This window comes from Apilactobacillus apinorum (assembly GCF_001281175.1).
Lineage (GTDB): Bacteria > Bacillota > Bacilli > Lactobacillales > Lactobacillaceae > Apilactobacillus > Apilactobacillus apinorum.
Window position 1 is genome coordinate 260,935 of record NZ_KQ440395.1, and the last position, 97,608, is coordinate 358,542.

Annotated in this window: 50 protein-coding genes and 1 other annotated feature (1 of these 51 only partly in view); of the genes, 35 read left to right on the forward strand and 15 right to left on the reverse strand. The window is 36.9% G+C overall.

The window, feature by feature from the left end; all coding sequences use genetic code 11:
* The 3 genes from RZ74_RS01055 to RZ74_RS01065 form a co-directional block, all read left to right on the forward strand.
* Window positions 1-18,097, forward strand: the 3' portion of a protein-coding gene (locus tag RZ74_RS01055; RefSeq protein ID WP_053949608.1) for a DUF5776 domain-containing protein. It extends 6,785 nt beyond the left edge of the window; 18,097 of the gene's 24,882 nt are visible here — the last part of the coding sequence; its start codon lies off the left edge, out of view; the stop codon is at window positions 18,095-18,097.
* Between the two features lie 281 nt (window positions 18,098-18,378).
* Window positions 18,379-35,907: a DUF5776 domain-containing protein gene (locus tag RZ74_RS01060; protein ID WP_053949609.1), complete on the forward strand. Its 17,529-nt coding sequence runs from the start codon at window positions 18,379-18,381 to the stop codon at window positions 35,905-35,907.
* A gap of 231 nt (window positions 35,908-36,138) precedes the next feature.
* On the forward strand, window positions 36,139-45,783 hold the full coding sequence (locus RZ74_RS01065) for a DUF5776 domain-containing protein (protein ID WP_053949610.1): 9,645 nt from the start codon (window positions 36,139-36,141) through the stop codon (window positions 45,781-45,783).
* A 49-nt stretch (window positions 45,784-45,832) separates the two neighbouring features.
* Here RZ74_RS01065 and RZ74_RS01070 read toward each other — a convergent pair whose 3' ends face one another.
* Both RZ74_RS01070 and RZ74_RS01075 read right to left on the reverse strand, forming a co-directional pair.
* Window positions 45,833-47,341, reverse strand: coding sequence for a glycosyltransferase (locus RZ74_RS01070; protein ID WP_053949611.1), 1,509 nt, complete (start codon window positions 47,339-47,341; stop codon window positions 45,833-45,835).
* Window positions 47,342-47,343: 2 nt separating this feature from the next.
* Window positions 47,344-48,975: a glycosyltransferase gene (locus RZ74_RS01075; RefSeq protein ID WP_053949612.1), complete on the reverse strand. Its 1,632-nt coding sequence runs from the start codon at window positions 48,973-48,975 to the stop codon at window positions 47,344-47,346.
* A 172-nt stretch (window positions 48,976-49,147) separates the two neighbouring features.
* On the opposite strand from RZ74_RS01075, the gene RZ74_RS01080 reads away from it, so the two are divergent.
* Entirely contained in the window at window positions 49,148-50,158 is a 1,011-nt protein-coding gene (locus RZ74_RS01080) for a DUF5776 domain-containing protein (RefSeq protein WP_053949613.1), read from the forward strand.
* Between the two features lie 149 nt (window positions 50,159-50,307).
* On the forward strand, window positions 50,308-52,395 hold the full coding sequence (locus tag RZ74_RS01085) for a glycoside hydrolase family 68 protein (RefSeq protein WP_053949614.1): 2,088 nt from the start codon (window positions 50,308-50,310) through the stop codon (window positions 52,393-52,395).
* Between the two features lie 220 nt (window positions 52,396-52,615).
* Here the strand turns inward: RZ74_RS01085 and RZ74_RS01090 are convergent, their stop codons facing one another.
* Window positions 52,616-53,047, reverse strand: a complete 432-nt coding sequence (locus RZ74_RS01090) for a hypothetical protein (RefSeq protein WP_053949615.1) — start codon at window positions 53,045-53,047, stop codon at window positions 52,616-52,618.
* Window positions 53,048-53,068: 21 nt separating this feature from the next.
* The gene (rlmD, locus tag RZ74_RS01095; RefSeq protein ID WP_053949616.1) at window positions 53,069-54,472 is read right to left on the reverse strand and encodes a 23S rRNA (uracil(1939)-C(5))-methyltransferase RlmD; all 1,404 of its coding nucleotides are present in this window, start codon (window positions 54,470-54,472) and stop codon (window positions 53,069-53,071) included.
* Window positions 54,473-54,627: 155 nt separating this feature from the next.
* Here rlmD and RZ74_RS01100 point away from each other — a divergent pair, with 155 nt between their 5' ends.
* Window positions 54,628-56,235 (forward strand): hypothetical protein, encoded by a 1,608-nt coding sequence (locus RZ74_RS01100; protein ID WP_053949617.1) that lies wholly within the window; start codon window positions 54,628-54,630, stop codon window positions 56,233-56,235.
* A 57-nt stretch (window positions 56,236-56,292) separates the two neighbouring features.
* On the opposite strand, the gene RZ74_RS01105 is transcribed toward RZ74_RS01100, so the two are convergent.
* Window positions 56,293-56,727 (reverse strand): GNAT family N-acetyltransferase, encoded by a 435-nt coding sequence (locus RZ74_RS01105; protein ID WP_053949618.1) that lies wholly within the window; start codon window positions 56,725-56,727, stop codon window positions 56,293-56,295.
* A 166-nt stretch (window positions 56,728-56,893) separates the two neighbouring features.
* Here RZ74_RS01105 and RZ74_RS01110 point away from each other — a divergent pair, with 166 nt between their 5' ends.
* The 3 genes from RZ74_RS01110 to RZ74_RS01120 all read left to right on the forward strand — a co-directional run bounded on the left by RZ74_RS01110 (window position 56,894) and on the right by RZ74_RS01120 (window position 57,968).
* Window positions 56,894-57,421 carry a sigma-70 family RNA polymerase sigma factor gene (locus tag RZ74_RS01110; protein ID WP_053949619.1) on the forward strand — a complete coding sequence of 176 codons (528 nt, stop codon included), beginning with the start codon at window positions 56,894-56,896 and terminating at the stop codon, window positions 57,419-57,421.
* 81 nt (window positions 57,422-57,502) lie between these two features.
* Window positions 57,503-57,703 carry a hypothetical protein gene (locus RZ74_RS01115; RefSeq protein WP_053949620.1) on the forward strand — a complete coding sequence of 67 codons (201 nt, stop codon included), beginning with the start codon at window positions 57,503-57,505 and terminating at the stop codon, window positions 57,701-57,703.
* A gap of 19 nt (window positions 57,704-57,722) precedes the next feature.
* Window positions 57,723-57,968, forward strand: a complete 246-nt coding sequence (locus tag RZ74_RS01120) for a DUF2922 domain-containing protein (protein WP_053949621.1) — start codon at window positions 57,723-57,725, stop codon at window positions 57,966-57,968.
* An 82-nt stretch (window positions 57,969-58,050) separates the two neighbouring features.
* On the opposite strand, the gene RZ74_RS01125 is transcribed toward RZ74_RS01120, so the two are convergent.
* Entirely contained in the window at window positions 58,051-58,944 is an 894-nt protein-coding gene (locus RZ74_RS01125) for a LysR family transcriptional regulator (protein WP_053949622.1), read from the reverse strand.
* A 269-nt stretch (window positions 58,945-59,213) separates the two neighbouring features.
* Between RZ74_RS01125 and RZ74_RS01130 the strand changes: the two genes are divergently transcribed.
* A complete protein-coding gene (locus RZ74_RS01130) occupies window positions 59,214-60,728 on the forward strand; it encodes a hypothetical protein (protein ID WP_053949623.1) in 1,515 nt (504 codons plus the stop codon).
* Window positions 60,729-61,219: 491 nt separating this feature from the next.
* Here RZ74_RS01130 and RZ74_RS01135 read toward each other — a convergent pair whose 3' ends face one another.
* Complete coding sequence (locus tag RZ74_RS01135; protein ID WP_053949624.1) at window positions 61,220-61,486, reverse strand: hypothetical protein; 267 nt, start codon at window positions 61,484-61,486, stop codon at window positions 61,220-61,222.
* Window positions 61,487-61,709: 223 nt separating this feature from the next.
* Here RZ74_RS01135 and RZ74_RS01140 point away from each other — a divergent pair, with 223 nt between their 5' ends.
* The 4 genes from RZ74_RS01140 to RZ74_RS01155 all read left to right on the forward strand — a co-directional run bounded on the left by RZ74_RS01140 (window position 61,710) and on the right by RZ74_RS01155 (window position 67,637).
* Window positions 61,710-62,990, forward strand: a complete 1,281-nt coding sequence (locus tag RZ74_RS01140) for a hypothetical protein (RefSeq protein ID WP_053949625.1) — start codon at window positions 61,710-61,712, stop codon at window positions 62,988-62,990.
* A 118-nt stretch (window positions 62,991-63,108) separates the two neighbouring features.
* On the forward strand, window positions 63,109-63,978 hold the full coding sequence (locus tag RZ74_RS01145) for a DNA/RNA non-specific endonuclease (protein ID WP_053949626.1): 870 nt from the start codon (window positions 63,109-63,111) through the stop codon (window positions 63,976-63,978).
* A 14-nt stretch (window positions 63,979-63,992) separates the two neighbouring features.
* The gene (locus tag RZ74_RS01150) at window positions 63,993-65,756 is read left to right on the forward strand and encodes a hypothetical protein (RefSeq protein WP_053949627.1); all 1,764 of its coding nucleotides are present in this window, start codon (window positions 63,993-63,995) and stop codon (window positions 65,754-65,756) included.
* A gap of 93 nt (window positions 65,757-65,849) precedes the next feature.
* The gene (locus tag RZ74_RS01155; RefSeq protein WP_053949628.1) at window positions 65,850-67,637 is read left to right on the forward strand and encodes a hypothetical protein; all 1,788 of its coding nucleotides are present in this window, start codon (window positions 65,850-65,852) and stop codon (window positions 67,635-67,637) included.
* 21 nt (window positions 67,638-67,658) lie between these two features.
* Here RZ74_RS01155 and RZ74_RS01160 read toward each other — a convergent pair whose 3' ends face one another.
* A complete protein-coding gene (locus tag RZ74_RS01160) occupies window positions 67,659-68,381 on the reverse strand; it encodes a hypothetical protein (protein ID WP_053949629.1) in 723 nt (240 codons plus the stop codon).
* 76 nt (window positions 68,382-68,457) lie between these two features.
* The gene (locus tag RZ74_RS01165) at window positions 68,458-69,057 is read right to left on the reverse strand and encodes an SGNH/GDSL hydrolase family protein (RefSeq protein ID WP_053949630.1); all 600 of its coding nucleotides are present in this window, start codon (window positions 69,055-69,057) and stop codon (window positions 68,458-68,460) included.
* Between the two features lie 455 nt (window positions 69,058-69,512).
* Here RZ74_RS01165 and RZ74_RS01170 point away from each other — a divergent pair, with 455 nt between their 5' ends.
* From RZ74_RS01170 to RZ74_RS01245, 16 genes are all read left to right on the forward strand, one after another.
* Window positions 69,513-70,328: a hypothetical protein gene (locus RZ74_RS01170; RefSeq protein ID WP_053949631.1), complete on the forward strand. Its 816-nt coding sequence runs from the start codon at window positions 69,513-69,515 to the stop codon at window positions 70,326-70,328.
* Window positions 70,329-70,416: 88 nt separating this feature from the next.
* Window positions 70,417-71,664: a NupC/NupG family nucleoside CNT transporter gene (locus tag RZ74_RS01175; protein WP_053949632.1), complete on the forward strand. Its 1,248-nt coding sequence runs from the start codon at window positions 70,417-70,419 to the stop codon at window positions 71,662-71,664.
* A gap of 208 nt (window positions 71,665-71,872) precedes the next feature.
* Window positions 71,873-72,610 carry a 16S rRNA (guanine(527)-N(7))-methyltransferase RsmG gene (gene rsmG, locus RZ74_RS01180; protein WP_053949633.1) on the forward strand — a complete coding sequence of 246 codons (738 nt, stop codon included), beginning with the start codon at window positions 71,873-71,875 and terminating at the stop codon, window positions 72,608-72,610.
* Between the two features lie 18 nt (window positions 72,611-72,628).
* Complete coding sequence (locus tag RZ74_RS01185) at window positions 72,629-73,396, forward strand: ParA family protein (RefSeq protein WP_053949634.1); 768 nt, start codon at window positions 72,629-72,631, stop codon at window positions 73,394-73,396.
* The gene (locus RZ74_RS01190; protein ID WP_053949635.1) at window positions 73,386-74,267 is read left to right on the forward strand and encodes a ParB/RepB/Spo0J family partition protein; all 882 of its coding nucleotides are present in this window, start codon (window positions 73,386-73,388) and stop codon (window positions 74,265-74,267) included. Before RZ74_RS01185 ends, RZ74_RS01190 begins: the two co-directional genes overlap by 11 nt.
* Before the next feature lie 14 nt (window positions 74,268-74,281).
* Window positions 74,282-74,470, forward strand: a complete 189-nt coding sequence (locus tag RZ74_RS01195; protein WP_053949636.1) for a DUF951 domain-containing protein — start codon at window positions 74,282-74,284, stop codon at window positions 74,468-74,470.
* Between the two features lie 26 nt (window positions 74,471-74,496).
* The gene (gene ychF / locus RZ74_RS01200; protein ID WP_053949637.1) at window positions 74,497-75,597 is read left to right on the forward strand and encodes a redox-regulated ATPase YchF; all 1,101 of its coding nucleotides are present in this window, start codon (window positions 74,497-74,499) and stop codon (window positions 75,595-75,597) included.
* Window positions 75,598-75,615: 18 nt separating this feature from the next.
* Complete coding sequence (locus RZ74_RS01205; protein WP_053949638.1) at window positions 75,616-76,338, forward strand: DUF1129 family protein; 723 nt, start codon at window positions 75,616-75,618, stop codon at window positions 76,336-76,338.
* 98 nt (window positions 76,339-76,436) lie between these two features.
* Complete coding sequence (guaB, locus tag RZ74_RS01210) at window positions 76,437-77,573, forward strand: IMP dehydrogenase (RefSeq protein WP_053949639.1); 1,137 nt, start codon at window positions 76,437-76,439, stop codon at window positions 77,571-77,573.
* 115 nt (window positions 77,574-77,688) lie between these two features.
* Window positions 77,689-78,378: a response regulator transcription factor gene (locus RZ74_RS01215; RefSeq protein ID WP_053949640.1), complete on the forward strand. Its 690-nt coding sequence runs from the start codon at window positions 77,689-77,691 to the stop codon at window positions 78,376-78,378.
* Window positions 78,368-79,576, forward strand: coding sequence for a sensor histidine kinase (locus RZ74_RS01220; protein WP_053949641.1), 1,209 nt, complete (start codon window positions 78,368-78,370; stop codon window positions 79,574-79,576). Before RZ74_RS01215 ends, RZ74_RS01220 begins: the two co-directional genes overlap by 11 nt.
* On the forward strand, window positions 79,566-80,936 hold the full coding sequence (locus RZ74_RS01225; RefSeq protein WP_053949642.1) for a D-alanyl-D-alanine carboxypeptidase family protein: 1,371 nt from the start codon (window positions 79,566-79,568) through the stop codon (window positions 80,934-80,936). Before RZ74_RS01220 ends, RZ74_RS01225 begins: the two co-directional genes overlap by 11 nt.
* Window positions 80,937-81,035: 99 nt before the next feature.
* Window positions 81,036-82,994 carry a KxYKxGKxW signal peptide domain-containing protein gene (locus RZ74_RS01230; protein ID WP_053949643.1) on the forward strand — a complete coding sequence of 653 codons (1,959 nt, stop codon included), beginning with the start codon at window positions 81,036-81,038 and terminating at the stop codon, window positions 82,992-82,994.
* Window positions 82,991-84,400 (forward strand): hypothetical protein, encoded by a 1,410-nt coding sequence (locus RZ74_RS01235; protein WP_053949644.1) that lies wholly within the window; start codon window positions 82,991-82,993, stop codon window positions 84,398-84,400. Before RZ74_RS01230 ends, RZ74_RS01235 begins: the two co-directional genes overlap by 4 nt.
* Window positions 84,401-84,656: 256 nt before the next feature.
* Entirely contained in the window at window positions 84,657-85,391 is a 735-nt protein-coding gene (locus RZ74_RS01240) for an AzlC family ABC transporter permease (RefSeq protein ID WP_083437143.1), read from the forward strand.
* Window positions 85,392-85,418: 27 nt separating this feature from the next.
* On the forward strand, window positions 85,419-85,751 hold the full coding sequence (locus RZ74_RS01245) for an AzlD domain-containing protein (protein WP_053949646.1): 333 nt from the start codon (window positions 85,419-85,421) through the stop codon (window positions 85,749-85,751).
* Window positions 85,752-85,839: 88 nt separating this feature from the next.
* Here the strand turns inward: RZ74_RS01245 and RZ74_RS01250 are convergent, their stop codons facing one another.
* Together RZ74_RS01250 and RZ74_RS01255 are read right to left on the reverse strand one after the other, a co-directional pair.
* Window positions 85,840-86,931, reverse strand: coding sequence for a PTS sugar transporter subunit IIC (locus RZ74_RS01250; RefSeq protein WP_053949916.1), 1,092 nt, complete (start codon window positions 86,929-86,931; stop codon window positions 85,840-85,842).
* Window positions 86,932-87,121: 190 nt separating this feature from the next.
* On the reverse strand, window positions 87,122-88,309 hold the full coding sequence (locus RZ74_RS01255; RefSeq protein ID WP_053949647.1) for an SAM-dependent methyltransferase: 1,188 nt from the start codon (window positions 88,307-88,309) through the stop codon (window positions 87,122-87,124).
* A gap of 160 nt (window positions 88,310-88,469) precedes the next feature.
* On the opposite strand from RZ74_RS01255, the gene RZ74_RS01260 reads away from it, so the two are divergent.
* Together RZ74_RS01260 and RZ74_RS01265 are read left to right on the forward strand one after the other, a co-directional pair.
* Window positions 88,470-89,516: an AI-2E family transporter gene (locus RZ74_RS01260; RefSeq protein ID WP_083437126.1), complete on the forward strand. Its 1,047-nt coding sequence runs from the start codon at window positions 88,470-88,472 to the stop codon at window positions 89,514-89,516.
* Window positions 89,517-89,585: 69 nt separating this feature from the next.
* Window positions 89,586-90,278 (forward strand): 2,3-diphosphoglycerate-dependent phosphoglycerate mutase, encoded by a 693-nt coding sequence (locus tag RZ74_RS01265; RefSeq protein WP_053949648.1) that lies wholly within the window; start codon window positions 89,586-89,588, stop codon window positions 90,276-90,278.
* 89 nt (window positions 90,279-90,367) lie between these two features.
* Here the strand turns inward: RZ74_RS01265 and RZ74_RS01270 are convergent, their stop codons facing one another.
* From RZ74_RS01270 to RZ74_RS01285, 4 genes are all read right to left on the reverse strand, one after another.
* Window positions 90,368-91,297 carry a polysaccharide deacetylase family protein gene (locus RZ74_RS01270; protein WP_237756908.1) on the reverse strand — a complete coding sequence of 310 codons (930 nt, stop codon included), beginning with the start codon at window positions 91,295-91,297 and terminating at the stop codon, window positions 90,368-90,370.
* Window positions 91,287-91,598, reverse strand: a complete 312-nt coding sequence (locus RZ74_RS01275; protein WP_053949649.1) for a hypothetical protein — start codon at window positions 91,596-91,598, stop codon at window positions 91,287-91,289. Before RZ74_RS01275 ends, RZ74_RS01270 begins: the two co-directional genes overlap by 11 nt.
* Window positions 91,598-92,815, reverse strand: coding sequence for a glycosyltransferase (locus tag RZ74_RS01280; RefSeq protein ID WP_053949650.1), 1,218 nt, complete (start codon window positions 92,813-92,815; stop codon window positions 91,598-91,600). Before RZ74_RS01280 ends, RZ74_RS01275 begins: the two co-directional genes overlap by 1 nt.
* Before the next feature lie 210 nt (window positions 92,816-93,025).
* Complete coding sequence (locus RZ74_RS01285; protein ID WP_053949651.1) at window positions 93,026-93,490, reverse strand: MerR family transcriptional regulator; 465 nt, start codon at window positions 93,488-93,490, stop codon at window positions 93,026-93,028.
* Between the two features lie 154 nt (window positions 93,491-93,644).
* On the opposite strand from RZ74_RS01285, the gene RZ74_RS01290 reads away from it, so the two are divergent.
* The 3 genes from RZ74_RS01290 to tyrS all read left to right on the forward strand — a co-directional run bounded on the left by RZ74_RS01290 (window position 93,645) and on the right by tyrS (window position 97,420).
* Entirely contained in the window at window positions 93,645-95,087 is a 1,443-nt protein-coding gene (locus tag RZ74_RS01290) for an MDR family MFS transporter (RefSeq protein ID WP_053949652.1), read from the forward strand.
* A 3-nt stretch (window positions 95,088-95,090) separates the two neighbouring features.
* Window positions 95,091-95,861, forward strand: coding sequence for a DUF4811 domain-containing protein (locus tag RZ74_RS01295; RefSeq protein ID WP_053949653.1), 771 nt, complete (start codon window positions 95,091-95,093; stop codon window positions 95,859-95,861).
* A 47-nt stretch (window positions 95,862-95,908) separates the two neighbouring features.
* Window positions 95,909-96,123: a binding site (T-box leader), on the forward strand.
* Between the two features lie 40 nt (window positions 96,124-96,163).
* Complete coding sequence (gene tyrS / locus RZ74_RS01300; protein ID WP_053949654.1) at window positions 96,164-97,420, forward strand: tyrosine--tRNA ligase; 1,257 nt, start codon at window positions 96,164-96,166, stop codon at window positions 97,418-97,420.
* The last annotated feature ends 188 nt before the right edge of the window (window positions 97,421-97,608 follow it).

Here is a 97,608-nt window from a genome sequence, read left to right on the forward strand (position 1 = left end):
ATATAACTTAGCTAAAGATGGCTATGAAGACGGTCTTATTAATGGTGCCGCTAACAAGGATCAATTAACTAATGGTAAATCAGTCTACTATACTAGTGGTTATAACGCTGGAATCAATTACCACGATAGTTATGTAAAAGCGGCCAATAGTCAACCAACAGATAACACCCAAACCTACGCTGGAGCAAGTGCTGCCTTTAGCGCTTATATGAGTGCAACTACTGATGCTCAAAAAAATGCCTTAACTGATAAGTTGCTAGGTGGATCAGATAGTGGTGAATACGTCAATGCATACAATACAGCCTTGAGACAATCTCGTGATTCTACAACTCAAGGGGCTAATGACTTTATCAATGGTCAAGGCCGCGCAACACTACCATTTAGCAACACTCAGATTATTTACAATCAAGCATTTGCAGCAGCACAAAAAGGGTTCCAAGAAGGTCTAACTAATAGTGCTGCTACCAGCAATAATGCAAGTGAAACTGCTGGGATCAACGCCGCTAAGAACTACTCTGCAGGATATACTCAAGCCCTTTCAGATTCAGCTAGTGGAACTAGTAATCCAAATGCTCATCCAGAATTGGTAGGATACAAGGATACTATTCAAGCACTCCAAGATGCGCAAAATAATCAAGTAAATCCTAATAATACATCTCCAATCTATGCAATCGTCACTGCGCAAAAACTAGGGATGAATGATGCATTAGCTAAATTGAGTAATTCAACAGCTAACGCAGCTACTTTAGGTGATAATGATCCAGTAACTAATTCAGAATCACTTAGTGATGTTTCATACAAGACTGGCTACAACGCAGTAATCGAAGGATATCTAGATGGTGTTTCAATTACCGCAGGTAGTTCAGATCGCTACTATGCTTCACCAAATAACTCTAACCCAGCATATCAATATGGTTATTCCCAAGGTAATGTTATTGGTAGAAAAGAAATTGGGGCAACTGATTTCTTAGCAGGTAAAACTAATGGTGCTACTAGTGATACTAACTACACTACTGGTTACAATGACGCTAATACCGGATATGATGACGGGATTGCAAACAATGCGAAGTCATTGACTTCTAAGGAATACAATCGTGGATATGCTGCCGGACAAACTGCGCGTGCAGATTACCAAGCTGCTGAAGGTAAAGCTAACCCAAGTGCCAGTGATTCAACTTCAGACACTTACAAAGGGGTTGCTGACGCCATTGCAGCTGCTAAACAAACGGGTAAGGTAACACCAATTACAGTTGATGCTAACCATAGCGCCGCTTATGTTATGGCTTACAATAAGGCTGGAAACGATGCCACTACTGCTAGTCAAGCAGGACTAGCTGCTTTTAATAGTGGTCAAGTGGCTAACCCAAGTAGCCAAGCAACAGTTGCTAACCAAGCGGTTTACAACCAAGCTTACAACGATGCTACTAATGGATTTAAGCAAGGATTGAATCCAAATAACACGACAGAACCAACTGCAACGAATGTTAAAGTTGGATTTGATAAAGCTAAAGCGGTTGCTCAGGGTTACCAACAAGCAATGAATGATTACTTGGCTGGTAAGACTGATCCAACTGCTAATAATCAACCGGGTTATGCCGATACTATGAACGCATTATTAGATGCTCAATCCAACAATAGAAATGCAACTAACAATACACCGCTATATGCAGTTGTATACTCACAAGCCGCTGGTGCTAATGATGGTTTAGCAGCTGTGAAGAACAATCTAAGTACAGCCAATACCACTACTGTACCAAGTGATCGTCAATCAACTGTTAATGCCAACGCATATCAATCAGGATATCAAGGTGCTATTGACGGTTATAAAGATGGTGCAGCAAGCACTCAAGGAACCACAACCAACAAGGATACCACCCAAACTGGTAATCAAATTTATCAAAACACTTATACCCAAGGGAATAGCGCCGGTCGTCAACAAGCAGGTGCCAACGATTACACCAAGGGAACTGTTGATAACGCAGTGAAAGCTTCAGATAACAACTATGCTACTGGGGTCGATTCAGCTGCTAGTGGTTTTTCAGATGGTAAACAAGCTGGTCAAACTACAAACAGTCCAACTCCAACAAGTACTGATAAACCATATGTAACTGGTTTTAACCAAGGGGTAGCAACAGCTTCAGGGTCTAAAGAAGCGGTTCAACCTGGTTCAACTGATGAATCTGGTTTAACTGGGGATGCTAAGAACGCCTACTACGGTACTAAAGATGGTTATTTAGCTGGTGCTAACGCCGGATCAATTATGTCATCACTACCTTCAAACAACAAGGGTGCAGATTTACAATCCAACTCATACACTAGTGCATACCAAGATGCATATAACGATGGGGTAGCTAAGGCTAACTTAGGAGCGCAAAATGCATACACTGGTACTAAGGTTGCGGACTACGCTAACTGGAATCCACAACAACAAATGGCTTATGACCAAGGAGTAGCCAATGCTAATAGTGGATACAATCAAGCTGCTAACAACATCAATGCTACTAGTGCCACTTCATCTACTAATAATGCGCAAAATGCATTTAATGGTGCTAAATTAGGTTTCGCGGATGGAACTAATGGAACTACTACCGATGTTTCTAGCCAACCACTTGATTATCAAGTTGCATATGCCAAAGCTAAACAAGCAGCAGCTACTGCTACATCCCAAGGGGTAGCAAGCTTTTCAGCAAATGCTGGTGATACTACCCATGGTGACACAGATGCTGCTGGTAACGCTCAAAGTCATGGTTACCAAGCTGCTAATAGTGGGTACACTGCTGCTAAGAATAATACCGTTGATGCACATAATACGGATCCATCATATTTAGCAGGGGTTCAACTAGCTCATGATGTTCAACAAGGTGTCAAAGATGCTACTAACAACCCGGCTATCAGTAACTATCAAAGTGGTGATGCAGCGCAACAAGCTGCTTATGCCGCAACCGTTGCTGGATACAATGATGGTGTTAACGGTACTACTAACGGTGCCACACCAACTGGCAATAATGTTAGTCAATCCAAAGCTTATCTAGATGCATATGCTGCAGCTAAGCAAAATGGTATCAACCAAGCTGCTAATGGTGCTCAAGCATACATTAACAACACAGCTATCAATAATGGTACTGATGCTAATAGCGTTGCTCAACAAGCTGGTTTTAATAAGGCACAAACAGGATTTGCTGACGGACTAGCTGGTAATGACAATAGTCAAAACCCAAGCTATCAAGTTGGATACAATGCTGCTCAATCAGCTAAGACTGGTTTATCAGATATTGAAAACGGCAACAATAACGGTCAAAGTACTGCTGCTAACTCAACTGCATACAGTGCAGCTCGTACAGCATACCAAGACGCATTCACTGCAATGCAAAAGAATCCAGATGACACTAGTCAAACTAGCACCAATAATACTCCAGCTTATCAATATGCATACAATCAAGCTAAACAAGATTTGAATGCTCAATATGAAGCTGGTAAGCAACAATTTGTAAGTCAATACATTAATGGTCAAAATGCCGTTAATACAAATAGTGCTAAGAGTTCACAATCACAATCAATGATGACTCAAGGGTTCCAAGACGCTTTAGGTGCATTTAACGAAGCAATGCGTGGTGCAACTAAATCTTCTAAGAATACTACTGGTGCTCAAGCTGGTTTTGCAGAAGGTCAATTAGCTAACAAGGCAGTTCAACAAGTTACAAACGGCCAAACTACTCCTGACAGTAATTCTGATGTTTATTACCAAAAGGCATTTGCAGCAGCTCAAGATGCGCTTAGTGCCTTTAGTAAGAACCCAGATACAGCCGTTTCAGCACCAAGTACGAATACTAATGCTAATAATCCAGTTTACTCAGTAGCATACACTGCCGCTATTTACCAAATGAAGTCTAATTACAATAGTGGGGTTCAACAATACCTATCAGGTAAGACTCTTCCAAGTAATGCAACAGCTTCATTTACTACTGGATATAACGATTCATTAAATGGATTCCAAAGCGTGCTAAATGGATCAGGTACTCCTGATGCTAATGCTTATGGATATATTACTTCTGGTGCCAACCAAGGTAAGCTGGCAGGTCAAAGCGCATTAGCCGGATACAATGCAGGAATGATTGGCAATACTGCAACTACTACTGATCCAGTGCAAAATCAAGCTAACTTAGGAACTGTTGCTGGATACAAGGATGCTTTATCAAGTAGTAAACGAAGTGATTCTCAATTAGCAACCATGTCACTAGCTTATCGTGAAGCTTACAATAAGGCATACAATGACGTTAAGACTGCTGCAGACACTGGTGCTACAAACTTTGTGAATGGTAAACAAGTCGATAAGACTAACCCTGAATATGACAGAATTATACAAGGATACAACTTTGCCCAAAGTGGATTTAACTATGCGCAAAGTAATCCAAACGTCACTGCTAGTCAATTGACTGCAGATCAACAAAATAATCCTTCATTCATGCGTGGTTTCTACTCGTATGTAAATGCTATGCAAGGATTCCGTGACGCTCAAAACGCAACTAGCACCACCACTCCATATAACCCAACATACCGCGAACAACAACGTGGTTACAACGGTGCTATGGATGGTTACAGTGCCGGTGCAAACGGTAATGTTATAAACAATAATACCGGTGTCACACCAGCATATAACGCTGCATACGCATTGGCTTATCAAGATGCGAAAGCCAAGGCTTCTTTAGGTGCGGCCGATGCTAATGGAAATACACCAGCTCAAAATGTATCAAACTACAATGCTCGTCAATTAGAGGCTTACCATGCTGGACAAACTAATGCTAATAATGCTTATGTTCAAGCTAAAGCCAATGTTACTATATCTAATCCGTTTGTTACTGGAACAGATGCATCAGATACTTTTAATGGTGCACGAGCCGGATTCATCGCTGGATTCACTGGTAATGGATCAATCCCATCCGGTAGCAATGCCGTATATACATCTGCATATAACAAGGCGCTAGCAGAAGCTCAATCTAATGTCTCTGTCGGAATTAGTGACTTTGCCAAAAATATTGATGATAGTGCTAAAGCTAATGCGGTTGATGCTACTAACCAAGCTATTTACAATGGATATAATCAAGCAAGTGATGGTTACACATCAAAATTAAACGGAAACGTTGATAGCGCAAATAATAACTCAGCTTATCTAGCAGGGGTTAATATGGCGCAAGATGAACAAAATGGTTTGAATGACGCAATTGCTACTCCTACTAAGACACCATCTGGTAGTGCATCATATGTAACAGCATTTAATGCAACTCTCGCTGGATATGCAGATGGTAAGAACGGAACTACTGCTCACCAAACACCAACTGGTAATGATGTGAACCAATCTCGTGTATACCAAGACGCATATGCTGAAGCTGTATCTAATGCACAAGAAAATGTTACATCTGGAGCAACTGCATTTACTGGTAATACTGGTCAAGCAGAAACAGGTAATGATGAAAATTCACAAGCTAAAGCTTTTGGTTACCAACAAGCTAAAGCGGGACATGATGACTTCGTCGCCGGTAAGACTACCGCTCAATCTAGTGTTCCATCATACGTAGTCGGATTTAACGCTGCTAAGTCAGCTCAAGCTGGTTTAACTGATGCGCAAAATGGTACAAATAGTGGTCAAGCAAGTGCATTAGATGCGGTTGCTTATGGGGATGCTCAAACAGCATACAACGATGCCTTTACAGCATTGAAGAATAACCCAGATGATACTAATATCACACCATCTGCATCTAAATCAGTGGCATACAATGATTCATACGCTGCTGCCAAGACTTACTTGAGAGGTCAATATCTTGCTGGTCATCAACAATTTGTTGCTGAATACGCCAACGGTGCTACCCAAGCTGATCTAACCAACGTTACTTCAACTCAATCACAAACATTGTTCGCAAACGGATTTAGTGATGCAGTTGCGGGATATAATGAAGCAATTACAGCTAATAATATTAACGCAACTGCTAATTCATCTGATAATTCAGGTAAACAAGCCGGGTTCGCTGAAGGACTACAAGTCATTAAGGGTGCTAACCAAGTCGCAGCAGGACAATCAACTGATGCTAACAACAGTGATTTAATTTATCAAAAAGCGGTTGAAGCAGCTCAAACTGCTAAGACTGACTTTAAGTCTAATCCAGATGTTTCAGATAACGTTACATCTACTGATAGTAACTTCTCAAGCGCACCATATGTAAATGCGTTTAAGTTAACTATCGATCAAATGAGAACCAACTATCAAAATGGTTATCAACAATACCTATCCAACCAAGCTGTAACAACTAACACTACCGATGAATACAAGGCAGGGGTTAGCGATGCAACTAATGGATATAAAGATGCGATGAGTGGACAACCATCAGCAGGTCAGACTTCTGGTTATGCAGCTGGATACAACCAAGGTAGACAAGCATATGCTGGATACATGCACGCTTTAAACAATGAAAGCAACACTAATAGTGCAGGTGCCCATCAAGATAATGCTTATGCTGGTGCCCAAGCCGGAATTTCTGATGCAACAACTGCTAATGGTCAAATCAAGACTGATAGCCAATTAAGCGGTCAGTCATTCGACTACATTCAATCTTACAAACAAGCTGTTTCAGCAGCTCAAAATTCACGATCAAACGGAGCAACTGCTTACTTGACTGGTAGTGCAAGACCAACTGGGAACACAGCCATTATCACTTCTCAACAAAACGGTTATGATGATGCTCAAGCTGGTTATCAAGCTGCTACAAGTGGTTCCACCAAGGACATCCTTACAGCTGAACAACAATCTAATAAGGAATTCATGGCTGGTTTTAATTCTTATCAAGACAGTATGTCAGGTTTCAATGCTTACCAATCAGGTAACCAATTAGGTTCCGATGCTACAGCAAGTCAACAAGATGCCTATGCTGGTGCCCAAGCTGGATACCAAGCTGGAGCTAACTATCAAAGTGTTAACTTAGCTGGTAAATCACCAGCTTACGTAACTGCATTTAACAAGGCAGTCGAAGACGCTAAGAAGTACGCTTCACAAGGTGCTGCTGAACAATTAGGTGCTACTCCAGTCAGTGAAGATGGATGGACTACACCTCAAAAAGCAGCTTACGCAGCTGGTAAGCAAAATGCCCAAAATGGATACGATCAAATCAAATCAAACGTTAGTGCAACTAACAATAATACCAACCCATCAGATGCTTATGATGCATTTGCGGGTGCTCAAGCTGGTTTCAATGACGGAACTAGTGGTGGAACAACCGTTGATTTAACTGGTAAATCACCTGTCTTTGTTGCTGCCTACAAGAAGGCTCAAGCAGAAGCTGAAGATGCCGTTAAGAAGGGACAAGCGCTATTCCAAAGCTCTGGTGTTAACACCACTATTTCTGGTAAAGATGCATTGAGTGTCGCAACTAACAATGCCTTTACTCAAATGAAAGCTGGATTCGATTACTACAATGCTCATAAGCAAGATGACAGTAGTAACCAAAATCAGTCATATCAAGCCGGAATTGAAATGGCGAAGGAAGTCGCCCAAGGAATCGCGGACGCGCAAAGTAATGCGAATAATCCTAACTATACCGGTTCAGCTTCTCAAGTCGCTGCCTACAAAGCGGCAGTTGCTGGATATTCTGCATCAGTTAATGGATACAGTGATGGTTCACACAACGTGAATACAAACAGTACCCCATCTGATAAGACCCAAGCAACAGCTTACAACTACGTCTATGCACTATCATGGACTAGTGGTCAAAGCGATGCATTGCTTGGTGCTCAAGATTATGAAGCAGGTAAGACTAATAATTATGACCAAGGGGTATCAGGACGTGCTAAGTCTGTCGGTTTTGAAGATGCTAAGCGCGGTCATGATGATGTTATTAACAAACAACCAGCTAGTGGTAATCTTACTGATTCATACAAACTAGGTCGCGATACCACGAAGGCCGCTCAAAGTGCATTAGTGGATGCGGTTAATGGTGTTAATAATGCCTCAACTAGTCAATTTCAGAGTGCTTATAACGATGTGCAAACTGCATATCATGATGCTGCACAAGCAATCTTGGCTAACCCAGACCATCCAGCATCAATGGCTAGTGGTAAATCAGTGCCATATCAAGATGCATATCAATCAGCAATTGATTTATTGACCAAGCAATACCAAAACGGTCGTGATCAATTTGCTAGTCAATATGCAACTGGTAATGGTGCGGATACTAATTCTGTTGCATCTGGTGATGCTAGAAGCGTTCTTCAATTGGGTTACAACGATGCATTAGCTGGATACCAAGAAGCAATTACTGCTAATAGCACTGCGGCACAACCTAATAGTAGTGATAACCAAGCTAAACAGGATGGTTTCGACCAAGGTATTATTGCCCTTCAAGCAGCCCAAAACGTGGCTAATGGTGAAGTTCAACAATCACAAACGGGTCCAATGTATACAGAAGCATTCGCAGCTGCTACCCAAGCTGCGGCTGCTATGCATGCTAACCCACAATCTTCTGACACAGTTGACAATAGTAATCAAGTTTACAAAGATGCATACAAGTATGCTATTCATGCAATCCAAACCCATTACAACCAAGGTGCTCAAGACTTTTTGGCTAACCTAAGTCAACCAAGTGGGACTACTCAAGCTGATATTGATGGTTACAACAATGCGAAGACGGCTTATACTCAAGCAGTTCGTGGAGATTCAACTACTACTTTGAGCGATCCACAAAGTCAAAATGCATTTAACGTTGGTAAAGAAGTTGTTACCGGAGTTAGATTAGCTATTAACAAGGGAACTTTAGATAGTACTGCGAGTGCAGCTGAAACAGATGCATTCAATGCAACTTCACAAGCCTACCAAGATGCTAACAGTAATACTAAGAGTATGATTGACCACCCAAGTTTGGCATACACCACTGCATACAACTATGCTTTGAGAAGAGCTAATAATGAACGTAATGCAGGTGCCCAAAGTTATGTTGATAATAATAATTATCAAGCTACTGACAAGACTTTAACCGCTGAAGCTCAAAACAATGGAGCTCAAGCTGCTAAAGCTGGTATTCAAGATCAAAAAGATAATACAGGTACCAATGCAAATACTGATACAGCATACCTAATTGGTTATAACTCTGTTTCAGGAGCAACTGATGGTGCCAATGATGCTAAACAAGGTAAGACTCAACAAACAGACTTTACTGGTAAGTCTCAAGTTTACATTGAGGGTTACAATGCTGGATTTACTGGAACACAAGACGGATACGCTGCTGGTCAAAATGATAGTCCAGTTTCCAGTTTTGATGGCAAGTCTCAAGCATACAAAGATACCTACAACAACGCATACAATGATGCAAAGACTTATGCAAATGCAGGTGCCGTTGATCAAATGAACGGATCCCAAACTCCATCCATTACAATCACTGCCGGTAATACTCTAGAACAAACTGCATATAATACAGGTAAGGCTAACGCTAATGATGCTTACCAATACGCTCACGATAATGTTAATAACACTAATAAGTACACTTCCGGTACAGACAGTTATGACACATTCAATGGTGCGCGTGATGGATTTACTGCTGGAAAACTCGGTCAATCCAGTGTGACTCCACAAGGTAGTACACTATATCAATCTGCTTACAATAAGGCTAGACAAGTTGCAGCTCAATCAACTATCAATGGGATCATCGCATTCCAAGCATCTAGCTTGAATCAAGATGCAACTATTTACACCCAAGCTTTAAATAAGCAAGATGTTGAAAGTGATGCCTTTGTTAACGCTTATCAAAAGACTAAGGCTGGATTCAATGCCCAAATGGCAAGTTCTACCGACTTATCATTATCAGATACTTCCGAGTCTTCATACAATGCTGGAATTATAATGGCTAAAGACCTTCAACTAGGAACTTTAGATGCATCTAACAATCCAAGTCGTTCTAACTACCCTGGAACTGCTACTCAGATTGCCGCATACTATGGAACTCGTGACGGATACAATGATGGTAGTCATTTCAATACAACAACTACAATGTACACTTCATTGGCTGTTCAAACTTATGCTTACCAATATGCATATCAAAAGGCTAAGGCATTAGGAGCAACTAATGCTTTAACTGGAGCTAACACCTACATTCAAGCTGATGCGCAAAATACAGGTGTCTCTGCTGATGCACTAGCTCAACAAAGTGGTTATGCCGATGCTAAGGCAGGACATGATGCCTTTAATTCAGGATCTACTCAACCAACCACTAGCACTGAATCGGCTGCATATATTGTTGGATACAATGCTGCAAAAGATGCCCAAACAGGTGCAACTAACTTTAATGCTTTAACTAGTGATAAGGTTTCAAGTACTGTTACTGACACCACCGTCAATGCTTCACATAACCAACTTGATGGTTTCAATGGTGCAAGGGATGGTTACCTAGCAGGAATTACAAGACAAACAGCATTGATTTTTGATACTAGTTCTGGTCAGTCTAGAGCATATCAAGAACAATACAATGCAGCTTACAGTACTGCTAGATCAACCGCACAAAGTGGTGCTACTGCATGGTTAAGTTCATCATCAGTTGATCAAACTAATTGGACTCAAGCGCAAAAGAATGCTTTTGCATACGGGCAAACAATTGCCCAAACAGCTTACAACGATGCATTAAATAATGGATCAGTGGTTAACGGAAATACTATTAATAATGATAGTAAGTACACTACTATTAACGACGCGCAAGATGCATACCAAGGTGCTGAAGCTGGATTTAGTGATGGTAAGTTAGGCAATAATAATGCGCCAAGTTCTATCACAAGTCGTCCTGTTTACTGGACTGCATACCAAAAGGCTCAAGTAGCTGCTGTTAATGCTGCTCAAACAGGTGTTGCCAACTTTGCTAAAGGAGATTTAGCTAGTGAAACTGCTAGTCAAAGTGATCAATTATCAGCTGCCCAAAACTACGGTTTTGCTCAAGCTCAATCTGGCTACAATGATCGTATTAGTGGTAATAGTAATGAAAACTCTAATAACGTTTCATACGTTTCTGGTTTCAACATTGCTAACGATGAAATCAATGCAATTAATGATGCAGCAAATGCTAATACTAGCAACGCAACGACTACCAGTACGATTTACAACCAATCAACATACAATGCTGCATATCAAGCAACTGTTAATGGATATAACGATGGTAGTAAGAGTATTTCAACTAATCAACAACCAACTGATACAACTCAATCATTGGTTTACACTGATGCATACAATAAGGCTAAGTTAATTGGTAATTGGGCTGCTAGATCAGGTGCTATGATTTATAGCCAAGGTAGTTCAGCTGGATCTGACACTTCTGCTCAAGATATTCGTTCTAAGGCATTCCACCAAGGTTATAGTGATGCGCAAACTGCATACAACAATGCGTTTACAGATTACACTACTACCCAAGGTGCGGGGTTAGATAATTCTACTCAAGCCTACAATGGTTATGCTGATGCAATTAAGGATGTTGTTTTAGGAAATGTGGCTAAACAATTAGGTAATATTTCTGTTTATAACGCTGCATATAATAGAGCAATATCTGATGCACAGGCCATTACTAGAAAAGGTGCACAAGATTACTTTGCTACTAAGCAAAACCAAAACACTAAATCTAATACTGACCTATACAGTAAAGGTTATACAGATGCCGCTAATGCCTATGCTGCTGCGGTAGCAAGTCCAACAAATGAACCAGCTACTTATGTAGCGGGTAGCAACGCTGACGTTGTTTACTCAGGGGCTGCATTAGCCTTTAACGAAGTTGCAATTAATAACACTAACCTTGGAACTAACGGTAATACTAATCCTATCTTTATTGCTGCATATCAAAAGGCAATCGGTGAAGGAAGCAGATATGCTAACCAAGGTGCGGTTGCATATGGTCAATTGAAGTTATTAAACGAAGCTGTTAATGGCTATGGTAATCAAGTTGGTTATTCAGTTGCCATTGTTGCTGGTTACATTAATGCTCAATCCGCATATACTGAATCTCAGACCAATAAAAACGAAACTAACAATGGCAATTCTGCATATGATCAAGCATACCAAGGTGCTGTTACTGCATTTAATGATGTTATTAATAACACTAATAAAGGTTCTGCTGGTCAAAGTGAAGTCTTTCAAGCTATGTACAACCGTGCATTAAGTCATGGTAAAGCATTGGCTAAACGAGGTGCCGTTGCCTTTGGAAATGGTAAAGTTCAGTTGACATCAACAGATACTAATGCTGCAATGTTTAATACTGGTTACACTGATGCTCAGTCAGCATATGCTGCTGCACAAAGTGATCCAAGTCAAAGCCAACAAAATGGTGGTACTGCAAGCAGTACCCAAAGTAACTACAACAATGCTTACTTAGGAGCTGCTGCTGCCTTCAATGATGTTGCTAATGGTACTACCACTAACGTGAAGAATGTTGATAGTCTAGTCTTCCAAGCAGTATACGCTAAGGCTTACGCTGTTGCTCAATCCAACGCCCAATCGGGTGCAACTGCTGCAATGCAATTAAGTCCAAATAAACAATCAGGAATGGATCAATTAACTGGTCAAGCTGCTAAGAATGACTTCAGTCGTGGATTTGATGATGCAATTAAGGGTTATCAAGAAGCTCAAGCCAATATATCTGATTCTGCAAATCACGGAACAACTTCTAACTTGGATAGTGCATACCGTGGTGCTGCTTCATCCTTCAATGATGTGATGAATAACACATTATATGCAAGTCAAAAAGCAGATACCAGTCCGGTATATCAAGCTGCCTATACTAAGGCGCTAGCTGAAGCTAGATCGATTGCTAATAAGGCTGCTGCTGATTACTCTAAGGGTAAGGATTACACAGACACCCAAGCAAATGATGCTGCAACTAAGGCATACACCGTTGGTCGTAGTGATGCAATCAAGGGTTATCAATCTGCTTTAGCTAACCCTAGTGATACCAGTTACGATAGTCAATCTAATGAAGATGAGGTCTTCAGAGGAACAGTTGATGCCTACACTGCCGTTTCTACACATAAGACTAGTGATGCAGGTAAGAGTTCAACAGATACTAACCAAGCCTACACTGCCGCTTATGATAAGGCCTTTGCTGAAGCAACTACCTTTGCTCAAAGTGGTGCAACCGACTTTGGTAATTCTGTGGACCTAAGTGTTGGTAGAAATAACCTAGGTACTAATCAAGCAGCTAAACTAGTTTATGCAGTTGGATACCAAGATGCTAATAATGGTTATCAAGCAGCACAACAAAATCCATCAGATCAAAGTAACCACAGTTCAAATAGTAATTTGGATGAAGCATATAAAGGTTTTGCCGCTGGATTTAATGATGTAGCTGCAACTAGCTTGACTCATGCAACAACTGATAATAGTTCGGTATATCAAGCTGCATACCAACGTGCTGTTAAAGAAGGGAAAATTATTGCTACTAACGGTGCACAAACTTCATTCTTAGGTGATGCAGCGGTTCAAAAAGCAATTGATGCATATGGTAATAACCAAGCAGCAATCAACATGTTTAACCAAGGTAAAGCTAATGCTCAAGCAGGTTATACTGCTGCTGAAAATAGTCCTGACGATTTACCAAGTCAGCATGCTACAGGTTCAGATTATGATGAAGCTTACAATGGAGCTGCTGCTGGATTTAACGATGTTGCCAACCATTCAATTGGTAGTTCACAAACTGTAGATGCCAGCCCAGTATATCTAAATGCGTACAACAAAGCCGTTTCAGTCGGTCAAGACTATGCAAGTAGAGGAGCGGCATACGCAAGTACTTCGAATGCTAATCCAAATACTGCTACCGCTAACATCACTCAACAGTCATTAATTAATGCTTTCAATACTGGTTATACTGATGCAGTTAATGGATACAACGAAGCAGTTCAAGATCCAAGCAAGAGTTTCTTGCACAATAGCGGATCAAATACTGATAAGGCATACTTGGGAGCTGCCGCCGGATTTAATGATGTTGCAACTGACTCGGCTAATGGTAAGAGTCGAGATATTAATAACGATCCAGTAAGTACGGCAGCTTACGATAAAGCTTATGCTGATGGATTGACTTACCAAACCCAAGGTGCAGCTGATGCTGCTAAGGGAACTAATAGTCAATCTGGTTTGGATAAACTTAACAACACTCAAGCTTACTATGATGCATACTATCGTGGTTACACAGACGCTAATAATGGATACACATTAGCTCAACAAAACATCAGTGATGGTGCAAACCACACTAGTTCTAACAATGTAGATAGTGCTTATCAAGGTGCCGTTAACGGATTTAATGATGCGATGAATAATTCCAATGTCCATCAAGATGACCATGCCAACGTTGTTTATCAAAACGCTTACAGTCAAGCTAAGTCTGAAGCACAAAATATCATGAATCAAGCTACTGCAGACTTTAACGCTGGTTTGAACCAAACTACCCAAGCTCAATTGCAACCAAATGCAACTGATAAGTTGGTATACAATACTGCATATCAAGATGTGCAAACAGCATATCAATTGGTTCAAACTAGTGGTGTTGATGACAATAATCATCAAACTGATAGCATTGCCGATCAAGAATATCGTGGTGCAATGGCAGCTTACCAAGATGTAATTAATGGAACACATAGTGCACACGCTAACACCGAAACAACAGCTATTTACACAGCTGCTTATGCGAAGGCACAAAAAGAAGCGACTGAATTCGCATTAAACGGGGCAAGCAACTACATTCAATCTGGTGTTACTAACACTCCAAATCAAAATAACGCTGCTCAAGTGAAGGCTTACGATAAGGGTGCTAATGATGCTGCTCAAGCTTACCAAGCTGCTCAAAGTGATTACAGTAAGGCTAGTCAACATACTACTAATAGTAATTACGATGTCGTATACAGTAATGCTGCTCAAGCATTCACAACGGTTGTTGCTAACCCAATGACCACTACCAAGAGTGGTAACGATTTGGCAACCATTGCTTACAATAAGGCAGTGGTAGAAGCAACCTCAGCTGCTAAACGTGGTGCACTAGCATTCGTTAATGATGATACTGAAGCTCATGAAAACATTAAGGCTGATCAGGATGCGTTTAATACCGCTCATCAACAAGCGCTAAATGGTTACACTGATGCGATGGCTAATTACCATGATCAAGCTAATCATGATGGTAGTTCATATCAAGATATCGTATACAACGGTGTTGTTAACGCTGTAACCGACGTCTTGAATAGAGGTGGAGCAATTAAAGCTAACGCTAGTCAAGATGTTAAGAATAGTGCTTACAATAAAGCCTTGAATGAATTACTACCAATTGCTAACCAAGCTGCTGACGATGCGGTTAATCAAAATAATAATGCAACCAGTTATGGTAGCAACCAATCTAAAGTGGCTGTTTATAACGCTGGTCACACTGATGGTACTAATGCATACAGTGACGCACAAAGTGATTACAGTAAGGCTAGTCAACATATGACAAACAGTAATTACGACCGCGTTTACCGTGGTGCAGCTCTTGGATTCAGTGATATTATTAATCGCAATCCAAACAGCAACCAACATGTTGATAGTAATTCAGCTTTTGCCGATGCATATAAGCGTGCCAGTCTACAAGCATTTACTCAAGCACATAATGGTGCAATTGCTGCTAACACTAATAACAAAGAAACCGACTTTACAACTACGGTTGATAAGGACGCTTACAACACTGGTTATACCGATGGTCAAACTGGTTACAGTGATGCTCAACGTAACCCAGTTAGTCCAGATCATCAATCTGGTTCTAACTTAGACATGGCATTTGCTGGTGCAGCAGCAGCCTTTAATGATGTTGATCACAACACATTAGGCAATCATCGTAGTGATAATGCCGATATGGTATATCAAAACGCTTACGATAAGGCATTAGCTGAAGGTAAGCAAAATGCTAACGATGGGGCAACTGCATTTGGTAATAGCCATGTGCTAAGCGATGATACTAAAAACTTTAGTGATAATGCTGCTAAGGTCATGGATTACAGTCGTGGTTACAATGACGCTGCTAGTGCTTTTGCGGATGCCCAATCTGATCCAAGCAAGATTAGTCAACATCAAAGTGATTCTAACTACGATGTCGTTTATCGTGCGGCCGCTAATGCATTCAATGACATTGCTAACCATGATGTTAACAAGCATCGTAACGATTCAACAAATCCAGCATATGTTCCTGCGTATGACAAGGCTTTAAATGCTGGTAAGACTAATACCCAAAATGGGGCATTAACTTACCTAACTAATCCAGCTGATTACAATGATCAAATGGATAAGTTAGCCACTCCAGCTGACAAGAATGCTTTTGAAACAGGTTACAACGACGCTAAACAAGCATATGAATTAGCCCAATCTAACCCACTATTGCAAAGTCACATTGACCAAACTAATGGCGATGAAACTTATCGCGGAGCCGCTGCCGCCTTTAATGATGTTAAAGATGGCACGATTAACCAACACGCCAATAGTGAAGATAGTCCTGTTTACCAAAAGGCATATCAAACAGCTATGAAGGCAGCATTACAATCATTACTAGATGGTGCTAATGAATTTAATGCCAACCAACCAAACTCAGGTAAGAGCGGTAGTGCTGATGGATTAGACCATAATAAGGGATATCTTGATGCACAGGCTCAATACAAAGATGTATTGACCAAACCAGATGCGCAACTACCTGACAACTATAACCAAGCCCAAAAGATTGGTTATGAAAAGGGACAATCTGTTCTTGCTGGTTTGGTCGACGCAACTGCTGGGAATAAGCCAAAATCGGATGATCCAAATTATGTATTAGGTTATAATTCAGCGCAACAAGCGATTAAGGATGCCACTAAGTTTGCCCAAGCTAATAAGAAGTTAGACGACGTGAGTCAACTTCCTATTCCAGATGGCGTTGACCCAGATGCATATCGTGAAGCTTTTGCTGGAACACTAGCCGGATACACAGATGGTTATGGATCAAAGAACAAGAAGCCAAGCGAATTAGGTCCAGCATATCAATCAGCATACAATGCCGGATACAAGAAGGGACAATCAGATATTCCAGTTCCTGATACTAATGAACAAGTGCCAAATGATTTCTTGTACAAGCAAAAGAATAATTACTTTGCTGACCCTCAAGCTCGCCAAAAATATGACCAAGCATACGAAAGTACTAAGTCCGGATTCACAGATGCAGTTTCTAAGAAATTAATTAGTGATTACGGTTCTGACTACTACATGACTGGTTATAAAGCTGGCCAAACAGCTCTAGAAGCAATCAAGGAAGCTAAGAAGAAGACAACATTAACCCATGACCAACAATTAAAACTAGGTGGTCAAGCCTTTGCTAAGGGATACTCTGGTTATCGTGAAGGGGTTAAGGCTGCTAAGGAAGCTGCTAAGACTCACAAGCCATTAACTAAGGAACAATTAGCTAAGAAGGGTGAAGTCTTTGCTTATACTTACAAACTTGGTTTCAAGGATGAAAGTAAGGTCCAAAGTGATAATGGTACTAAGGCAGGTATTAAGCAAGCAGGTAAACGTAAGTATATTCCTGCAAATATTGCCAAGAACCATTCCGTTGCATACTCACGTAGCTATGTCAAAGCATACAAGGCTGAATTTAAGCGTCGTATGCCTAAGTACATTTACAACGTCAAGACAATCTTCGTTCATAATAAGGTTAAGTTTACTAACAAGACTCGTGTTATGAAGTATGAATACTCAAGTCGTAGTAATGCCCAAGTCTTTAAGGTTATCGGAGTGGCATATTATCGTAATGGTGTGCCAAGATATATCGTTAGAGGTGGCGGAATCGTGACAGCGGGATCTAGTGTTCAAGACGCTTACTACCGTGGTTCAACATCTTCTAAGCAAACTAGTAAGGTATACCGAGTAATTAATCCAAAGGGTGCATACATCCATTCTGGATTGAAGTACTCAAAACGTAATGCAGTTAGAAAATTCCACTATGGACAACTTATCCATATCAAGAAAGTTGTTAAGTACCATGGACTAACAAGATTCTACGTTGGTCCACACAAGTACTTCACTTCTAACAAAACGTTTGTTAAAAGAATTAAATAGGTAAAAGAAAAGAGTTCTAACTTCTTAGTTAGAACTCTTTTTTATAATTAAAATATAAAAATGTTTAAGAATTTTATACGTTTATAAACATTTAGTTAAGATTTGTTTAAGAACGTTAACCTATCTGTATATTAGGTTTAAAATGATGATATGTAAATTGGCTCAATTGCCTACTTTATTAAGTTTTTATTTTTTTACGTGGACATTAAATCAAAAAATGTTCTTTTGTACTTTAAATTTTTCAATCGTTTAATTACAAGGAATGATAGGGGGATTTCTACATGCAATATAATAAAAGTGAAATTCAGAAAACTAATGATAAGAAGATACTTCGTAAGGTAAAGAAACAATGGGTAGTGGTTTCTCTAGCTTCTTTCGCATTTTTAGGAGCTAGTGCAATGGGCCTAATGACTCAAAATACTAGTGCCCACGCAGATACTGTCGCAACCGCGAGTTCAAGTAATACTAGCCAAACTCAGACAGCAGATAGTGCTTCTAACGGTCAAAGTCAATCTGAAGATAGCGCCCAAAGTGCTAATCAATCCAGTGCTTCTCCAGCTAGCTCAGATAACGATAATCAATTAACTAATCGTGATGGGGATGCCCAAAGTACAGCTAGCATTCAAGAAGTGAAAGTTAACTTGGACGATACCACAATTAATAATTTTAAACAAAACCTATATGGAACTCAAAAGGGCTCGAGTGATCAATATGCTGATTACACAAGCTCTATTAATCAAGGAATCCATGATGCTTACGCTGGTAAAGTAAGCAACACCAGTAATCTAAATGGAACTAACAACCAAGATTTATATACTGCTGCATATCAAGGGGTTCAAGCTGATGCTTCTAAGACAGTAACCCAAAATATGACGGCATCAACCAACGCTGACGTTCAAGCTGCTGCAAGTAACTTGAACTCTTTGTTGTACACTGCTTACCAATATGGAATCGATTTTAAGAAGACTGCTGATTTAGCATATAACGATGCAATCAAGAGCAAGAGTGAAGACCCAACTACTGGCTCAAATCGTCCAGCGGCTTCTACTAACCTACAACCTATTTATGACAATTCGTACGTAGGGACTAGACAAGCACTTGCTCAACAATTCGATTCATCTAACAACTTCAATACTGGTGGTTACAACGTCTCCCCCGACGCTACTGTAATGCCTGTAAATAATAGTGATAGCAGTAAAAATCAATACCAAACAGCTTATGATAAAGCTGTTAACAACTTTAATAACGGAATCGTTTATGTAAACAATGCGGCTCAATACCAAAAGGCATTGTACGCTTCATCCACTAGTACTGTTAATAAAATTGTGCTGACTGCTGATATTTCGTCTACTGGATCAATGGATAATTTAGGCAATGTTGTGGTTGATGGACAAGGACAATATAATTTATCCGGTAGCTACACATTCAATAAGTCCAACAAGAGCAATAGTATTATCATTCAAAATATGCGCGGACTAAGTACTTCATATACGGTTAATGGTGATGGGTTTATTGGGTATAACAATGTTAACTACAATGGTGGATTTAATAATTTGTTTAATCCCACAGCCGGTAATGGAAACTATATTATTGGCGCAAATGTAAAGACATCAGATGGTTCTATACAAAATGATGGGTCAATAACTTACAATGTTGACTTTGCTGATAACAATCCTAATGGTGGAAAAATCGTCATCGGTGATAATGCTAAGTACAATATGAACTCACTATCAGCTAACTACATAGTAGTTAACCAAGGTGTTCAACTAAAGTTAAATCCAGTTGAATTAGATAACCATGTTTACAATAAAAATCTAAAGGGACAAATGATCAAAAACGAAAAATATTTAGATCCTGCTAAAACCCCACGTTACGCTATTATGGCGAATGGAAACATTAGTATTCATCAAGGAGCGGTCGTTACGCTTACTATTTCCAACAACACTAACGCGATTAGAGTTGGAAATGTTAACAAACCTGAAGATACCGGTAGTGGTGACAGTGGAAATGTTACGATTAGTGGTACTTTAAATGTAATTGTTCCTAGTGGAGTAACTCCTACATCTTTAGATAAGCGTGTTCAATATCCAAATTCTAAGCGAACTGATGCAGTTATTTGGTTAGGACATGGGATGCAAGTGTTAAGTGGCGGGACCTTTAATGTGGATGCCAAAATCTCAGATCAATCAGACGCTGGTAAGTATTATGCCTTCGTGTATGGTCCATATTCTAATTTAATTAAGGGTGGAACCCGTGAACCATCTATGAGTCAAATTACGGTTTTACAAAATGGTTCAATGATTGTAAATATGAATACAGGTTCTAAAACTGAACCTATTCGTTTTGCATATGTACCAATTGTTGCATACAATCCTAAAGATTTTAGCATTAATTTGAATGTTACCCCAGGATCAACTACTGGTGCCGATGGTGTTAAATTGAGCTTATCTTCTATTGACGTTTTTGGAGCTGTTTTAGATCAAGATACTATCGACAGTGTGAAAACTTCTAGTGGATATCTAGTTAATCCATATATTTACCATTATCGTCGTAATGGAACTGCTGGTGGAAAGATTGATTCTTCAATGATTGGGAATGAAATTTTCCAAGATATTAATGGTGTTACTAATGGTTATAAGAGTTCTAACCAATATAGTAAAGATAAATTTAGTTTTAGTTATCCATACACTTGGAAGTTAATCCCTAATACTGGCGTGACTTCAAATGGAGCTAGTTTCGATTATGCTTTGGATTATTTAGCAAACTACGTTCAATTATACGAAGATATTATTGGTTACCAGCAATCATTTGAAGAGCAAGTAGGTAATGGTAATTTTGTTACTAATAATACTTCTCGTGCATCTGCCGGAGCTTATAATCCTGATAAAAACAAACATGGAGATAATCCAACACAAGATGATATCAATAATGCTATCAAGAGTGTTTGGAGATCGGATGTGAATAAAGCTACTGGAATAGGTATTTTTAGTGACAGTACATTTAATACTAAGAGCCAACAAGCTTACCTAAATGGTCAAACATTTGAGCAAGTAGCTGGAATGAGTATGAAAGACTTTAAAAAGGCTTTAACTAATATTTCTTCAGCGGTTTCATTAAAATCTAATATTATTAATATCGCGAATGCTTTAGGACAAACAGTTTCATCCATTGCCCAAGGTAACTCTAAAGTTTCTGACACAATTGATAAAAAATTAGGTGGTAATAACCCAAGCATCGTTTCTGGACAAAATTCCAGAAATGATACTTCGATTAATTTAAGTGGTGCTCCATCAATTCAATTTAATAATAACTTAGTTACTTACGTTGATGCTAATGGATATTACCATGCTAAGTTTAATGCCCAAATGAATAATCAGGGTAGCGATCCACAATCTAAAGAAGTGGATGTTCATTTTGTAACTGGTAGCTTTGATGCTGGTACCAATGGAAATGAAGATAGTTACCAAAATATGTATAAGCAAAGTGGTAATAAGGAAAACTTTGCTGAAACAATTACTTTGGATAGTAGTAATTCAACAACTCAAAGCGATGGTTCTATCTTATTTAGTGGTGACGTCAATTTAGGAGTTAAACAACTAGATACTGTCGGGATTCGTTTGAATACATTCCTATCTACGGGATTAAACAGTTCACAAGGTGCTAGTCGTCAACAAATTGCCAGTGTAACTAGTACGCTTCGTCCATCTAATAATAGTTACCAAACCAATGTTGACGGATATAATAGTGTGGTTGACAATGGCGGAACATTATTGAGACCAACAGATAATAATTTATATTCAGTGCCATCGGTTGTTAAAGCTAATGATTTCCTTGCTAATATTAGTAATACTTTGTCACATTTAAATGATGCTGATCAGTCAGAAGCACAATACTATACTAATAAGACTTCCAGTGATCCACTTCCTGAACCGGAATATCGTACTTTCTCCGTTAATAATCAAAATATTACACCATTTAATGATTCAGATTATTCTGGTGCAAATGCTGAAAGTAGTTTAATCAACGCAAAGACAATCCGTGTTTATGCTGGTTTAGGAACTAATAAGCGTCGTTTAATCGGGGTAACTTCTGTTCCAGGTGATTCAATTTTAGCTAATGGAACCGTTGATACCAGTAACTTCTCTCAAGCTAGAGATCAAATCAATATCTTAAAGAACAACGTTTCAACTAATAATAAAGGTTATGTACTAGATTTAAGTAAGACTCCATTAACTCAATATGATGCGAAGACATATGATGTTGTTGTTCCAGAAGTTCAATACATGCAAACAGGCGCTCAACTATCACTAGATACAGCCAATGGGAGCCAATTGCCATTTGCCGGAACAGCAACTGTTGATGCTAACGGTAAGATTACTCAAATTACACCAAACCTTCCTGGTTATGCAATTGTAAGTAATCCAAACGGAATTAGTCCGGACTCATCAGGAATGTACACGGTAGTACCACAAGCTGGACTAGCAGATGTTTACATTGATGATGCTAACGGTAATCCAACTGGTGCAGTTGCCAAACAAATTGAGGTGATTGGTAACGCTAATGGTGGTGTTAACGCAACTAAGACCACTAAGGTACCATCAGGTAAAAATGATGGTGTTCAATACGTGATAGATCCAAGTACAAAGATTGGGGTCGTAACGGATTCTAATGGGGTTCAAACTTACCACGTTAAATTGACTGCTACACTAGATAAAACTAATGTAAATGTTCAAACACCAAGCGGTTCAACTGTTGCAGGTGGTGGTACTAGAACCATTGATGCTAACGGCAACGTGGTTACTAACACCAACTTGCCTGGTTTTGCACCTACCAATACTTCTGTAAGTAATGGTAAGGATGTTGTTAACCCATCAACCACACCAGTTCGTACTAAGGTAACTGTCTATGATGATCAAGGTAACCCCGTTACTAAGAATGGTAAGCCAGTTACTGCTGATGTAATGGTTCAAGGTCAAGATAATGGTCAATCTATCATTACAGCAGTTAATGGTCGTGATGAATTTACTGGTGATGATGGTAAGAAGTACAAAGTTACTCCAGGTAGTGCAATTAATCCAATCATTAATAACACAGTCTACTCAGGAGCTTCTGTAACTGCGACTGTTGATAACACTAAGACTTCAACCGTTACAGCGGTAACTCCAAATGGTAGTTCTATTCCTGGTGGGGCAACTTTGGTTACTGATCAAAACGGTAATACAAGTAGTCAATCTAATGTTCCTGGATTTGTGGGTAGTAATCCAGCTCAAAAGAATGGCAATAGTGCGGTCTTGACACCAACTACTTCAACTAATGTTCAAATTCCAGTTGTAAATTCTTCCACTGGGCAACAAGTAGGGACTGTTACTGTAGATGTCCAAGGACATGATGACGGAACTAGCAGTATTACAAAGGTAGACAATTCAACACCAATTACCGACAATCAGGGGAACACTTATCCGGTTGATACTAACTCAAAAATTACTATTGATCAAAATGGCAATCCAGTCATTTCTGTCAATCCAGTTGCACCACAAAATCAAAATGTAGGTGCAGTTACTCCTTCCGGTAATCCAATTTCAGCTGGAGCTGTCATTAGTACTACTAATGGACAATCAACTTCTACCTCAAACATTCCAGGGTTTATAGGTAGTACACCAGCTAAACAAGATGCTAAAGGTAATGCAATTTTAACCCCAACTACAACAAGTAACGTAACTATTGAAGTTCAAGATCAAAATGGAAATGCAATTGGGCACGTTACTGCAACTGTTCAAGGTAATTCAGATGGAACTGCCACAATTAAGAGTATTGATAATCCTTCTAATGGGACTTTGATTGATCCTGAAAATCCTAATAATGCATATGTTGTCAATCCAGGTACCCAAATTAGTGAAAACGCAAGTGATCCGACTAAGGCTGTAGTTAATATTGCACCTACGTTTACCGGATCTAAAAATGTCGGAGCAGTTACTGATTCAGGTAGTCCTATTCAAGGTGGTGCAACCATTACTGGTAATGGTGCGGGTGGCATTCAAGCAACTACAGTTCTACCAGGTTTTAATACTTCTACGGAAGCACAATTAGATAAAAACGGTAATGCAGTCATGACACCTTCTAATAATCCAGTTAGTGCATCAGTTGATGTATACGATGCAGATACTGGACAAAAAGTGGGAACAACTACAATTAGTGCTCAAGGTAACGAAAATGGTACTTCTAACGTAACTGCTGGGACTACCTTTACCAACGGTAACGATACTTACATCATTCCACAGGGGACAAACATTACCATTCAAAACGGGAACCCTGCAGTTACAATTAAGAAAAGTAATGGTAACTACAAGGCAGGGGATAAGGTTCCATTAAGACGAACAGATGGAGTATTACTTCCATTTACTGGAATCGTGCAAAATGATGGCTCGATTGTTCCTAATCTTCCTGGTTACAACAACGGAAGTACTAGTACGATGTCTAACGGTGCATTTACTGTAGCGCCTAATACTGATACTTCAGCAAACTTATCGACTAACATTCACGTTGTGGATGGTATCAGTGGCCAAGATACTGGTAAAGTAATTACTGCTACTATTTTAGGTTCAACAAGTACTTTCTTCCCTAATAGATTAATTGAAATTCAAGCACTTTCTCCACAACAACAAAGTGGTGTTTCGGCTACTGCTAATTCCGATGGAATTACAGCTAATATTTCTGTTCTAGAAAATGACGGAAAAACCACGCTTTCATATAATGATACATTTGGAAATTTGGATAATATGATCCAAGCGCATGATGGTTCTGGAGCTTCAGATAGCTATTACTATGTAGTCTTAGGAACTCCTGCAGATGGTTCAATTGCACCTGTAGTTACTTCAACCGGTGCATCTATTGGACAAGGAATAATTCATTCAAGTAATACTTCTCGTCCATATATCACACCTGATAATCCTGGATTTACTTCAACTAGTCTTCAAAAAGACAGTACAGGTAATAATTACGTAGTAACACCAACTGTTGCTCAAACTACTTTGGATGTTCATGATGCTAATGGTAATAAAGTTGGATCAGTAACTGCAACGGTTCAAGGACATACAGATGGAACAACAACCATTGTTTCACCAAATGCACCGATTACTATTACTGGAACTGATGGTAATACTTACCATGTTTCAGATGGAAATTCAGTAATTGCAAACCAACCAAATACAATTGGTAAAGGTTATAACACGGTGGGGGATCTAGTTGGAATTGGAAATGCTACTATCACTAACGGCGGAAATAATACTGTAATCAACATTAATAATGTTCCTGTTACAACCGATGAAAATGGTAATACTGTCGTTTCATCTAACACATTAAGTCCAGATGGTAGTTACATTATTCCTGCAGGAACTAAGGTTAATATGAACAATGGAAATGCTACTATCGAAGGTCTTCCATATGATAGCAATAGTCAAACTGCAACTATCTCTGCTCATTTTGATCACCGTGGTCAAGATACTGGAACTACTGGTTCAGTCAAGGTAACCGTTAATTCAGATGGTTCTATGACTGTTAAGAATGTGGCTTCAGCAAGTAGTGATGATACTATTTACACTACCCAACCGGATGATAATGTAACTGTAACTACTAATGCTAATGGTCAAAATGAATACCATGTACCAAGTAAGGCACAAAAGTTAACTCAAACTTTCCCAGCGCAAACTGGATCTAACGGACCGGTTGTAAAAGATGGAATTACAGTAACTGTTGACCCATTAACCGGCAACAAGACAATTACATCTAATGTTCCTGGATTTGGTTTGGATAATGGTCAAAAATCAATGACAGTACCAAGCAATGTTGATACTAGCTCATTAATTCTAAAACCAATTACTGAAACTATTTCAGGAGTTAAAAATGATAGTAATGGTCAAACTACTGGATCAACTACAGATAGCTTAACTGTGAAGGGTGACGATAAGGGAAACATCTCCGTGGTAACTGGTAAGGCATCAAGTGATAATAATTACTTCGTACCTGCTAATACACCAGTAACAAAGAGTGATGACGGTAGCTATCATGCTAACTCACTTCCATTGAATTCAGATGGAACAGTTACATTGAATAACACTAAGTACAATGGTCAAGATGGTTCAAGTGTAACCGGACCAATTAAAGCTCATGTTAACTCAGATGGGACTTTATCAACTGCGGGTGGTCAAACTCAAACTGATAACAAGGGCAATGTTTATGTTGTTCCTGATAACACTCCAGTGAATATTGGTCAAAACTCAGATGGAACTCCAGCATACAATGTACCTGCTACCAAGGTACAACAAGATAAACAAGTACCTGCTAAGACAGGTGATAATGGTCAAAGCGTACCAAATGGTGCAACCATTCACATCAATTCAGATGGTACTCAAACTGTTCAATCTAACGTTCCAGGATACACTGGAGACACTAACTTGCCAATTTCTCAAGATACAAGTAACCCAACATTACATCCTGCAGAAACTACATTAAACAATGTTCATGCAGATGATAACCAAAGTAGTGATACAGGTAAGACAATTAGCAGTTTACCAGTGAAGGGTGATGACAAGGGGAACCTAGTTACTACCCAAACCACTTACACTTCAGATGGTAGCCAAGTTGCATTACCAGGTTCACCTGTAATTAAAGATGCCAGTGGTAATTATCATGTTCAAACATTACCAATCCAAAATGGTACTGTAACTATTCATGATGCTGCGATTTACGATGATAAAGGTAACATCATTGATCATAAAGATGTTACTGCAACTCTAGATCCAAATACTGGCAAACTTACATTGAACCAACCAGATGGTAAAGGTGTTCATACTATTATTACAAGTAACGGAACAGCATACCAAGCTGACAATGGTACTGAAGTTATCAAAGACGGTAATGGTTACAAGGTTGTCAGTCAAGTAGCTTACGTAACTATTAACAATGCTCAATTGACTGATACTGCTTCCGGTAATCCGGTGGTTGGTACTGGTACGGTTAACGTTGATACAACTACTGGTAAGGTATTGCCTCATGCAGACATTTCATCATTGAATGGTAAAGGACCAGACAATGCTGGATATCAAATTGCACAAGATCCTGATAAGACTGCACAAACCATTAACTGGAAGAACCCAGATGGTAGTACAAATGAAAATGCGGTTGTAAAAGTTACTGCGAACTCACCATTCGATTACTTTACTCCAGTTGGATTTAAAAATGCTTACACTAAGCAAATGTTGACTCCAGAAGAAGTTGGTAATACTACTTACTATATCAAGATTACTCATGCAACAGGTTTACCTGTTTACTACGGTACAAAGGATGTTTACAAGTCAGTTGTTAATGCACAAGGATCACAAGGCGTTCCGGCATTACCTAACAATTACATCTATGATCCAAACCAAGAACTATATCACGATAACCAATTGGGTGAATACATTATCTCTGTAATCCCTCAAAACACTTCCATTCCAACAGCTATTGTGGATGGACCAGATGGTCAAGAAAAGGCGACAGCGACATTGCCAGTTACTGTAAGTAGTGATGGTCAAAGTGCTACAATTACCACTTCTGCAGACCATGTTACTAAGGGTGAAAATGGAGATCCAAACTACTACTTCGTACCAAAGGGAAGTAATGTAGTACAAAACCCAACTACCGGTACATTCCATGCACAAGGTTATGAAATTAAGTCGAACAATGACGGTACATTTACTATTGATAATGGTAAATATGACAACAATGGTAATTCATACCCAGGTCCTATGACTGTGAAGATAGATGATGCAACTGGAACTATTACTGTTACTAAACCATCAGTTGTTAAGGGTAGCGATGGTAATCTTTACCAAGTTAACCCAGGAACAGTCGTAACACCAAAGGTTGAAAATGGAAACGTTGAATACCACGCTGATGCTGTTCAAATTCCAGCAAGCACTACTGTTGATGCTCAAACTGGTAAGAATGGTCAAAACGTACCTAGTGGAGCAAAAGTGGTAATTAACCCAGATACTAATACCAAGGATGTTGTTTCAAACGTTCCTGGGTTTAAGGGTGCAACTGGTCTTCCATTAGATGCTGATACTAGTCATCCAGTATTACAACCTGCTGATGATATTGCTAAAGGTGTTACTGTTGATTTCGGTGGACAATCTACTAACACTACCGCTGACCTACCAGTTAGAGGTAATGATGATGGTAGTATCACTGTTACTAAGACAGTTACATCTCCAGATGGCAAGTACGTCATTACTGCTGGAACTACTATGGTTAAGGGACCAGATGGTCAATACCATGCTAAGGGTTACCAAACTAATTCAGACGGTACATTTAACATTGATAACGCTAACTTGAAGGCCAACGATGGTACTTATGTAACCCAAAATGTGAAAGCCAAGGTTGATGCTAGTGGCAACATTACATTAGCTAACACAACTGTAGGTGATGATGGTAAAGGTAATAAGTTTATTGCTCAAGCTGGTTCAACCATCTACAGATCAACTAAGGATGCTAATTCAGATGGTCAATACAACGTTAGTGCAGTTAAGGTCTCTCAAGATCAATCAATTCCTGCTAAACCAGGTCAAAACTCACAACCACAAGCAAATGCTGCTCATACTCATGTGAATGATGATGGAACAATTAGCATTGTTTCTGATAAACCAGGTTATGTTGGAACTACACTTCCTGCTGGAACTACTGATATTCCAACTAACCCAGTATTAACACCAGCTACTACTAAGGCTAACTTGAATCTAAATGATCCAAGCGGAAACCCAACTAGCTCAACTGCTAGTGGCGTTAAGGTTAAGGGTGATGACAACGGTGGTTTGACTACTGCTGAAACTAAGTACAGTGATGATGGAAATAGTATTGTACTTATTAACACACCAGTAACTACTGATGAAAGTGGTAAGCTACATGCTAACTCATACCCATATGACCCTGATAACCAAACCATTACATTACCAAATGTTCCAATTAAGGATCCAAACGGTAATGTAATTGGTAACCAAACCATTATTGGTAAGGTTGATCCAAATACTGGGGCCATCACTGTTCAAACTCCTGTTGACGCTATTAATGGTAACCATGCTTACTTGGCTGATACTGGAACTGTTGTTGACAAGGGACCAAACGGTTACTCAGTTACAGCTGTTGATAACACAGCCGTGATTAATAACGCTAACTTACAAGATACTTTGACTAACAGTTCAATTGGAACTGGTACTGCATATGTAGACAAGAGCACTGGAAAGATTATTAGTGCAACTGTTCCAACTACTGGTGGTAACCAAAACGCTGGATACAAAGTCTTCAATCAAGCAGGTCAAATTGTTAACTGGAGTAATGGTGATGGAAGTGTAAACGATAACGCCACAATCGTTGTTATCGATAATGCACCATACCACAATAATACTAATGTTTCCTTCGTTAATATTTACACAAACCAAACAGTGCCAACTAATGGTGAAAAATACACTATTAAGGTTAACGATAGTGACCATATGCCAGTTGGTGCCGGAACTTCAAATGCATCTAGTGCAGTCGAATCACTTCCAAATGGTTACATGTATGCACAAGGACGCCAAATTATTGTTGAAGGTTATCCAAACAACGACCAAAATGATACTGATAAGAAGATGTACATTGTTCCAGTTGTCCCAGTTGATGGTCAAATCAACAATGCAACTGTTAACGATGAAAGTGGTACTGCTCGTAACACTAGTCAAACGCTTCCAGTTCACACTAATTCAGATGGTTCAATTGAAACAACTAAGGATGTTATTTCTCAAGGTAGCGATGGTAATTACTACGCTATTCCTAAGGGTACTCCAGTTGTTGCAACCACCACTCCAGATGGACAAAATAACTTCCAAACTGCAGGTACTAAGATTCCTGGTAATGGTTTGATTGATAACGTTCATTTTGATAATAGTGACAATGCTTCAATTACTGGACCGGTTCAAGCTAATATTGATACCAATACTGGTAAGATTACAGCTGCTAAGACCACAGTAGTAACTGATCCAAATAATCCAAAGAAGGCTTACCAAGTAACTGCCGGAACTGAAATCACCATGACTAAGGATGCTAATGGTAATACTGAATACTATGCCGCTGCGCAAACCCTAGATCAAGATAAATCAATTCCAGCGCAAGTTGGTAACCAAGGCCCAATTAAGGATGATGCGGCACACGTTCACTACAATAGTGATGGAACTAAGGATATTGTTTCTGATATTCCAGGTTTCACAGGTCAAAATAATCTACCAAATGATTACGATACCAGCAAGTCCACACCAGAATTAACACCAGTGGACTCAACATTGGATAATGTTCATGTTGCTGACCTAAACGGTAAGGATACTGGTAAGATTATCAATAACCTACCAATTAAGGGTCAACCTGATGGTAGTATTCAAGTTACTAAGCCAACTATCACTACCGATGGTCGTATTATCCTACCTGGCACTAAGGTTACTAAGGATGCTAATGGTAATTGGACTGTCCCATCATATCCATACGATGCAAATAGTAGAACGGTAACACTTCCAAATACTGCTATTAATAGTGAAGATGGCAACAGATTAGCTTCTAAGGATGTTAAGGCTACTATTGATTTAAACACTGGAACATTGTCATTAGCTTCAGACGATAGTAAGGGTGTTCACATTGTGGATCAACCAAATTCAAAAGCATATCAAGCTGATGATGGCACTACTATTACTAGAAATCCAAATGGTACTTACTCATTAGTTGCCAAGGATGATACTGCAGTGATGAAGAATGTCACAATGGTTAATGATAATAACGGGCAAACTCCTGATAAGGCTTCTCAAGTAATCGTTGATAAGACTACAGGAATTATCTTGAATGCAACATTGCCTAAGACTGGTAGTATCGCTAACGATGGTTACAAGGTAAACAACTATGGTACTCAAACCATCGATTACAAGAATCCAAATGCACCAATTCATGTTGTTGATAACGCACCAATTTCTAGTTCAAGCAACGTTAAATTCATCAACATCTACACTGGCCAGGAAGTAACTAAGCCTTCTGATAGCACTGTCACTTACACTCAAAGAGATGGTCTACCAATATACAATGGAACTGATGAAGCTGGGAATGCTGTTAACAAGTACCCAGATGGATACAACTTTGTTAATGGAACTACTATTCAAAAGGTTAAGGATAGCCAAGGCAACGATCAATATGTTGTTTCTGTATATCCAACCGATGGTCCAATGAAGGCGGATGTTACCGATGCTAATGGAAGCACTCAATCTGCTGGTCAAACATTAACAGTTCACACTGATGATAACCACAACATTACTACTACCAAGGATTCTATTTCTAAAGGTTCTGATGGTAATTACTATGTTGTTCCAAAGGGAACTACTGTAAATAAGAACCAAAATCCAACTAGCCCAAATGCTGCAGGTTACACAGTTTCTGGAAACAAGCTTCCAACTAATCAAGATGGGACAGTTACAATTGATAATGCGCACTTAGATAATAAGGATCCAAAGACTGGTGATGTTAATAGCTCAATCCTAGGCTCAATTACTGCAAACGTTAACAATAACGGTGACGGTACTTCTAACAACCCAGTACTTACTGTAGCGAATACTAAGGTAGTCGTTGATCCAAATGATCCAAGCAAGGCATATCAAGTGGACAAGGATACTCCAATCACTGTTTCAAGTGATGCTAACGGCAATCCTCAATACCATGTTGATGCTAAGGTAATTCAACAAGATCAAAAGATTACAGCTAAACCAGGTCAAAATTCACAACCAGTTAATGATGCTGCTCACGTTCACTACAACAGCGATGGTACTAAGGATGTTGTTTCAGACATTCCTGGATACCAAGGTCAAAAAGGATTAGCTAATAATGCTGATACTTCAAATGAAACATTGACCCCAGTTGATGATATCGCCAAAGGTGTTCACCTAGATGAAAATGGTAAAGACAGCGGTTCAACTGCTGATCTACCAGTTAAGGGTGATGACAATGGTAACGTGGTTGTAACTAAGAATACTGTGTCACCTGATGGTAAGTATCTAATTCCACAAAACACAACGATTGCAAAACAAGGCGATCAAAACTACCATGCTGATGCACTACCAATTAACAATGGTATTATCAAGATTAATGATGCCAACGTTAATAACAGTGGTGCTGTAAAAGCTAATGCGGACTTAGATGCTAAGTTAGATGCAAACAACAACTTAGTAACGGCTCATGACCAAATTGTTAAGGGTAATGGTAGTGATAACAACTACTACATTATTCCTGCTGGTTCTCCAATTACTAAGGACCAAGCAACTGGTAAGTTCAACGTTGATGGAAATCCAATTCCAATTAACCCAGACGGAACAATTAACATTAGCAATGCTAATTACGACAATAAGGACAATCCAAGTCAAAGTGTTGTGGCACCAATTACTGCTCATGTTGACCCAACTACTGGTCAAATTACTGTTGCTAAGACTTCAGTGGTTAACACTGATGATCCTAAGACGGTATTGAAGGCTCCAGCCGGTGAAGAAATTACTATTACAGTCGATGCCAACGGTAATCCTCAATACCATGTTGCTGCTACACCATTAGCACAAGACGTGGTTAGGGATGCTCAAGCAGGTACTAACGGTAATACTCAAGCCGGTGGATCAACTATCCACATTAATGCAGATGGTAGTCAAACTATCAATTCAAATGTTCCAGGATTTACAGGTTCAACTATTCCAGATGGACAAACTGTTCCATCAGTACCAGTATTAACTCCAACCGATGGCGTTCTAAATGGCGTTCATGTTGATGATAATAGTGGTAATGACACTGGTAAGATAGTTGATAGTGTTCCTGTTCGTGGACAAGAAGATGGAACTCTTCAAGTTACTAAACCGGTGGAAACTGCTGATCATACTCGTGTCATCCTACCAACTACTAATGTTGAAAAGGATAACAACGGTAATTACCATGCTCCATCATATGCATACGATCCATCTACTGGTATCGTGACATTACCAAATGTACCAATTAAGAATGGCGCAGGTGATGCTGTGGGATACCACGATGTAACTGCTAAGATGGATTCAAATGGTAATCTAACAGTTAATAATGATGATGGTATTCACGTTGTTAATGGTATTAAATCTTACCAAGCTGATAAGGGTACACCTGTTACTCCTGATGGCAAGGGTGGTTTCTACGTTACTGCTCAAGATAATACGGTTACATTGACTAATGTTCCTTTATTCGATGACAAGACTAAGAAAGATGTTCCAGCTAAGGGAACCGTTGTTGTGGATAAGACAACTGGTCACATCTTGGATGCAACTCTTCCAACTGAGGGTAGTATCGGTGACGAAGGCTACCACATTACTGATCTAGATAATCAAGTTGTGGATATCAAGAACCCATTGATTCACGTTACTGATAATGCACCAACAGCTGATAGTCATAATGTTAAGTTCTTAGACATTTACACGAACCAATTAGTGCCAAATGTCTCTGGAACTGTTAGATACTCTGTTGATGACGGGAATCAACCAATTTTCCACGGTACTGATCGTGCTAAGGAAGCCTTGATTACACCGGTTCCAGCTGGATTGAACTATGTTCCTGGTAGTCAAATTAAGTACGATGCATCTGATAATTCATACACTGTTTCAGTTTACCCAACTGACGGTATCATGAATAATGCCAGTGTGGTGGATAATACTAATATTCCTCGTGCTAACAACCAAACATTACACGTTCATACTGATGCTAATGGTAATATTTACACTACTGCACCATCAATCGCTCAAGGTAATGATGGTAATTACTATTATGTACCTACTAATACAGCGGTTAATAAAGATGGTAATGTTAACGGTGGTTATGCTGCTGCTGGAAACAAGCTATTAACAAATCCGGATGGTACAGTTAATATTCCAGATGCTCATTTTGATCAAGTTGATAGTAACAACAAGATTGTCAACACAGTTATTCACAATGTTGCAGCAAATGTTAACCCAGATGGTACATTCAGCGTTGCTCACATTACAGTGGTGCCAGATCCTAATAACCCAGGAAAGGCATACCAAGTTCAAGCTGGTGAACCAATTACCGTAACTAAGGATGATAAAGGTAATCCTGTTTACCACATCATTTCTGAACAAATTGACCAAGATGTGCACATTCCTGCGCAAATTGGTGATAAAGGTAAAGTCGTTGATGGTGCTGGAATTATCCATGTTAACCCAGATGGCACTAAGACCGTTCAATCAGTTGTTCCTGGATATGTTGGTCCAACGCTTCAACCAGGTGATCAAATTCCAAACAACCCAGTTCTAGAACCTGTTAACGATACTATTAAGGATGCCCACTTTGATCATAACGGCAAAGACACTGGTTCAATTGGTGACATTCCGGTAATTGGGGATGGTAAAGGTAACACTATCGTTAGTGCACCAACTAAGTCCGCAGATGGTAAATACTTGGTACCTAAGGGTGCTCAAGTAACCAAGGATAAAGATGGTAACTACCACGTTCCTTCATACCCAGTTAACCCAGATGGTACTATCACAATTGATGACGCTCGATTTAATGCTCTAGATGGCACTACAGTCATCGGAACAGTGATTGCTAAAGTTGATAAGGACGGTAACTTAGTAGTTAACAACACCACAAGTATCACAGATTCAGATGGTAATACCTACACCGCATCTGCTGGTACAATCATTAAACCAGTTGTTAACGATGATGGTTCAACTACTATGAACATCTCAGTAAGCAAGACCTTTGCTCCAATTGGTAACCCTGAAAAGGATGCCAAGGAACAAGCGAAGAAGAAGTTACCGATTCCTGACTTGAGCAAACACAATAAGCGTTATCAAGAACGTTACCTAGCTGCATACAAGAAAGAACTAGCTAAGTCCATTCCAACTTATGTATACAGTGACAATGGTCTATACGTTCACCGTGATGCTAAGTTTACTAAGAAAAACCGTGTTAATGGTTATGCTAAGAAGCCTAGAAACAAAGCCCATGTATTTAAGGTATTAGGTTTTACTTTAGACGCTAACAAGTACCCAAGACTAAAGGTTAAGGGTGGCTACATTTCTTACAATAAGCACATTCATGATGCTTACTACAGAACTAACGCGCTAAAGACTTACCGCATCATTAGAAACACAGGGGCTTGGATCCATTCAGGCAAGCATTACACAGTCAAGAATCGTCTAGTTCACCTACGTCGTGGTCAATTAGTCCACGTTAAGAAGGTAATCAAACTAAATGGTTTGACTAGATTCTACCTAGGAAACAGACGTTACTTCACTTCTAACAAGACCTATGTAAGTCGTGTCGCACCTAGATACGTTTACTGGACTAACCAACGTAATGTCTACAAGGTTACTCACTTTAGCAAGAAGACAGTGGTCAGATATGTTAAAGCAAGACCAAGACATGAAGCAACAGCTTACAAAGTATTGAAGACTATTGTTACTAAGCAAGGTGTTAAATACAAGTTGAGAGTTGGTTACGTTTACGCTAATAAGACGATAGAAGCTTATTACCGTCGTCCTGCTCTAGAAGTACGAGTAATCAGAAAGGGTGGAATTTTAATTCACACCAAGAAGACTTTCTCCAGATTAAATGCAATTAAGCATTTGAAGAAAGGTTCAGTCATTCGTATTTCTGAACTTCAAAACTTAAATGGAATTACTAGATTCTACATCGGTAATGGTAAGTACATTACTTCAAATAAAACCTATGTGAAAAGAATCAAATAATTAAATAAAAGGACTCATTAACAATAATTCTTGTTAGTGAGTCTTTTTTTATACATTTCTTATAACGATAATTATTTTTATTAATGAAAATAAGGGTGTAATGTGGCAAAAGATTACGATTTATTAAGTTTTTTAAATTTTTATTAAGACATCACTTTTTGATTAACTTGTCAAAAAAATTGATGTAATATGTACGTATTAGATAATTGGAATAATTGTGAGGTGAGCTCTGTGAAATACAACAAACAAAAAATTAGAAAAATTAATGACAAGAAGATATTAAAGAAGGTTAAAAAGAATTGGGTAGTAGTATCTGTTTCTTCTTTTGCTTTCTTTGGTGCAGCTGGATTTACTCTTACTAATGGAAATGTAAACGCACATGCATATGTAAACAGTGGTAAGACAGTAGTTGTTGCCGGACAAAATAGTTCAGCTGCAACATACACTAGTGGATCATCTTCACAATCAACTTCCACTAATTCTGCTAATGTGGCTACTTCAAGTAGTGCTAACAGTAATATTGCTCCTACAAGTAGCATTAATAGTTTATCCAATAGTAATCCCACTAATAACACTCCTAGTGTATACCAAACAACAGACTGGGATTCATACGCTAGTCTAAGTGAAAACATGGGAAGTAGTAGTTCTAATAACCAAATTACAACAAGTACAAATCTATCTGACGCTGAAAATATTATTGATCAAATGGCATCATCTGCGCAAAGCGCCATTGATAGTAACACTGCCAATTACCGTGCAGCCTTGGCACAGGGATTAAGTACAAAGATGGCTTCGGGAACATTTGGTACGCTTTATTTCCTAGATAAAAATGGTAATCAAATTTTTTCAGGTAATGGAGCACCCTTTGGTTACCAGGGACCACAGAGGGGTGGAAATACAAGCAATTATCAAATTTATAACTCTAATGTTGCTTCATCTAGTTCTAATCAATTAAACAATCCTAATAATATTAATAATGATGGTAAATTATGGGTTATTACTACCGGTTCAGGTGTGACAAATACTTTTTTAGGTAGTCCACAAATTAGAATTGAAGTTAAGGGAACTAATCCAACGTTTGTAATGCCGGTGCAATTGTATGATCCTAATGGCAATCCAATTGCTCAAACTAATAATGACAGTACTGGAATGGCTCCAACCGCAATGGGAATGGCTGTCATTAATGCAAGCAATAATTCATTAGTTCAAGTTTTAAATATGAATGTAGACCCAACTAAGTATGTTGCGCCAGCTGCTGGGACAATTCTTACAGTTGATCCAAATACTTATAACTACAAATTGATTGTAGCTTCTGCAGCTAAGCCATACCCATTAAACTTCTATAACCGTAATGGACAATTGGTGGCAACAGGTACCGTTAATATTAATAATAATGGGACAATCACTAATACCTACACTACTGGTAATTTGAGTAGTACAGTTTATCACATTCCAAGTAATCCTAAAATTGTGACTGATGTTAACAACGCTGGTCAATATGCAATGAATGTAGACCAAAACACTGCTAGTTTAACATTTGTTACACCAAATGGAACGCAATTAACTGATAGTAACAATAATGTATTAACTGGTACAGTATATGTAAATGCTGATGGTTCTGGAACAATAGCAGATAGTACTGCAATTAATGGGTCAGCTTATCATGTTGTCCCAGGGGCTCAACCTTCATTACAAAATGGTCAATATGTAGTTAATGTTACTAAGAATGCTCGTACATCAACAGTTACATTTACTAATAAAGGTAATATCATCACAGATGCTAACGGAAATCCTTACACAGGTCTAGTTAACGTAAATGGAAATAGCGTAGCCAAATTAGTAGATTATGGACAATTAGGTAATAGTAACTACCATATCACGCAAAATTCATCATTAATTAAGGATGCTAATGATGATAACTTTACTATGGAAGTAACTCCTAATAATGTCGGGAACACACAAAGTGCCAATTTTGTTGATGCGAATGGAAATGTTCAAGGACAAGGTACTATCATTTTTGATAGTAATAACAATCCTAAACTGGTAGATAACGGTAACTTAAATATTAATAACTATTATGTTGTTAACAATCAAGTCATTAGTAATAATGGTCAATATCAAGTTTTAGTTAAACCATTTTCAATCACAAATACACTCCCTGTTTATTTTGTTGACTCTAACAATAACAATCATGGACAAGGTACAATTGTTATTGATCAAAGTGGAAATGCGAAATTAGTAGATACTGGATCTTTGGATTCGGCAAATTATTACATTGCTAATGGTCAAATTAATAACGTTAATGGTCAATATCAAATTTTAGTAAATCCAAATGTTTCATCCAAATCTGTGTCAGTTACTTTCTATGATTCTTACACAGGAAAGGCAGTTGGTACTGGTACTGGTATTAGTATTAATGGTAATGATCCACTTGGGATTAAGAGTTATGGTAATTTGGACACCACATCATATTATTTGAGTGGTAAAGTTGTTCACTTTAACGATGCAAGTGGAAATCCGGTTTATTGGGCTTATGTAACTGTTCAACCACAACGTGCGGATTCCATAGCAGCTTCTAACTCTTCATCTGCGGCAGCATATATAAGTAGTTCTCAATCTTCAGTAGCTCAATCTATTGCGAACGCAATTAGTTTAGCTTCTTCTACTGCTGCATCACTTGCTAACAGTATTGCTGCATCTAATGCCGCCGTTGCAGGTGCAAATTTCCAAAATTCAATAACAGCACTTCAAAATCAATCTCAACAAGCAGTTCAAGCGAGTTTACTAGCTTCGCAAACAGCATCTTCATATGCACAATCATTGATTAACTCGGCTAACTCAGCATATAATAGCTTGCAAACATCAGCAGCTACTGACAAATCTAATACAATTAGTAATTTGCAAAGTTCTGCTGCTACAGATAAATCTAATGCAGTATCTGCCGCAATTAGCAGTACTTTATCATCAGCACAATCATCAGCACAGTCAGTGCAAAATTCATTAAGTATTGCTAATAGTCAGGCTATTGTTGATTTGAATAACCAATATCAAAATAGCTTAGCGGTATTAAGTAGCCAAGCTATTTCTAACCAAAATAGTGCAGTCCAAAGTGCTACTAACTCAATTAATGCTGCTAATCAAGCAACTATTGCTAAAATCAATGCTGATAACAATAAGAAAATTAATCAATTGTTAGCTCAAAGCTATGCTAATTCTGTGAGTGCACAATCAATTGCTGATTCTTTACAATCATCAGCGGTTAACAGTGTTAAAGCTGACGCAGCTAACTCGATGTCAATATTAACACAACAAAATATTGATGCTGTGAACCAATTAAATTCTAGTTATCAAGCTCAATTACAATCGGCACAAAATTCTGCTAGTGCAGCTATTAATAGTGCAGCTAGTTCAGCGGCAACTTCAATGTCAGCTGCCGATGCAACTGTTTTACAAAATACAATTGACTCTTTAACTAAGCAATTTCAAGCTTCTAGCTCTGCTCAACAAGCTCAGTATTTAGCTGCTTCAATTGCTGCTAGTTCATCTGCAAAGGCAGAAATGGATTCAGCTATTAGTAGTTTAACTTCATCTGCTAATAGTGTTTATCAACAACAAAGTATTGCTAATTCACAAGCGATTCAGTCTCTCCAACAACAAAGTATCGCTGATTCTAAGGCTGCTTCTAGTCAAGCTGCTGTGGATTTAGCAAACGCTGTTCAAACTGCTAAAAGTAATGCAGAATCAGCAGCTAAATCACAAGCTGATCAGTTAGCTGCTGATAACCAAAAGAGAATTGATAGTATGAACGCTAAGAGTATTGAAGACTCTCAAAATGCTTCTAGTGTGGCCCAATCAATTTTGAACTCAGCAATTCAATCAGCACAAGATTCATATGCTGCTCAATTGAGTGCTACTTCTAGTGCGAACCAATCATTGATTGATTCTATGAATGCAAAGAGTATTTCAGATTCACAAAGTGCTGCTCAAAGTGCACAAAATGCAATCGATTCTGCGGTGAAATCAGCATCTAGTTCTGCAAATTCACTTGCTCAATCAATTGCCGACTCTAACAATGCAGTAATCGATAGTTTGAAATCACAAAACATTCAAGATTTACAATCAGCACAAAATAGTGCAACTACTGCTATTACAAGTGCTGCTGATTCGGCTCGTCTATCAGCTGAAACTAAAGCAGCTGAAGAATCAACAGCAACATCAATTGCTAACTCTAAGCAAATTTCAGACATTCAATCTAATGCAGATACTCAATTACAAAGCGCTCAATCCAGTGCTAAGTCAGCAGTTGATAGTGTTGCACAGTCCGTAAAAGATTCAGCTTCATCATTGGCAAAATCAATTGCAGACTCCAACAATTCATTGATTAGTAGTTTGCAAGCGCAAAGCATACAAGATCTTCAATCAGCTCAATCCAGTGCTAGTGCTGCTATTGATAGTGCAGTTTCTAGCGCAAAATCAATCGCGCAATCTAAAGCAGATGCAGATTCGATTGCAACTCAAAAATCTAATCAAGATGCTATTAATAGTTTGAAATCACAAAACGATCAAGCGCTAGCTAACCAATCTAGTGCATATCAAGATGCGATGAATTCAGCAATTCAATCAGCTCAAAGTAGTGCAGCTAAAGAAGCTGATGATCTAAGATCACAAAATCAATCAGCAATCGATAGCTTGTCACAAAAAGCTGAACAGGATTCAATTGCTGCATCTAATTCAGCTCAGACAGCAATTAATAATGCTGTATCATCCGCACAGAAATCAGTTAGTGATTCTGCATCTAGTCTAGCTGAACAGGTTTCTGCAGCTAATTCCAAAGCGTTAGAACAATTACAACAACAAAGTTCTAATGATTTAGCCTCATTACAATCAAGTGCTTCCGCTGCAATTGAATCCGCTGCATCTAGTGCAAGGAGTGTAGCGTCAAGTCAGGCCTCTGTTGAATATAGTGCATTATCAACTGCTAACTCAAACACTATTAAGCAAATGCAAGATAAAAGTACAGCTGATTCGATTGCTGCATCTAACAGTGCCCAATCTGCAATTCAAAGTGCTGTTCAAACTGCACAAGACGAGGCCTCAAAACAGGCAGCTGCTCAGTCAACGGCTGTTTCTCAACATAATCAAAGTGTAATTGATTCTTTGCAACAACAAATTATTGATGACTCTAAAAACGCCTCAAATAGTGCTCAACAAGCTACTAACGATGCAGTTGCATCAGCACAAAAAGCGGCAAGTGATTCTGCATCAGCTCAATCAGTTGCAACATCAATAGCTAACCAAAAGGCCATTGATGATATGATTGCCAAAGCTAAGTCTGATTCAGAAAATGCTGCGGCGAGCGCACAAGCGGCCATTAATGATGCAATAGCTAAAACTAGTTTAGCTGCAAGTTCATCAGCCGCACAGGAATCATTATCGACATCATTAGCTAATTCATCAGCAATCGCTTCGTTGAGTCAAAAAGCTATTAATGATTCTAAATCAGCTGCAGATCAAGCTGATGCGGATAAGAGAAATGCTGTTTCATCAGCTCAGAACTCATTAAATAACTCATACAGTGGATACATCAAGAGTTTGAATGATGACAGAGATGCTGAAATCAATTCTCTAAAGGCCAACCTTGATTCAGCAAATAGTTCACTTGCGCAAGTTACTCAAGACTCAATAGCACAAAGTAGTGCATTTGATTCAGCAATTGCAAGTTTGCAAGGGGATAGTAAATTAGCTAGTGAAGCTGCATACAGTGCGAGCGTGGCGGCTGCTTCAAGTTATAGCAGTGTAATTGATTCTTATGAGGCAACTATTTCTAGTTTACAAAGTGATCAAAAAGCAACTTCTGATCAAGTTATAAAATACCAAAAAGAATTAAGTGATTTACAAAACAGCTATAATGACACTATTAACAGTGCTAAAGCGGCATCAAGTGCTGCGGCACAAGCTTCTTCAGCTGCAATTGATAGTGCTGCTTCTAAAGCTGCGAGTGAAGCTCAACAACAGGCTAAAGATTCACAAGCTCAAAGCGAAGCCGCATCAAAGGCTAAAGATCTTGAATCACAAGCGCAACAATCAATTCAAGATTCATATAACCAAAAAATTAGTGACTTGCAAAATGCATCGACAGCATCAAGTGCTGCAGCTCAAAGCGCACTAGATAGTGCAACTTCACTAATGAATAGTTACTTAAGTCAAATTAGTAGTCTTCAAGCTGATAGTGCTGCAGCTGCTGAGAAGAATAGTGCTGCAGTATCTGCTACAAACAGTCGAGCTAGATCAGTTGCTCAATCTTTTGCAACTCTAGCTAATAGTTTAAATAAACAATACGCAAATGAATCCACAGCTTTCCAACAAAGTTTAAGTAATTTAAATAGTATGATTGCAAGTATTACTGCTGACAATCAACAAAAGGCATCTAGTGCCGCTGTAGATTATGATAATAAGTTGGCTTCATACGAAAGTTCATTTGCAATTGCATCATCTAATGCAATATCACAAGCTGTTGCTGATGCAGAACAACGTGCTAAGCAAGCATCAGAGGCTGTATCCTTGGCTAACTCAAAAGCTTTATCTGATGCACAAAATAAAGCACAACAAGATAGTTTGAATGCGGCTAGCAGTGCAGCTCAAGCAATTAAAGATGCTGTAAATGCTGCTTCAACAGAAGCTAGTCAACAGGCTGCTGCTCAATCAACCGCAACTTCGATTGCAAATTCACAAGCACTAGACTCACTTGCCCAACAAAGTAAGAACGATTCATTAAACGCTTCACAAAGTGCTGCTAAGGCAATTCAAGATGCAATTAATTCAGCTCAATCAATAGCAAGTCAACAAGCTAGTGCACAATCAACAGCCGCTAGCGAAGCTGCTTCAAAAGCATTGCAAAGTTCACAAAATAAAGCGGCTCAAGACAGTGCAAATGCTTCATCTGTAGCAGAATCAATTAAAAATAGTTTGATTTCTTCTGCTCAACAAAGTGCTTTAGACTCAGCAAATTCAGTTTATGCATCGTTATCATCAGCAAATTCTAAGGCTCTAGCTGATGCTCAAGATAAAGCAAATCGTGATAGTGTTGCTGCATCTAGTTATGCTAAATCGTTAATGGATGATGCTGTTTCTTCAGCGAAAGCGGACGCCCAATCGACTGCTGATAATAATATTAGCTCATTAAATAGTTCATATGCTCAAAAAATTAATGATATGTTAGCTGCTAGCAAGCAAGCTTCGATTGCTGCCAGTCAAGCAGCATCTGAAGCTCAGTCTGCCGCTATTAGTTCGGCTCAGTCTGTCGCTGAAAGTTTAGCAAGTGCACAATCAATTGCAACATCTCAACAAAACGCAGCAGCATTAAGTTCTGCTCAACAAAAGGCTTTAGAAGATAGTCAACAAGCTCAATCTATTTATAACGATAAGCTAAATCAAGCGAGTTTAGCAGCACAAAGTTCCGCAAGCCAAATGCTATTAGATCAATCTGTAGCAAATTCAGCAGCATTAAAATCTGCACAAGATAAGGCTGCCCAAGATAGTGCAAATGCTTCTCAACGTGCAGAAGAAGTGAAACAAGCAGCATTAGATTCAGCCCGTCAATCTGCTCAAGACTCTGCTAACTCTTTGATACAATCACTTCAAAGTAGTTACAATGCGTCAATTGCATCAGCTCAAAGCAACGCAGTGGCTGAAAGTATTGCAGCTGCAAACAATGCTAAATCAGCATTAGATTCTGCACTAAATGATGCTCGGAATAGTGCTGCTAATCAAATCAATGCATTGCAATCAAGTAATGCTGATCTGCTTTCATCAGCTCAAAGTAAGGCAACAGCTGATAGTTTAGCGGCTTCTCAAAAAGCTCAAGATGAGATTAGTTCAGCTGTTCAATCTGCCCAAGATAAAGCTAAGAGTGATGCTCAAGCTATCATCGATTCATTGAACTCACAATATGCAAATAGCTTATCATTAGCCAATAGTAAGGCCTCTGCAGATAGTATTGCAGCGAGTCAAGCTGCTGAACAAGCTAAGAATGATGCACTTTCATCAGCTCAAGAAGCTGCCCGTCAGGAAAGTATCGCAACCGCTGAATCTAACGCTGCTGCATTGAAATCAGCACAAGATAAAGCATACAGTGATAGTGTTGAAGCATCTAAAAATGCTGATTCATTACTAAGCGCTGCAGTTTCAGCTGCTAAATCAGCTGCTGAGAGTCAAGCTGCGGTCCAATCAGCAGCTACTTCAGCCATAAATTCACAAGCGTTATCATTTGCTCAAAGTAAGGCAAAGGCTGATTCTGAAGCTGCTTCATCAGTAGCTCAATCAATTATCAGTTCAGCTGAATCGCTAGCATCACAAACGGCATCTCAATATGCTCAATCTGTTGCTAATAGTGTTAAGGATTCTTATGATAGTAAGGTTGCATCAATCGCCTCACAAAACGATGCTCAATCTAAAGCTGCTAACCAAGCAGTTGATGATTTGAGAAATCAATTGAGTGCTTCTGCTAAGGCTGATATGGATAAACTAGCTGCATCAAACGCGGCTGCTCAACAAAGCTTAAAATCTGAATATGATAGCTTAATTGCTGCCGAAAGAAGTTCAGCTCAAGCGGCCATTGATAGTGCCGCATCAAGTGCAGCTTCTGATGCTAAGAGTAAGGCAGAAAGTCAAGCTCAATCAGAACAAGCTAAAATCACTAGTGATTACTTAGCTAAATCTAATGAGATGAACTCAACATTCGCAAGCGAAATGGCTTCATTGCAAGCTAGTTTACAAGCAGCTCAAAGTGCTGCAATTAGTTCAGCTCAATCTGTTGCTGATAGTCAAGCTGCACAAAGAAGTTCTGCATTTGCTAGTCAACTTGCATCACTTCAATCACAAAGTGCAGCTGACCTAAGCGCTGCCAACTCGGCTGCTTCAGCTGCCTTGAGTTCAGCTCAATCTTCAGCAATTAGTAGCGCACAATCTGATGCTGACTCGCTTAAAGCTTCATTAGCATCTTCATACGAAAATGCAATGGCTATTATAAAAGCTAAACAAGAAGCAACTTCGATTGCAGACATGAATAACCAACATGCTGCTTTAAGTAGTCAAGCTGCGAAATTCAACGAAGAGATTAATAACTTGAAGAATCAATTAAGTAGTAAAGATAACGATAACAGTAAGTTAATTAAGACTTATGAAGATCAAATTGCGGAATTACGTGCCGAAATTGCTCGTCTAAAGGCCAACCCAGGTGTCGTGATTAAACAAAATGATGTTTACTACCCAGTAGCAGAACCAGCTACTAACTACCAAGTTATTAATCAAGGTGGTGTCTGGGTTCACGACGATAAAGACTTTAGTGAAGATAATCGTGTTCGTTTCATTAAATACGGTGCTAAAATTAAGGTACAAAAAGTTGTTAACCACAAGGGCATTACTAGGTTGTACATTGGTAAAAATCAATATGTAACTGCTAATAAGAACTTTGTCGCTACCGATAAAGAGTTACAAGCAGTTCCTAAGTATGTTTACAGCTTAAACATCGAAAGAAATAAAGCAACAGTGTACAAAGTAACTGGCTTTAAGTACATCGAAGGTAAGTTAAAACTAGAGGTAAAAGGAAAATATGTTGATCCTAATAATTACGATAATGGTTACTATGCTCAAACAGAAAATAATAACCAATCTGATTATCGAATTATTAAGACCAGCGGAGCCTGGATACATGATAGTAAGCACTTTACTAAACATAACCGTATTCAAAAATTAAAACGCGGTCAAAAGGTAAAAGTCGTTAAAGTTGTAAAGACAGGTGGAATTACTCGTCTATACATCGGTAATGGTCAATACATTACTTCTAACAAGACTTTCGTGCAAAAACATCATAAGTAATAAAAAAAGCTCCTATCCGAAAAGGATAGGGGCTTTTTTGTGTACTGATTTATTTATTGAAAAATGTTTCCCATTGAGCAAATACATTGTCAGGATTAAATTTAATTGATTTAGTAATTGCTTGATCATGCATACGATCATAGGTATCTTGATTGTTTAAAATCTCAATTACACGGTTTGCTAAACTAGTAATATTTTTAGGTTCGACCAAGAAACCGTTAACGTTATTTTCAATGATTTCGTTAGGTCCATAGTTAACATCGTAAGCAACTTCAGGTAAACCATAGCTAAGTCCTTCAACTAATGACATGCTAAGACCTTCACCTAATGAAGTTTGAACTAACACACAAGTATTGTATAAGATATTGTCCTTTTCAGCTTCAATTTTGTAATCCAATAAAGAGACAGCGTTTTCGATTTTTAGCTGTTTGATTATTGCTTCTAATTCGTTCTTGTAATCAGCTGATTCGAAATATCCCATGATATTTAGGTGAACATCTGGAACTTGTTGTTGAACTGCCGGAATAATAGTTAATAGTTCACTAATATTCTTGTCTCTGAAGACACGGCCTAAATAAGTGATATTATGGGTGTTTACCGGTTTGATGTTAGCTTTCAAATCAAAAGCAGAATCAAAGATACTGTAGAACTTACCCATTGGATAACGCTTTTCTAGGTCTTTTCTTTGCTTATCCGTAGGCACGATTATTCCTGCAAACTTACCAAAGAATTCATCGAATAGTGGGTATAAGTTGTTAAATAAGACTGCACTATTGTTTCCAGCTTGAGAAGCATTTTCAGTATGGACATTGTGTAAATATTGATACTTAGTAGCATCAGTATTTAAGTTAGCGATGACTGGGGTTAATGATGGACGGTCGTTAATAATGACTGTGTTTTCATCGCTGATTTCTTCCAAGAAGAAGGCGAAAAGATCATCTTCAGTATTAAAACGATAAGTCTTACCTTTGTAATCTAATAACTTGTACATTGATGGTAGGACACGATCACCGACATTCATATGAGTGATTTCAATTACGACTTTGCCGTTCTTATCAAAGACTAATTCATGACCAATTCCGCCAGCAGGGTGCATGTAAATTTCTTTGGACTTAAAACCACGATAATCAAAAACGTCTTGGCTAGAAATATTTCCAAAGTTGTCATAGTATTCGATATTACCAATTTCACCAATGGTTAGTGGGAAAATCGATACTTTGGCGATCCGTTGACCTAAGCGTTCAATGTATGAAGTATTGTTGTCCACTCCGTTGATTTTATAGTCATGTTTATCTACAACAGAAGAGTAACGTAAGTATTCATGATGGTTTTTCTTACCAGTTTGATTTTGAAAATAATCGTACATGTTTAATACTTGGTCGTCATCAATTCCATATTTTTCGATTTCTTGGTGCAAACTAGGATTGAAGTTTCTAGTAACAATCTTGGCATCAACACCATTCCTCTTAAATAATTTAGCTCGATTCATGGCCGAGAATTCTGTTCCGGAATTGAATGTAAAAATGTTTTCATTTACGAATAGATATTGCTTGGTCATTATTAAGCCTCCTTATGTTCCATGTCATTTAGACCTTGAGTAATGTCGCTATGATATGTTTTGAGTTTGTCTTGCCAAGTTTTTTTAGCAGAATTGATTAAATCTTCCCAGGCTTTCCAAACACTGTCTTCAGAAAAACGATTTGATAGTTCATAAGCCTTATCAGACATTGATTGTAATAAATCGTCATCAGAGAATAACTTAACCATACAGTCTGAAAGTGCCTTAGTGTCGTCATAATCAACGACGTAACCATTTTCGTCATTCACAATTAATTCATTTGGACCATAATTAGTATCGAAGGTAATTCCAACATCACCTTGGGATTGAGCTTCCATTAAGGCTAAGTTAAAACCTTCCATGACAGAAGCTAGCGCATAGATTTGTGCGTTTCGTTGAACAGCGGCAACGTCATTAGTGTATTCGTGTAGTTTAACGGCATCGCGAAGGTCGTATTCGTCTAGGGATGCGTTGATACGTTTCATCGCCACGTCATCATTAGAATGGTCAACGTATCCGTAAACTTCCATGTTAATGTCTGGAATTTCCTTCTTGGCCATTCCCATGGCGTCAATAATCTTATTGATTTGCTTTTCAGGAGCAACACGAGCGGTTACAACAATGCTGTGCTTTTTACGATTAGCCATTGGCACTCGTTTTTGTTGAAGGTCTTCGTTTTTAATTACCCCTACCGGAATCGTAAACATATCAATGGCAGGATTAAAACGCTTTTTAACATCGTTAGTTTGCTTTTCGGTCGCGCTAACAATGGCGTCATATCTGTTTGCATCAGTTAATGAATATTCATAGTTGTTATTCATGATTGATGTATCAGTTTTTTGTGCATCACCTGCATGTGAGTTATGAAGATGTAATACTGTGTATGTAGGTGAGTTTAGGTTTTCTAGAATTTCTTCAAAGTAGTCAGAACGATCCATAACATAAATGTTAGGGTTATTCTTGTCCATGAATTCTACATTGATTGATTCTAAGAAATCTTTAATGACACCAACGATATTGTTATGAGTTCTAACGGCACCATCTTTTCGAATGATTTTAAAACCAGATTTTTCTAGTTTGCCTGCTGCGTTGAATCTAAAATAATCTTCAACAGCAGGGCGTCCATCTGGCGTGTACCATGTCTCGGTCGCGATTTTGTTGTCAGGTGTGTACCATTGAGCCATTGATAAGAATCCGCGGTAATCATAAAAGTCAACGCGATATAAGTTAGAGAATCCGTCAAATAATTCTACAGACTTAACTAGGTCTTCGTCGGTTACTTCTTTATCAAATAGATTGATACGACCAACAATTTGCTTGTTACTATAGACGATAATTCTGTTTTGCTCTTTATCTTTGTCATAAGTAAGGTTATCCACACCAAATTCAATATCTTTCGGTTTTAGTGGTTTTGCTTCTAAATCAAGGGCTTCTTGGAAGTAATCAAATATATTTAAGATGTACTTATCTTCAATCCCATTTTTGTTTAAGTGGTAGTGAAGCAATGGATTCCATTCACGGAAAACTAGTCGATAGTCTTCGCCGAATTTTTCGAATAGCTTCGCACGTTTTAATTGGGCATGTTCGATCCCAGAGTTTTTAGCATTAAAACTGGAATTTAGGAAAAAATTCATAATGATACTCCTTTGCATTTATTTCTTTCATTATAACGCAAATAAAGATGAAAATAATTAAAGAAAGCATTAAGAATAGATAATTTGTCTACTTTGTTTAGAGGATAAAATTTGCGCATTTATGATATAAAATGATAGAATCAATTCATTACATATTTTGGAGATGAACAACATGAAAAAAGTTACACAATATACATTTTTTGCTGTTACAGCGTTGATATTTGCTACTGCTGGTAGCAACATTGCTGCACATGCAGATATATTTAATAATGCAAGCGCAAGTCAAATCGCTGCTGCTGAAAAATTAGCAGGTGGTAATAATTCAACCACCACTACTTCTACAAATACTAATAATACTAGTGCAAGTCAGAATTTAAACAACACTTCTAACAACAATGATGCTGACTATTCCGGTATTAGTTTTACTGTTATCGCAACCCATTCTGGATTTCAATACCAAGATGCAACTTTAAAGGGTGATCAAGCCGGGGCATATGATAAGGGTGATAAATTAACTGTCGTTGGTGTGCAAAAAGACGGTAACAAGTTAAGATACGAAGTCCTAACTCCAAATGGTAAGTTTTTCATCTCTGCATATTACACAAAATTAGCTGATGCTAAAGACACTGCTGTTAGAGAAGGAATGGTAGCAATTGCTAATAACAAGTTCTTCACAGTGATTGCCACTCATGATGGTGTGGTTTACACCGATTCATCATTATCAGCTGACAAACAAATCTCTGCCTACAACAATGGTGACACTTTCAACGTTGTCAAAGTAGTTAAAGAAAATAACAAATTAAGATATGCTGTACAAACTGATACTGGTTTTTACTACATTTCTGCATACCACACTAAGTTAGCTGACAATGGTAGCGCTGCTCAATACAAAGCAATGCGTGCTGCAGTAATTAACGTGAAAACACCTGCTAAGACTAACAACAGTGCCTACTACACTACTGTTAAAAAGGGTAACCACGTTGCTGTTGCTAAGAAAGCACTAGTTCAACACACAACTAAGACTTTCAAGGACAACTCAGCTAAGGCCAAGAAGAATACAATCAAAAAGGGTAAGAAATTATCATTCAATAGCATCGTTAAAGTTGGTACCACCTACCGTTTACATTTAACTAACGGTAAATATGTCACAGCAAGTAAGCAATTTGTGAACGTTATTAAATAATGGGAATTATTTGAAAGCCATCTCTTAGCTGAGATGGCTTTTTTATGTCAAAAATATAATTTTTTTATAAAAAAATTGAAAACTATTTTTAATATTCTGTAATAATGGTATGTTTAGATTAACTACAAAAGAGATAGGAATGTGGTCTGATGAATAAAAAGTATAAATATCTAATTGGGGTCATTGTGGCACTAGTGGTATTGGCGGGAGGCTATAAGGTCTACCATCATTTCCATTACCAAGCAATTCGTAATGCTAAAATCGCAGAAAAAAAAGAAGCTGAATATCGTAAATACCATCCAGTTAATTACGATGGTTATGTCAAAAACTATACTAAACTATACGCGAAAGCTGACCCTAATAGTAAGGTTCTAACTCGTATTAGTGCCTATGTATTAAGTGGAACTGGAAAGAATTACGCTAAGCATAGTAGTGCTGGGATTCCAGTGCGTATTATCAGTAAGAAAAATAAAATGTTTAAGGTTAAGTTCAGTCAATATACTGGATATATTAAAGCGGGTCGTTTCCATACTATGAAGAACTTTACTGATGATTCAGGTGTGTCTCATTACACTCGTTATGATCTATCATTATTGGAAAAGAACCAAGCTAAGACCGCTTATGCGGTGCCTTCATTTGTGGGGATGAGTATTAAAGATATTCCATCAGCCCAAAGCACTAGTTTAGTTCAAACTGCTCGTGATAGTGACGGTAAACTAATTGAAAACCCAACTACTCACCAAACTGGTTTATACAGTGGTTCTCAAATGGACGTGTGGGATAGTTGGCCAATTCAAAATCCTGACGGAACTGTCGCTACTTATCATGGTTACCGTATTGTGTTAGCACTAGCTGCCAATATGAACCCATGGCAATCAGGTCACGTCGGTGTCGGTCTAGGTCAAGCCAAGATTTATGTCTTCTACCAAAAGGTTAGTGACTACAACAAGGGTGTCGAATCATGGAAGAACGCTGGTCTATTAACCAAGACTAAGCTAGAAGGGGTCAAGAGTACTGATAAGTACCTAAAGATGTTGACTCAACAATGGTCTGGTTCAGCAGTTAAACTAGATAACAGCAATAATTTCCGTTTATTCTACACTAACTACACTGGTGGTAAATTGTACGGTGGAACTTCTAACAATGCGCAATACTTAAGTACTGCCCAATTCACTTTGAAATTTGATAAAAATAGTGTCAGCATTGATCATTCCAAGACTACTGACAATAAGTCAGTCTTTGCAAGTGAAGGCAAGAGTTACCAAAGTTTTGACCAATTCACTAATGAATGGCCGGATAGCAAAGGATTCGATGACACTTCACTTCGTGATCCTCACTACATTGAAGACCACGGTAAGAAATACCTAGTCTTTGAAGCTAACACTGGAACCAATACTGGTTACCAAGGAATCGATAACCTGTTTAACATGGCTTACTTCGGTGGTAGCAAGAGTTTCCAAAAGGCCGAACAAAAGAAGTTGTTCGACAACGATGTACAAAATGCTGTGATTGACACTACTAATAACTTGAAGAGCCAAGTTAGTGCTTACCAAAAAGCACTTAAAGCGGTTAATGATCAAATCAAGGAAACTAGTTCTGAAGACACCATTCAACTAGCTCAATTGAACCAACAAGTTACTAATTTATCTCAAGCCATCACTAACATCACTACTTCACAAAACTACATGAAGAAGACTGGTGAAGGAATTAAAGCCCAATACATGAACGCAGCGATTGGAATTGTGGAATTGAATAACGATTACACCGTTAAGAAGATTCTAAAACCACTAGTTGCTTTCAACACTACTGATGACGAAACTGAACGTCCAGATATCATCAAGCATGATGGTAAGTACTACATGTTTACAATTACCCGTGCTAGTCGCATGGCATCTAACACATTGGATGCACGTGGCGTTTACCTATTAGGATTTGTTTCAGATAGTCTAACTGGTAAGTACAAGCCATTAAACGGTAGTGGAGTCGTATTGTACTCACATGAATTAAATATCAATAGTCGTACTTGGACATATTCTTACTACATTATGCCAACTAAGACTTCCGCTAAGGATAATCAATTCCTAGTAACTAGTTACATGACTGTCCCTGGAATTGCATCACAAACCGGTGGTCATGCGACATTCGCACCAACATTTAAGATTAAGATTAAGGGTGACAAGACTGAAGTAGTCCCTAACTCAACATTGAGCCAAGGCCAAGTGGCAGTCACTAAATAAAAAATTGCACTTTTTGAAAATATTTAAAATAATTTGCGTAATTATATTATGTCGGCTTTTGATGAGAAACCAACTTAATCAAATCGACTATAGAGCCAATCTCTATAAAACCATAAGTGCATGGAGCTGAGAAGTTATATTCTCAGCTCTTTTTTTGCCCAAATATACCCCAAAATAAAAAAGCGCTAGAAGTTTATTCTTCTAGCGCTTTTTTATTTATTTATTTATGAAAACTATTTAATTCGTCTTCTGTCATATCAGTTAGTTCAACATCGATGTGATGATTTTTTAAGACCAATTGTGAGTTTTGATCCACCGGACGGAAGTCACGGTTAATCATGCGTCGAATGAACATATAGTTATAAATTGAACCCCACAAGACGGCTCCTATCATATAAGTAATGTTCATTGCACTACTTGGATCAACATTGAAGACTAATTGTAAGATCATGTGAGTAACCATGTAGATACATGCATCTACTCCGACGATACACGCGGCGTTGTAATAATCAGAACGTAAAATCGCTGGAATCCAGTGGAACAAGAATGCGAGTAGTGAGAAACCAAAGCGACCAAAACGGAGTCCGTTTTTACGATTGATTAGAAAAACGAAATTTTGTTTAAAGTCTGGTAAGTGTGGCATGTTATTCATTGCGACTCCTACTTTCTGTGATTATTTTTTGGTGAATTTAACGACTGCTTCACAGCGTGGTGTTTGTGGCATCATGTCGATTGGTTGAATCCATTCAACTTTGTACTTGCGGGTTAGCGGTACTAAGTCAGCAGCTAAAGTGGATGGGTTACATGATACGTAGACAAATTTTTCAGGCGCACTCTTTAAGATAGCGTCGATTAATTTGTCGTCTAGACCAGTACGTGGTGGATCCACGATAATGGCATCTGGTTTGAAACCTTCTTCCAACCATTCAGGCAATAGGTCTTCAGCTTTACCGACTTCGTAATAAGCGTTACGAATCTTGTTGATGATGGCGTTATGGTTAGCATCTTCGACAGCTTCGGGGATGATATCCATTCCACGAATTTCATCAGCATGCTTGGCAAGTGGTAAACCAATAGTTCCAACACCAGAATAAGCATCAACAATCTTTTCGTTACCAGTTAATTCCAATGCAGAGATGGCAACTTCGTATAAACGAGGTAGCATGATTGAATTCAATTGTAGGAAAGCACGAGCAGAAAGTTCGAAGCTTAACCCTTTAATCTTTTCCACGATGGTATCCTTACCAGCTAAATGAACAGTTTTGTCACCCCAGATTAATGGAGAGTCACCGGGATTAATGTTTTGCATCACTGAAGTTACTTCAGGAAGTTCTAACATAATCTTCTTTAGCATGAAACCTTTTTTAACGAACTTAGGCGTGTTAGTTACGAACACAACTTGAACGTCGTCAGTATTTAAGGCAGCACGGACAATCACCGTTTTGATGATTCCGGAATTGTTTTCTTCATTAAAAACAGGAATTTCTAGTTCGTCAATGAATTCCACAATCTTGCGCATTACTTTCATAGTGGCAGGGTATTGGACTGAACAAGTTGGCAAGTCAACTAAATCGTGAGTACCTTCCTTAAACAATCCAGCGATAACCTTACCATCTTGCATGCGGACAGGGAATTGTGCCTTATTACGGTATTCATATGGGTCTTCCATTCCCATTGTGGAACGGATTTTCATTTTTTGATAACCCTGTGGTTGGAACTTTTCTAATGCTTGTTTGATTAGATCTCGTTTGAAACGAAGCTGAGCTGGGTATGATAGGGCTTCTAGTTCGAAACCACCAACGTTACCAGCGTAACTATCGCGAGGTTCAACGCGGTCTTCTGACACGCGATTGATTTTAACAGCCTTGGCCTTGATATAGTTAGGGTATACCTTGGTAACCTCAGCGACGACTTTTTCATCGGTAAAAGCACCGGATACGAAGACTAATTTGTGTTCGTAAAAACCGATTCCCTCGCCGTTAATGCCCATTCTCTTGATGGTCATTTTAAATTGTTGGCCGACTTCAACATCTACATCGTTAAAGTCATTACGATAATTATTTCTTTGGTATGCCATTGCTACCGTCCTTTTCTATAAATCCATAGTTATTCCACATTATAACATGGAGTTATTAAATTTAAGTTAAGAGTACTGTAAATAGTCGAAAAAAGATTGCAAATGCCTCTATAAAAGGTTATAAATAAAGTGTTGCGTTAAAAAGGGGGATAATTATGAACAAGATGACTAAAACACTGTTACTTACTGCAGTGACAACATTAATCGTGTCAATTCCAGCAGCTGCACTTAGCGCAAATGCTGCTGCTGATGAATTGATTCCTGCATCTGCACCAAGTAATGGTCAAAGAGACTCACAAAATTTCTGGATTCATTCATGGGATGAGGGTAAGAATCCAATCCCGGTTACAACTACAGATAATGCATTAACTGATCGTAACGATCAACTATTTCACACAATCGATAGTCAAGTGCCTAATATGACACCTGTTTGGGGAAACTATCGTCGTGTTAAAAACACTACTAAGCCAAATTACATAAATGCTGTTGACTCAGTTAATACTGCTAAAGTTAATTTTAGAACAAAATGGTTCTTGCCAACTGGATTTAATGTTTCCCCACAAGAACACGGTAACTACCAAGGTGCGATTATGGCTAATAACTCCATCTATATTGTTGAATCAATGGGAACTGGTGCTAACCAAGGTGCCATTATTCGATTAAAGATGGATGCCCTACAAGCTATGGGATTAGATGACACTAATCACCAAAACTTATTAATTCAAGTGTTTAACTTCTTCAATCCTTTCACTGATCGTGGCCGTGATAATAGTTTAAAGTTTGCTAAGTTTATTAATGACAGTAAGAAGCCTAGACAAGATAGTAATAAGACTGAAAAGCAATTACTAAAAGTTAAGAAGTCATTGAACAAAGCTCAAAAAGTCGTTAATAAGAATTTAGTGAAGTACCAAAAAGTTAGTCAAAAGTTGAAGAACGCTAAGAAAAAGAATGATAAAAAAGTTCTTAAAGTAAAGAAAAAAGTATTATTCAATAAATATAAGGCAGTTAAGAGACAACAATCAGGTCGTATTAAATTGTTAACTGACCAATTGGGTCGTCTTAACCAACAATACAATAAGCATCAATCTAAGATTAATAAGATTGGTCAAAACAACCCAATCTTTAATCAATACTACCAAATCTCTAAATCTGTAAGTGTTAGTCCACTAATGAATATTGGTCATGGTCAAACACTTGCTTACAATCCAAGTAATGACCATATCTATCTAGCACAAGATGATCAACTAGGAATTGTTGGTAATGACTTTTATAACCAAGTTACTGAATTAGATGCTCAATCATTGAAGCCTGTTCATCAATACCGTTTCAGAATGATTAACAACCAAGGTAAAAACTTAGCCTTGCATACATTGACATTCGATAAAGCGGGTAATGCATACTTCGGTGTTCATTCAGGTCGTAATGGAGCAAACGGTGTTTACACACTATACACTGGTAACTTTACTAACAAGAAGATATCATTCAGACCAGTAACTGGTATGATTAAGTGGCCAGCTAGTTTCAATCAGTACGTTACTTACAATTCTATCAACGACAGAATTTACTTAGTATCTAACGATATGTTGATTTCAATTCCAGCTAAGGAAGTTAGAAATGACACTATTAAGCCACAAGATGTTCATTACGTTACATTCGATTCAGGTCGTGAATTTGAAAGTATTGCATTTGATAATAAAGGTTATGGATACCTATTATCTCTATGGCGTTCAGAACTACTACGTTCAGATCGTCCAATGAACTAAATTTTTACAAAACAACTAAAAAATGCATGTAGAATGAAAATTTCTACATGCATTTTTTTATTTTTCTAAAATCATTTTGATGTGTGGAGTTTGATGGAAGGTGTAAACATCACCGACCGCTTTAAAGCCGAACTTCGCATAGAAGTTTTCTTTATCGTCTTGGGAGTCGATTTCCACACGGGGATGGTTGAAGTGTTCATCGATTTCTTCTAATACTTTTTCGATTAGCTTTTTACCTAGTCCTTTACCACGAGCAGCAGGGGTGGTTAAGACACGACCGAACGTGGTGTGGTCTTCACCGTGAAAAACACGGGCATAAGCTAATAACTTTCCATCTTCTTCTGCCCAGATATGTAAGGCGTTAAAGTCGACATCATCGACTTCTTGATATGGTCTCTTTTGTTCGACCACAAATGTTTGTACTCGGGCGTAATAGATCGCCCAAAGTTCATCTCTGGTGATTTGATCAAAGGTTTTTACTTTCCATTCCATAATCTAACCTCCTGGATTAATTATCCTCATTCTACTATTTTTTCTGTCAAATGAAGCAAATTTTGCATAATTTTTGAAAATAATGCACGGTGTTTTTCTTAGTTGAAGTTGATACATTAATATTCGTTCAAGGGCCCTTGATCAATTCACTAAAGGAATGATTAAGATGAACGAACCAGACTTAACCCCTGGATTTGAATATTTAATGAGGGAAAATCACCAGGGATTAGTCCATGGCGTTTTAAAGCGCCTCAACATATTACCAAATAATCCGCAATACGACGATTTAGTTCAAGAGGGCTTTATCCGTTTTGCACAAAAATACATTGAATATGATGAAGAAAAGACCAATAACTCATTGATAAGTTATTTGTATCAAGGGGTCTATTGGTACCTATTAGACTTACTGCGTAAACAACAACGCCAAAACAACCACACTGAAATGATGAGTGCCGAACAAGACGGGTGGGAAGATGAGTTATTAGATGATAGTGAAGGAGTTGGTGAGGTAAATGACAGAGCGTTGTTAAATCAGTTGTGGTTAAATTGTACCCACGATCAACGTAAGTTTTTATGTAGTAGCTTTAATGAGGGGATGAACGTTACTGACATTTCCCGTAAATATCGAGTTAGCCGCAAGACGGTCTATAAGTGGAAACAGGGCGTCCAAAAAGAATATTTAAAAATTAGGTAACACTTTGATATGGAATAACGTTATTAAGAGTGTAAGGGTTAGCGCTAACGACTTACTAAGTTAAGAAAAGAGGTTGATACAATGAATAAAAAATGGAATAAGTCAAAAATCACAGTTGCTACTATGGGTAAGGACAAAGTAGTTCGTAACCGTAACTTTGCTAATGCCGTAGAAAACATCTCTGCTGATCAAATGGCTGAATTAAGTGACATTGTTGCTCAATTAACTGGAAGCGAATTTGCATCAGGTAAGTTAATTCATGAAGATGGATTCACTAAATAATTAACTGGAGGAACGATAAATGAGAAAATTAGAACTAACATTCAAAAGTGAAAATGGTAAGAACAAGACTTTAAGCCTAAATTATGTTGATGGCAAACTAGATACTTCAGTAGTAATGCCAGCAATGCAACGTCTATCTGCATTGAATATTTTTCAAGACGAAGCTGGTAACTTGTATAAGACACCGGTTGCTGCCAAAATTGTGGACACACAAAATAGCTCACTATTTGATACCCGTGTTGTCGTAACTCCTGCTGCTAAGTAATTTAATTAACTAAGACAAACAACACTCCCTACTAAAACCCCGACAATAAAAAGCGTTCAGTCATTGACTGGACGCTTTTTGTTTATTCTAAATAACCATCCGGATAATTGCTTTCAATAAATTCACGGATACATGACACCATCTTTTGTGCGGCTGGTGTTTTCATTTGAACTGAGTTCATTACCATAAAGATTGAACGATAGAAATCGTCATCGAAAGGATAGAACTTAACGTCACCACCGATACGTTGGAAGGCAAGCTTAGGGAGAATGCCCATTCCTAATCCGGCCTCTACCATCGCAATGATGGAGTGGTCATCGATACTGAATTGAATTGAGTTCGGTGCCACATTGTATTGGTCCAAGACTTTTTTGGTATCACCATCGTAATCTGATTTTTGTAAGATGAAGTGTTGATCGACTAAATCGTCTTGAGTGATGGTTTTGCCATTCTTTGGAATGAAGTCTTTGGGTGTAATGCAATAAATCTTGTCTTTAATTAGTAACGCTTTGACTAACCGTTCATTAATTGGTTGGCAAGTAAATCCTAAATCAATTTTTCCCTGTCGAGCTTGTAACGTAATGTCGTTAAAATCACTTTGCGTTACTTCTACCTTAACGTTAGGAAAAAGATTGTGGAAATTATGTATTATTGTAGGCATCCAATTAATGCAGACACTACTGAAAGCTCCTAAGCGGACAGTTCCAGAAGTAAGTCCTTTAATCTTATTGGCCTCTTGTTGCAAACGTTCTTCGTTGTTTAAGATGTCTTGAATGATTGGTAAGACGTCCTTACCATCTTCAGTCAGTTTAACTCCAGAACGGTCGCGAATTAGTAGAGAGAAACCCAGTTGCTTTTCTAATTTATCGATAGAGTGAGAAATCGCAGAAGGGGTTACTTCTAATTTTTGCGCTGCATGGTGGAAACTTGATTCGCTTACCACTGTGACGAACGCTTGATATGAGAAAGAAATCATGATTGTTTGCTCCTTTCACTCGATATGTGATTTGATTATTTAAGATTATAGCCGTTTTATTAGAAAAATGTAACAGAAAGTTGATAAATTTCTGTTAACTTCTTGCCAAATAATATATTGATAGTTATAATGCTCTTATAAGCATAGTAGATTATGTGAGTTTTAGACTCAGTTCGGGGAAAAGAGCGAAATTATTTTGACATTTTGACTTGAAGTGATATACTATACTTGCTTGATAAATTACATAAAATGTATTGGAGGAATTTATAATGCAATCAAGTCTAAAGAAATCACTTTACTTGGGATTAGCTGCTTTAACTTTTGCTTCAGTTGCAGGTGCTTCTGTATCAGCTACTTCAACTAACGCAAATGCTGCAAAGCACACAACCAAGAAGGTTGCTAAAAAGGTCACTTACAAAACTACTGACAGCAAGTTAGACCAATCAGTTGTATATGTTTCAACTGGTAAAAACGCTGTTTACTCAAAGCCAGGTACTGTTAAAGGTGCTAAGGTAGTTGCTTCAAAGGCAACTATGGCTTCACTAGCTAACACTAAGTCAGTTAGTGCACAATTCATGGCTTACCAAGAAGCTACAACTTCAAAGGGTGCTAAGTACCTAAAAGTTGTATCATTTGATAAGAAGATCCGTGGATACGTATACGTTGGTGGTGTACAAAAAGCTCAAGGTACTGCAAGTGCTAAAGCTTCATACAACTTCAACACTGACCAAGCTAAGAGTCTATACCTAAAGACTCCTCGTCTATTTGACAAGGCTTACGGTTCAGAATTTGGTGCTAAACTAGTTAAATTTGCTGGTAACACTAACTTCAAGACTGTTAGATTTGCAGCTGACGATGCTGTTACTAATGCAAACGGTGACGTTTACTTCCACGTTTACGAAATCGATGACAGCAAAAACGCTATCAACACTGGTTTAACTGGTACTGCTAACCAAGGTTGGGTTAACGCTAAGAACCTAGTTAATAACTCTGGTGATGCATTTAGTGATATGAATGTTACTGTTAACTTTGTTGACACTGCTTCAAACTCAGTTGTTGATACAAAGACTGTAACTCCTAACAATGGTTCATACAACACTAACATTAATGGTTCAACTACTGCTAATGCTTGGGATGCTGCTTCAGTACAAACTGCTGTAGAAGCTGCTAAGTCTGCAGATACTAAGTTAAACTCATACAATTGGGCTTCTAACTACGCTAACCAATACACTATCGTAACTAAGGGTGCTTCAATTAACGTTTACGTTACTAAGAGCACTACTTACGCTGATGCTGCCAAGGTAAACTTCTTTGTTGAAGGCGACAAGAACGCTAACAACTCAGCTGTTTCAGCTAGTCAACAAGATCTATCAACTGTATACTTATCAGATGGTAAGACTGCTGTAAGTACTTACACATTTGATAATGTTGCTGCTGGATTAAAGGGTATCGCTACTGATAACTTCAGTTACAACAATGTTGTTAAGTCACTATTTGCTGATGGTAAAGCATTCAACACTATCATCGTTAAGAACGGTGACTCAACTACTACTTACAAGTTTGATGCTGTTGCTACTCAACAAAACAACAACGCTCTTGTAAACCAATACACTGGTGCAGATGTTGTACTTCCATTCTCAAGTGCTTCAGCAATCAATGTATACTACACTAAGGTAGCTTCAAACACTACTTCAAACTTTGTTGTTCCTTCTGCTACTGCAATTAGTAACTCAAACGTTGCTGCAGTTACATCAGGTTCAACTTCAACTTCAACTGGTAAATAATATTAGTTAATTGTTGATAAAAGAGATATGACTTCGGTCATATCTTTTTTTATACATAAGATTCACATAAGAAAAGAGCTAACGATTATTCGTTAGCTCTTTTTTTATTTATGGATGCCAAAAACCAAATGATCGTTCCATTTGTCTGTGCTTACGCCGTTGGTCTCTAGTCTCTATATATTCAATCATATATTCTAATTTGTTCAATCGAGAACTTTTTAGTATTACTAACATATAATTCATGTCATTACAGCAATATATTTTGTCTAGTGCTAAATTACAAGTGTTAAAATGCCGATCGTTGATAAACGGAAGCATTAGCATTTGAACTTTATTACGTATAATCCGACGGATTTTTCTATTATGATACTCAAAATCAAACCCAGGGCGAATAGCCCTAATAATATTTTCCACATGCATCGACCTTTCATAATTTACTATTAAATAATAAAATAGTCCACCAAATGAAAATAAAAAGGGTGTCGGGGAAACTAACCTACTTTTTTAGTTAATATATTAATCATCTCTTCCAATAAATTAGGCTGGTTTCTATATCTGTGGGCGATGATGTATAGGCAATTAACCACTTCGAAGTTGTTTTGTTTTTTTAATAAATTTTCAAATTCCTTATATTGAGGGTCGTTTGAGAATCTATTTTTAATTATATCAAGGATATGCTTAGCAAAATAATTTCTCAGTCTTAATTGTGCAAGCAAATGGGACCCGGACGGAAACCGTTCATTGTCTTCGCTTATCATTTTAAGCCCTCTTTCTGTAAATTCTAATTATACTTTAATCGTTATTATAACTGTATACTTTTTTAGACCATTTGTCTAAGTAATTGAGTTGTCTTATAACTTTTTTAAGAAAGTACGACATGTTTTCTGATTGTATTAAATAACAATTACAAACCTTTAAATCATGATAGAAGATGATAAAGTGTGTTATAATTTGAATTAGAAATTTATGGGAGGCAATACAATGCATTCATTGATTAAAAAAATTACATTAACTAGTATCGCCGTATTAGCTCTTGCATCAGTTGCAACTGTTAATGCTGATGCTGCAAAACATCACACCAAGGTTGCTACTAAGACAGCCAAACGCGTTAAGAAAACTACTGCTTCTTACTACAAAGTAAGTTATGCTGAAAATGCTGCTTACGCTAAATCAACAGGAATCGTGACCGTCTTTAACAAACCAGGTCGGTTATCTGGTGCGAAAGTGGTTGCCTCAAAGAAGACTATGAAGCAACTTGCTAAATCAATGTCACCTAAAGATGTGTTCTATGTGTATGGTATGGCCAAGACTAATACCGGTTTATACTACGCTCACATTGTTACACTAGGTGGTAAGTACAGAGGATGGGTTTACGTTGGTAAGCATGACATCTCAACCGACTTAAACAATATTGATAGAAATACTGGAATTGTTGCAACTAAGACTTTGACTTATGCTTCATTACCAAAGAAGACTACTAACATTAAAATCTCTAACTCATTATGGACTTTCCCTAACTACAGTCGTATTAATGCTAAAGTAATTCCACACAAGAAGACTACTTACATTAAGGATACTTTTACTATTGATGGTGCTGTAAAGAATACTTTAGGTTGGACTTATTACCATGTAACTGACAATAAGAAGAAAAACATTGATGGTTGGATTTTCTCAAAGAACATTTCAACTACTATGAAGAGTACAACCACTACAAACACAGATAAGAACAACACACCAACTGATCCATACACATTAACTTTCAACTACAATGGTAGCCCGGTTAATACTGTGATTGTTAGTGTTAAGAATGACTTAACAGTTAACGGTACTGCAAAAGTAAATGCGGATACTTTAGCTAAGTTCATTCCAAGTGGTTACCAAATCACTACAGATGCTAATGCAATTAACACCGATGGTCCGATTGTAAGTGGTGGTAAAGCAATTATTAACCTAGCACCTAAGAACGTTACTCGTATTGCGATTCAATTAAAACAAAACGGTACTAATAATGTTTTAACTCCAAGTACTAGTCTAAATAATACCCTTACTACTATTGCTAACGACTTATTAGCTAACAAGAGTGTCTTTGTTGATCAACCAGTCAACGCTGATGTTGTTAAGGCTGAATTAACTAGCAAGAACATCACTACTATTACTCAATCTGACTTAGGCTTAACTGGTGCGGGTTCATTAACTTACACTGGTGTCGATACTACTAAGATTGATGGTAACAACCCAGTAATTACAATTTACTTCCAATAAAAAATTAAAAGGATCACCGCAAAGCGGTGGTCCTTTTTTAGTTTATTTTAAAATTGATTGGATATTATGAGATTATGTACTATGATAGTGTTAAAAGATTAGAAAGAAGTGAGCTTGATTGCGTAAATACTTATTTTTTATCACTATTCTGCTGACACTTACTACAGGTGTTATTGTAAGTAATAATCCAACATCGCAAGCCGAAACATACGTTTATACAACTGCAACTGGGAGTCATTACTTTTATAATCGCAATGATAGGGGATTGAGTCATGCGAAAAAAGTTTATAAAGAAACACTAAGCCAAGCACAAAGTCGCGGGTTAACATTAAGCCGGACAGAAAGTAATGGCCGCCGTGTCGTAGCCAAGACCACTGGTAAAAAAATTAAACGAATTAAGCAAAAGGCTAACGCTAAATCGAATCAATCGATTATTGCTGCAGGCCAAGTGGTGGTACTAAATCATAACCGCCCAAGCTTTACTAAAGCCGAATTATCATTAAAACATGGGGCATGGGCCAAGTATGGTCAATTAGATTCGTTGAATCGTGCGACTACAGCCAATGCAATGTTGAATTATTCATTAATGCCAAAAGCAAAACGATTGCCATTATATGTTGATCCAACGGGTTGGCATAATAAAAAAGCACATGGAACTTGGCTATATAACCGTAGTCATTTAATTGGTTACCAATTCACTGGACAAAATAATAACTTACGTAATCTAATCACAGGAACTAGATCTTTAAACGATCCTGCAATGAGTACATATGAAAATCAAGTCGCTGCATATATTAGAAGCAGCCGTAGTCATTACGTTCGTTATCAAGTACAACCGGTATTTCATGGGAAAAATCTATTAGCTTCAGGTGTGGTTATGCAAGCCCAATCTATTGGTAGTTCGTCAGTCTCATTTCATATTTACATCAAAAATATTGAAAGTGGTTTCAAACTCAACTACTTAACTGGTACCAGCGTGGTTGAATAAAGAGGAGAGTAACAATGCAAAAATCAAAACGAATTTTAAACTGGCTGTTGCCATTTATTATCTTTATTGGATTAGCCTTGTTGTTAGTAGCAATTCCATTAATTAAAAAACAAACATTTTTAGGTTCAGATTCACTATTTCACTACAATCGTTTTTATGATGCAGCCATGCAACTAAAGACGCATAAGATTAGTTATTTTCAATCTAATTATGGCTTTTTACAAACTGGCCGGATTATGAGTGCTTTATATGGACCAGTGGTTGCATATTTAGGTGGATTCTTGCTACTGATTGCTGGAACTTGGTTTAAATTCCAAATTTTGACCGACTTAATTGTATTAGTGGGGGCGGCGCTTGGTATGTACAAGCTTTGCCGTGTGAATGAAGTATCAAGAAAAGCCGCTATTTTCATGGGCTTTATCTACATGTATTCATCTACCATCGTCCAATGGACCACTGCACAACAATTTACTGCACTTGGAGCAGCAATTATTCCGTTTTTGATGATTTATGCCACTCAAATGGTTCGCAAGTTTGATGTTTCATACATTGGTTTTGCGTTTACCATGAGCATCTTAATTCAAACTCACTTAATGAGTAGTGTGATTGCAATGGTCGGGATTTTACCATTCTTTATTGTTGGATTGGTGAAATCGGATAAAGACCAACGAATTAAGTTAATCCTACACACTATCTTTGCAGCATTAATTACATTAGCTTTAACCATTAACGTTTGGTATAACCTAATCACATTAAATCTATGGAATAAGTTATTACCAGTTTATCCGGTACCAGAAGTTCGTACGTACGGATATAACTTTAACAGTTATTCATTAATCAATATTTTAAAACCAACCGAATTTTTACTATTCCTAGTAGTACTATATTTTGTTATCAGACGTTTTAAGCAAATTGATCTATTAACAAAAACGACTGCACTTACAGGATTTGGGTTCTTGATTATTGCATGGAGTCATTTCCCTTGGGGTGTGATTCAAAAAGTTATTCCTCAACTGGCATTTACGTTACAATTCCCTAAGCGTTTTCTAGTATTAGCATTTGTTTTCTTATTACTAACCTTTGGACGTTTCGTTAACAGTGAATTTAAGCATGTTGATCAAAAAGGTAAATTAATCATGGTTGCTTCAATGTGTGTATTGATTATTGGAAGTGTTGGTTTAGACTTTTACGCTATTCACCAACGTAGCCAAAATTACGTTGCATTGAACACTAAGCATCATCACAATAATTACAATGATAATTCGCTATATTACTACACTAAGAAGCATCATCGTACGATTCAAAAGGATACCCAAAGTCATGATTTAGGATATCTAATGCATGACTACTTGAAGGCGACCCCTGATTATTTGCCAGCTAAGAAGAACATTGTTAACTTCAAACAATATAATGCCTTTGATCCTTACTTGAAGTATTACCACCAATACATTAAGACTAATCATTTAAAGACCATTCACTTTAAGCATTATGTTAAAAATGATGGTTCATTAACTTTGAAGTTTAAGGCTACTAAAGCCCAAACGGTTCAAGTTCCATTGGCGAAGTATGCTAATACGCAAGTAACTATTAACGGTAATATCATTAAGAATGTTAAAACCACCAACTTAGGGGCAATTATTATGCACGCTAAGAAGGGTGAAAATAAGATTAACATTAAATACATGACTTCATTTACTACCAGATTATTGATGGTGTTAACATGGGTTTCATGGATGATTTTTGTTTTTGCAGTTTTTTATAAAATTAGAAAAAGATAAATAAAAACCCGCCACTGGCGGGTTTTTATTATTTAGTCATAATTTTTGTGTGTTATACTAAATGCAACAATATCTAGGACGGAGGAGATTAATTTGCAACGAAAGCACGCTAATATCATTAGTAAGATACATAATAGTCGATTATTCCCGTTGCTAATTTTCGTATTGGTTGGCTTACTTGTCTTGAGTAAGGTCATTTTTAATCATTCATTGATTTTAGGTCATGATTCTCTATTTCATTTTAATCGATTCCTGGATGCTGAAGAACAATTAAGAACTGGTAAATTCAATTATTTTCAAATGAATTATGGATTTAATCAGACTGGTCGAATTGTTAACGCCCTTTATGGACCCTTTGTCGCATATATTAGTGGGGCATTGTTATTAGTAAGTCCTAACTGGTATATTTTTGAATTAATTGATGTCATGTTAGTGATGTTAGTGGCGGCTTTTGGAATGTATTGGGTTTGTAAAGTCAATAAAGTTATCCGTGGATATGCGATAATTGTCTCAGTCATGTACATGATTGGTTCTTCTGTCATTTCATGGGTTAATACGCAACAATTCACAGGTGTGGGTGCAGCTGTGTTACCATACTTGTTTGTTGCAATCTCACTAACACTTAGAAGATTAAAAGTTCCAGTGATTGGATTATCAATCGCGATGGCTATTTTGGTTCAGACTCATATGATCACTAGTATGATGGGCTTTTTAGCGTTAGTACCAATTTTTACGGTTGCATTGATCAAGACCGAAGATAAATTCAAGATGGTGATTAGTTCATTTGTTGCTGCACTAATTACATTAGCGTTAACCGCTAATGTTTGGGGTGCTTTACTATCAGTATTTAGCAATAATCATTTAATTCCGGCATTTTCGACCGTTGATATGGGTCAATATGGGTTTATTTTTAATCTTTATTCATTTGAGATGATTATTAAGCCAATGGAATTAATTGTATTTGTATACGTGATTGCGTACGTCTTAATTAAGTGGAATACATTAGATTATGTTCTTAAGACATATGCTTTAGTGGGTGGTTTCTTCTTATGGGTATCAACTAATTTATTCCCATGGCGTATTTTACAAGGTTTAATTCCAGAATTAAGTACCTACTTACAATTCCCTAAGCGATTTGCAGTATTGGCATTCGTACTGCTCTTTCTATCATTTGGAATCATTTTGACTAATGATAAGAAGGCGCTATCACTTAAATGGCTACACTTTGAAGGACCAGACTATCGTTATGCATTCATATTTTTATTACTAGCTACAATGATAGGAACAAACATATGGGTGTTGAATTTTAAAATTGCTACTGTTGATAGTATGCGTCAAAGTAATGACTTTCAAGTGCCAATTGAACATACGGTGAGTCACGTTAATCGTAATAAGCGAACGTATTATCAAGATTTTTATGGATCAGATAAGAAGGCCTTAGTAGATGACTTGAGTAAAGTGGTTCCAGATTATTTACCAGCAACTCAAAAAGTTAACTATAAAAACTATGGAGATTATCATCCATACGCAAATACCTATCAACAATTAGATAAACAAAATTACCGCATTAAGGGTGGATTTAAGAAGACTGTTAATTCTGATGGATCACTAACGGTTACTTGGAAGAATCTTCATAAAAAAGCGCGTAATTACCAGGTGCCAGTGGTAGCATATGCTTCCACTCAATTAACGTTAAATGGTAAGACAACCATTCCGGTTCGCCAAACTCCTGTTGGTGCCGTTGTAATTAAAGCTAACCCTGGCAAAAATAGTTTGAATGTTAGCTATTATATTGGCTGGGCGATGAAATCTTTATTTGCTTTAACAATTATTAGTTGGATTTTAGTTATTGGGATTTCATTAATTAGAATATGGTTTTAAATCAAGATTAACCGTTGATGGTTAATCTTTTTTATTTGGTTGTGTAGATAAATATATTTCTTGAGAGAGATAGTAAATGACGTTTTTATAATTATCCTCTGTAAATCCATAACGACATGCAGGATCATTGCTTGGATTATTACTAATGGATTTTCCGACTTCAGCAGAAATTAAATTAAAATGATTACGTATATCAAGTATGAAAAGCTGAATTTTTTGAATGTCACTGAATTTCTTTTTTAAATAAGATGGTCGTTCATTGACTTTAATGTAAATGTTCTCGTCGGGAGTATAGAGAAAGACACTATTCGACTGACGACCACTAACGGTGTAATCTACTAAATTAGTATTAATCCACGAATGATACCTTGAATTATTGCGGGATTGAAGAGGTAGCAAGGATGCTTTAGAGTGTATGATTGGTCGTTTATTACTAATCAATAGTTCATTACAAATGCTATTGCATAGCTTATCGTTTAGAAAACATTCTTTTTCTAATTGATGGTTAATTATGGTAGTCGTTGAATCGTATAATTGGTAGCAATTCATATTTTTTTCGATTACTAATGTGGCATATCTTTTAGACTGTCTTGATATATCGACGAGCATTAATAAGTTTGACCAGTTAACGTTGCGACTTTTAAATTTATGATTAACGTATTTCATCGGGAGATGATCAATATCGATGCAATCAATTCCGTCAATTGTCTTAATAGCTGCTGGGTTTAGATTAGTTTTATACATAAAAAAACTCCTTTCCAGTAATTGATAACATGTAAATGCTAAGTTACCAAATTGAGAAGGAGTTCTTAAGAAATTCTTAATTATTTTGAATAAAATCACCGATGTAAAAGGCAAGACGACGATAAGTGTATGCATTTGGGTGAACGTGTTGATCTTGATACATGTCTTTAAAATTAAAGTCAGTGATAAATTCTGTGTGATAATGACGCCAATCTATGTATGGAATTTGAAAGGCAGAATAAATTGTACTTAATTTATCTAATAAGTCATTGAAAGTATAATCAGCATATCTCACAACATCATTTGCATTTTTACCAGAATCGTATCGTGGTAATGGTAGTGAAGCATATATTTTACTGCATGGATGTGTGCTGATTAGGCGTCTTACTATCGAAGTCATTTTTGATACGATATCAATTAATGGGACATCTAGGTGTCCATAATCATTAGTTCCAATCATAAGAATGATTACGTCATATCGACTATCTTTTATGTTTTCAATTTGTTGTTCTAAATCATTAAAAATAGTGGCACCATTTAAGCCTAGGTTAACTACTGAAGCATCATAATACTTTGATAAATATTGGGGATAGTTGTAACGTAGATTTGCGGTTCCATCAAATCCTCTTGTAATGGAATCACCTAAGGCGGCGATTCGTTTGTTTTTTAAGTCCATCGAATCATCTCCGAGATAAGTATGATAAAAATATATACATATTATATAATATGTGACTAAATTTACAAAATGAATCATTTAAATTGAAAAAAAGTAATTTAATTGTTAATATAGTAATATAAATATCAATGGAAGAGGTAATTTACCAAGCGATAGAATACTCTGATTATCCAATGCGCCGAGATACTTAGGTATCAAAGAACACTACGAGGCGGATAAATAACAAATTACTGGATATTTAACATTTTTTCTTCCTTTGGGGCGCAGGGACTTGCTAGTGATAGTGCAGTCTCTATTTTTTTGCAATTATTTAATATATAATGAAGTTCCTTGGCAGGGGCAACATGAATTAGACGAATCTATCTTAGTTGATTAGATTCGTCTTTTTTAATATTGACAGCATTAGTGTTTATGATATACTTTTTTGTTAATGAAGAAATTAAGGAGGCACTAAAATGACACACAAGCGAATGATTATTTTGGATATCGCTTCACTAGGTATTGGTGAGGCTCCTGATGCTAATCGTTTTAATTCTGTTGGTGCCGACACATTAGGCCATGTTGCTGACAAAGGGCTTAGTGTTCCTAATTTGATCGATTTAGGATTAGGTAACATTCGTTGGGACAACGAATTAGCTACCGTTCCACAAAATGACGCACCCCGTGCTTTCTTTGGTAAAATGGTGCCTAACGTAGCTTCATACAAGGGTAGTGCTACTTATCGTGAAATGTTCGATTATACTACTGATGCCCGTACTGTCTCTGTAATGGACTTAATGGCCGAACAGAATATGGATGTATCAATTATTTCAAGCTTTACTAATTATCTAGAAAAACAGGACGAAATCTCAACGCTCCAAGTTCCTAGTGATAGTAAAGCTTTTGTTGAATTATCAGCTAAAATGAGAACACAAAAAGATGGTTTAATATACTGCCAAGTTCCAGAAGTTCACATTTTAGCAAAAGCTAGAAATTGTTTTGGATATGCGGAACAATTAAACAAAGTAGATGAAACAATTGGTAAGATTGTTGAAAGACTTCGAGACACAGATTTATTGTTAATTTTATCGTCTGAAGCAATCGACCCATCAATGGAAATTAAGATTTCTCGTGAATACTTACCGCTATTAGTTTTTAATCCAAACCAAGAAGTCGGTAAATCACTTGGCATTAAGCGCTCATTGGGGGCAGTTGGAAATGCGATTGCAGCATATTTTGACTTAGATGAGGGGAAACAAAATAAGCCAAACTTTATTAACGAGGTTCTATAATAAAAGTAACTTGAAAGGGGTGTTGCGCAACTAAAATAAGCTATTTGTCACTATATTTTTTGTCGCAGAGAAAGGATTAGAATTAAATATGTATTTATTAGTTAATATCTTAGGAATTATTGTATTTCTAGGAATCGCGGTTTTATTTTCAAAAAACAAGAAGGAAATTAAATGGCGCTCAGTTATAACCGTTTTAGTAGTAAACTTATTGATTGCATACTGTTTAACAGAATTTTCATGGGGTCGTGCAGCTGTTGAAGCCGCTGCCAACGGATTCACAGCATTAGTTGAAGTTGCCTACCAAGGAATTGCATTTGCTTTACCAAGTTGGGTACACGTTAAGTCAATGGACTTTGTAACATCAGCACTTCTTCCTATTTTATTAATTGTTCCAGTGTTTGATATTTTAACTTACATTGGAGTCCTACCATGGATCATCAAGTGGGTAGGTAAAGGATTGGCTTACATAACTGGCCAACCTAAATTTGAATCATTCTTCGCTGTTGAAATGATGTTTTTAGGTAATACTGAAGCACTTGCTGTTTCAACTCTACAATTAAAACAAATCTCAGCAGTTAGAAACGTTGTTATTGCTATGATGTCAATGTCATGTGTTACTGCATCAATCCTTGGTGCATATACACAAATGGTTCCAGGTCAATACGTATTGACTGCCGTTCCATTGAACATCTTAAATGCCGTTATTATTACTAGCATTTTAATGCCAACTACTGTTACTCCAGAAGAAGACACTATCGCTAAATTAGGTAGTTCAGCTTCGACTGCAGAAGTGGCTGTTGGTGAAAACCCAGTAAACGATGAAGAAGCTAAGAAAGAACCATTCTTCTCATTCTTAGGTGATTCAATTCTAGGTGCCGGTAAATTAATCTTAATCATCACTGCTAATGTTATTGCATTCGTTGCTTTAGCTGCATTGATTGACAAGATCTTAGGCGCAATCAACCCTAGTTTATCTCTAGAACACATTCTAGGAATCATTATGTTCCCATTCGCATGGTTAATGGGTTCAGACGTACACACTGCTTTTGACTTTGCTCAAAACATGGGTACTAAGTTAGTAACTAATGAATTTGTGGTTATGGGTAAAGTATCTCCACACATCTCCTCATACGCACCTCACTACCGTGCTCAATTAACAGTCTTCCTTACTTCATTTGCTAACCTTTCTACAGTAGGAATGATTATCGGTGCGTTTAAAGGTATCGTTAATAGAGAAGTAAACAACGCTATTTCCAAGAGTGTTGGTTACATGATTCTATCAGGTATTTTAGTATCACTAATGTCTGCTGGAATCGTGGGACTATTTGTTTGGTAAAATAGATTTAATAATAACTATAAAAAGACAGCGCACGCTGTCTTTTTTGTTTCCTTAAATTAGTGAATTTTTTTGGATATTGTAGTGACTAAATAACCCGATTTTGGTTATAATGGAGAAGTATATGTTTCATCATTGTAAAAGAAGAAAATTTCATGTAAAGTATAGATATATGTGAAACATCGTGTTTCACAGTAGGAGGATTTGTATGAATCCAGAAGAATTTAAGACAGAATTAGCTAAACACAATATCGAATTAAGCGACGAACAAATGCAACAATTTGCTACATATTATGAAATGCTAGTGGCAACTAATGAACACGTGAACTTAACTACGATTGTCGATCGTGACGAAGTGTATTTAAAGCATTTCTTTGACTCCATTACACCAGCTTTTTATGCCGATGAATTGAGAACAGAAGAATTAACACTTTGCGATGTGGGAGCTGGAGCTGGTTTTCCATCGATTCCACTAAAGATTGCCTTTCCCAATTTAAGGGTAACGATTATTGATTCATTAAATAAGCGCATTAACTTTTTAGATGAGCTAGTCACTAAATTGGGCTTGGACCATGTTCAATTGCACCATGCGCGTGCAGAAGAATTTGGCGGTAAGAAGTCCACATATCGTGAACAATTCGATTTAGCAACTGCCCGTGCAGTAGCTAGAATGAGTGTTTTAGCTGAACTTTGTTTACCACTGGTTAAAGTTGGCGGTAAGATGATTGCACTGAAAGCATCACAAGCCAAAAATGAAATCTCTGATGGCAAGAGCGCGATTACTACTTTAGGTGGTAAATTACTATCAGATGATGAATTTAATCTACCAGTTTCTAATGATCCACGAAATATGGTAATTTTAGAAAAAGTGAAAGCAACACCTAAGCAATACCCAAGAAAAGCAGGAACACCTAACAAGAAACCAATTGGTTCCAATAACAACTAGACGATAGGAGGGGTTTTCATGGCACACGTCATATCTTTAGCTAACCAAAAGGGTGGGGTCGGTAAAACGACTACATCAGTTAATCTAGGTGCAGACCTTGCCACTATGGGCAAAAAAGTCCTATTAATTGATGCCGATGCCCAAGGTAACGCCACTTCAGGAGTGGGAATTCAAAAAGCAGACATCCAAAAGGATATCTACGATATATTAGTTAATGAAGAACCAATCGAAGAAGCGATTATTCCGTCTAAGCATGATGGTTTAGATATCGTTCCGGCAACAATTCAATTGTCAGGTGCTGATATTGAATTAACACCACAAATGGCTAGAGAAACCCGCCTTTTGAATGCCCTAAAAACTGTCAAAGATAATTATGACTATGTCTTAGTGGATTGTCCGCCATCATTAGGATTGATTACTGTAAATGCATTTACAGCAAGTGATTCAATCTTAATTCCAGTGCAAACAGAATACTATGCACTGGAAGGGTTAAGCCAACTATTGAACACAGTCCAATTAGTAAAGAAACACTTCAATGCGGATTTATATGTTGAAGGGGTATTACTAACAATGTATGATGCTCGTACTAAGTTAGGCCAACAAGTTAACGATGAAGTGCGTAAGTACTTTGGTGATAAAGTTTATAACACCATCATCACTAGAAATGTGCGCTTATCTGAAGCACCTAGTTATGGATTACCAATTATAGATTATGACCCATCTTCAAAAGGATCAGAACTATACATGGATTTTGCAAAGGAAGTGTTAGCTGCTCATGGTGAATAATAAAGGTCTAGGTCGAGGAATTGAAGCTTTATTTGCTGATAATGATATCGACGCAAACTCAGAAGATGTATTGGATTTGGAATTAAGTAAATTATCGCCTAATCCATTCCAACCCAGAACCCATTTTGATACTGAAGCGCTAAAAGATTTAACTCGTTCAATTGAAAAATCTGGGGTTTTCCAACCAATTATCGTTAGAAAAAAAATTGGTCAAAATGATAAGTATGAAATCTTAGCTGGTGAACGTCGTTTCCGTGCTTCTAAGATGGCTGGGAAAGAAAAAATTCCAGCAATCGTACGTGATGCATCAGATGAACAAATGATGGAAATTGCCGTCATGGAAAATCTTCAAAGAGAAGATTTAAATCCAATCGAAGAAGCTGAAGCATACAACACATTGATGACTAAACTAGAAATTACTCAAGCAGAAGTTTCTAAGCGTTTAGGTAAGTCACGTCCATACATTGCTAACTATTTACGATTATTAGGTCTTCCTACTGAAGTAAAGGAAATGCTAACTAAGAACCAATTATCAATGGGACAAGCTAGAACTTTGCTTTCTGTGAAGAAAAAAGATGATTTAATTCGTCTAGCAAAGAAGGCTTACGATCAAACACTAACAGTGCGTCAATTGGAAAGTGAAATCAAGGCATTAGGAGATAGTCCTGCCAAGAGCAAGAAACCAAGACGTTCAACTAAGAAGTCACCTTTTTTGCGTGCTTCTGAAAATGAACTTCAAGATAAATTCCAAACTTCTGTTTCAATCTCTAACAGTCGTTCTAAAAAAGGTACTGGTAAGATTGAAATTAGTTACGCATCCGATGACGATTTAAATCGTATTTTACAAATTTTAGATATTAATTTAGATTAAAAGGAGTACTTAATATGTATTCATTAAATGATGTCGTAATGATGAAAAAAGCTCATCCATGCGGTGCCAATAGCTGGAAGATTATCCGTATGGGTGCTGATATTAAGATTGAATGCCAAAACTGCGGTCACGTGGTAATGTTACCTCGTCGTGAGTTTGACAAGAAAATGAAAAAAGTAATTGAGAGTGCTAACGAAGACTAAAATCAAAGAAAAGAGTGAATGAAAATATGTCATTAACAGCAGGGATTGTGGGATTACCTAACGTTGGAAAGTCCACACTATTTAATGCGATTACTAAAGCCGGAGCAGAAATGGCGAACTATCCATTCGCCACAATTGATCCAAACGTTGGGATGGTAGAAGTACCTGATGAACGTTTAGACCGTATTGACAAAGTAATTCCCGCAAAGAAGATTGTTCCTACTACATTTGAATTTACTGATATCGCCGGTATTGTTAAGGGAGCAAGTAAGGGTGAAGGTTTAGGTAACAAGTTCCTAGAAAACATTCGACAAGTAGATGCTATCGTGCACGTAGTGCGTTCATTTGACGATGACAACATTACTCACGTTACTGGTAAAGTTGACCCAATCTCAGATATTGAAACTATTAACCTAGAACTAGGCATCTCTGATTTAGATGCCGTTACTAAGCGTTTAGGTCGTGTTCAAAAAGCTGCTAAGGGTAAAGATGAAGCAGCAGTTGCCGAATTAGCTGTGCTAGAAAAAATTAAACCAGTACTAGAAGCAGGTAAACCAGTTCGTTCAATCGATTTCGATGAAGAAGAACAAAAGATTGTTAAAGGACTATTTCTATTAACTTCAAAACCAGTGCTATACGTTGCTAACATCTCAGAAGATGATATGGCTGACCCAGAAGGTTCAAAATACTTCCAACTAGTTAAGGAATACGCTGAATCAGAAAACGCTCAAGCAATTGGTATTGCAGCCGAAACTGAGGAAGAAATCGCCGAATTAGATGAAGAAGACAAAGCTACTTTCCTAGAAGCTGAAGGGGTAACTGAACCAGGTCTAAATAAATTAATTCGTGCTTCTTACAAATTATTAGGTCTAGAAACTTTCTTCACTGCTGGTGGAAAAGAAACTAAGGCTTGGACTTACTTAAAGGGTACCAAAGCGCCACAAGCTGCCGGAATTATTCACTCTGACTTTGAACGTGGATTTATTCGTGCTGAAGTAATGGCATTCTCTGACCTAGATGAACTAGGTAGTGAACAAGCGGTGAAAGAAGCTGGTAAGCTACGTGTTGAAGGTAAAGACTACGTCATGCAAGATGGCGATATCGTAAACTTCAGATTTAACGTTTAATCAGAAAGGATTGCTTTAATGACTGAAAAAAGAAATGCTCATGTGCAACAAGATCGCCATGAAGCAGATAAAAAGACTAGAACTCAATTCGACGGAATCGGTTTGACTAAACGTAATTCCGATTACATGTTCCGTTTTAGTAAAGAATTAAAGAAGACTGCTTTGAGTCCTGAAAGAAAGGCTGAAATCATCAGTCAAATGAAGGATGAACTATTAGTAGAACAAAAGCACGGGGCAACTGCGCGTAATTTATACGGTACAGTTGAAGAACGTATTGCCTTCATTGTGAATCCACCAAAGAAAAAGACTTCAATGTTTGATAACTTTATTCCTAACGTTGTTTACAATGCAGTATTCTTCTTAATCCTATTTAACCTAATGTACGGATTTATCCTATTAATCCAACCTAAGAACGGTCAAGAACAAGCTGTTGGAATTACTTCACTAATATTAATTTCTGCAGTGTTCGGATTCTGTGCTCCATTCCTAACTAAGTTGCTAGATCCAAGTGTTAAGCATACTTATAATGGATGGATGCGTGCGCTATTCATGTTAATCACAGTATTAGTGTGGATTCTTGCATTCTTCATTGCTATTAACTTGCCTAAGACTGGCATTAACGTTGTGGTATCACCAATTGTTAACTTCGTGTTAGCCGCAATTGGAATTGGTGTGGACATCTGGGTTCATAAAAAATACACCATTACTGTGAACTTCTTTACACCAAGAGTGAAAAAATAAAAATAAAAAATATAGACGATCGAAAATTTTATTTGATTTTCGTTCGTTTTTTTTGTATATTAGAAATTAAAAAAATAAACAGATAGGGGATTTAGATTATGGATAATTGGAATACAAAGTTTGCAAAAAAGGGATTAACATTTGATGATGTACTATTAATTCCTGCAGAAAGTCATGTTTTACCTAACGACGTGGATACATCTGTGAGACTATCAGATGATGTTAAGTTAAACGTACCTTTCCTAAGTGCAAGTATGGATACTGTTACAACTTCTGATATGGCTATCGCCATGGCTCAAGTTGGTGGATTAGGTGTAATTCACAAGAACATGATTGTTGACGACCAAGCTAACGAAGTTAAAAAAGTTAAAGCAGTTGAAAAAACTGATCAAACCCCTAATGCAGCAGTAGATGCAAACAACCATCTACTATGTGCTGCCGCTGTTGGTGTTACTTCTGACACATTTAAGCGTGTGGAAGCTTTATTTGCTGCCGGAGCTGACGCTATTATTATTGATACTGCTCACGGACATTCAGCTGGTGTTATTAGAAAAGTGAAGGAAATTCGCGAAAGTTTTCCTAACAAGACCATCATCGCTGGTAACGTTGCAACTGGACAAGCTACTAACGATTTATTCGAAGCTGGTGTTGACGTAGTTAAAGTTGGAATTGGACCTGGTTCAATCTGTACTACTAGAATCATTGCCGGTGTTGGTGTTCCTCAACTAACTGCCGTTTACGATGCAGCTGAAGTTGCTAGAAAATGGGGCAAACCAATCATCGCTGATGGTGGTATTAAGTATTCTGGTGATGCTGCTAAAGCAATCGCCGCTGGTGGTAACGCGGTAATGCTAGGAAGCATGTTATCAGGTACTGATGAAGCTCCTGGTGATATCTTCGAAGAAGATGGTGTTAAGTACAAAGCTTACCGTGGAATGGGTAGTGTTGGTGCTATGCAACACGGTTCAGCTGACAGATACTTCCAAGGTGAAGTTAACGAAGCTAACAAGTTAGTTCCAGAAGGAATCGAAGCTCGTGTTGAATACAAGGGTTCTGCTAAAGACGTTGTATTCCAAATGGTTGGTGGTCTTCGTGCCGCAATGGGATACACTGGTTCAAAAGACATTCAAGCAATGAATGACGATGCACAATTTGTACAAATCACAGGTGCTGGTTTAATCGAATCTCACCCACATGATGTTCAAATCACAAAAGCTGCACCAAATTATAAATAAAAAATGAAAAGATGCTAATTTTAGCATCTTTTTTTGTGTAGTTTTTATATAACAAAGCTTAAGATTATGTTAATATTAAGCTATACAACAATTTAAGAAAGAGGGCGGCGTTTCGATGAAAGTACTAGTAGTTGACGACGATCAAGAAATTGCTGAATTACTAAAAATTTACATAAGAAACGAAGGATACGAAACCGTGATTGTAAATGACGGTGAAGCAGCATTAACAGAATTAAGAAAGAACTCAGATGTAGGTCTAATGATCTTAGATATCATGATGCCTAAGATGTCTGGTTTCGAAGTTCTAAAGCGCGTTAGAAGAGAAATCAGTTTACCAATCATGATCCTTTCTGCTAAGGCTGAAGATATTGATAAGATTGAAGGACTTGTTGGTGGGGCTGATGATTATATCACTAAACCATTTAACCCGCTTGAAGTAATGGCTAGAATGCATTCTATTTTACGTCGATACACCGATAAAGTGGTTGTTGGTGAACCAGAAGTATTGAACGTTTCATCATTAACCATTAATCGTGAATCTCATGAAGTTAAGACCGAAGATGGTAGCACCATTCAATTAACTGCAATTGAATTTGGTATTTTATACCTATTAGCTAGTCATCCTGGTCGTGTTTACTCAGCTAACGAAATTTTTGAACGTGTTTGGCGTCAAGAAAGTATCATTTCAGCTAAGACTGTTATGGTTCATGTTAGTCACTTACGTGATAAGTTAGAAGAAGCCACTGACGGTAAAAAGATTATCGAAACTGTTTGGGGAGTTGGATATAGAATCAATGAAGACTAATACAAAAACAATCCAGTTAACACATAAAGAACGCATTAGCTTATTTACTGATGCTGTTTTAACTAGTTTGTTTATTTTAATTATTAACTTTTTGGTTTTTTTCGCTACAGAAGTATATTACTCAACCCATCCAGATTGGCGTAATACTCTAATTAGATTTGGAAATTCCTTGATTGCTGGTAACCATATTGAATTATGGAGCTGGAGTAATGGGTTCATCGTAATGATTGCGGCACTTGATATGTTTGTGCTATATATTCGTCTATTTATGCATTATAAACGTATTCAAGAACAACACATCATTCGTGATTTACATTACATTGCTGACGGAAACTTTGACTATACAATTCCCTATAAACTATTAGGTGATGATCAAAAGATTGTTGAAAGTATTAACATCCTAGTTAACAACGTGATTCATTCAATGTCTGAAGAATTAAACACTGAACGTTCTAAGGATGAATTGATTTCCAACGTTTCTCATGATATTAGGACGCCTTTGACTTCGATCATTGGATATCTAGGACTTATTGAGAATAAACAATTTAAAAGTGAAGAAGAACTATATAAGTTTATTCATGTTGCATACTCAAAAGCAAGACAAATGAAGTCATTAGCTGATGATTTATTTGAGTATACTAAAATAACCGATAAAGATTTTAATAAATTAGAGACACATAAAATTGAAATGAAGGCTATGTTAGATCAAATAGCAGCTGAATTTGATCTAGAAATGGCTGAAAAGGGAATGCAGATTCATAGTAAGACTAACTTTGATACTTTGATAATTGAAGCCAGTCCAAACGATTTAGCCCGTGCTATTAATAATTTAATTACGAATGCACTAAAATATGGTATTGGTGGAAAGAATATTTATGTTGAAGGGTTTAGAGTCAATGAAAAAGAACTAGAAATTAAAGTTTCTAATGATGGTGAAAAAATTCCGGAAGAATCTTTAAATCATGTTTTTGATCGTTTCTATAGGGTAGAAACATCTAGAAATAAATCTACCGGAGGAACTGGATTAGGTTTAGCAATCGTTTTTGAAGTAGTTAATATCCATGGTGGATACTGTTCAGTAGCCTCTAGTGACGAATTAACGACATTTACGCTTCATTTGCCAATCAAACATGGTGAAAAGTTAAAACCAAATCGAAGCGAAGTAGATAATCAGGAGGTTATCGAAGATGCTAAATAAACTTGCTATTAAGTGTAACTTAATAATAGTGGGTCTGATGCTTTTACTTTCCACACCAGTGATGGCGTTTGCCGCAACTAATGTAGCTAATTCCAACACTAATAAGACTGTGGAATTACAAAGAAGTCAGCTATTAGATAAGGAAATAAGTTATTTATTAAAACACAATAAACCACTTCCATTAACCGCCAAGTCAGCCATCGCGATTGATTATAAGACTGGTCAAGTGTTATATGAAAAGAATGCTTATCAATCATTACCTACCGCTTCGATGAGTAAAGTACTAACTTTATATGTAACTCTTAAACATATTAAGGAAGGTAAAATTCATTGGAATGATAAGGTAACAATCAATAAAGCATTACACGATTTAAGTGTTGATCATAATTATGCCAATGTTAAATTAACGCAGGGAAAGCAATATACCATTAGACAGTTATATCAGGCCGCCCTATATTCTGAAAATGCTGCGACAATGGCTTTAGGATACGGAGTTGCTCATGGGAGCACTCAACGTTTTGCATTAATGATGCGTTCTGAAGCCAAGAAGATTGGTATTACCGATGCCAAAGTATATACTGCCTGTGGATTAACCAATGGAGAAGTAGGCTCACTGGGATTTTCTAATGCTTCATATGATGCCGAAAACGAATTATCAGCACGTGATATGGCATTATTAACCATGCATATTTTAAGATTGTATCCACAAATTTTAAAAACCAGTTCAGCAAATACTACTCAATTTGAGAATACCACAATGCTAAATTGGAATTGGATGATCAAAGGTCGTAGTCAAGCTTTACCTGATATCAAAGTAGATGGTCTAAAAACTGGAACTTCAGATACTGCTAAAGCTTGTTTTACTGGAACTGCTGTTAAGAATGGTCACCGTATCATTACAGTCGTAATGGGTGTTCCTAATGCCGGACAATATGATCCAGCTCGTTTTATTCAAACTAGAAAATTAATGAAGTATGTTTACGCTAAATATCACTATGTTGCTTTAAACAAGGGCGAAAGCCTTTCGGTTGCAACTAACCGTCAACACAACAGCGTAATTGATGTTCCAAATGGAAAACAAAAATCTGTTGAAGTTGGCATTGCAGCTAATCAAGGAGTTTGGTTAACTAAGAATCAAAGACTAGAAGTAACTAAGATTAATGCAATTAATAAATATGCTAAAGGCAATGGAGTTGACGCTGGAACTTTTAAAGCAGGTGATACAATTGCTAAAGCTAAGTTCAATGGTATTCGTTATATCAAAGGAGTACCTACAACAGTTAATTTAATTGCAAAAGACCAAGTCGATAAAGCCAATATCTTTGTAAGATTTTGGAGATCGATGACTAGTTGGTTTTAAAAAAGATCTACCAATATGGTAGGTCTTTTTAAATAGATTAATAATCTATTTAAAATTTGTTATAATAAATCTAACAAACGAATTCAAGGAGATATCATAATGTTTAATGATAGGGAAAATAAAGTACACTATAAAAGCTATAAATCTGGCAAACATTGGGTGGTTAAGGCAATCGTGACTACATCAATGGGATTAACATTTATATCAGCTAGCAATTACCATAAATTAAATGTAAGGGCTGATACTGTAGAAAATACTTCAAGTAGCACTCCGGTTTCAAGTTCTAATCAGACAAGTTATTCAGATTCAGGAGCATCAATTTCAAGTTCTCCCGCAGATAATTCAAATCAAGATGTTACAAGTTCAACACAAAGTACACCATCAAATAGTATTGTTAGTGGATTAACAACCATTAATGGTGTTAAATATTTCCAAGATGAAAGTGGAAATATTCAAAAAAATGTGATTGAAAATGTTAATGGTCAAAAGATGTATTTTGACAATAATACTGGTGCGCTAGTAACTAATCAATACATAACAATCAATAATGTTAATTACCATGCTGACTATAATGGTTCCTTAATGGTTGACAATTCACATACGCAAGAATCATTAATGACTAATTCTACTTTCAATCAAAACTTTCATTACAACGTTCCAAGGGGGTATGCTAACGATATTCAGTCTATCATTCCACACTATAGTAATGGAAAAGTAGATTATTATGATGTCTATTATTTATATAATCCCTACCCAACAACACACATATCTTCTGATCAATGGTATCATCTAACAACTAAGGACTTTAAAACTTTTACACCATCATATCCAAGTGATCCAACTTCCATAAAAAATGTTGCTATTCCAGATCCTATTTATCAAGCTGGAAACGGAAGCGAAACTAACCAAGTAGAAGATGGAAATAAAACTAATTGGTACTATGCAGCAACTGGATCTATCATTGATAATGATGGATTATTAACTAATGATCAATGGGGAAATTCAATTTCTAAGGACGCCAAGTTAGCTTATTTTACTGATTTTGGTCCTATACAAACAATAGTTTTAGCGTACAGTAATAATGGTGAACAATTTCATGCATACCAAGACAAACCTCTTTTGTCTGCTGCAGTCTATAATAGACAAACTTACGATTTCAGAGATATTCAAGTCCAAAGATTGAGTGATAATAGCTTGGTTGGTTATGTCGCTGGTGGTTGGGCAAAGAAAATATTTGTATTTACCAGTAATAATGGTGTTAACTGGTCTCATAATTCCGACAACGATATTGATTTATCGTCGATGCAACCTGATGGATATGGTGGCCCCTTCGAAGTAGAAACTCCACTGATTAGAATCATTAATAATCAAACCTTTATGTTTATTAGTTGGCACGGTGGAAACATTAGAGCTAGTGCATATGTAAATGGACAGATAGGATCAAACGGTATTTTTAAATTAGATTCATCAAGTAAGATTACTAATATGGATGGTTCTAACTATAAAAGTGATACTTATGCTGGTAATAGTGTAAACTTAGATTCGAATAATTTAATTAATGTTAATTGGAGTGGTGATTGGATTTATTCTCCAATTATTAGCCAAGCTTTTAAGAATATTTCTCAACATAATGGGAACTTCACTTTATCTAGAATTATTCAAAATAATAATGGTCAGTTAGTATATATTCCCATTGAACCAGATAATAAATTAGTTAATAGTTATAGAGTTGAATCCAGTTCACAACCAATTATGATTGGTACAAATAACAAATTAGATTTTGCATTTGATAATGCTTCACAACCTAAAACAATATCATTTACCCGCAACGAAGGAACTACAACTATTACTTTAGATTCAAATGGAATTACTGTAAGTCGTCAAAATAGTATCAATCCTAATATGGATAAAGACGTAACAACAGTTTTGGATAATACAAATATTAGTAAGATGGAACTATATGTAGATAACAATTCAATTGAAGCATATCTACCAGAAGCTAATAAGAGTTACAATATTATTAATTTTAGCCAACGCAAAATGAACCATATACAATGACAGTAAGCGCTCCAGCAACTATTGATAATTATCAATTTGGATCATCAGACGGTTCTAATAATAACGACTCGATTAGTTCAAATATTCAATCACTACAAGGATATCTAAGCAGTGATAATAGTATATTGAACCAGTTACAAAATCAGGCTGGTGTTGATCAAAATTCAGTAGCAACAGCGATAAACAACATCAATTTAGCGAATTCATATTTGAATACTGCTGAAAGTAACATTCAAACATCTAAGGGACTTGGTGATGATGCTAGAGCAGGTCTATACACAGACATTGCGAACTATTACTATGGATTAGCTAAATCAATAGAAAAGAATGCAAGTTCAGTTATTTTAAAGAATGGAACTGCCTCATCAAGTTCATTTAACGGTAACAACATTGTAGTTTCAAATGATAAGAGACAAACAGGAATCATCACTGACAGTCAAGGTAATTCCCATTACTATGATGCTAAAAACGGATATGAATCATACAATACTTTCTACATTAATAATGGAGATACTTATTATTTCGATCAAGATGGTAATATGGTTAAAAATCAATTCGTTGAGATTAATCCTAATACAGGATTGAAGTACTATTTTGGTACTGATGGTAAAGCCTTACTAGGCAAACAAACTGTTAATGGTGCCACATATAATTTTGGTTCTACAGGAATTATGGTTGTAAATGACTTTGCTGAAAATGCTGATAATACTTTGTCGTATTATGGTACTGATGGTAAATTAGTTACTAATGATATTGTATTAAATAATGTAAAACTAAGTATTAACTCAAATGGTGTAGTACAAGGTAACGATTATTATGTACAATCACCAACTAATAATAGTGTCTATTATTATCTTGTGCATAATCTATCAGTAGTTCCACCAGTTAATAATCCAGGGTCCTTTGGTGGAGGAGATTTTGCTTTTGGCGGTTTTGGATTAACAACAACTGGTAGTAATACAACCAATAAGACAACTACTAAGACTTCAAGCAAGAAGAAACTACCAATTTATCCAGATTTAGTTAAGTTGAGAAAACAAGCACATAGCAAGCAAAGTCAACTTAAGAAGGATACAAAATCATTATCAAAACTTAACAAGCATACTAAGAAGTACAAGAAGCTAATGAATCAATACAATGATCATAAGAAGCAATATGATTCAATTGTTAAGCAAAGGGATGCTTTAGCTAAGTACTTCAAGTACGTTAAGTTAGTGAAGACTGATAAAGCAACGGTTAAGAAGTTAACTAAGCAATCAGTTACTGCAAAAGCCAAGTTGAAGAAGCACAATACAAAGGCTAATAAGGCCTCATACAATCAACTAACAGCTAAAATCAAAAAGCTTAACAATAATATTAATAAGTACAATAAGTACATTAATAACTTTTTGAAAAATTATAAATAGAAAAAAGAGCCGTCAAAATTGATGGCTCTTTTTTATTAACTTGATTAGATTATTATGAACTTTGGCTAAATTTATGCAAATAAGTTAGATAATTCAAAGTGATTTGCGTTATAATATTAATAACGTTTGATTTTTCGGTCAGACAACTAAATCGTTGAAAATTAAGACCTATTGTTTTTAAACGGGGGAATATTATTTGACAAAGCAAGTACCAAATCCAAATGAACCGCGTTGGCTTACTAACTTAAAGACAGCAATGCCTTTAAACATTAGCTACGTTCCCATTGGAATTGCGTGTGGGATTTTACTACATGCTGCTGGTTTTAATACTTTATTAACCGCATTAGTATCATTAATGGTCTTTTCAGGTGGAGCTCAATTCTTAATTGCTTCCATGTTGACCATTAATTCACCATTATTATCGATTGTTATCATGATGTTCTTCTTGGAATTAAGATACGCATTATTGGGATCTAGTATCTCTAAGTACTTACAAGGAAAATCATTCTGGTTTACAGTATTTTTTGCCGTTTCATTGAACGACGAAACTTACGCTGTTAACTACTTGAAACTTTCCACTGATAAGAAGTTTACTGCTGCCGATGCTCTTCAAATCGAACACTACGCATTAGTGGTATGGACAGTTAGTACCATCATTGGTAGTGTCGTTGGATCATCTCTATCCATTAATTTGACGGTAGTGCATTTTGCTTTAACAGCATTATTCATTTACATGATTGTGATGCAAATGAAGTCACTACTTAAATTATTGGTGATTCTTTTAACAATTGGATTAGCAATTTTCTTTATGTTATTAATGAAATCCACTCTTGGTTTAGTGGTATCTACATTGTTAGCATCTTTCGTTGGATTCTTTGTTGAATCATGGATTAGAAGTCATTACGAAAAATACAAAAAGAATCGTTTACTTCGCTTATTCAAGAACCCTGCTGGTTCACCTGAAGATAAGTTCGAAGAAGAGATGGATTAGTTTTTACAACGGATTAGGAGATATTCTATGGAATGGAATTCAACTCAACATTTTTGGTTGATAATTTTATGTTTTGCAGTTGCATTTATCCCTAGATTTGTCCCACTAGCTTTCTTTAGAACTAGAAAGATTCCTAAGTGGTTTAACGAATGGATGGGTTATATTCCAATTGCATTATTTACTTCATTGGTAGTAAAAGATTTATGTATTACCTCGTCATATACTTTATCAGTTGCTGGTAAAGCACCTGAATTAATTGCTGCATTAATTGTGTTCATCATTGCTTATTGGACCCGTTCAATGGCATTATCTGTTATTTTAGGATTGTCAGCAGTATTAATTTTAGCCGCATTTATATAGATAAAAAACAAAGCCCTAGCGAATTTTCGCTAGGGCTTTTTAAGTTACGTTCAGTATTTTATAGGAAGGTTTTATTATGGTTTAAACATTATACAAGATCGATGCGCATATCTTCATCTTTAATCTTATGTGCAGCTTTTAGAACTTTAACTAGTACAACAGAAATGACTGCTGGAACGACAACACCTAGGACTAGATATGTGATTAACTCTGAGATACTTTGTGAAGCGATAGTAATAGGGGCGATAAGTGAGTTAAGCCCTAGTCCAGCTAATTTGTATGATATTGAGAAGTGGAAGACTAAAGTTCCAATTGGTCCAATAATTGCAGATGATACCATCCCTGGAATGACGATATATGGATTCTTAGTAATATTACCAAATTGAACTTTAGGAGTAATTAAACCTTGCGCGATGTTTGCACCGGGTTTGTTTACTCGGTATGACATAACAGTGTATGAAACAAATTGAGCGGTAGTTCCTAATAAAGCAGCACCAGAAGATAATGGATCTAACATAACTGCGATTGCTAGGGCTGCTGAAGAAGCAGGGGTCATTAGAAAGACTGACCAAACGACAGCAATGACAAATGAACCTAAGAATGGGTTCACTACCATTGATTTAGCGATTACACCTGATAACCATACCAAAGCGGGAGTGGTGACTGTCGCAAAAGCTAAAGCAGCGATAGAACCAATTCCTGTGGCAGAGAAAGGTACTAAGAACATGTCTAATGGAGTTTTGCCTGTTAAGTACTTTCCAATCATTGTAGCAACAACGGCACCACCTAAAGCACTAACTGGTTGACCAATCATGAAGACGGCTGATCCAGCAGGTTGTGGTAAGACGTGACCGGTAGCAGTTACTGCGTTAGTGACTGCTGATGTGAAGAAGACGTTGTTCGCACCAACCGTTGCAGCAATCATGGAACTAAATAAAACTAATGTATTCGTTTTTAATTGAGAAGCCACCGCAGCTCCAATTGCGGGAGCCATTAAGTATTGGCAAATTAATCCAATTTGAGCTAAAGCAGGCCAGTGAACAAAGTTGGCGATTGCTCCTAATAATAATCCAACACCTAAGCAGACTAAAATGGCATTAGATACCCCGTTAAAAACTAAATAAACACTATCCTTAAACCCAGACTTCGCTTTATAATCAGCCATGTTGGCAGCATCCATCTGGGGCGAATCTTTCGCTGTTGAATATATCATATTGAATCAACTCCTTTACTTAATGTAAGTGAAAAAATTAAATTTATATTAGATTTATTCTAATTGAAATTTAATCTATTAAAACATAGTAATAAAATAAAAGCAACATAAAATAAAAAACACTGACGAAATTTCATCAGTGTTTTAGTTTTGGTGATTATTTTTTATTTTCATACATATAGTCACGAGTGATTGGAAGTTCTTGTCCTGAAGGTCCTTTTGACATTAAGAATTGCATAACATCAATATTACCAGCCTTAAATGAACCAGCACAAGTCTTTAGGTATAAGTCCCACATTCTAATGAATCGTTCATCATCACCCATAACTTCTTTTACTTCGTCTAAATGGTCGTTGAAGTTTTTATCCCAATGTTCCAATGTGTATTGGTAGTGTCTTCTTAATGATTCCAGATCAAAAATTTGAAGACCATTGTTAGTGATGTGGTCTAAGTTTTCAGTCATACCTGGAATATATCCACCAGGGAAGATGTACTTATTAATCCAACCGTTATAGGCACCACCTTGTTGTCTTGTAATTCCATGAATTAAAGCAACACCGTGATCTTTTAAGTATTTGTTGATGCATGAGAAGTATTCGTTAAGGTTTTCTTTACCAACGTGTTCAAACATTCCGACTGAAGTAATATAGTCAAAATGTTCGTCACCTAATTGACGGTAATCCTGTAGGCGAACTTCTGCTTGATCTTGTAATCCAAATTTTTCAATTTGTGAATTTACGTAATCACATTGTTCTTGGCTTAATGTTACCCCAACAACATTTAAGCCATATTCTTTAGCGGCAGTTAGCATTAATGTACCCCAACCACAACCAATATCTAGTAAAGTACGACCAGGCTTAGGATTCAATTTTTCGATGATGTGACGTACTTTTCTCATTTGAGCTTCGTACAAGTCACCATCTGGTTTATCAAAGTAAGCACATGAATAAGTCATTGTCTTATCTAACCAAATCTTATAGAAGTCATTACCAATATCGTAGTGACTTTGAATGTCCTTCTTACTTGTGGACTCATTATGATTTTGCTTAGGTAGGAAATTAATGTATTTATGGTCGCGAATAAAACTAGTTGATTTCTGGTATGCAGAAACGATTAAATCTTCAATGCTACCGTCAACTTCAATCTTGCCATCCATATATGCTTCACCTAAAGCGATAGAAGCATTTTTTCTAATATCCTTAATTGGAATAGGTTCTTTCATGGTAATAACGGCTTTTACTTCGCCATCACCATATTTTTCAGATTTGCCGTCCCAATAATTTACTTGAATTGGTTCGTTAAATCCGTGTTTAAAAAATGTTTTAAAAAAAGTTTTTTCAAACATGCGAACAGTCCTTTCTCTAATTATAAACCACGAGACCATTATACTCTTTTATCATTGATTTTTGTAAGCATTGGTCTTATAGAATTTGATTTAATTAAATAAAAATTAATATTTAAAATGTTATAATATATCTACAGAAAAAATAATAGCGAGGTGGCTTATGAAACTGTGGGATAAATTTATTACTAACGTCGCTTTAAGACGTTGGTGTGTCTTGATTTTAATTGTATTCGTTTTATATATTATGCGAGATATGATTAGTATGCTGCTATTAACATTTATTTTCTCTTTGTTAGTTACCAAATTAGTAACTTTCATTAGAAAATATATCAGAATACCAGCGCCAATTCTGGTGATAATAACATATCTATTGTTTATCGCTGGAATTGTAACAGTCGTTGCGATTTATTCACCGGTCATTTATGATCAAGCAATCGCAGCATCTAAACATATCATTCAATTCTATGAAGATCCTAGTAACCTCCATGGAACTACTCAAATTAAGGAAATGATTGTGGAATTCATCCACCGTTCTAATTTCATTAGTGAGATGAAAGGCAGTGTTAGTGTTATCTTTGATTACCTTTCAAGTATTGGTCAAATGGGAGTGACATTCTTCTTATCGTTAATTTTGAGTTTCTTCTTTACATTGGAAGAAAAATCTATGGCTGAGTTTAGTAAACGCTTCTTGGACGCAGAATTTTCATGGTTCTTCCAAGATATTTACTACTTTGCTAAGACTTTTACTAAGACATTTGGGGTTGTTTTGGAAGCTCAATTTTTAATTGCGTTATTTAATACTATTTTTACCACAATTGTGTTGGCATTCCTTGGCATACCAGACTTAATTATTTTGGCATTAATGGTCTTTATTTTAAGTTTAGTACCTGTTGCCGGGGTGATTATTTCACTAGTTCCATTATCAATCGTGGGGTATTCTGTAGGTGGTTTCAAATACATCATTTACTTAATCGTAATGATAGCTGTAATTCATTTTGTGGAAGCTTATGTATTAAATCCAAAACTAATGTCTTCTAGAACAGAATTACCAATTTTCTACACATTCTGCGCACTATTGATTGGTGAAGAAATTTTCGGTGCATGGGGGCTAATCGTCTCAGTTCCTATTCTAGCGTTCTTCCTAGAACTTTTAGGAGTTAAGGGAGAAAAGAAAAAGACAATAAATATTAAGAGAATTACCAAATAGGATGTAAATTTTTCTATTTTGGTGTAAAATTGTATTGTTATTTAAGAAATTGAAAGGGGTTTTCAACTCATGTCAAAACTTGTATTAATCCGTCACGGACAAAGTCAATGGAACCTATCAAACCAATTTACTGGTTGGGAAGATGTTGATTTAAGCGATAAGGGTGTTGAAGAAGCTAAAGAAGCTGGTAAATTAGTTAAGAAGGCAGGCCTAGAATTTGATTTTGCATACACTTCAGTTCTAAAACGTGCCATCAAGACTCTTCACTACGCATTAGAAGAATCAGACCAACTATGGGTCCCAGAAACTAAGACTTGGAGATTAAACGAACGTCATTACGGTCGTTTACAAGGTCTAAATAAAGAAGAAACTGCTGAAAAGTACGGAGATGAACAAGTTCACATTTGGCGTCGTTCATACGATACTTTACCTCCACTATTGAGTGCAGATGACGAAGGATCAGCTGTAAATGACCGTCGTTACAAGGATCTAGATCCTAACTTAATCCCTGGTGGTGAAAACCTAAAGGTTACTCTAGAACGTGTTATGCCTCTATGGGCTGACGAAATTGCTCCTAAGCTATTAGATAACAAGAACGTTATCATTGCTGCACACGGTAACTCACTACGTGCATTAAGCAAGTACATTGAAAGAATCTCTGATGATGACATCATGGATCTTGAAATGAAGACTGGTGAACCAGTTGTTTACGAATTCAACGACAAGCTAGAAGTAGTAAACAAATCAAAATTAGATAAATAATAAAATAAAGCCCTTTGAGGGCTTTTTTATTTTGCTCGATAAAAGAGATACTAAAAAAAACCATCCTCGTTTGAGGACGGCTTTTATTTTTATGATTTAGCAGCTAACCATTCACGAATACTTGGCCAACTATTTGTGTTAATAATCATTCTTGGTGTGTAAATCAAATCACTGTGATCACCGTTACCGTTGTTGTAAACAGTACCGGAATCAAGAGTACCAACCCAACCTAAATGTTGAGTAGCTAAGAATTGAGAAATTCTAGGAGTACCACCACCGTAAGGGTAGGCGAATGCTTCAGCATAAGTACCAGTATGTTTTAGAAGAACTTGTCTTGATTTGACGAAATCCTTAGTAAAACGATCATAGTTCTTAGGTAGGTTAAAGATAGGCACTAAGTTGGCAGTTAAGTAATGCATGTTGTTGGTGTGCACACCAATAGTCATTAAGCTACCAGCTTCTTTTTGTGCATATTTTAATTGTGACCAAGTTGCTAGTTGAGTACCTTCACGGTAACGACCAGTGTTACCAGTAATGATGAAAGTAGTAAATGGATACTTGTATTTCTTCATAACTGGAATGGCATTATCAATAGTAGTTCTGTCAATATCATCAAATGATAGAACAGCGTATTTACCTTTGATAGGCTTGTTTGAGTTAGTCATTTTAACCATCTCTGCACCTGAAATCACTTTAATGTTGTGATCATGTAGGAACTTCATTTGTTCTTTAAAATGGTTTAAAGGAACATCGAAATCATGAAGTTGAGAGTTAGTTGAAAGAGTTCTTGATAGGTTAACACCTAGGTTGTTCTTTAAGATACGGTGGTAACAAAAAACAATAATCCCATTTTTGGCTTTTTCTTCTTGCTTAGTTAGACCGTAGTATTCACTACTACCTTTATCGTATTCCACTGATTTGTGGATTGTAAATGACATTAATAAGAATAAGGCAATTCCTAAGATAATAACGATTATCTTACGTTGCTTTCTGGTCATTTTCTTTTCGTTACTTGACATTCTTATTGACCCTCCGTAAGTATCCTAATCTGAAACTAGAATAGATAGCAGTTACTGCAATTAAGAAGATGACCGCAAATAATAGCTTCATGTATAGTTGATAGTTTAGGTTTAATAATAGGTAGAAACTAACAAAGTCGTCACTGTAGAAGCCGAATAAAAAGGCGAAGTTAACAACTAAAACGAAAACTACGTATAACCATAGGATTGTGAACAATGCGATATGGAATAATTTTCTTAGTAAACTACTTTTTTTTCTAATTACAAATGTTTCGTAATCTTTATCGTAATTTTTTTTCATTATTTTACCCCCCGGTCAGGACTACTCCAGGTACCAACATTTTCAGGATCTAAGAAGAATGAAACTAGTGCTAAGATACATGAAATCAAGTTGACCATCCAGTAGTAAACAATGTATGCAGGGATTAATAGTAAATCAACAAAATTTAGTAGGGCTGATTCATGAGAACCAGTAAAACCAATAATGAATTGCAAAATACTTACGATGATTAATACTAGTAAAACATCACCATCTAATTGAACTTCATGAATTAATATTAAGTTGAATAAATATGAAATAGTACTTAATGCTGTTAAAACAGCCCACAAACTACTAATGATTGTTTCATACATTAATGCTTTTTGAGTAATGCTACCGTGCAATAGTAAGTCATTGTTCTTGGCGATAACTTCCATACCACCACGAGCCCAACGACGACGTTGTTTGATTAAATTTTTAGTGTTTTCAGGAACTAAAATCCAACAAACAGCTGATGGTTGATAACTAACTTGCCATCCTTTACGATACATCCTCCAAGTAATATCGATATCTTCTGTAATAACATCAGTGTGCCAACCACCTACATCTAATAGGGCGGCTCTTCTGAATCCAACAATAACACCAGAAACTGTATTGATACGACCATATAAGAATGCCTGCGCTTTTTTAATGATATCAATCACACCGATATATTCTAGTAATTGAAGACGACCTAATACAGTAGTTCTGTTTCTAACAACTGGTTTTCCGGCAATGGCACCTAGTTTTTCGTTAGATTTAAGCGTCTTCACTAATTCGCTAACTGAATTTTTTGCTAATAGGGAATCAGAGTCGATACCGACAATGTATTCACCTTCAGCAACAGCGAAGCCTTGGTTCATGGCGTTAGCTTTTCCTTGGTTAACATCGATTGGAACAACTTTAATTGTGAATTGATCAGCGTATTGCTTTTGCAATCTGTACATGATATCTAGTGTATCATCATCACTTTTATCATCGATTAATACTACTTCAAAATTCTTGTAGTCGATGTTAGAAATTGATTGGATTGCTTCGTTTAAAGTATCACTTTCGTTATGGGCTGGAACTAAGATAGAAACTAAATCAGAACCATCCACATTAGAGAACTTTTCGGAACGTCTAAAGATGCTTCCATAAATAGCACCTACGATCCAGATAGCGGAAACAGCAATTGGATAACCAATAATAAAGTCGTTAATTAAACCTAAAAACCACATTATAATGACTTCCTCCTTAAGGATCACTAAATAAATAAGACATTAGAATAGATATAAATATCTTAAATTTTATATTTATATCTATTCTAAAAAACCATATATTTATCATATTTTAATTATAAAGTAAAAGCTCGAATATATCAAAGTCTGAGAACTTTTAAGACAATATTATTACAAACAAAAAATGAATTCCATATTTGGAATTCATTTTTAATTTTTTTTAACAATTTGTGCAGTAAGTTCGCCATTTTCATCAACAAACATAATGTGTTTATCTGGGTCTCCTTTGATAGGACCCATGTCGACAGCTGTATTATCATCAACTACATTGATAGATTCAAAACGTTGTCTAGCAATGCGGTGAAGGAGACTTCCCGTCTCATCAAAAACTGATGCTTTTTCAGCGGCTTTAGCTAAAGTAAACCCTGAATCTAGAAAAGATTTGATTAATTCGACTTTGATTACAGCAGAGTAGGGATAACGGTGGTTTGTATTTTTATCACCTTTATTGCAACCAATATATCCTTTTTGTTCCCAATACCTGATTTTACTTTGTGGCACATTACAAGTTCTAGATAATCCACCAATGCCAATTGATAAATCTAAGTCTTTCATCAATTCATGAATGCGTTTAGAGTAGTCATTGATTTCATCTTTAGAATATTTCTTCTTCAATAGTGTCACACCCCTTTTGTTTGATTATTATAAACTATTATATATTTTTTAAAAACGTTGTCAAATTTGTTGACAATGTTTTTCATGGGTTGTATATTAGTCATTGTCGAAATTTATAGGGAATATAATTTTTTATCAGAAAAGGGGTCAGAATATGAACGTAGATGCAAACGGAAAATCATACAATAAGATTATGCTAATCATCATCTTATTAGTTGGTACTTTCTGTACTATTTTAAATCAAACAATTTTAGCAACTGCGTTTCCTACATTAATGAAGGATTTCTCCATTAACACTTCAACAGTGCAATGGTTAACATCTGGATTTATGTTAGTAAACGGAATTGTTATCCCGGTTAGTGCTTGGTTATCTAACCGTGTTAATACTAAATGGCTTTACTTAGGCGCAATGGTTGTCTTTGAAGCCGGAACTGTCCTAGCTTTTTGTGCACCAAACTTTGGAACACTTTTAGCTGGTCGTTTAGTTCAAGCGCTTGGAGTAGGGGTAACTATGCCTTTACTACAAACTATTATGCTAAGAATCTTCCCACCTGAAAAACGTGGTGCTGCCATGGGTCTATCTGGTGTTGTTATCGGATTGGCTCCAGCAATTGGACCAACACTATCAGGTTGGATTTTAATTAACTACACTTGGCGTGACCTATTTGGAATCATTATTCCAATCGTCGCGGTTGTAATCTTATTAGGTCTATACTACATGCGTCCAATTTTACCAACTAAGAAAGAAAAGATTGATGTATTGTCATTAATCCTATCAACTATTGGTTTTGGTAGTGCATTATATGGATTCTCAGAAGTTGGTACTGATGGTTGGGGTAGCGTTACTGTTATTTCAACATTAATTATTGGTGCAATCTTCGTCGTATTATTCATCTGGCGTCAATTAGTAATTGACAAGCCATTCCTAGACATTCGTGTCTTCAAATCAACTAAATTTACAATTGCTACTATCTTAGGTTCAATTACTATGATGGCTTTAGTAGGTTTTGAAATGGTATTACCACTATATCTACAAATCGTTCGTGGTATGAATGCTTTCCATTCAGGACTAAGTCTATTACTTGGTGCTTTAATGATGGGGATTGTTTCTCCATTCGCTGGTGCTATCTTTGATAAGCACGGAGCTAAGAAGTTAATCGTAACTGGTTTAGTACTATTATTCTTCGGTACTCTACCATTTGCATACATTACTGCAAACACAGGAATTGCTTACATTATTATTCTATATGCTGTTAGAACATTCGGTATGGCCCTTGTAATGATGCCTTCAACTACTTTTGGTATGAACGCTCTACCTGATGACAAGATTAGTCATGGGACTGCAGTTAATAATACTGTAAGACAAGTTGGAGCAGCGATTGCTACAGCCGTACTAGTTTCAATTCTTTCAAACGTAACTACCAATCATATGCCTGCTAAGTCACTATTGAAACTTGATCCATTAGCTTACAAAGATTCTGTGATCTCAGCTACATTAAGTGGATACCACGCAGCATTCTGGGTAGCCGCAGTATTTATCATTATTGGTTTTATTGCAACATTCTGGCTACACGACAGTAAAAAAGGAGGTAAATAAACAATGATTTTATTTGTACTATGTATTTCTGCATTCTTATTCTTCTACTCTTTCAACTTAGTTACTAAGAATAAGGCAGTACACGCAATTACTTCAATTGTATTTGCAGTACTATTCATCTTATCTACTTTCTTTATTACTATTAACTTCCATGATCAATATGGAATGCACAAAGTAACAAATGAAAAAACAACTACATTAGTATCAAGTATTCCTAAGGGATTTGATGCTTTAATGTACCAACCAATCGGAACTTCTGGTAAAGATAAAGTGGTTATTTTCCGTACTAGCGAAAAACAATCAAAAGCTAACCCTACAAGTACTGATAAAGTAGAAAACAAAATCATTACTACTAATGATAGTAAAGCTAAACTAGTTACTAAGACTGTTAAGTATGAATACAATTCATCAGCTAATCGTTTCTGGTTTGATTTAGCCCAAAAGCCAACTCGTGTTAAAACAGTTCATTACTTCTATGTACCAAAATCATGGATGGTATTAACTGTAAACCAAGCAAAAGCACTACCAACTGTAATTAAAGAAATTAGTGCTAAGAACAACAATGCTGCAAGTCAAGCTGCCATGAAACAAGCTGGCGCGGAATATGTACAAGCTCAAGTAAAAGCAGCTATGATGAAAAATCCTAAGATGACATCAGCTCAACAAAAGGCAGTTGTCAAGAAAGCAACTGCTGAATTCCAAGCTATAGCGCAAGCAGAAGCACTACAAAAGATGATGCCAATGATCAAGGAAGCATTAAGTAAAATTAAATAATGTTGACATTTATTTCAAGGCTGATTATTATGATAGTATCTATTAAATAAATAGCTAAGAAGTAGTTACCAGTATTTAATGTGAACTGGAAATTAGAAACCTGATGTTACTGCAAATTAGGCCGACACATTAAAGAATTACACCTACCGAGCTTATCCATATATGGACGAGTCATTTCGTTAACAATGATATGAGAGATCATATTTTCAATATGATAACTTGGGTGGTAACGCGGATTAACAAACAACATTTCGTCCCTGACAATTTATTTGTCAGGGACTTTTTATTTGGAGGGATTACACATGGACATTATTGATGATTTACAATGGCGTGGCGCTATTAATCAACAAACAGATGCAGACGGACTAAAGAAAGAAGTTAATGAAAAGAAGTTTGGTCTATATGCCGGAATTGATCCAACAGGAGACAGTATGCACGTTGGACACTTAATTCCATTTATGATTTTAAAGAGATTCCAATTAGCTGGATTCAAACCAGTAATCCTAATTGGGGGAGCAACAGGTTCAATTGGTGACCCTTCTGGTAAGAAAGCAGAAAGAAAGCTTCAAAGTATGGAACAAGTTAAATACAATGAAGAACGTTTAACTAACCAAATGAAGAAGTTGTTTGGTGAAGATGGCAAGTTCCAAATCGTTAATAACTACGATTGGGCTTCACAATTCTCACTACTAGATTTCCTACGTGATTACGGAAAGAGATTTAACGTTAATACAATGTTAAATAAGGAAATTGTTTCAAGTCGTTTAGAAACTGGAATTTCATACACTGAATTTACTTACCAAATTTTACAAGCAATGGATTTTGAACACCTATACAAAAATAATGATGTTGAACTACAAATCGGTGGTGCCGATCAATGGGGTAACATTACCGGCGGTATTGAGCTAATTCATAAGACTCAAGGTGCAGACGCTAAGGCATTTGGTTTAACTATTCCATTAATGCTTAAAGCTGATGGAACTAAGTTTGGTAAGACTGAAGGAGGAGCAGTATGGTTAGATCCTGAAAAGACTACTCCTTACGAATTCTACCAATTCTGGATTAATACAGATGATAGGGATGCTATTAAGTACTTGAAGTACTTCACATTCCTAGATAGAGAAGAAATTGAAGACTTAGAAGACAAGGTTAAAAGCGAACCTTGGAAGCGTGAAGCACAACGTCGTTTAGCAGAAGAAGTAACTGAATTTGTTCATGGTAAAGACGCCGTTGTAGAAGCACAAAATATTACAGAAGCATTGTTCTCAGGTAACGTTCAAGATTTAACTACTGCAGAAGTAGAAACTGGATTCAAGAACATGCCATCAGTAGAAGTTAGTGCAGACAAGAAGAACATCGTTGAATGGCTTGCAGATGACACAGAAATTGAACCATCAAGAAGACAAGCAAGAGAAGATGTTAAGAATGGTGCAATCAGAATTAACGGTGAAAAAGTAGATAACGTTGATGCTGATATCGATCCAAGTCAATCATTTGACGGAAAATTTGTCGTTGTTAGAAGAGGAAAGAAGAAGTACTACTTAGCAAGAATTAAATAAACAATATTTTTTGAAGCGAGTTGATGAAAATCAATTCGCTTTTTTTATAATCTATCATTGACTTTGAATTGGATAGCTGGCATAATAATAAAAGTCGTTAAAAAAGAATTTCAAAAAGGATATTCCTTAACGAAAATAAAATTTAATAAGTTGTTGACACAGCTTGTTAATCTTGTTATGATATATAA

Coding starts and splice junctions, on each gene's coding strand:
- RZ74_RS01170 (WP_053949631.1), top strand. CDS start 69,513: ATGACACACAAGCGAATGATTATTTTGGATATCGCTTCACTAGGTATT.
- RZ74_RS01185 (WP_053949634.1), top strand. CDS start 72,629: ATGGCACACGTCATATCTTTAGCTAACCAAAAGGGTGGGGTCGGTAAA.
- RZ74_RS01280 (WP_053949650.1), bottom strand. CDS start 92,815: ATGTGGTTTTTAGGTTTAATTAACGACTTTATTATTGGTTATCCAATT.
- RZ74_RS01125 (WP_053949622.1), bottom strand. CDS start 58,944: ATGATTTCTTTCTCATATCAAGCGTTCGTCACAGTGGTAAGCGAATCA.
- RZ74_RS01215 (WP_053949640.1), top strand. CDS start 77,689: ATGAAAGTACTAGTAGTTGACGACGATCAAGAAATTGCTGAATTACTA.
- RZ74_RS01100 (WP_053949617.1), top strand. CDS start 54,628: ATGAACAAGATGACTAAAACACTGTTACTTACTGCAGTGACAACATTA.
- RZ74_RS01275 (WP_053949649.1), bottom strand. CDS start 91,598: ATGAAAAAAAATTACGATAAAGATTACGAAACATTTGTAATTAGAAAA.
- RZ74_RS01195 (WP_053949636.1), top strand. CDS start 74,282: ATGTATTCATTAAATGATGTCGTAATGATGAAAAAAGCTCATCCATGC.
- RZ74_RS01255 (WP_053949647.1), bottom strand. CDS start 88,309: ATGTTTGAAAAAACTTTTTTTAAAACATTTTTTAAACACGGATTTAAC.
- RZ74_RS01290 (WP_053949652.1), top strand. CDS start 93,645: ATGAACGTAGATGCAAACGGAAAATCATACAATAAGATTATGCTAATC.
- RZ74_RS01110 (WP_053949619.1), top strand. CDS start 56,894: ATGAACGAACCAGACTTAACCCCTGGATTTGAATATTTAATGAGGGAA.
- RZ74_RS01080 (WP_053949613.1), top strand. CDS start 49,148: ATGAAAAAAGTTACACAATATACATTTTTTGCTGTTACAGCGTTGATA.
- RZ74_RS01135 (WP_053949624.1), bottom strand. CDS start 61,486: ATGATAAGCGAAGACAATGAACGGTTTCCGTCCGGGTCCCATTTGCTT.
- tyrS (WP_053949654.1), top strand. CDS start 96,164: ATGGACATTATTGATGATTTACAATGGCGTGGCGCTATTAATCAACAA.
- RZ74_RS01245 (WP_053949646.1), top strand. CDS start 85,419: ATGGAATGGAATTCAACTCAACATTTTTGGTTGATAATTTTATGTTTT.
- RZ74_RS01240 (WP_083437143.1), top strand. CDS start 84,657: ATGCCTTTAAACATTAGCTACGTTCCCATTGGAATTGCGTGTGGGATT.
- RZ74_RS01150 (WP_053949627.1), top strand. CDS start 63,993: ATGCAAAAATCAAAACGAATTTTAAACTGGCTGTTGCCATTTATTATC.
- guaB (WP_053949639.1), top strand. CDS start 76,437: ATGGATAATTGGAATACAAAGTTTGCAAAAAAGGGATTAACATTTGAT.
- RZ74_RS01190 (WP_053949635.1), top strand. CDS start 73,386: ATGGTGAATAATAAAGGTCTAGGTCGAGGAATTGAAGCTTTATTTGCT.
- rsmG (WP_053949633.1), top strand. CDS start 71,873: ATGAATCCAGAAGAATTTAAGACAGAATTAGCTAAACACAATATCGAA.
- RZ74_RS01230 (WP_053949643.1), top strand. CDS start 81,036: ATGTTTAATGATAGGGAAAATAAAGTACACTATAAAAGCTATAAATCT.
- RZ74_RS01270 (WP_237756908.1), bottom strand. CDS start 91,297: ATGTCAAGTAACGAAAAGAAAATGACCAGAAAGCAACGTAAGATAATC.
- RZ74_RS01250 (WP_053949916.1), bottom strand. CDS start 86,931: ATGGATGCTGCCAACATGGCTGATTATAAAGCGAAGTCTGGGTTTAAG.
- RZ74_RS01140 (WP_053949625.1), top strand. CDS start 61,710: ATGCATTCATTGATTAAAAAAATTACATTAACTAGTATCGCCGTATTA.
- RZ74_RS01175 (WP_053949632.1), top strand. CDS start 70,417: ATGTATTTATTAGTTAATATCTTAGGAATTATTGTATTTCTAGGAATC.
- rlmD (WP_053949616.1), bottom strand. CDS start 54,472: ATGGCATACCAAAGAAATAATTATCGTAATGACTTTAACGATGTAGAT.
- RZ74_RS01295 (WP_053949653.1), top strand. CDS start 95,091: ATGATTTTATTTGTACTATGTATTTCTGCATTCTTATTCTTCTACTCT.
- RZ74_RS01060 (WP_053949609.1), top strand. CDS start 18,379: ATGCAATATAATAAAAGTGAAATTCAGAAAACTAATGATAAGAAGATA.
- ychF (WP_053949637.1), top strand. CDS start 74,497: ATGTCATTAACAGCAGGGATTGTGGGATTACCTAACGTTGGAAAGTCC.
- RZ74_RS01120 (WP_053949621.1), top strand. CDS start 57,723: ATGAGAAAATTAGAACTAACATTCAAAAGTGAAAATGGTAAGAACAAG.
- RZ74_RS01090 (WP_053949615.1), bottom strand. CDS start 53,047: ATGAATAACATGCCACACTTACCAGACTTTAAACAAAATTTCGTTTTT.
- RZ74_RS01260 (WP_083437126.1), top strand. CDS start 88,470: ATGAAACTGTGGGATAAATTTATTACTAACGTCGCTTTAAGACGTTGG.
- RZ74_RS01085 (WP_053949614.1), top strand. CDS start 50,308: ATGAATAAAAAGTATAAATATCTAATTGGGGTCATTGTGGCACTAGTG.
- RZ74_RS01105 (WP_053949618.1), bottom strand. CDS start 56,727: ATGGAATGGAAAGTAAAAACCTTTGATCAAATCACCAGAGATGAACTT.
- RZ74_RS01220 (WP_053949641.1), top strand. CDS start 78,368: ATGAAGACTAATACAAAAACAATCCAGTTAACACATAAAGAACGCATT.
- RZ74_RS01160 (WP_053949629.1), bottom strand. CDS start 68,381: ATGTATAAAACTAATCTAAACCCAGCAGCTATTAAGACAATTGACGGA.
- RZ74_RS01115 (WP_053949620.1), top strand. CDS start 57,503: ATGAATAAAAAATGGAATAAGTCAAAAATCACAGTTGCTACTATGGGT.
- RZ74_RS01265 (WP_053949648.1), top strand. CDS start 89,586: ATGTCAAAACTTGTATTAATCCGTCACGGACAAAGTCAATGGAACCTA.
- RZ74_RS01205 (WP_053949638.1), top strand. CDS start 75,616: ATGACTGAAAAAAGAAATGCTCATGTGCAACAAGATCGCCATGAAGCA.
- RZ74_RS01075 (WP_053949612.1), bottom strand. CDS start 48,975: ATGAATTTTTTCCTAAATTCCAGTTTTAATGCTAAAAACTCTGGGATC.
- RZ74_RS01070 (WP_053949611.1), bottom strand. CDS start 47,341: ATGACCAAGCAATATCTATTCGTAAATGAAAACATTTTTACATTCAAT.
- RZ74_RS01225 (WP_053949642.1), top strand. CDS start 79,566: ATGCTAAATAAACTTGCTATTAAGTGTAACTTAATAATAGTGGGTCTG.
- RZ74_RS01130 (WP_053949623.1), top strand. CDS start 59,214: ATGCAATCAAGTCTAAAGAAATCACTTTACTTGGGATTAGCTGCTTTA.
- RZ74_RS01235 (WP_053949644.1), top strand. CDS start 82,991: ATGACAGTAAGCGCTCCAGCAACTATTGATAATTATCAATTTGGATCA.
- RZ74_RS01165 (WP_053949630.1), bottom strand. CDS start 69,057: ATGGACTTAAAAAACAAACGAATCGCCGCCTTAGGTGATTCCATTACA.